General features: G+C 59.9%; 112 protein-coding genes, 2 tRNA genes and 3 pseudogenes. 25 read left to right on the top strand and 92 right to left on the bottom strand.

Annotated elements, in window-relative coordinates; all coding sequences use genetic code 11:
• The first annotated feature begins 40 nt into the window (after positions 1–40).
• Positions 41–445, top strand: coding sequence for a DUF4260 domain-containing protein (locus tag BN32_RS03015; protein WP_019196625.1), 405 nt, complete (start codon positions 41–43; stop codon positions 443–445).
• Between the two features lie 114 nt (positions 446–559).
• Here BN32_RS03015 and BN32_RS03010 read toward each other — a convergent pair whose 3' ends face one another.
• From BN32_RS03010 to BN32_RS02960, 11 genes and pseudogenes are all read right to left on the bottom strand, one after another.
• On the bottom strand, positions 560–958 hold the full coding sequence (locus BN32_RS03010; RefSeq protein WP_019196624.1) for a nuclear transport factor 2 family protein: 399 nt from the start codon (positions 956–958) through the stop codon (positions 560–562).
• Between the two features lie 81 nt (positions 959–1039).
• Positions 1040–1874, bottom strand: a pseudogene (blaOXA, locus tag BN32_RS03005) (class D beta-lactamase).
• 181 nt (positions 1875–2055) lie between these two features.
• Positions 2056–2322 carry an EscU/YscU/HrcU family type III secretion system export apparatus switch protein gene (locus tag BN32_RS03000; RefSeq protein WP_019196621.1) on the bottom strand — a complete coding sequence of 89 codons (267 nt, stop codon included), beginning with the start codon at positions 2320–2322 and terminating at the stop codon, positions 2056–2058.
• Positions 2319–3926: a flagellar hook-length control protein FliK gene (fliK, locus tag BN32_RS02995; protein WP_019196620.1), complete on the bottom strand. Its 1608-nt coding sequence runs from the start codon at positions 3924–3926 to the stop codon at positions 2319–2321. The genes BN32_RS03000 and fliK overlap by 4 nt, the downstream gene beginning before the upstream one ends.
• Positions 3927–4154: 228 nt before the next feature.
• The gene (locus BN32_RS02990; protein WP_019196619.1) at positions 4155–4928 is read right to left on the bottom strand and encodes an ATP12 family chaperone protein; all 774 of its coding nucleotides are present in this window, start codon (positions 4926–4928) and stop codon (positions 4155–4157) included.
• A gap of 8 nt (positions 4929–4936) precedes the next feature.
• Entirely contained in the window at positions 4937–5317 is a 381-nt protein-coding gene (locus BN32_RS02985; RefSeq protein WP_019196618.1) for a hypothetical protein, read from the bottom strand.
• Between the two features lie 45 nt (positions 5318–5362).
• Entirely contained in the window at positions 5363–6616 is a 1254-nt protein-coding gene (locus BN32_RS02980; RefSeq protein WP_019196617.1) for an RluA family pseudouridine synthase, read from the bottom strand.
• Positions 6613–7446: an arylamine N-acetyltransferase family protein gene (locus BN32_RS02975; protein ID WP_019196616.1), complete on the bottom strand. Its 834-nt coding sequence runs from the start codon at positions 7444–7446 to the stop codon at positions 6613–6615. Before BN32_RS02975 ends, BN32_RS02980 begins: the two co-directional genes overlap by 4 nt.
• Complete coding sequence (locus BN32_RS02970; RefSeq protein WP_040425394.1) at positions 7443–8774, bottom strand: replication-associated recombination protein A; 1332 nt, start codon at positions 8772–8774, stop codon at positions 7443–7445. The genes BN32_RS02975 and BN32_RS02970 overlap by 4 nt, the downstream gene beginning before the upstream one ends.
• 187 nt (positions 8775–8961) lie before the next feature.
• Positions 8962–10356 (bottom strand): DegQ family serine endoprotease, encoded by a 1395-nt coding sequence (locus BN32_RS02965; protein WP_019196614.1) that lies wholly within the window; start codon positions 10354–10356, stop codon positions 8962–8964.
• Between the two features lie 64 nt (positions 10357–10420).
• Positions 10421–10828, bottom strand: coding sequence for a winged helix-turn-helix transcriptional regulator (locus tag BN32_RS02960; RefSeq protein ID WP_019196613.1), 408 nt, complete (start codon positions 10826–10828; stop codon positions 10421–10423).
• A 108-nt stretch (positions 10829–10936) separates the two neighbouring features.
• Between BN32_RS02960 and BN32_RS02955 the strand changes: the two genes are divergently transcribed.
• Positions 10937–11950, top strand: coding sequence for a zinc-binding alcohol dehydrogenase family protein (locus BN32_RS02955; RefSeq protein WP_019196612.1), 1014 nt, complete (start codon positions 10937–10939; stop codon positions 11948–11950).
• A gap of 343 nt (positions 11951–12293) precedes the next feature.
• On the opposite strand, the gene BN32_RS02950 is transcribed toward BN32_RS02955, so the two are convergent.
• Positions 12294–13763: a porin gene (locus BN32_RS02950; protein WP_019196611.1), complete on the bottom strand. Its 1470-nt coding sequence runs from the start codon at positions 13761–13763 to the stop codon at positions 12294–12296.
• Between the two features lie 317 nt (positions 13764–14080).
• Between BN32_RS02950 and BN32_RS02945 the strand changes: the two genes are divergently transcribed.
• Positions 14081–14635, top strand: coding sequence for a MarR family transcriptional regulator (locus tag BN32_RS02945; RefSeq protein ID WP_019196610.1), 555 nt, complete (start codon positions 14081–14083; stop codon positions 14633–14635).
• 3 nt (positions 14636–14638) lie between these two features.
• Here the strand turns inward: BN32_RS02945 and BN32_RS02940 are convergent, their stop codons facing one another.
• The 3 genes from BN32_RS02940 to BN32_RS02930 form a co-directional block, all read right to left on the bottom strand.
• The gene (locus BN32_RS02940) at positions 14639–15793 is read right to left on the bottom strand and encodes an alpha/beta hydrolase family protein (protein ID WP_244438080.1); all 1155 of its coding nucleotides are present in this window, start codon (positions 15791–15793) and stop codon (positions 14639–14641) included.
• 262 nt (positions 15794–16055) lie between these two features.
• Positions 16056–16850 (bottom strand): SDR family NAD(P)-dependent oxidoreductase, encoded by a 795-nt coding sequence (locus BN32_RS02935; RefSeq protein ID WP_019196608.1) that lies wholly within the window; start codon positions 16848–16850, stop codon positions 16056–16058.
• A gap of 182 nt (positions 16851–17032) precedes the next feature.
• Positions 17033–17680 (bottom strand): TetR family transcriptional regulator, encoded by a 648-nt coding sequence (locus BN32_RS02930; protein WP_019196607.1) that lies wholly within the window; start codon positions 17678–17680, stop codon positions 17033–17035.
• Positions 17681–17942: 262 nt separating this feature from the next.
• Between BN32_RS02930 and BN32_RS02925 the strand changes: the two genes are divergently transcribed.
• Together BN32_RS02925 and BN32_RS02920 are read left to right on the top strand one after the other, a co-directional pair.
• On the top strand, positions 17943–18746 hold the full coding sequence (locus tag BN32_RS02925; RefSeq protein ID WP_019196606.1) for an SDR family NAD(P)-dependent oxidoreductase: 804 nt from the start codon (positions 17943–17945) through the stop codon (positions 18744–18746).
• An 89-nt stretch (positions 18747–18835) separates the two neighbouring features.
• Complete coding sequence (locus BN32_RS02920) at positions 18836–19957, top strand: DUF5938 domain-containing protein (RefSeq protein ID WP_019196605.1); 1122 nt, start codon at positions 18836–18838, stop codon at positions 19955–19957.
• Positions 19958–20043: 86 nt separating this feature from the next.
• Here the strand turns inward: BN32_RS02920 and BN32_RS02915 are convergent.
• From BN32_RS02915 to BN32_RS02755, 33 genes and pseudogenes are all read right to left on the bottom strand, one after another.
• Positions 20044–20669: pseudogene (locus BN32_RS02915) on the bottom strand (ankyrin repeat domain-containing protein).
• Between the two features lie 80 nt (positions 20670–20749).
• The gene (gene rplQ, locus BN32_RS02910) at positions 20750–21166 is read right to left on the bottom strand and encodes a 50S ribosomal protein L17 (protein WP_019196603.1); all 417 of its coding nucleotides are present in this window, start codon (positions 21164–21166) and stop codon (positions 20750–20752) included.
• A gap of 120 nt (positions 21167–21286) precedes the next feature.
• The gene (locus BN32_RS02905) at positions 21287–22318 is read right to left on the bottom strand and encodes a DNA-directed RNA polymerase subunit alpha (protein WP_019196601.1); all 1032 of its coding nucleotides are present in this window, start codon (positions 22316–22318) and stop codon (positions 21287–21289) included.
• Between the two features lie 105 nt (positions 22319–22423).
• Complete coding sequence (gene rpsK / locus BN32_RS02900) at positions 22424–22813, bottom strand: 30S ribosomal protein S11 (RefSeq protein WP_002712278.1); 390 nt, start codon at positions 22811–22813, stop codon at positions 22424–22426.
• A 96-nt stretch (positions 22814–22909) separates the two neighbouring features.
• Positions 22910–23278, bottom strand: a complete 369-nt coding sequence (gene rpsM / locus BN32_RS02895; protein WP_019196599.1) for a 30S ribosomal protein S13 — start codon at positions 23276–23278, stop codon at positions 22910–22912.
• A gap of 159 nt (positions 23279–23437) precedes the next feature.
• A complete protein-coding gene (locus tag BN32_RS02890; protein ID WP_019196598.1) occupies positions 23438–24355 on the bottom strand; it encodes an adenylate kinase in 918 nt (305 codons plus the stop codon).
• Entirely contained in the window at positions 24352–25683 is a 1332-nt protein-coding gene (secY, locus tag BN32_RS02885; RefSeq protein WP_019196597.1) for a preprotein translocase subunit SecY, read from the bottom strand. Before secY ends, BN32_RS02890 begins: the two co-directional genes overlap by 4 nt.
• Positions 25684–25814: 131 nt before the next feature.
• Positions 25815–26333 carry a 50S ribosomal protein L15 gene (gene rplO, locus BN32_RS02880; protein WP_019196596.1) on the bottom strand — a complete coding sequence of 173 codons (519 nt, stop codon included), beginning with the start codon at positions 26331–26333 and terminating at the stop codon, positions 25815–25817.
• Positions 26334–26344: 11 nt separating this feature from the next.
• A complete protein-coding gene (rpmD, locus tag BN32_RS02875) occupies positions 26345–26542 on the bottom strand; it encodes a 50S ribosomal protein L30 (RefSeq protein ID WP_019196595.1) in 198 nt (65 codons plus the stop codon).
• A gap of 27 nt (positions 26543–26569) precedes the next feature.
• On the bottom strand, positions 26570–27148 hold the full coding sequence (gene rpsE / locus BN32_RS02870) for a 30S ribosomal protein S5 (protein ID WP_006021054.1): 579 nt from the start codon (positions 27146–27148) through the stop codon (positions 26570–26572).
• 72 nt (positions 27149–27220) lie between these two features.
• Positions 27221–27583 carry a 50S ribosomal protein L18 gene (gene rplR / locus BN32_RS02865; protein WP_019196594.1) on the bottom strand — a complete coding sequence of 121 codons (363 nt, stop codon included), beginning with the start codon at positions 27581–27583 and terminating at the stop codon, positions 27221–27223.
• A gap of 11 nt (positions 27584–27594) precedes the next feature.
• Positions 27595–28128, bottom strand: a complete 534-nt coding sequence (gene rplF, locus BN32_RS02860) for a 50S ribosomal protein L6 (protein WP_019196593.1) — start codon at positions 28126–28128, stop codon at positions 27595–27597.
• Positions 28129–28141: 13 nt separating this feature from the next.
• Positions 28142–28540 carry a 30S ribosomal protein S8 gene (gene rpsH, locus BN32_RS02855; RefSeq protein ID WP_019196592.1) on the bottom strand — a complete coding sequence of 133 codons (399 nt, stop codon included), beginning with the start codon at positions 28538–28540 and terminating at the stop codon, positions 28142–28144.
• A gap of 12 nt (positions 28541–28552) precedes the next feature.
• A complete protein-coding gene (gene rpsN / locus BN32_RS02850; RefSeq protein ID WP_019196591.1) occupies positions 28553–28858 on the bottom strand; it encodes a 30S ribosomal protein S14 in 306 nt (101 codons plus the stop codon).
• A 52-nt stretch (positions 28859–28910) separates the two neighbouring features.
• On the bottom strand, positions 28911–29468 hold the full coding sequence (rplE, locus tag BN32_RS02845; protein ID WP_019196590.1) for a 50S ribosomal protein L5: 558 nt from the start codon (positions 29466–29468) through the stop codon (positions 28911–28913).
• Positions 29461–29775 (bottom strand): 50S ribosomal protein L24, encoded by a 315-nt coding sequence (gene rplX, locus BN32_RS02840; RefSeq protein ID WP_019196589.1) that lies wholly within the window; start codon positions 29773–29775, stop codon positions 29461–29463. The genes rplE and rplX overlap by 8 nt, the downstream gene beginning before the upstream one ends.
• Complete coding sequence (rplN, locus tag BN32_RS02835; protein ID WP_002712291.1) at positions 29775–30143, bottom strand: 50S ribosomal protein L14; 369 nt, start codon at positions 30141–30143, stop codon at positions 29775–29777. The genes rplX and rplN overlap by 1 nt, the downstream gene beginning before the upstream one ends.
• A 38-nt stretch (positions 30144–30181) precedes the next feature.
• Complete coding sequence (gene rpsQ, locus BN32_RS02830) at positions 30182–30427, bottom strand: 30S ribosomal protein S17 (RefSeq protein WP_019196588.1); 246 nt, start codon at positions 30425–30427, stop codon at positions 30182–30184.
• Positions 30428–30437: 10 nt separating this feature from the next.
• Positions 30438–30650 carry a 50S ribosomal protein L29 gene (gene rpmC, locus BN32_RS02825; protein ID WP_019196587.1) on the bottom strand — a complete coding sequence of 71 codons (213 nt, stop codon included), beginning with the start codon at positions 30648–30650 and terminating at the stop codon, positions 30438–30440.
• A 10-nt stretch (positions 30651–30660) separates the two neighbouring features.
• On the bottom strand, positions 30661–31074 hold the full coding sequence (gene rplP, locus BN32_RS02820; RefSeq protein ID WP_019196586.1) for a 50S ribosomal protein L16: 414 nt from the start codon (positions 31072–31074) through the stop codon (positions 30661–30663).
• A gap of 33 nt (positions 31075–31107) precedes the next feature.
• Positions 31108–31806 (bottom strand): 30S ribosomal protein S3, encoded by a 699-nt coding sequence (gene rpsC / locus BN32_RS02815; RefSeq protein WP_019196585.1) that lies wholly within the window; start codon positions 31804–31806, stop codon positions 31108–31110.
• A gap of 15 nt (positions 31807–31821) precedes the next feature.
• The gene (rplV, locus tag BN32_RS02810; RefSeq protein ID WP_006021065.1) at positions 31822–32208 is read right to left on the bottom strand and encodes a 50S ribosomal protein L22; all 387 of its coding nucleotides are present in this window, start codon (positions 32206–32208) and stop codon (positions 31822–31824) included.
• Positions 32209–32226: 18 nt separating this feature from the next.
• On the bottom strand, positions 32227–32502 hold the full coding sequence (gene rpsS / locus BN32_RS02805) for a 30S ribosomal protein S19 (RefSeq protein WP_002712297.1): 276 nt from the start codon (positions 32500–32502) through the stop codon (positions 32227–32229).
• Positions 32503–32514: 12 nt separating this feature from the next.
• Complete coding sequence (gene rplB / locus BN32_RS02800; protein ID WP_019196584.1) at positions 32515–33351, bottom strand: 50S ribosomal protein L2; 837 nt, start codon at positions 33349–33351, stop codon at positions 32515–32517.
• An 11-nt stretch (positions 33352–33362) separates the two neighbouring features.
• Complete coding sequence (locus BN32_RS02795; protein ID WP_019196583.1) at positions 33363–33662, bottom strand: 50S ribosomal protein L23; 300 nt, start codon at positions 33660–33662, stop codon at positions 33363–33365.
• Positions 33659–34279: a 50S ribosomal protein L4 gene (gene rplD, locus BN32_RS02790; RefSeq protein WP_019196582.1), complete on the bottom strand. Its 621-nt coding sequence runs from the start codon at positions 34277–34279 to the stop codon at positions 33659–33661. Before rplD ends, BN32_RS02795 begins: the two co-directional genes overlap by 4 nt.
• Positions 34279–35004: a 50S ribosomal protein L3 gene (rplC, locus tag BN32_RS02785; RefSeq protein WP_019196581.1), complete on the bottom strand. Its 726-nt coding sequence runs from the start codon at positions 35002–35004 to the stop codon at positions 34279–34281. The genes rplD and rplC overlap by 1 nt, the downstream gene beginning before the upstream one ends.
• A 51-nt stretch (positions 35005–35055) precedes the next feature.
• A complete protein-coding gene (rpsJ, locus tag BN32_RS02780) occupies positions 35056–35364 on the bottom strand; it encodes a 30S ribosomal protein S10 (RefSeq protein WP_002712302.1) in 309 nt (102 codons plus the stop codon).
• A gap of 110 nt (positions 35365–35474) precedes the next feature.
• Positions 35475–36665 carry an elongation factor Tu gene (tuf, locus tag BN32_RS02775; RefSeq protein ID WP_019196580.1) on the bottom strand — a complete coding sequence of 397 codons (1191 nt, stop codon included), beginning with the start codon at positions 36663–36665 and terminating at the stop codon, positions 35475–35477.
• A 37-nt stretch (positions 36666–36702) separates the two neighbouring features.
• Complete coding sequence (gene fusA, locus BN32_RS02770) at positions 36703–38775, bottom strand: elongation factor G (RefSeq protein ID WP_019196579.1); 2073 nt, start codon at positions 38773–38775, stop codon at positions 36703–36705.
• A 33-nt stretch (positions 38776–38808) separates the two neighbouring features.
• Positions 38809–39279 carry a 30S ribosomal protein S7 gene (gene rpsG, locus BN32_RS02765; RefSeq protein WP_019196578.1) on the bottom strand — a complete coding sequence of 157 codons (471 nt, stop codon included), beginning with the start codon at positions 39277–39279 and terminating at the stop codon, positions 38809–38811.
• Between the two features lie 15 nt (positions 39280–39294).
• Positions 39295–39666: a 30S ribosomal protein S12 gene (gene rpsL, locus BN32_RS02760; RefSeq protein WP_002712306.1), complete on the bottom strand. Its 372-nt coding sequence runs from the start codon at positions 39664–39666 to the stop codon at positions 39295–39297.
• Between the two features lie 695 nt (positions 39667–40361).
• The gene (locus BN32_RS02755) at positions 40362–41492 is read right to left on the bottom strand and encodes a GNAT family N-acetyltransferase (RefSeq protein ID WP_040425889.1); all 1131 of its coding nucleotides are present in this window, start codon (positions 41490–41492) and stop codon (positions 40362–40364) included.
• A gap of 259 nt (positions 41493–41751) precedes the next feature.
• Here BN32_RS02755 and BN32_RS02750 point away from each other — a divergent pair, with 259 nt between their 5' ends.
• On the top strand, positions 41752–42918 hold the full coding sequence (locus BN32_RS02750; RefSeq protein ID WP_019196576.1) for an FAD-dependent oxidoreductase: 1167 nt from the start codon (positions 41752–41754) through the stop codon (positions 42916–42918).
• An 18-nt stretch (positions 42919–42936) separates the two neighbouring features.
• On the opposite strand, the gene BN32_RS02745 is transcribed toward BN32_RS02750, so the two are convergent.
• From BN32_RS02745 to BN32_RS02705, 9 genes and pseudogenes are all read right to left on the bottom strand, one after another.
• Positions 42937–44898: an ABC transporter ATP-binding protein gene (locus BN32_RS02745; RefSeq protein WP_019196575.1), complete on the bottom strand. Its 1962-nt coding sequence runs from the start codon at positions 44896–44898 to the stop codon at positions 42937–42939.
• Positions 44899–44973: 75 nt separating this feature from the next.
• The gene (locus tag BN32_RS02740; protein WP_019196574.1) at positions 44974–47028 is read right to left on the bottom strand and encodes an FAD-dependent oxidoreductase; all 2055 of its coding nucleotides are present in this window, start codon (positions 47026–47028) and stop codon (positions 44974–44976) included.
• 539 nt (positions 47029–47567) lie between these two features.
• Positions 47568–48692 (bottom strand): helix-turn-helix transcriptional regulator, encoded by a 1125-nt coding sequence (locus BN32_RS02735; protein ID WP_019196573.1) that lies wholly within the window; start codon positions 48690–48692, stop codon positions 47568–47570.
• 185 nt (positions 48693–48877) lie between these two features.
• On the bottom strand, positions 48878–53077 hold the full coding sequence (gene rpoC / locus BN32_RS02730; RefSeq protein WP_040425386.1) for a DNA-directed RNA polymerase subunit beta': 4200 nt from the start codon (positions 53075–53077) through the stop codon (positions 48878–48880).
• A gap of 124 nt (positions 53078–53201) precedes the next feature.
• Complete coding sequence (rpoB, locus tag BN32_RS02725; protein WP_019196571.1) at positions 53202–57332, bottom strand: DNA-directed RNA polymerase subunit beta; 4131 nt, start codon at positions 57330–57332, stop codon at positions 53202–53204.
• A gap of 405 nt (positions 57333–57737) precedes the next feature.
• Entirely contained in the window at positions 57738–58115 is a 378-nt protein-coding gene (gene rplL, locus BN32_RS02720) for a 50S ribosomal protein L7/L12 (RefSeq protein ID WP_019196570.1), read from the bottom strand.
• Positions 58116–58167: 52 nt separating this feature from the next.
• Positions 58168–58686 (bottom strand): 50S ribosomal protein L10, encoded by a 519-nt coding sequence (gene rplJ / locus BN32_RS02715; protein WP_040425888.1) that lies wholly within the window; start codon positions 58684–58686, stop codon positions 58168–58170.
• 619 nt (positions 58687–59305) lie between these two features.
• Positions 59306–59850: pseudogene (locus tag BN32_RS02710) on the bottom strand (Isoquinoline 1-oxidoreductase subunit); the annotation flags it as partial.
• Between the two features lie 77 nt (positions 59851–59927).
• Entirely contained in the window at positions 59928–60875 is a 948-nt protein-coding gene (locus tag BN32_RS02705; protein WP_040425383.1) for a 2-hydroxyacid dehydrogenase, read from the bottom strand.
• Positions 60876–61162: 287 nt separating this feature from the next.
• On the opposite strand from BN32_RS02705, the gene BN32_RS02700 reads away from it, so the two are divergent.
• On the top strand, positions 61163–62092 hold the full coding sequence (locus tag BN32_RS02700; RefSeq protein ID WP_019196566.1) for a sulfurtransferase: 930 nt from the start codon (positions 61163–61165) through the stop codon (positions 62090–62092).
• Positions 62089–63357, top strand: coding sequence for a YeeE/YedE family protein (locus tag BN32_RS02695; RefSeq protein ID WP_244438079.1), 1269 nt, complete (start codon positions 62089–62091; stop codon positions 63355–63357). The genes BN32_RS02700 and BN32_RS02695 overlap by 4 nt, the downstream gene beginning before the upstream one ends.
• Positions 63358–63418: 61 nt before the next feature.
• Here the strand turns inward: BN32_RS02695 and rplA are convergent, their stop codons facing one another.
• From rplA to BN32_RS02670, 5 genes are all read right to left on the bottom strand, one after another.
• A complete protein-coding gene (rplA, locus tag BN32_RS02690; protein WP_019196564.1) occupies positions 63419–64111 on the bottom strand; it encodes a 50S ribosomal protein L1 in 693 nt (230 codons plus the stop codon).
• A gap of 5 nt (positions 64112–64116) precedes the next feature.
• On the bottom strand, positions 64117–64545 hold the full coding sequence (gene rplK, locus BN32_RS02685; RefSeq protein ID WP_019196563.1) for a 50S ribosomal protein L11: 429 nt from the start codon (positions 64543–64545) through the stop codon (positions 64117–64119).
• Positions 64546–64678: 133 nt separating this feature from the next.
• On the bottom strand, positions 64679–65209 hold the full coding sequence (gene nusG / locus BN32_RS02680; RefSeq protein WP_006021087.1) for a transcription termination/antitermination protein NusG: 531 nt from the start codon (positions 65207–65209) through the stop codon (positions 64679–64681).
• A gap of 16 nt (positions 65210–65225) precedes the next feature.
• A complete protein-coding gene (secE, locus tag BN32_RS02675; protein ID WP_040425885.1) occupies positions 65226–65420 on the bottom strand; it encodes a preprotein translocase subunit SecE in 195 nt (64 codons plus the stop codon).
• Between the two features lie 242 nt (positions 65421–65662).
• Positions 65663–65738: transfer RNA gene (locus BN32_RS02670), tRNA-Trp, on the bottom strand.
• 179 nt (positions 65739–65917) lie between these two features.
• Here BN32_RS02670 and BN32_RS02665 point away from each other — a divergent pair.
• Both BN32_RS02665 and BN32_RS02660 read left to right on the top strand, forming a co-directional pair.
• Positions 65918–67585: a sensor histidine kinase gene (locus tag BN32_RS02665; protein ID WP_040425884.1), complete on the top strand. Its 1668-nt coding sequence runs from the start codon at positions 65918–65920 to the stop codon at positions 67583–67585.
• Positions 67586–67785: 200 nt separating this feature from the next.
• Entirely contained in the window at positions 67786–69747 is a 1962-nt protein-coding gene (locus BN32_RS02660) for a methyl-accepting chemotaxis protein (protein ID WP_019196560.1), read from the top strand.
• A gap of 85 nt (positions 69748–69832) precedes the next feature.
• On the opposite strand, the gene BN32_RS02655 is transcribed toward BN32_RS02660, so the two are convergent.
• Entirely contained in the window at positions 69833–70258 is a 426-nt protein-coding gene (locus BN32_RS02655) for a PaaI family thioesterase (RefSeq protein WP_019196559.1), read from the bottom strand.
• A 183-nt stretch (positions 70259–70441) separates the two neighbouring features.
• Between BN32_RS02655 and BN32_RS02650 the strand changes: the two genes are divergently transcribed.
• Positions 70442–71659, top strand: coding sequence for a serine hydrolase domain-containing protein (locus BN32_RS02650; protein ID WP_040425883.1), 1218 nt, complete (start codon positions 70442–70444; stop codon positions 71657–71659).
• Between the two features lie 108 nt (positions 71660–71767).
• Here BN32_RS02650 and BN32_RS02645 read toward each other — a convergent pair whose 3' ends face one another.
• From BN32_RS02645 to BN32_RS02625, 5 genes are all read right to left on the bottom strand, one after another.
• Positions 71768–72535, bottom strand: coding sequence for an SDR family NAD(P)-dependent oxidoreductase (locus BN32_RS02645; protein ID WP_019196557.1), 768 nt, complete (start codon positions 72533–72535; stop codon positions 71768–71770).
• 89 nt (positions 72536–72624) lie between these two features.
• Positions 72625–73362 (bottom strand): histidine phosphatase family protein, encoded by a 738-nt coding sequence (locus BN32_RS02640; RefSeq protein WP_019196556.1) that lies wholly within the window; start codon positions 73360–73362, stop codon positions 72625–72627.
• A 6-nt stretch (positions 73363–73368) separates the two neighbouring features.
• A complete protein-coding gene (locus BN32_RS02635) occupies positions 73369–74154 on the bottom strand; it encodes an SDR family NAD(P)-dependent oxidoreductase (protein ID WP_019196555.1) in 786 nt (261 codons plus the stop codon).
• 71 nt (positions 74155–74225) lie between these two features.
• Positions 74226–75287, bottom strand: coding sequence for a phosphotransferase family protein (locus BN32_RS02630; protein WP_019196554.1), 1062 nt, complete (start codon positions 75285–75287; stop codon positions 74226–74228).
• Positions 75288–75316: 29 nt separating this feature from the next.
• Positions 75317–76543, bottom strand: a complete 1227-nt coding sequence (locus BN32_RS02625) for an acyl-CoA dehydrogenase family protein (RefSeq protein WP_019196553.1) — start codon at positions 76541–76543, stop codon at positions 75317–75319.
• Positions 76544–76799: 256 nt separating this feature from the next.
• Between BN32_RS02625 and BN32_RS02620 the strand changes: the two genes are divergently transcribed.
• Positions 76800–77474: a TetR/AcrR family transcriptional regulator gene (locus tag BN32_RS02620; protein ID WP_019196551.1), complete on the top strand. Its 675-nt coding sequence runs from the start codon at positions 76800–76802 to the stop codon at positions 77472–77474.
• 119 nt (positions 77475–77593) lie between these two features.
• Here BN32_RS02620 and BN32_RS02615 read toward each other — a convergent pair whose 3' ends face one another.
• A complete protein-coding gene (locus BN32_RS02615; protein WP_040425882.1) occupies positions 77594–77926 on the bottom strand; it encodes a hypothetical protein in 333 nt (110 codons plus the stop codon).
• Positions 77927–78296: 370 nt separating this feature from the next.
• Here BN32_RS02615 and BN32_RS02610 point away from each other — a divergent pair, with 370 nt between their 5' ends.
• The 3 genes from BN32_RS02610 to BN32_RS02600 all read left to right on the top strand — a co-directional run bounded on the left by BN32_RS02610 (position 78297) and on the right by BN32_RS02600 (position 81427).
• On the top strand, positions 78297–80108 hold the full coding sequence (locus BN32_RS02610) for a carbamoyltransferase family protein (protein ID WP_019196549.1): 1812 nt from the start codon (positions 78297–78299) through the stop codon (positions 80106–80108).
• A 138-nt stretch (positions 80109–80246) separates the two neighbouring features.
• The gene (locus BN32_RS02605; protein WP_019196548.1) at positions 80247–80618 is read left to right on the top strand and encodes a Crp/Fnr family transcriptional regulator; all 372 of its coding nucleotides are present in this window, start codon (positions 80247–80249) and stop codon (positions 80616–80618) included.
• Entirely contained in the window at positions 80615–81427 is an 813-nt protein-coding gene (locus BN32_RS02600) for an MBL fold metallo-hydrolase (protein ID WP_019196547.1), read from the top strand. Before BN32_RS02605 ends, BN32_RS02600 begins: the two co-directional genes overlap by 4 nt.
• Positions 81428–81471: 44 nt before the next feature.
• Here the strand turns inward: BN32_RS02600 and BN32_RS02595 are convergent.
• Positions 81472–81545, bottom strand: a tRNA-Gly gene (locus BN32_RS02595).
• 128 nt (positions 81546–81673) lie between these two features.
• Between BN32_RS02595 and BN32_RS02590 the strand changes: the two genes are divergently transcribed.
• Complete coding sequence (locus BN32_RS02590; protein WP_040425378.1) at positions 81674–81946, top strand: DUF3551 domain-containing protein; 273 nt, start codon at positions 81674–81676, stop codon at positions 81944–81946.
• A gap of 111 nt (positions 81947–82057) precedes the next feature.
• Here the strand turns inward: BN32_RS02590 and BN32_RS02585 are convergent, their stop codons facing one another.
• A complete protein-coding gene (locus BN32_RS02585; protein ID WP_051488430.1) occupies positions 82058–82384 on the bottom strand; it encodes a potassium channel family protein in 327 nt (108 codons plus the stop codon).
• Between the two features lie 461 nt (positions 82385–82845).
• Here BN32_RS02585 and BN32_RS02580 point away from each other — a divergent pair, with 461 nt between their 5' ends.
• A complete protein-coding gene (locus tag BN32_RS02580) occupies positions 82846–83028 on the top strand; it encodes a hypothetical protein (RefSeq protein WP_019196543.1) in 183 nt (60 codons plus the stop codon).
• A gap of 195 nt (positions 83029–83223) precedes the next feature.
• Here the strand turns inward: BN32_RS02580 and BN32_RS02575 are convergent, their stop codons facing one another.
• The 3 genes from BN32_RS02575 to BN32_RS02565 form a co-directional block, all read right to left on the bottom strand.
• Positions 83224–83598 (bottom strand): hypothetical protein, encoded by a 375-nt coding sequence (locus tag BN32_RS02575; protein ID WP_019196542.1) that lies wholly within the window; start codon positions 83596–83598, stop codon positions 83224–83226.
• A gap of 192 nt (positions 83599–83790) precedes the next feature.
• Entirely contained in the window at positions 83791–84825 is a 1035-nt protein-coding gene (gene galE / locus BN32_RS02570) for a UDP-glucose 4-epimerase GalE (RefSeq protein WP_019196541.1), read from the bottom strand.
• 248 nt (positions 84826–85073) lie between these two features.
• Positions 85074–85406 (bottom strand): VanZ family protein, encoded by a 333-nt coding sequence (locus BN32_RS02565; protein WP_019196540.1) that lies wholly within the window; start codon positions 85404–85406, stop codon positions 85074–85076.
• Between the two features lie 255 nt (positions 85407–85661).
• Here BN32_RS02565 and BN32_RS02560 point away from each other — a divergent pair, with 255 nt between their 5' ends.
• Positions 85662–86678, top strand: a complete 1017-nt coding sequence (locus tag BN32_RS02560) for a metallophosphoesterase (RefSeq protein ID WP_019196539.1) — start codon at positions 85662–85664, stop codon at positions 86676–86678.
• Positions 86679–86749: 71 nt separating this feature from the next.
• On the opposite strand, the gene BN32_RS02555 is transcribed toward BN32_RS02560, so the two are convergent.
• From BN32_RS02555 to BN32_RS02535, 5 genes are all read right to left on the bottom strand, one after another.
• Positions 86750–88063, bottom strand: a complete 1314-nt coding sequence (locus BN32_RS02555; protein ID WP_019196538.1) for an HlyD family type I secretion periplasmic adaptor subunit — start codon at positions 88061–88063, stop codon at positions 86750–86752.
• On the bottom strand, positions 88060–90075 hold the full coding sequence (locus BN32_RS02550) for a type I secretion system permease/ATPase (protein ID WP_040425376.1): 2016 nt from the start codon (positions 90073–90075) through the stop codon (positions 88060–88062). Before BN32_RS02550 ends, BN32_RS02555 begins: the two co-directional genes overlap by 4 nt.
• A 105-nt stretch (positions 90076–90180) precedes the next feature.
• The gene (locus BN32_RS02545; protein WP_051488429.1) at positions 90181–92544 is read right to left on the bottom strand and encodes an Ig-like domain-containing protein; all 2364 of its coding nucleotides are present in this window, start codon (positions 92542–92544) and stop codon (positions 90181–90183) included.
• A 61-nt stretch (positions 92545–92605) separates the two neighbouring features.
• A complete protein-coding gene (locus tag BN32_RS02540; RefSeq protein ID WP_156946944.1) occupies positions 92606–92974 on the bottom strand; it encodes a hypothetical protein in 369 nt (122 codons plus the stop codon).
• Positions 92931–93443, bottom strand: a complete 513-nt coding sequence (locus tag BN32_RS02535; protein ID WP_040425373.1) for a hypothetical protein — start codon at positions 93441–93443, stop codon at positions 92931–92933. Before BN32_RS02535 ends, BN32_RS02540 begins: the two co-directional genes overlap by 44 nt.
• Before the next feature lie 928 nt (positions 93444–94371).
• On the opposite strand from BN32_RS02535, the gene BN32_RS02530 reads away from it, so the two are divergent.
• Positions 94372–94992 (top strand): class I SAM-dependent DNA methyltransferase, encoded by a 621-nt coding sequence (locus BN32_RS02530; RefSeq protein ID WP_162161298.1) that lies wholly within the window; start codon positions 94372–94374, stop codon positions 94990–94992.
• Here BN32_RS02530 and BN32_RS02525 read toward each other — a convergent pair.
• The 6 genes from BN32_RS02525 to BN32_RS02500 all read right to left on the bottom strand — a co-directional run bounded on the left by BN32_RS02525 (position 94989) and on the right by BN32_RS02500 (position 101651).
• Positions 94989–96116, bottom strand: coding sequence for a GNAT family N-acetyltransferase (locus BN32_RS02525; protein WP_019196535.1), 1128 nt, complete (start codon positions 96114–96116; stop codon positions 94989–94991). The genes BN32_RS02530 and BN32_RS02525 overlap by 4 nt on opposite strands.
• Entirely contained in the window at positions 96106–96939 is an 834-nt protein-coding gene (locus tag BN32_RS02520; protein WP_019196534.1) for a polysaccharide deacetylase family protein, read from the bottom strand. Before BN32_RS02520 ends, BN32_RS02525 begins: the two co-directional genes overlap by 11 nt.
• A 33-nt stretch (positions 96940–96972) precedes the next feature.
• Positions 96973–98040 (bottom strand): glycosyltransferase family protein, encoded by a 1068-nt coding sequence (locus BN32_RS02515; RefSeq protein WP_019196533.1) that lies wholly within the window; start codon positions 98038–98040, stop codon positions 96973–96975.
• A 243-nt stretch (positions 98041–98283) separates the two neighbouring features.
• Complete coding sequence (locus BN32_RS02510; RefSeq protein ID WP_051488428.1) at positions 98284–99432, bottom strand: glycosyltransferase family 4 protein; 1149 nt, start codon at positions 99430–99432, stop codon at positions 98284–98286.
• Positions 99433–99515: 83 nt separating this feature from the next.
• Positions 99516–100328 carry an FkbM family methyltransferase gene (locus BN32_RS02505; RefSeq protein ID WP_019196531.1) on the bottom strand — a complete coding sequence of 271 codons (813 nt, stop codon included), beginning with the start codon at positions 100326–100328 and terminating at the stop codon, positions 99516–99518.
• Positions 100329–100487: 159 nt separating this feature from the next.
• Positions 100488–101651, bottom strand: a complete 1164-nt coding sequence (locus BN32_RS02500; protein WP_019196530.1) for a glycosyltransferase family 4 protein — start codon at positions 101649–101651, stop codon at positions 100488–100490.
• 345 nt (positions 101652–101996) lie between these two features.
• Here BN32_RS02500 and BN32_RS25520 point away from each other — a divergent pair, with 345 nt between their 5' ends.
• Complete coding sequence (locus tag BN32_RS25520; protein ID WP_019196529.1) at positions 101997–103109, top strand: glycosyltransferase family 2 protein; 1113 nt, start codon at positions 101997–101999, stop codon at positions 103107–103109.
• 145 nt (positions 103110–103254) lie between these two features.
• Here the strand turns inward: BN32_RS25520 and BN32_RS02490 are convergent, their stop codons facing one another.
• The 5 genes from BN32_RS02490 to BN32_RS02470 form a co-directional block, all read right to left on the bottom strand.
• Positions 103255–104298, bottom strand: a complete 1044-nt coding sequence (locus BN32_RS02490; protein ID WP_019196528.1) for a hypothetical protein — start codon at positions 104296–104298, stop codon at positions 103255–103257.
• A gap of 64 nt (positions 104299–104362) precedes the next feature.
• On the bottom strand, positions 104363–105829 hold the full coding sequence (locus BN32_RS02485; protein ID WP_040425872.1) for a lipopolysaccharide biosynthesis protein: 1467 nt from the start codon (positions 105827–105829) through the stop codon (positions 104363–104365).
• A 148-nt stretch (positions 105830–105977) separates the two neighbouring features.
• On the bottom strand, positions 105978–106634 hold the full coding sequence (locus BN32_RS02480) for a PIG-L deacetylase family protein (RefSeq protein WP_019196526.1): 657 nt from the start codon (positions 106632–106634) through the stop codon (positions 105978–105980).
• Positions 106631–107428: a sugar phosphate nucleotidyltransferase gene (locus tag BN32_RS02475; RefSeq protein ID WP_019196525.1), complete on the bottom strand. Its 798-nt coding sequence runs from the start codon at positions 107426–107428 to the stop codon at positions 106631–106633. The genes BN32_RS02480 and BN32_RS02475 overlap by 4 nt, the downstream gene beginning before the upstream one ends.
• On the bottom strand, positions 107425–108720 hold the full coding sequence (locus tag BN32_RS02470) for a class I SAM-dependent methyltransferase (protein ID WP_051488476.1): 1296 nt from the start codon (positions 108718–108720) through the stop codon (positions 107425–107427). The genes BN32_RS02475 and BN32_RS02470 overlap by 4 nt, the downstream gene beginning before the upstream one ends.
• Positions 108721–109030: 310 nt before the next feature.
• Between BN32_RS02470 and rfbC the strand changes: the two genes are divergently transcribed.
• Positions 109031–109603, top strand: a complete 573-nt coding sequence (gene rfbC / locus BN32_RS02465) for a dTDP-4-dehydrorhamnose 3,5-epimerase (RefSeq protein WP_019196523.1) — start codon at positions 109031–109033, stop codon at positions 109601–109603.
• Here rfbC and BN32_RS02460 read toward each other — a convergent pair.
• Complete coding sequence (locus BN32_RS02460) at positions 109573–110532, bottom strand: NAD-dependent epimerase/dehydratase family protein (RefSeq protein WP_019196522.1); 960 nt, start codon at positions 110530–110532, stop codon at positions 109573–109575. The genes rfbC and BN32_RS02460 overlap by 31 nt on opposite strands.
• A gap of 185 nt (positions 110533–110717) precedes the next feature.
• The gene (locus tag BN32_RS02455) at positions 110718–111665 is read right to left on the bottom strand and encodes a hypothetical protein (protein ID WP_019196521.1); all 948 of its coding nucleotides are present in this window, start codon (positions 111663–111665) and stop codon (positions 110718–110720) included.
• A gap of 325 nt (positions 111666–111990) precedes the next feature.
• Here BN32_RS02455 and BN32_RS02450 point away from each other — a divergent pair, with 325 nt between their 5' ends.
• The 4 genes from BN32_RS02450 to tnpC are packed head-to-tail and all read left to right on the top strand — an operon-like array spanning position 111991 to position 115270.
• On the top strand, positions 111991–112818 hold the full coding sequence (locus BN32_RS02450; RefSeq protein WP_084494550.1) for a class I SAM-dependent methyltransferase: 828 nt from the start codon (positions 111991–111993) through the stop codon (positions 112816–112818).
• A gap of 12 nt (positions 112819–112830) precedes the next feature.
• Positions 112831–113229, top strand: a complete 399-nt coding sequence (gene tnpA, locus BN32_RS02445; RefSeq protein ID WP_019200281.1) for an IS66-like element accessory protein TnpA — start codon at positions 112831–112833, stop codon at positions 113227–113229.
• Positions 113226–113573: an IS66 family insertion sequence element accessory protein TnpB gene (tnpB, locus tag BN32_RS02440; protein WP_019200280.1), complete on the top strand. Its 348-nt coding sequence runs from the start codon at positions 113226–113228 to the stop codon at positions 113571–113573. Before tnpA ends, tnpB begins: the two co-directional genes overlap by 4 nt.
• Positions 113574–113617: 44 nt before the next feature.
• Complete coding sequence (tnpC, locus tag BN32_RS02435; RefSeq protein WP_019200279.1) at positions 113618–115270, top strand: IS66 family transposase; 1653 nt, start codon at positions 113618–113620, stop codon at positions 115268–115270.
• Positions 115271–115343 lie beyond the last annotated feature (73 nt).

Genomic DNA, 115343 nt, shown 5'->3' with positions numbered 1-115343 from the left:
TGCGCGTGGTAAAAGCGCCGATTACAGGGGATTCGCGGCCATGACCGACACCACGACAACACCGGCCGCGGGCGCGGCCATCGGAGGGGTCCGCACCCTGCTGCGGCTGGAGGGTGCGGCGCTCGCCGTCGCCTGCATGGTGTTCTACAGCTATTTCGAGGGCTCCTGGTGGATGTTCGCGATCCTGCTGCTGGCGCCAGACCTGAGCTTTCTGGGTTATCTCGCCGGTCCCCGCGCCGGAGCCGCAGCCTACAATGCCGCCCATGCCGCTATCCTGCCGATGCTGCTCGGCATTGTCGCCATGGTCCTGCCCTCGGCGCTGGCGATGCACCTGTCGCTGATCTGGTGCGCCCATATCGGCCTCGACCGCGCACTCGGCTACGGCCTGAAATACGACGCCGGGTTTACGTTCACCCATCTCGGGCGGATCGGGAAGCGCTGGTAACGCAGGGTTTTGTTCTCGTCATTGCGAGGAGCACTAGCGACGAAGCAATCCAGTTCTTGCTCGCGGCTCTGGATTGCTTCGCTTCGCTCGCAATGACGGCGCAGGGGCCGTGCGCTACTTCGGCGGGCGGCTCTGCACGAAGTAGCTCGATTTGTGCACCACCTTGCCGTCGCGCAGGGTGATGACGTCAACCAGTTCCATGATCACCGGCTTGCCGTCCGGCGTTGTCGCGGTGAGGATCGATTCCGAAACGAAATGATCGTCGCTGCCGTAGAGCGCGACCGGCTCGAACTTGATTCCGGGCAATCCGGAGATGTCCTTGCCGAACTGCTCGGCGACGGCGTCCCTGCCCTTGTAGACTTTCGAACTGCCGTGGCGCTGGTAGCTGGTGTCGTCGGCATGAAAAGCCATGATCGCCGCAACGTCGTGCGCATTCCACGCGGCGTTGTAACGCGTGGCAAGATCTTTCCACGACGAGCTTGGTGCAATTTTCGCGGCTGCTGAAGAGGACATAAACTGACTCCCGGGCACATTTTTCTTCTGAATTGCCGCGAGCCTAACCGGTTTCACGCGAACGCGAAACCGGACAAAGTGTCAGATGGCTCCTATGTCGCCCAGACATTGCTGCGCGATCTTCATCCGGCTGGCGGAGTGCTTCATCTCGCGAATGTCGAGATTGAGCGCGAACACGGTCTGCGTGCTGCCCTTCTCGACCCAGCCCACCAGCCAGCCGATGCTCGCCTTGACGCCACCGACTGCCGTTTTGTCATCGACGCCAACGAGCCCGGTCTTGGCGCGGATGACGCTGTCGCCCGCCTTGGTGACCGGCAGAATGTCCGCGGTCAAATCCTGCGCGCGCTTCGACACCGGCAGAGCCCGCCGCCGCAGCCTGTCCACGAATGCGATCTGCTCCAGCGGCGAGATACGCAAGTCGCCCGTCAGCCAGAAGCGATCGATGCCGCCGCCGATGTTGCGGTTGCCGTAGTCGAACGCATCGACGTACTTCTGCATCCGCTCCTTGCCGATCCGCCGCGCGATCTCCTGGTAAACCGGCACAGCGGACACCGCGATGGCGGTGCGCAGGGTATGATCCTTGTTCCAGTCGGGAATGCTGCGCGTCACGCCATCCCACTTGAAAACGTCCTTGTCCGGATCGGACACGACGCCGGTTTCCAGCGCGATGATCGAATTCGGAATCTTGAAGGTCGACGCCGGGAGAACCGGGTCGCGCGCGCGGGAATTGTCGCTGGCAATCACCTGCTGATCGTCGGTCCGGAACGCCGCAAAGGCGCCCACGGTGCCGTCGTCGGTGAAGTGTTTCTGCAAATTTTTGCGGACCTCATATCGAGGCACGACATCGGCGAACGCCCGTACGGGGATGACAGCCGCAGCGGCGGTGAAACCCAAGAGCGTTACGGCGATTCATCATAAGTCATTCCCCCGATTCAGCGCCGGGGTAACTGCACGCGGCATCATGGTGAAATCATGACAGCGGCATCATCCGTCATTGCGAGGAGCGAAGCGACGAAGCAATCCAGCCTGATATTTTCAAGACTGGATTGCTTCGCTTCGCTCGCAATGACGATGAAACGGCTGGTCGGAACAAAACTCTAGCGTAGCCGTCCCGTCAGCCGCATGACGAAAATCAGGACTTCGGCCACGCCCTTGTAAAGCTCGGCCGGAATCTCCTCGCCAAGCTCGACATTTGAGAGCGCGCCCGCCAGCACTTCATTCTCCTGAATGGGAATGTCGTTCTCCCTGGCGATCTCGATGATCTTCTCGCCGACGGTGCCCTTGCCCTTGGCGATAACGCGCGGCGCACCCTTCTTGTCGTAATGCAGCGCGACTGCGAGCCGGCTTTTGGTGTCGATGTTCACAGCGCACGATCCAGAAAGTGGCCGGCCGGTGGCGGCGGTGCCTTCGGCGGCGCGCCCTCGCCGATCACGATATCGCCGGGCTCAAGTGCGGCTTCGCGGAGCGCATGGGACAGTTGCGGCGCATTGATCCGCAGCTGCGCCGCCGTCGCGGACCGCTCGGCCCACATCCGCACCGATGTCCGCCCATGGCTCAGCGACACCAGCGCATGCACCGGCCCACTCGGCTCGACATTCAGCGAGAACCGCGCACGCCAGACACGGCTGGCGGCTGCAGCTTCGTTGCCTGCGCCATCGCGCGAAATCTCGAATTGCGCCACGGCGGTGCCCTGCGGCGTGGCAAACGGAATCTCGAAATTCCATCGCGGCACATTGGGATCGTTTCGCGCGCCGGGCACATCCACCGGCAAGGAAGCCGCCTGCAAAAGCGTCTGACGCGACAACGCGGCATCGGTATCCTCGATCAGGCGATAGGCAACGGTTGCCGGTGCATCGTCCGGCGCGAGCGACGGCAGCGCAATGGACTGCGCGGTCGTTTCCGATCCGCGAAACGGCGGCGGCGGCACATTGGTGCGCGCAACGGCTTCATCGCCATCGGCTGGCATACGAGCAGCGCTTGCGCGGGCCTCCGCATCGAGCATGTTTGCGACTGCGTCCTGCACACCCTTCGGAAATCCCTGCAACACTTCTTGAAGCGCGGTCAGTCCCGCGCTTGCCGCCGCAACGCGGTTCGCTGCCGTCGGCAAGGGTTCGTTCGGCGCAAAAATGCGAACTTTCCCGTCGCGTTCGGCTGTATCCTCCGCGACGCGCACCGGAGCTTGCGGCAGCAGGATATCGCCTTCGATGCCCGGTGCCAGCGGCGGCGCGGCTGATGGCGGCACAGTCGCGGTCTGCGGCGAAGCGCCCGGCGCAGGCGTGTTGCCGAGCCACGACGCGACGGTCTGGCGGAACACAGTCAGCGCGGCCTTGAGATCGGGACCGCTGGAGCCCTGCGATGACGCGAGGCTTTGCTCCAGAAACAGGCCGGAATTCCGGAATGCCGCTTTCAGCGCATCGCCGGTCAGATTTTCGCTGAGCGGCGTCCGCTGCGCCAGCAATTGCGCAGCGGCCTGTTGCAGCGTCTGCGGCAATGTTTGCGAAGATGCTGCGACACCCAGATTTGCGAACAGCGGCGACAGACTGCCCTGCCGCGCGGCCGCGGTCTGCACTGCGGCGGACACCGCCAACGCTTCAAGATTGGTGAGCACGCGGCCTGCCGCGGCGGTTTGCACCGGCACATCGGCCTTCGGCACGCTGACGGTATCGGCTTTCGCGGCACCGGCCGATGCGGCAGGTGCGGACGACGGCGCATCGCCCTCGCCCGGCACGATCTGAAGCCGCACGCCCTGCGGCGTCTGTGACACCGCGAGTTGCAGCGTCTGGCCGGGCTGCAACGGCACCTCGGACAATACTTCAATGGTCAGGCTCGCAATCGCGATGCGGACCAGATTTGTGTTGAGCTGCTTGAGAACGGTCGCGTCGATCACGCTGCCCGGCTGCAACGCCACGCCCGCCGCCACACCCTGGGCGGCGACAACCGGAAAGACGGGATTGATGGCGATCGACATACGGGACGCTTCCTCTGGCGGAGGAAGCTAGCCCAGCGTCGTAAACCTCTCGTTAACCGAAACCACCGCGGAGACCCCTTCGCGTTTACGATGTCGTCCCGGCGAAGGCCAGGACCCATAACCACCGGCTTCTCAATCGAGCGGGATGATGGAAAGTCTCTTTGTAAGAAACACTGACAGGGGTGATGGATCCCGGCCTTCGCCGGGATGACGGGCTTGGATATCCCGTCAGGAAAACGCTTTCAGCACCCTCGCCGCGGCCTCGAAATCCTTCAGCCGTGTGGCGCGCCGGGCCGCGACCTCATCGTCCGCGCCCCACTTCTCGCTATTCCAGTCCTCGTCCACGTGCGCCGCCGCCCAGACCTGTGCGCCATCCAGCACGCCGTGCTTCAGCGCCAACGCGAGCATCGCCGAGCCGGTGATCGTGGTAACCACATGAAAGGCGCCGACCGGCCAAGCCTCGGAGGGCAAGGCACCGCGCGCGGCCGCAACGGCGGTCTCCGGCTGGCGCACATGGATCACGCCTTCGGTCAGGATGAAGTGCGCGCCGAGTGCATCGGCGGCCCACCGCAGCACCGGGTCCCAGTGCTCTGCCTGCCGCGTGATCAGGGCTTCGGGAAAACCGGCGCGATAGAACAACAGATCGGTCTCAAAATATTTCGCCGCATCATCAGCGACGGCCTGAACATCCTTTGCGACACCGTCGATCACGCTGTTGGCCAGCCGCGTCAGCGGCATCGCCATCGGATCGATATCGTCCTTCTGCGCCTCCCACTCCGCTGCCATCGCCTCGGCGAGCTCGCGCGTGGGCGCAGCCAGCGGATTCCGGCCCGGCGTGCGAACCGGCTTGCCGTCAAGCGTGACCGCAAAGCCGTCCGGGCCTTCGGCAACTCCCGCGCTGGTGTAGAAGCGCTTGCGCAGCGGCGTGCGTGAAGACTTGCGCGAGGCCTCGCGCGGATCCAGCGGCGACTTGCCGGCAACCTCATCGAACAGTTCGCGCATCACCTACTCTATTGATTGGCGCAGCTGCGCGAATACGCCGCCCGCTGGTTCGGATTCATGCCCCATGCCGCGCCGTCGTCAAGGCAGCGTGCAACGCGGTCGCTGAAGGACGGACCGCGGTCGCGCTTCAACACCCGCTTCGGCGGCGTGTCTTGGGTCACATATCCCGGTGTCGTATTCTGCAACGCGAACGGCGGCGGCGAATTCATCTGCGGCACCTTCGGCACCACGATCGGCGGCGGCGGTGGTGCCGGCGGCGCGACCGGGAACGGAATCACGGGCTGATTGTTAACACCGCCCGGCGGAAAGAGCTGTGCCTGCGCCTGACCGGAAATGATCGCGGCCAGCGCGAGGACGATTGCGAGTGCGGTTCTTTTCATCACGATCATATCGTTACCCCGGACAGCGGCGGCAAGAGGATCACCCTTGAGTGATCACTCCTCCGGCGCGTTCTCGATCGGATCGAAGCGGTCGGCCTCGAGGCCGAGCAGGTTCCACGATTGCAGCATGTGCGGCGGCAGCGGCGCGGTGACGTCGATGAATCCGCCGCGCGGGTGCGGAATCACGATGCGCCGCGCCAAAAGATGCAGCCGCTTCTGCAGACCACCGGGAAGTTCCCAGTTTTCCTTGTTGAAGTATTTCGGATCGCCCACGATGGCGTGATCGATATGCGCCATGTGCGCGCGCAACTGATGGGTGCGTCCGGTCACCGGCTTCAGCGACACCCAGGCCAGCTTCTGCGCCGAGGCTTCCACCACCGCATAATAAGTCACTGCATGGGCCGCGCCCTCGTCACCATGCGCCGCGACGCGCATGATCGAATCTTCCTCGCTCTCGTCCTTCGCCAGATAAGTCGAGATACGCCCCTGCTTCGGCTTCGGCACACCGGCCACCAGCGCCCAGTAAATCTTGCGTGCAGAGCGATGGCGAAACGAACCGGTCAGCGCCGTGGCGGCAAACCGCGTCTTGGCGATCAGGAGACAGCCGGAGGTCTCGCGGTCGAGACGATGCACGAGGCGCGGCTTCTGGCCCTTGGCGTCGCGCATCGCCTCCAGCATCTGATCGACATGCTTGGTCATGCCGGAGCCGCCCTGCACCGCGAGGCCAGCGGGTTTGTTCAGCACCATCACGTCGGCATCCTCGAACAGGATCATCTTGCGCAGTTCGTCGAGCGTCTTGGTCGCGGCCTCGGACAAGTCACCGCCGACCTTCGGCGCGTCAAGCTTGAGCGGCGGAATGCGAACGCTCTGCCCCTCTTCAAGGCGGTCCTTGCTGTCGGCACGCTTGCCGTTGATGCGCAGCTCGCCTTTGCGGACGATGCGCTGGATGTGGGAAAACGACAGGCCGGGGAAACGATGCTCGAGAAAACGATCCACGCGCATGTTGTTCTCGTCGGCGGTGACGATCACAGTCTGCACCTTCGTCGGCAGCGGCGGCGGCGCGGGCTTCTCTTCTCTCACCGGTTCAGGATGCTGCTCGCGCATCGGCTTCGCCGAACGCGAAAACTCCGCAGCCGGACGGCGCGGCGAAAATCCGGCGGCAGGACGTTTGTCCGGTCCGCGGTCGCCGAACGACGGCTTGCCCGACCCTCGTTTGTCGGATGAGCGCTTGTCGGTGGAGCGCTTCGCTCCACGCTTGTCGCCGCGCTCCGATTTCTTGGCGAGGGGTTTTCTGTCGCGGCGGCTCATGATCGGCCCTCGGTTTGAAACAGCCCTTCAAGGGCATGATCGATTTTTGTAGCAGCAGGCAGCTTGATGCCGAACATCGTTGTCAGCGTCGAACGCAGCTCATCGACATTGGATAATGTCTGCTTCTCGACGGCGCCATCGGGATAACGGATCGACAGCTGGGTGTTGTTGAGAATCTGGCGGCGACCGTCTGTCGGACGCGCGACGACGAGGTTTCTGACAAACTCCGAGGCCGGATAGGTCGAGACCTGCCAGTTGGCCGCTTCGAAATCGACCGGATGATAGTCGACGCTGTCGAAACTGTAGACCGGCCGCCAATGCCCTCCGAGTTTCACTTCGAGATGAAGCGAGTCGCCGATCGGGATCACGCGGTAGGTCTGGTGCGGCGTCGCCTGCTCGTCCGGCGTATCAAGGCGCAGCGGCGCGGTCGGCGTCATCGCTCCGAATGCGACATCGCTCAGATACCAAAACCCGGCGACGGCCACGTTCAGCGTCATGTGACCACGCTGCGGCATCGCTTCCGGCGGCTGCATCCAGCGGACCCGCGCCATCCGCAGACGCGCATCAAATCCCAGCGCCCTGAGCACAAGGCTCAGATACTGGTTCTGCTCATGACAATAACCGCCGCGTCCATCGTGAATGATTTTGTTCTCGATGGTCGCGGGATCGATCATCACCGGCAGACCGGCGAACGAATTCAGGTTTTCAAACGTGATCGCTTTCTGATGCAGCAAGATGATGCGCGTCAGAACGTCGAGCGTCGGCGTGCGCGATCCATCGAAACCGATGCGCGCAAAGTAAGCGTCGAGGTCGACCCGAAAATCGGTCAAGCGTTGCGTTCCCTTCTCAGCTTCGCCCAGTAGTCGAGCCGCTTGCGAATCTCGCGCTCAAAGCCGCGGTCCGGCGGATCGTAGAAGGTCTGGCGTCCGAGCGCTTCCGGAAAGTAGTCCTGCCCCGAAAACGCATCCGGCGCGTCGTGGTCATATTCGTAGCCGCCGCCGTAGCCTTCGGACTTCATCAGCTTGGTCGGCGAATTGAGAATGTGCTTGGGCGGCAGCAGCGAACCGCCCTCCTTTGCCGTGCGCATCGCCGCCTTGTACGCCATGTACCCGGCGTTGGATTTCGGTGCGGTCGCGAGATAGATCACCGCCTGCGCAATCGCGAGTTCGCCCTCGGGCGAGCCGAGAAAGTCATAAGCATCCTTGGCGGCGTTGCAGATCACCAGCGCCTGCGGATCGGCCAGCCCGATGTCCTCCACCGCCATCCGTACCACGCGCCGCGCCAGGAACAGCGGGTCTTCGCCGGCATCCAGCATGCGCGCGAGATAGTAGAGTGACGCGTCCGGATCGGAACCGCGCACGGATTTATGCAGCGCCGAGATCAGGTTGTAGTGACCATCGGCGGACTTGTCGTAGATCGGCGCGCGGCGCTGCAGGATTTCCTGCAACTGCGCGGCATTGAAGACTTCCTCGGCGCGCGCGGCACGCCAGACTTCTTCCGCCAGCGTCAGCGCGGCGCGTCCGTCGCCGTCCGCCATCCGCACCAGCACGGCGCGGGCTTCCGCGTCGAGCGGCAGCTTCCTGCCTTCGACCTCTTCTGCACGCGCATAAAGCTTTTCGACCGCCTCCGCGTCGAGCGACTGGAACACCAGCACCCGCGCACGCGACAGAAGCGCCGCGTTGAGTTCAAACGATGGATTCTCGGTGGTGGCGCCGACCAGCACCACCGTGCCGTCTTCCATCACCGGCAAAAACGAATCCTGCTGTGCGCGGTTGAAGCGATGCACCTCGTCCACAAACAGCAGCGTGCCCTTGCCCATCTCACGGCGGGCCCGCGCGGCATCGAACACCTTCTTCAGGTCGGCGACGCCGGAGAACACCGCAGAGATCTGCTCGAATTCAAGTTCGGTGGCATCCGCCAGCAGCCGCGCCACCGTGGTCTTGCCGGTGCCGGGCGGCCCCCAGAACACCAGCGAGCCGAGCGTGCGCGTTTCCAGCATGCGCGTCAGCGCGCCGTCCGGACCGAGGATGTGATCCTGCCCGACCACATCGGCAAGCGTCCGCGGCCGCAGCTTGTCCGGCAGCGGGCGCGGCGCATCCTGCTCCATGCCGGCGGCGGCGAAGAGATTCGCGGAGGGCTGTGGTCGCTTCGGGCTCATGACTGAGTCTTCCCCCTCTCCCCGTGTACGGGGAGAAGGTTGGGGTGAGGGGCAACTATTGTCGAAAGGCAATCGGCATGGTCGAGAAACTGCAAGAGCCCCTCACCCGGAGCCTTCGCTCCGCTCAGTCTCCGACCTCTCCCCGCCAGCGGGGAGAGGTAAGAAAAAGATGAGCGAACGGACCTCTTCATCCCCCCAGCACAACCGACAATTGCTGGCCGCCACGGACCACCGTGATGCGCCAGAGCCGCGAGCCTTCAGTTGCGAGCCTGTCGAGGTCCTTGGTCCGTTCGATCTTCTGACCATTCACGGCAACGATGACGTCGCCTTTCTTGAAACCGACGTTCGCCGCGATCGCATTGTCGGGCAAGTCGGTGACGACGATGCCTTCGATGCTGCTGTCGAGTTTCAGCTCATCCGCCAGCGCCGGCGAGATGTTGGCGACCTTCGCACCCTGGAACGGCGAACGCGCCTTGATCACGATCTCATCGCGGCCGGTATCCGGTGCGGTTTCCAGCGCAACCGCGAGCTTGAGCGGCTTGCCGCCGCGCAGAACTTCGACCTGCGCTGTGCCGCCAAGGGGACGCGTTGCGAAGCGATAGTCGAACGCATTCGGATCATCGACGACCTGGCCGTCGATCGACACGATCAGATCGGACAGTTTCAGGCCCGCCTTCGCCGACGGACTTCCCGCGGTGACATTGGCCACCAGCGCGCCGGTCGGCCGCTTCAATCCGAGCGTTTCGGCGATCTCGGGCGTCACCGCCTGCAGGCGCGCGCCGAGCCATGGACGCTTCACCGCACTGCCGCCGCCCTTGGCCGAGGCAACGACCACGCGCACCATGTTGGCCGGAATCGCAAAGCCGATGCCCTGCGAACCACCGGAGCGCGAGAAGATCGCTGTGTTCACGCCGACGAGCTTGCCGGCCATATCCACCAGCGCGCCGCCGGAGTTACCGGGATTGATCGCCGCGTCGGTCTGGATGAAGAACTGATAGTCGGTGATGCCGACCTGCGTGCGCGCCAGCGCCGAGATGATGCCGTGGGTCACGGTCTGTCCGACGCCGAACGGATTGCCGATGGCAATCACGACGTCGCCGACCAGCGCGTCGTCGGAATTGGAGAACTCCAGCGTCGAGAACTTCTCCTTTACGTCCTTCAGGCGCAGGATAGCGAGATCGGTGCGGCTGTCCTTCAGCACGATCTCGGCCTCGAACTCGCGCTTGTCGGACAGCGAGACCTTTACCTGATCCGCGCCTTCGATGACGTGGTTGTTGGTGACCACGAGACCCGACGCATCGACCATCACGCCGGAACCGAGCGAACGCTGCATCTGCTCGGGCTGGTTGCCCGGAACGCCGAAGAAGCGGCGGAACACCGGATCGTCCAGCAGCGGATTACGGTTCTGCACCATCTTGGCCGCGTAGACGTTCACCACCGCCGGCTGCACGCGCTGAACGATCGGCGCGTACGACAGACGAAGCTGCGTCTGAGATTGCGGAACATGACGATCCTGCGCAACGGCAGGCGCTACGACAAGCGAAGAAACAAGGAGCGCAATGAGCGCGCGGACGACGATCATGAAAAACAATCCTGAACCTGATGCCAAAGATAAAATCGCGCCAATATGGCGAAAGAACTCACGATTACGCGGGTTGCGGCTGCCTCGACGGACGCGGCGCGGCGCCTGATGGCGCGTTGCCTTTCCTGCCTGCCGATGCGGCGTCAATCCGGGCGCGATTCTCATCACCCCACTGCTTGAGCGCATCGATCACCGGCCGCAGCCGTTGTCCCGTCTCGGACAGTTCGTAATCCACCCGCGGCGGAACCTCGGCATACACCTTGCGGATGATCAGGTCATCCTCCTCGAGCGCGCGAAGCTGTTTCGTCAGCATCCGCTGGGTAACATTCGGGAGGCGTTTGCGCAGTTCACCGAAGCGCAGCCGCCCCTCCTGCAGATGATAGAGGATGACCCCCTTCCACTTGCCGTCGATCAGATCGAGCGTGACCTCCACCGAACAGCCCGGAGCGCAGCCGAAATCCTGTCGTTTCATTGCAGTTTTCCATTAGTATCCGAACGGTGACTATATCCCCAAATTGACAGTACTTGCAAATATGCAGCAGGCGGGACACACCACCACGTCACAGATGGAGCAAGATCAATGAAAGCCGTAGGCTACAGAAAATCGCTGCCGATCGATGCGCCGGATGCGCTGATCGATTTCGAAACCGACAAGCCGGAGCCGCGCGGGCGCGACATCCGTGTCGCGGTCAAGGCGATTTCCGCCAATCCGGTGGATTACAAGGTGCGCAAGCGCGCCGAACCGCCGGCCGGCGAAACCAAGATTCTCGGCTTCGATGCGGCAGGTATAGTCGATGCCGTCGGACCCGACGTATCGCTGTTCAAGCCGGGCGATGAGGTCTGGTACGCCGGCTCGATCCAGCGCCAGGGCACCAACTCGGAATTTCATCTGGTGGACGAGCGGATCGTCGGCCACAAGCCGAAGACGCTGTCCTTCGCGCAATCAGCCGCCCTGCCCCTGACGTCGATCACTGCATGGGAGTTGCTGTTCGACCGCCTCGGCGTCGCGCCGGGCAAGAGCGTCGATCCGCGCACGCTGCTGATCGTCGGCGGCGCCGGCGGTGTCGGCTCGATCCTGATCCAGTTGGCGCGCCGGCTCACCGGCCTCACCGTGATCGCCACGGCGTCGCGTCCCGAGTCCCGCAAATGGTGCCTCGATCTCGGCGCGCATCATGTGGTCGATCATTCCAAGCCGATGAAGGATCAGATCGCCGCGCTGAAAGTCCCGCCGGTGGCGCTGATCGCGGCCCTCACCAACACCGATCAGCACTTCCCGGCACTCGCGGACATCATTGCACCGCAGGGGAAGCTCGGACTGATTGACGATCCCGCCTCGCTCAACGTCAATCTGTTGAAGGGCAAAGCTGCATCGCTGCACTGGGAATCGATGTTCACGCGCTCGTCGTGCCAGACCGACGACATGATTGCGCAGCACAACCTGCTCGACGACGTCGCCAGCCTGATCGACAACGGCGTTCTGCGCACCACGCTCGACAAGGTGCTCGGCAAGATCAACGCAACGAATCTCAAGCAGGCGCACACGTTGCTGGAAGGTGGACGCTCCACCGGCAAGCTGGTGCTGGAAGGCTGGTAGAGCGATCGGCGGCTGCCGTTCTCCCAAAATAAAAACCTCCGGCAGGGCATTGCCGGAGGTCGGGAGATTTTTGAGAAAAACTGGTGTGATATCCGCAATCGGAAAGGCGGTGAGCGCCGCCACGCTATAGCCGGACCATGCCTTTATTACCTTATTTAGTCAAACAATCCGCGCCTGTGTGTCCCCTCACAATTGCGTGTGCGATGCGGTATCCGGTTGTTCGATATCGCTGATCGCACCCCGCTGTTCAGCATGATCCTTTCAGAAGTGAATGAGGCCGAAGAAAAACCCCGGCAGTTTCCTGCCGGGGTTCTTTGTTCAGATGGCGATCGCCGTCAGGCGATTACCAGGTGCGGCGGACGCGGAGCTGTCCGGAGAACATTCCCTGGTCCTTGAACTCGTAAGCGCCGGCCGGCTTGTTGAGACCGGCGTTGCCCGCTGCAGTGGCGGTGACTCCGCCTGTGCTGCTCTGATCGATCACGGCGTACATCAGTTCACCCGAGAGCGTCAGGTTCGGAACAGGGGTCCACGCGGTGCGCGAACCGATCTGCCAGATCTTGAAGTCTGGATTGAACGTGCTGCCAGCTACGAGCGCAGGCGCATAGCCAGTACGCAGGATCGCCGATGCCGTGTCATTGTAGTCGACGTTGACGTAGCTGCCGAACACGCTGGTCTGCCACTGCTTCGACCAGTTATGCTCGTAGCCACCCTGAACCGCCCAAACCTTGGTCTTCTGGATCGAGCCACCGGTGGTGTAGACACCGTCGAGCAGCGAGGCCACAGCGAATGTCTGGTAGAACGCCGGGCCGGAGGTACCCGTGTTGTTGAACGCGTCGAAGCTGTTGCCGGTGGTACCATTGATCACATACTTCGAAGCGCCGTCGGTGTAGATCGCGCTGATCGACAGCTTGTCGCCCGGGCCCGTCGGCAGGTTCTTCAACTGGATACCGCCTTGGATCGCGAAGCCCCATTCATCGCTCGGATGACCGGTCGGTTCGGTCGCCCCATAGTAGCCGGCGTGGAGGTTGTGAACGCCACCCGACAACTGGGCAGTGAAGGCCGCCTGGTCGAGGCGAATGTTACCCGTGAAATCAGGCGAAACCTGACCACCGGAAGCGTTGGCAAAAGCGCCCGTGAAAAGCGCGGCATTGCCCGGAACAACCGCGCCGTTGTACATCGGAGCTCGGTTGATGACGCGGTTGTCTTCCACCGCAACCGAAGCCGACAGGCCATTGCCGAACTGCCAGGTGTAGGCAATCTGAGTGATGCCGGTGGAGTTGTCGTAGCCGCCGATCAGGTTGGAGGTGTTGAGGCCGACTGGATTCGCGCCCCAAGGCGTCTGGAACACCGAAACCGCCTTACCGAAGGTGAAGCCGGCGAACTGGACGAAGCCGAGGTCCATGGTGAGGGCGCCGGACGACGGACCGTCGCCGGAGGTGTGCTGGAAGTTGCTCGACCAGTAGGTGCGAACAACACCATACTCGGATGCAGTGCGGGTATCGACGTTGAACTGAACGCGCGTGCGCGTCACGAAGTAGTCCGAGTTACGGTTCTGCAGGCCGGTGTTGGCAATGTTGTTCCATGCGGGCTGGCCGTTTGCGCTGCCGTTGATGGCCGCGTCGAACTGCACGTAGCCGCCCAGCTTGATGCAGGTATCGGTGCCAGGGATGTAGTAGAAGCCGGCTCCATACAGGGAGCAGATCTTCACGTACTGGACCGCTTTCGCCTTGACGGGAAGATCAGCCGCCTGTGCGCCCGTGATCGCGGCCAACGCGGCCGCCGAACCCAGGATAAGGCTCTTAATCTTGCTCATAAAACCTCCAAAATTGATCAATTGAGGAAAGGTCCGCTTCCCGTGGCGCTAGCCACCCCACAGCCCCTTGATCCCCGCTTACCGCCGGTTGCCTTCCGGACGAGACCACCAGCGAGTCACCCGACGTCTCCGGTTGACGGAGGAACAATGACCGCAAGCATCAGTTGATTACAATAATTGATTTACTCATGCTTTTATTTGACCACGATCATGTGCTTTCCCCGCAACATCATGTCAGCGGGATGACAGGCCCGGCGATTGCAAAGCGTTCGAGGCCGGCATATTTTCCTGCATTCCCTCGCCAAGGTAGAAAATAAATGGTCGGCAGACTCTCTACCAAGAAAATTTCATCTCAACGTCATCTTGCGAGCCCGCGCAGCACGGCGCGCGACACTCATCCCATGGGACCCGATGATGCGCTGGTCCGGAAGTTCATTTGGGATGTTATTTCAATCAACACGCATCTCGAAGAAATCCGTTCCAACTGGGCGCGAATGCTGGACATCACCTGTCCGCAGTGGCTGATCCTGATGGCGGTCAACGATCTTGATGAAGGCAAGGGCATCTCGGTCAGAGAGGTCTCGACAAAACTTCACGTCGACCCCTCGTTCGTGACGACCCAGACGAAGAGCCTCGAGAAGCACGGCTTCATGCGCCGGGTTGCATCCAAGGAAGACGCGCGCGTCGTGCTGATGTCGCTGACCGACAAGGCTCACAAGCAGATCGCGAATCTGTATTCGCAACAGGTGGTCGCCGACAATCTCGTGTTCTCGGATTTCTCGACGCAGACGTTCCTCGATCTCACCGACAAGCTTTCGACGCTCAAGGAGCGGCTGGCAAAAGCCGCGCGAATGATCGCCGTAGACAGCTGACCGTCAGGCGTCCGCAGGCACACGCGCCCTTGCCAGGCGCGTCGCTATCCAGTCGAAGACAAATTCGTTGCCGATGGTCGGATTGTCGGACTGGCCATGCGCTGCGGCTGTCTCAGTGGCAGCGAACACCTTCAGCGTTACATCCGCGCCCTCGTCCTTCAACGCCTCGCACAAAGCATCGGCATGGCGAATGTCGAGCCAGTCGTGCTCGCCAAAGGTCATCAGGATCGGACACTTGATGCTGGTGACGCCACCATGACGCTTGAGCCTGCGAATCTCGTCGCCGATGGTGTCCTGGCCGCCGTCACCGGGCATCCACAACGTCGCGGTCACGCGCTGGTGCATGTCCCAGATGCCCGCGTCACACACCGCCGCGGCGAACCTGTCGTCGAGACCCGCCGCGCGTGAGGCATAGGCTGCACCCAACCCGCCGCCGAAAATAGCAATCCGCCGCTCGTCGATATCGCCGCGCGCAATCAGATAGTCCACGCAGCAGCTGATTGCCGTTTCGACCTCGTATCGCACCATCCCCTTGATCCTGGGCGCGCTGCCCTGCCCCGGCAAATCGGCCAGCAGCAGCGACAGACCGCGCGAATGAGCCTGCCGCAACAGCGTATGCAGATGCTCGTCCTTGAGGTGATCCGATCCGCCGACACAGACAACAACCGGCGCTCGCGATTCCGCCCCGGGCGCCCGCAGGAAGTAGGCTTCGACGAAGCCGCCCTCGAAGCAGGGAATGCGAACCAGTTCCCCGCCCGACGGCTGATGCGCAACCACAAGATACGAGCAGGCCCGCATCCGCTCGAGCGCATCGGCGCGGCGATGATCGTCAAGCTTCAGAAAGATTTCCGATGTCCGGTAATAGTTGGAGGCCCGCAGCCAGTTGCTCAGCGCCGAATGAACATTGCCCGCTTCAAGCGCAAGATCGCCGCGCGTTTTGTTGCTGTCGGCGATGCTCTTCCACGCGCGATACCAGCTCTCATCGTCGCCGGCCGCGATATGGCTCGCTGTCAGGAAGCACTCTGAAATCGTGCTGCCGCCCTCCTGTGCCGAGCCCAGCACGCGCATGAACTGAAGGCTGTAATCCTCGTTGTCGGGCCACTGCATCCAGCCGCCCGGCTCAAAGCGCGGCGAGAGGTCGGCGGGTTTGTCGTTCAAAAGAGCAGTCCACACGATGAATTCAGCCAATCACTGGAAGGCGCCGTCATATCCACTTGATTTAAAACGGAAGTTGTCGCGGACAAGACGGCGGGGAATGATGCATTGCAGCCATGAGCATGGCGGTACAAATGCGACAGGGGCATTACAGGCGTGTGACAGCGCACCCCTTCGCCCGGTTTTCGCGTGCGACACGACGTCTCGGCGCTCGCCCGGAGAAAATTCTTTCGGACGAACGCGCAGAACCGGACTCTTTTTCTACTTACGCGATCGTCTGGATGATGCCGCCCTCAGCCCGCAGCGCTGCGCCATTGGTGACGGAGGCCTCACGCGAGCTGACATAGACCACCATGTTGGCGATCTCATCGACGGTGGCGAAACGCTGAATCAGCGAGGTGCCGCGATGCTGCTTGACGAACTGGGAGGCCGCATCATCCACCGACTGGCCACTCTGCTTCGCCAGATCCTTCACGAAGGTCTCGACGCCTTCCGACATGGTCGGCCCGGGCAGCACCGCATTGACTGTCACGTTGCTGCCCTTGGTGAGTTCGGCGAGCCCGCGCGAAACGCCGAGCTGCGCCGTCTTGGTGACGCCGTAGTGGATCATTTCCCTCGGAATATTGAGCCCGGATTCCGACGAGATGAAAACGATGCGGCCCCAGTTGCGCTTGAGCATTCCCGGCATGTAGGCGCGCGACAGCCGCACGCCGGACATCACGTTCACTTCGAAGAATCGGGTCCAGTCCGCGTCGGAAATCTCGAAAAAGTCCTTCGGCTCGAAGATTCCGGCGTTGTTGATCAGAATGTCGGCGTCCGGCACGGCAGCCGCCAGCGCGGCGCATCCCTCGGCGGTTGAGACGTCTGCGCCGATGCCGCGCGCCTTGGCTCCCGGCACCGTCTTGAGGATGGCCGCTGCAGCGGCATCGGCCTTTTCCTGCGTGCGGCCGTTGACCACGACGCTTGCCCCTGCCCCTGCAAGACCTCGGGCGATAGCCAGCCCGATGCCCCCGGTCGATCCTGTGATGACAGCGGTCGTTCCTGAAAGATCAATTTTCATGCGATGCTCCTTATCCGGCCCACTCGATATCGGGGCATGGCGCCGGGAAACAACCGCACACACGGCAACTTGACGTGCTCACGTGAAGCACCACGCGCGTTGCATGCCAAAGCCGCTCGCACTGTCGCGCAGATTCGGATGCAGGAAGGTTTGTCGATTCAGAGAGGCTTGCGCCGGATCAACTAGCCGATCGCGGGCAACAGCCGGCGGATCTCGGCCTGAAGTTCAGGAATCGCCTGCGCGTCGCCTGACAGATGGCGCAGCAAGCACTTCTGGAACAGCCCATCGAACAGCGCATAAAGCGCTTCGGGCGAAATGGCCGGAGTCTTGCGGCCGAGTTCGGCAAAACGCGACACCACACGCCACATCATGTCTTCGAGGCTCTTGTCGATCGCCGTCACGTCATCCCGAAATGCATCCTCGAACAAGGCCTGAGCGCGGAGATCGTACCAGAGCCGATGCATGTGCGCCTCGGTCCGGATGGTCTCGCCGAGCTTGTCGAGAAAGCCATCCAGCAATTCGCTCCTGCTCTTGGCCGTCGCGGTGATCTGATCGTAACGGGTGACGCACTTGGCCTTGTAGTGCCGCACGCTGCAGCAGATCAGATCGAACTTGTCGCTGAAGTAGTAGTGCAGCACGCCGTGGGTGAAATCGGATTTCTGCGCGATTTCCCGCAGGCTGGTGCGCGCGTAACCGAGTTCAGCGAGGGTCGCGAGCGCGGCCTCCGCGAGTTCGATACGCCGGGCATTGAACTTGTCCACGGGAACGCGTCCACCGCGTCGCGCCGCGGCTTCCGTCCCCGCTCCGATCTCAGCCAAACGCATCGCCATTCCGAACGTCTTCACCTCTGCGAGTCACCGGCCTCCGATTATGCATCGGCGGACGGGAAAATCTCCAGACCACCCAAAACGAATACTTGACAAGCGTCAAGAATATATTTGACGATTGTCCAAATAAAATTGGCCACTCGTCAAGACATTCAACTCGGCTGCGGAAGACCCTCTGGGACTTCACTGTCCCCAGAATTGGCCTCTCCCCACAGCAACGCTGATGTCGCGAACGACCGGCCGTTAACGAGGGAGGAAGAAGTCAATGAGCGGAAAGAGTTTGGCTGGCCGCAAGGCGCTTGTGACCGGAGGAGCGCGCGGCATCGGAGAAGCGATCGCGACAGCGCTCGCGAATGCCGGCGCATCGGTGATGATTACCGACGTGCTGACGGACCTCGGAAAAGAGACAGCGGCAAAGATCGCCAAAACGGGGGTGAAGACCGGCTTTCATGCGCTCGACGTCACCGACGACGGGCAATGGGAAAAGGCCGTCGCCGCAACGGTCGCACAGCTCGGCGGCTATGACATCCTGATCAACAATGCTGGAATTGAAATCACATCGCTGCTCGTCGATGTGAAGGCCGAGGACATGCGGAAGATGTGCGACGTGAACATCGTCGGCACCGGCCTTGGCATCAAGCACGCGTTTCGCGCCATGCGTCCCGGCGGGGCGGCGGGCGGCGGCGGCGCCATCGTCAACATTTCGTCGGTCGCGGCCACGATCGCCTACCCTGCGATCGCCGGCTACTCGGCAACAAAGTCCGCCGTCGACCGGATGACCCGCGTGGGCGCGATGGAAGCGGGAAAGCTCGGCTACGGCGTGCGCGTGAACTGCCTCTATCCGGGCCTCGCGCCGACCGAGATGGGCATGAAGCTCGCAACCGATATCGCCGCGCTCGGTCTTGCCGCCGACGTCAACGCCGCGGTCGCATCGGTCATCGATCAGACGCCTCTCGGCCGCCTCGCGGAGATCACCGACATCGCAGATGCCGCAGTGTTTCTCTGCACCGACCAGGCCCGGTTCATCACCGGCATCGGCCTGCCTGTCGATGGCGGCATGGGCACCTGAGCGTAAGCGCCATCGCTGATCCACGCACAAGAACGCGACGATCAACGTCATCGTCGCGCAACAATCACACAACAGGGAGGACCATTATCATGAGCGACAAGCGACCCGTCGTCGTCTACGGCGTATCCGGCTACACCGGACGCCTCGTCTGCGAATACCTGCGTGAGTACAATGTCCCGTTCATCGCGGCCGGCCGCGACAAGGCCAAGGTTCAGGCCGTGGTCGACAAAATTCCGGGCATCGAGACCGCCGACTACGAAGTCGTCGGCGTCGAGCACACCGTCGAGGCGCTGACCAAGCTGTTCAAGGGCGCGCGCTTTGTCAGCAACATGGTCGGTCCGTTCATCAAATACGGCAGCGAGGTCGTGGAAGCCTGCCTCGCCGCAGGTTGCCACTACAGCGACACGACCGGCGAACAGGACTGGGTGCTGCATGCGCAGAAGACCTGGGGCGATGCCTTCGCCAAGAAGAACCTGCTGCTCGCACCCAATATCGCGCAGATGTACACAACCGGAGAGATCGCGGCGAATATCTGCCTCGAAACCCCCGGCCTCGACACGCTCGACATTCTGGTGTTCTGGAAAGGCTTTCCGACCTACGCCTCGACGCAGACGATCTTCACCATTCTCAAGGCCAACTGGTACTATCTCGAGCAGAACAAGTTCGTCGAATGGGACGTTACGGCCCGCGCTGACGTTGTCGTTCCCGGCCAGCATGAGACGGCGATTGCCGTGCCCTGGGGCGGCACTGCGCATCCGGTCTGGTTCAAGAACGATCCACGTGTGCAAAGCTGCCGCGTGCTCGGCGGCGTTCTCGCCCGCCCGGTGATGGAAGGCGTGGTTCAGACCACGCAGATGGTCAAGGAGAAGATCAAGCCGCTGCCGCCCGATCAGCAGGAAGCAGCGCTGGCTGAAATCGCAGCGACCGTACAGGCGGCTATGCCGCCGCGCGAGAATCCGCGCGTCAACACATCGATCGACTCGGTCTACGCGTCAGGCCCGCTGGGGCGCGCCCATTGCGTCATTCACGGCAACTGCAACTACAAGCAGACCGGGATGCTGCAGGCCTACGCGGCCTACTCGCTGCTGCAGACCCCGCCCCGCAAGGTCGGCTTCGCGTCGGGATGCCAAGCGTTCGGCCATCGCGAACTGCTGGGCCAGTTGCGCAGCTTCGGGCTGGTGATGAATCCGATCGTCACGGTGCACGCCTGATCGGCTCAATCTCCCAAACAAAAGGCGGCGCTGCCTAGCTGCGCCGCCTTCACTCTATCGAGAATGCGATCACCGCGTCGACGCAGTTACCTGCCGCCGGCCCGCTCCAGAATCGTCGCCATTTCGGAGTAGCCGCGGCGGCGGGCGTGAACGAGCGGAGTGACGCCGTCGCGATCCGCGATGTTGACGTTCGCGCCCGCATCCACCAACAGCTTCACGATCTCGGTGTGGACCTTGCCGCCATCGCTGAGGACACGGCCTCGATCAGCGCGGTCCAGCCGAGCCGGTTGACATGATCGATCTTGATTCCAGTGCCGAGCAGGATCTTCACCGTCTCCGGATGCCCGTGATGCGCGGCGGGAATCAGCGCCGTACCGCCGTAGCGGTTGGTGCTGGCGAGATCTGCGCCAGCCTGAAGCGTCATTTTCAGGATCTCGTTGCGGCCTTCCGCGCCGGCATAGAGAAACGGTGTGTCGGAGATCGAATCCTTCGCGTTGACGTCGGCGCCCGCCGCGATCAGAAGCCGCGCCACCTCGACGTGATTGCCGTGAGTTGCAAGCAGCAGGGGCGTGCGGCCGTCGCGATCGCGCGCCTCGACCTTCGCCCCCGACGACAACAACGCCGTCACCTGCGCGGCATCGCCGCGCGCCGCGGCGTTCAGAATCTCCGAACTGGTATCGGCGACGGACACAGCAATGCTCCCTCCGGTCATGACTGCAACGATGCAACCGATCAAAACAAAACGGGCGGCGCAATGCGCCGCCCGTGAAATTCTTGCAGCCAGTTGAGAGATCACGCCGCTTCCGACGACGTCTCCTGCACCGGGCCCGAATCCTGGCCCTTGGCATCGACGTCGCGGTCGACGAACTCGATCACTGCCATCGGCGCGTTGTCGCCGTAGCGGAAACCGGCCTTGATGATGCGGGTGTAGCCGCCCTGACGATCCTTGTAACGAGGCGCCAGAACGTCGAACAGCTTCTTGACCTGATCGCGGTCGCGCATCTCGCCGATCGCCTGACGGCGCAACGCGAGACCGCCCTTCTTGCCGAGCGTCACCAGCTTCTCGACGATCGGGCGAAGCTCCTTCGCCTTCGGCAAGGTGGTGACGATCTGCTCGTGCTTGATCAGAGCAGCACACATGTTTGCGAACATCGCCTTGCGGTGTTCCGCAGTGCGGTTGAGTTTCCGATGAACCTTGCCGTGACGCATAATCTATTCCTCAATGATGACTTGCCGCGACGGTTCGTCGGACATGCTGCTCAGGTGGGCTGCCTGCGTTCGCCCGCGCGTGAAGGCCGGAAGTGATCCGGCCATCACATCGATTTCTGCTTAGTAGTGATCCTCGAAGCGCTTGGCCAGCTCGTCGATGTTCTCCGGCGGCCAACCGGGCACTTCCATGCCGAGGTGCAGACCCATCTGGGCGAGCACTTCCTTGATTTCGTTCAGCGACTTGCGGCCGAAGTTCGGGGTGCGAAGCATTTCCGCTTCCGACTTCTGCACGAGGTCGCCGATGTAGACGATGTTGTCGTTCTTCAGGCAGTTTGCCGAACGAACCGACAGTTCGAGTTCGTCGACCTTCTTGAGGAATGCAGGGTTGAACGCGAGATCCGGAATGATCTCGGCGGCAACCTCCTTGCGGGGCTCCTCGAAGTTCACGAACACATTGAGCTGATCCTGCAGGATGCGCGCCGAGTAAGCGAGCGCATCGTCCGGCGAGATCGCGCCGTTGGTTTCAATGGTCAGCGTCAGCTTGTCGTAGTCCAGGATCTGGCCCTCGCGGGTGTTCTCGACCTTGTAGGACACCTTGCGAACCGGCGAGAACAGGCTGTCCACCGGGATCAGGCCGATCGGCGCGTCCTCGGGACGGTTGCGCTCGGCGGCGACGTAGCCCTTGCCGGAGTTCACGGTGAACTCCATGCGGATTTCAGCGCCCTCGTCGAGGGTGCAGATCTGAAGCTCGGGGTTCAGCACGACGACATCGCCGACGGTCTGGATGTCGCCAGCGGTCACAACGCCCGGGCCCGACTTCTTCACGACCATGCGCTTCGGGCCTTCGCCCTGCATCTTGATCGAGATGTCCTTCACGTTGAGCACGATGTCGGTCACGTCCTCGCGCACACCGGCGATCGAGGAGAACTCGTGCAGCACGCCGTCAATGTGGACCGACTGCACGGCAGCGCCCTGCAGCGACGACAGCAGCACGCGGCGCAGCGCGTTGCCGAGCGTCTGGCCGAAACCACGCTCGAGAGGTTCAGCGATGACGGTTGCGAGACGGGTCGGATCCGAACCGGGCGTCACGTTGAGCTTGTTCGGACGAATGAGTTCTTGCCAATTTTTCTGGATCGTCACTTGTTCACCCATGCCATCAAAATCACTGGCGTTGGAGGTTTTGCGGCGCGGGAGCGACCCGCGTCATCGCATCTCAAAAACAACGCGGGCACATATTGCCCGCGGTAGTTCAAACAATCAGACGCGCCGGCGCTTGCGCGGACGGCAACCGTTGTGCGGGATCGTGGTCACGTCACGGATCGAGGTGACGGTGAAGCCCGCCGCCTGCAGGGCGCGCAGCGCCGATTCACGGCCCGAACCCGGACCTGCGACTTCGACTTCCAGCGTGCGCATTCCGTGTTCCTGCGCCTTCTTCGACACGTCTTCGGCAGCAACCTGCGCCGCATACGGAGTCGACTTGCGCGATCCCTTGAAGCCCATCGTTCCGGCCGACGACCAGGCAATGGTGTTGCCCTGCGCGTCGGTGATGGTGATGGTGGTGTTGTTGAACGAGGAGTTCACGTGCGCGATGCCGGATGCGATGTTCTTGCGTTCACGGCGGCGTACGCGGGTAGCATCTTTAGCCATAGTCATTTCCTTCAAGCGCGTCCGTGGTGCCAGACGCTGGGGAATTTCAGGTGATCACCGGCCATGACAGCCGGATGGGTTTGGTAGAAACGAAAATTACTTCTTCTTGCCGGCGATGGCCTTGGCAGGCCCCTTGCGCGTACGCGCGTTGGTGTGGGTCCGCTGACCGCGCACCGGAAGGCCGCGGCGATGACGCAGGCCGCGGTAGCAGCCGAGGTCCATCAGGCGCTTGATGTTCATGCCGACTTCACGGCGGAGGTCGCCCTCGACGAGGAAGTCGCGGTCGATCATTTCGCGGATCTGGAGGACTTCAGCGTCGGTCAGCTGCGACACGCGGCGATCGAGCGGAAGCTTGAGCTGCTCCATGATCGTCGCGGCGTTCTTCTGGCCAATGCCATGAATGTACTGAAGCGCGATCAGAACGCGCTTGTTGGTCGGAATGTTGACACCTGCAATACGGGCCACGGTCTTCGCTCCTGTCGCCGTCCGTCACGGACTGGCTTGTCTCGTTGGTCTCTGTGTCGGGCGGGTGTCCACAAACGCGAACACGACGCCCTCCCCATTTTCTTTCGGGGCCCGGCATCGTCTGAAACTATCCGACTGGATGCGGGCTTATTAATGTATTCAGCGGCGTTTCGTCAACCGTTTGGCGGCTTTAGCGCGCTTTTTAGTGGCCTTTTTGGCCACTTTCCGGGTCTTGGCAGCCTTGGTTCCCGAGGTCCGGCTTTTGGCCTTCGCAGCGGTCCTTTTCCCGCCCTTGCCGGCCTTCCCGGTCGGTTTCGCGGCCTTTTTGGCCTTCTTTACCTTCTTGGCGGGTGCCTTGGCCGCCTTCTTGGCGGCCTTCTTAGCCTTGGTCGCCTTCTTGGCCCCCTTCGCCGGGGACTTGCCAGAAACCTGGCCCGGCTTGGCGGTCTTCCGGGCGGATTTCTTCGCCAGCTTGGCAGCCGAATCGGCTGCTTCCAGCGCGGACAGAACCCGGTTGATCGCCCCCGTCACCTGCTCGATGGTCATCATGCCGTCGATGGTGATGAGCTTGCGCTTCTCCGAATAGTAGTGGACCAGCGGCTCGGTCTGGGCGCGGTAGTTGGCCAGGCGCTTCGACAGCACCTCCGGCGTATCGTCGATGCGAACATCTTCGCCGCGCTCGCGCATCTGCGCGACACGGGTTTCGACTCGCTCCAGCAGCGCACTCTCGTTCACGCGCAGTTCGACCACAGCGTCGAGCTTGAGGTGCTTCCGCTTGAGCAGATCGTCCAGCGCCTGCGCCTGCGGCACAGTGCGCGGAAAGCCGTCGAGGATGAAGCCCTTCTTCGCGTCCGGCTCTTCGATGCGATCGGCGATAATTCCGACCACAACCTCGTCAGGCACCAGCGCGCCGCTGGCCATAATGTCCTTCGCCTTGAGGCCGATGGGCGTTCCGGCTGCAACCGCGGCACGCAACATCTCTCCGGTGGAGAGCTGAACGATACCATGCTTGTGAACCAGTCGATGCGCCTGCGTTCCCTTGCCCGCCCCCGGCGGCCCGAGAAGAATCAACCTCATTTACGACGGCCCCTCAATTTCGATTTACGGATCAGCCCTTCATACTGGTGCGCCAGCAAGTAGCCCTGCACCTGGGCGACCGTATCCATCGTCACGCTGACGACGATCAGCAGCGACGTGCCTCCGAGATAGAACGGCACCGACGCGTAAGAGATCAGGATTTCAGGCACCAGACAGACAATCGCGAGATAGATCGCACCGACGACGGTGATACGCGACAGCACGTAGTCGATGTACTCGGCGGTCCTTTCGCCCGGGCGGATGCCTGGAATGAAGCCGCCATGCTTCTTGAGATTGTCGGCGGTCTCGGTCGGGTTGAACACGATCGCGGTGTAGAAGAACGCGAAGAACACGATCATCCCGAGATAAAGGAAAAGAAACAGCGGACGGCCGTGGCTGAGCTGCGTCGTCAGCCACTGGAACCACTCCGGTCCCTTGCCGGCGTTGAACTGCGCGATGGTGGTCGGCAGCAGCAGCAGCGACGACGCGAAGATCGGCGGAATGACGCCCGCGGTGTTCAGCTTGAGCGGCAGATGCGAGGACTGGCCCTCGAACATCTTGTTGCCGACCTGGCGCTTCGGATACTGGATCAGCAGGCGGCGCTGCGCGCGCTCGACGAACACGATCAGCGCGATGACCGCAACGGCCATGATGATGATCGCGAGAATCAGAACCGTCGACAGCGCACCCTGACGGCCGAGTTCGAGCGTGCCGGCGATGGCGGACGGCAGCTCGGCGACGATGCCAGCCATGATGATCAGCGAAATACCGTTGCCGATACCGCGCGACGTGATCTGCTCACCGAGCCACATCAGGAACATGGTGCCGCCGACCAGTGTGATCGTGGTCGACAGGCGGAAGAACAAGCCGGGTTCGGCGACGACGTTGCCCGCACCTTCAAGGCCGACGGCGATGCCGTAGGCCTGGAACATCGCGAGCACGACGGTCAGATAGCGTGTGTACTGATTAATGACCTTGCGGCCGGACTCGCCCTCCTTCTTGAGGGCTTCGAGCTGAGGCGACACCGTGGTCAGCAGCTGAAGAATGATCGATGCCGAGATGTACGGCATGATGTTCAGCGCGAAGATCGCCATGCGGTTGATACCGCCGCCAGCGAACATGTTGAACATGCCGAGAATACCGCCGGCCTGCGACTTGAAGATCTGGCTCCAGATGTTCGGATCGATGCCCGGCAGCGGTACGTAAGTGCCCAGCCGATAAACAAGCAGCGCACCCAGTGTAAACCAGATGCGCTTTTTGAGCTCGTCAGCCTTCGCGAATGCCGAGAAGTTGAGGTTTGCTGCCAGTTGTTCCGCTGCAGACGCCATCCGTGGCTCCGATCCTTCTATTCGCCATGACCGGGCTTCGCCCGGCCGTCCGCGGTTTCAAGACTTCCTACAGCTTACAGCAATATAAGAAATCTTGTCGCGGATGCCCGTCACAAGGGCGGGATCGAACCTTACGAAGCCTTCCTGTTCGGCTTCTTGGCGGCAGCCTTCTGTGCGGCTGCATCCTTCGCCGGTGCCAGGATCTTCACCGTTCCGCCGGCCTTCTCGACTGCCTCGATCGCGGACTTGGTCGCGCCGTGCACTTCGATGTTCAGCTTGGCCTTGAGTTCGCCACGGCCCAGCAGCCGCACGCCGTCCTTCGAACGGCGCAGCAGTCCCGACTTCACCAGCGCTTCCGCGTTGACGGTCGCCTTCGCGTCCAGCTTCTTGGCGTCGACGGCTTCCTGCAGACGGTCGAGATTGACCTCCGTCAGCTCGAGCCGGAAGATGTTGTTGAAGCCGCGCTTCGGCAGACGGCGATGCAGCGGCATCTGGCCGCCTTCAAAGCCCTTGATGCGCACGCCCGAACGCGCGGTCTGACCCTTGCCGCCACGACCTGCCTGCTTGCCCTTGCCGGAGCCAATGCCACGGCCAACGCGCATGCGCTTCTTGCGCGAGCCGCTGTTGTCGGCGATCTCATTGAGCTTCATCGCTTGCTTCCTTACTTCTCGTCGACGACGCGAACGAGGTGCTTGACCCGGTCGATCATGCCGCGAACCGAAGGCGAATCCTGCAGTTCAGAGACACGGCCGATCTTGTTGAGACGCAGCCCGATCAGCGTCGCACGCTGAGCGGCCTGACGGCGGATCGGGCTACCCGTCTGCTCGACCTTGATGGTTTTCGTTGCGGCCTTGGCCATAGTATTAACTCCAAAACGGCGCGTGAATTATTCCGCGACAGCTTCCGCGTCGCCGCCGACACGGCGGGACTGCAACGTGGACACCTTGATGTTGCGGCGGTTCGCAACCGAACGCGGCGAATCCTGATGCTTCAGCGCGTCGAAGGTTGCGCGAACCATGTTGTAGGGATTCGACGAACCGATCGACTTCGCCACCACGTCCTGGATGCCGAGCGTCTCGAACACAGCGCGCATCGGGCCACCCGCGATGATGCCGGTACCGGCAGGCGCAGCGCGCAGATAGACGCGGCCGGCGCCGTGACGGCCAGCGATATCGTGATGCAGCGTGCGGCCTTCGCGCAGAGCAACGCGCGTCAGGTTACGCTTGGCCGACTCAGTCGCCTTGCGGATCGCTTCGGGCACTTCGCGTGCCTTGCCGTGGCCGAACCCGACCCGGCCTTTCTGATCGCCGATAACGACCAGAGCTGCGAAACCGAAGCGCTTGCCGCCCTTGACGACCTTCGCAACACGATTGATGTGGACGAGCTTGTCGACAAACTCGCTGTCGCGCTCTTCCCGATCCCGACCGCCCCGCTCGCGTCCGCCGCGTTCGCGTTCACCTGCCATGGTGTTTTCCAATCCTTGTGAGGCTCGCGCCTCTGACCTTGTGTCCGTTCAAACCAAATTCAAAAGCTGAGCTTAGAAGCTCAAGCCGCTTTCCCGCGCGGCTTCGCCGAGCGCCTTGACGCGGCCGTGGTAAAGATAGCCACCACGGTCGAAAACCACTTCCTTGACGCCGTTCTTTACGGCGCGTTCCGCCAGCAGCTTGCCGACAGCCTTCGCCGCATCGATGTCGGCGCCGGTCTTGCCGCCGTCGCGCATCGTCTTTTCCAGCGACGAGGCCGAAGCCAGCGTTTCGCCCTTCAGGTCGTCGATGACCTGAGCGTAGATGTGCTTCGACGAGCGGAACACCGACAGGCGCGGACGCCCGTTCGCGGTCCGGCGCAGCGCGAGACGTACGCGCTGCTTGCGCCGGGCATTCGTGACCTTGAGTTTCGACATGACCGGCTCCGTTACTTCTTCTTGCCTTCCTTGCGGAAGATAAATTCGTTGGCGTACTTCACGCCCTTGCCCTTGTAGGGCTCCGGCGGACGATAGCTGCGGATCTCGGCGGCAACCTGGCCGACGCGCTGGCTGTCGTTGCCGACGATGGTGATTTCGGTCGGCTTCGGCACGGTGATCGTGATCCCTTCCGGGATCGGGTAGATCACGTCGTGGCTGTAGCCGAGCGCGAGCTGCAGGTTCTTGCCCTGCAGCGCGGCGCGGTAACCGACGCCGGTGATTTCAAGCTTCTTCTCGAAGCCCTTGGTGACGCCTTCGACCAGATTCGCGATCTGGGCGCGAGCAGTTCCGTAAAGCGAACGCGCGCGCTTGGTCTCGAAGCGCGGCGCAACGGTGATCGCGCCGTCCTTCATTTCGACCGACACGTCGTCGTGCACGACAAACTGAAGTGCGCCTTTCGGCCCCTTCATCTTGACGGTCTGGCCTTCGAGATTCGCGGTGACGCCCGAGACAATCGGAACGGGTCGTTTGCCTACGCGTGACATAATCGTTCCTTCCTTAGAACACCGTGAAGAGAACTTCGCCGCCCACATTCGCGTCACGCGCGTCGTGGTCAGCCATAATTCCCTTCGGCGTCGACAGCACAGAAATGCCGAGACCGTTCTTCACGCGCGGCAGGTTCTTCACCGAAGCGTACACACGACGCCCTGGCTTCGAGACCCGCTCGATTTCGCGGATGACCGGTTCGCCATCGAAATACTTCAGTTCGATCTCGAGCTCGTTGTGGCCGCCGGCATGCTCGACCGCTGCGTAGCCGCGGATATAACCTTCGGCCTTCAGCACTTCGAGAACGTTGGCGCGCATCTTCGAGCCCGGGGTCGAAACCTTGGACTTGGAGCGCATCTGCGCGTTGCGGATGCGGGTGATCAGATCGCTGATGGGATCGTGCGTTGACATATCCGACCCTCCTTACCAGCTGGACTTCACGAGGCCCGGGATCAGGCCCTTCGAGCCATAATCACGGAGCGCGATGCGGCTCATCTTGTTCTTGCGATAGACCGCGCGCGACCGGCCGCTGATTTCGCAGCGGTTGCGGATGCGGGTCGCCGACGAATTGCGCGGCATCTCGGCGAGCTTGATCGTCGCCGCGAAACGCTCTTCCATCGGCTTCTTCTTGTCGGCGATGATCGCCTTCAAGCGAGCGCGCTTGGCCGCAGCGTTCTTCGTCATCTTCTGACGCCGGTTATTCTTCTCGACTGAACTTTTCTTCGCCATACGAGTAGTCTCCATACCTTTCCGCGTTTGAGACGCTGACTAGTTCAGTGTCTCACTGCCGGAACGGAAAATTGAATGCGGTCAGCAACGCACGCGCCTCGTCATCGGTGGTCGCGGTGGTGCAGATCGTAATGTCCATGCCCCAGGTCTCGCCCGACTTGTCGTAGTCGATTTCCGGGAACACCAGATGCTCCTTGAGGCCGAGCGAGTAGTTGCCCATGCCGTCGAAGCTCTTCGGATTGAGGCCGCGGAAGTCGCGAACGCGAGGCAGCGCGATGTTCACAAGACGGTCGACAAAGTCGTACATCTTGGACTTGCGCAGCGTCACCTTGGCGCCGATGGCCTGGCCTTCACGCAGCTTGAAGGTCGCGATCGCCTTGCGTGAATGCGTGACGATCGGCTTCTGGCCGGCGATCAGCGCGAGATCGGCAGCAGCCAGTTCGACCTTCTTGCGGTCGTTGACGGCTTCGCCGATGCCCATGTTGAGCACGACCTTCTCGAGAACCGGCACCTGCAGGGCGTTCGTGTAACCGAACTGCTCAACCAGCTTGCCGCGGATCTCTTTATCGAATTGCGTCCGGAGACGCGGAACGTATGCGGTCTCAGCCATTGATCTCTGCTCCCGAGCGCTTCTCAATGCGCACCTTGGTGCCGTCCTTCTGGATCTTGAAGCCGACGCGGGTCGGCTTGCCGTCCTTGCCGACGAGCGCAATGTTCGACAGGTGGATCGGCGACTCCTTGGTGATGATGCCGCCCTCCTGCGCCTGGGTCTGCTTCTGGTGACGCTTCACCAGGTTGACGCCACGCACCAGCGCCTTGTTCTCGGTGGGACGCACCTCGAACACTTCGCCAGTCCGGCCCTTGTCGCGGCCGTTCAGTACGATGACCTTGTCACCCTTGCGAATCTTGGCAGCCATTACAGCACCTCCGGCGCAAGCGAGATGATCTTCATGTGGTTCTTGGCGCGAAGCTCGCGCGGCACCGGCCCGAAGATACGGGTGCCGACCGGCTCGGACTGGTTGTTGATCAACACAGCCGCGTTGCGGTCGAAACGGATAACGGAACCATCGGCGCGGCGAATATCCTTCGCAACGCGAACGACGACCGCCTTCATGACGTCGCCCTTCTTCACCTTCCCGCGAGGGATGGCTTCCTTGATGGAAACGACAATGATGTCACCCACAGTCGCGTACCGGCGCTTGGAACCTCCAAGAACCTTGATGCACATGACACGGCGCGCGCCGGAATTATCGGCCACGTCGAGGTTGGTCTGCATCTGAATCATTGATGCACCTCGTCCTCTTTCTGATGCGCTTGTTGCGCTTAAGCTGTTTTTGTTTCGGCCTGGACTACCGTCCAGCGCTTCAACTTCGAGAGTGGTTTGCTTTCCTCAATTCGAACCACGTCGCCTGCCTTGAACTGATTGTTCTCGTCGTGCGCGTGATAGTTCTTCGAACGTCGGATCGTCTTCTTGTAGATCGGGTGGGTGAAGCGGCGGTCGACGCGCACGACAATTGTCTTGTCCTGCTTGTCGCTGACGACGACGCCCTGGAGAGTACGCTTCGGCATCTTTCGCCCCTTACTTCTTGGTCTGCGCGGCGCGCTTCTGCGCTGCGACAGTCTTGATGCGTGCGATATCGCGGCGAGCTTCACGCAGGCGCGAGGTGTTCTCGAGCTGCCCGGTGGCGCGCTGGAAGCGCAGATTGAACCGCTCCTTCTTCAGATTGAGGACGGCTTCGTCCATCTGATCGGGGCTCATCGCGCGGATGTCTTCGACTTTCAAATCAGCCATGATCGTTTCCTTACTCCGCAATGCGCGCAACGAAGCGCGTCTTGATCGGAAGTTTGGCGGCGGCGAGCGACAGTGCTTCCTTCGCGGTCTGCTGGGTCACGCCGTCGATCTCGAAAATGAGACGGCCTGGCTTGACGCGAGCAACCCACAATTCCGGCGTACCCTTGCCCGAGCCCATTCGCACTTCGGCGGGCTTCTTCGAGACCGGCAGATCCGGGAATACGCGGATCCAGACGCGGCCGGCACGCTTCATGTGACGGGTCAGCGCGCGACGGGCGGCTTCGATCTGGCGCGCGGTGATGCGCTCCGGCGCCATCGCCTTCAGGCCGAACTGGCCGAAAGACAACGTCGCGCCCGACGAGGCGACGCCGTGAATACGGCCCTTATGCGCCTTTCGGAACTTTGTCTTCTTTGGTTGCATCATGGCTTACGCCCTCAAACCTTCTTCGAATTTCAATCAAGCCGCATCGCGACGCGGACGTCCGCTGTCGCCTTCGGCCATGCGCTTGTCCTGAGCCATCGGATCGTGCTCGAGGATTTCACCCTTGAAGATCCAGACCTTGACGCCGCAGGTGCCGAAGGTCGTGAACGCGGTGGCGACACCGTAGTCCACGTCAGCGCGCAGCGTGTGCAAAGGCACGCGGCCTTCACGGTACCATTCCATACGGGCGATTTCCGCGCCGCCGAGACGGCCCGAGCAGTTGATGCGGATGCCCTCGGCGCCCAGACGCATCGCCGACTGAACGGCGCGCTTCATGGCGCGGCGGAACGCAACGCGGCGCTCGAGCTGCTGAGCGATCGATTCGGCGACCAGGGTCGCATCGAGCTCCGGCTTGCGGATTTCGATGATGTTGATGACCACATCGGACTCGGTGATCGCGGCAACCTTCTGGCGCAGCTTGTCGATGTCAGCGCCCTTCTTGCCGATCACGACGCCCGGACGCGCCGAGTGGATCGACACGCGGCACTTCTTGTGCGGGCGCTCGATCACGATGCGCGCGACCGCAGCCTGCTTCAGTTCCTTCATCAGCATGGCGCGGATGCGGATGTCCTCATGGAGGAGCTTCGCATACTCGTTCTTGCCGGCGAACCAACGGGAATCCCAAGTCCGGTTAATGCCCAGACGCAGCCCGATTGGATTGATCTTCTGACCCATCGTCTTCTCCCGCCCTTAGGCGCTCGCCTCGGCCTCGACCTGACGAACAACGATCGTCAGCTGCGAGAACGGTTTAAATACACGACCCGAACGGCCACGGCCGCGCGGTGCGAAACGCTTCATCACGATGCCGTTGCCAACATGCGCCTCTGCGACGACCAGAGCGTCGACATCGAGGTCATGGTTGTTTTCGGCGTTCGCAATCGCGGACTCCAGACACTTCTTGACGTCGCCGGCGATCCGCTTGCGCGAGAACTGCAGGTCGGCGAGCGCAGAGGATGCCTTCTTGCCGCGGATCAGCTGCGCAACAAGGTTCAGCTTCTGCGGGCTGACGCGAAGCATGCGGGCTACCGCCTTTGCTTCGTTATCCGGGAGAACCCGTTCGCGCTTTGGTTTGCTCATGACTAAGTCCTCAAGCCCTTACTTCTTGGCTTTCTTGTCGCCCGAATGGCCGTGGAAGGTCCGCGTCGGCGAGAACTCGCCGAACTTGTGACCGACCATTTCCTCGTTCACTGCGACCGGAACATGCTTCTGACCGTTGTAGACGCCGAAGGTGAGCCCCACGAACTGCGGGAGGATCGTCGAGCGGCGGCTCCAGATCTTGATAACGTCGTGACGGCCGGACGAACGCGCGGCATCTGCCTTCTTGAGCAGAGAGCCTTCAACGAACGGGCCTTTCCAGACTGAACGAACCATGTCCGGCGATCCTTACTTCTTCTTCCGCTTGTGGCGGCTGATGAGAATGAACTTGTTTGTCGACTTGTTAGAACGCGTCTTCTTGCCCTTGGTCGGCTTGCCCCACGGAGTAACCGGGTGACGGCCGCCCGAGGTGCGGCCTTCGCCGCCGCCGTGCGGATGGTCGACTGGGTTCATCACGACGCCGCGGTTATGCGGACGACGGCCCATCCAACGCTTACGACCGGCCTTGCCGATCGAGATGTTCATGTGATCCGGGTTCGACACCGCACCGATGGTGCCGATGCAGCGGCCGTGAACCAGGCGCTGTTCGCCCGAGCTCAAGCGCAGGATCACGAAATCATGGTCGCGGCCGACGATCTGGGCGTAGGTGCCCGCGGAGCGAGCGATCTGGCCGCCCTTCCCGATCTTCAGCTCGACGTTGTGCACGATGGTGCCGACCGGCATGTTGCCGAGCGGCATGACGTTGCCCGGCTTCACGTCGACGTAGCTGCCGGCGACAACGGTGTCGCCAACGGCCAGACGCTGCGGCGCCAGGATGTAGGCCTGCTCGCCATCGGCGTACTTGATCAGCGCGATGAACGCGGTGCGGTTCGGATCGTACTCGAGACGCTCGACCTTGGCCGGCACGTCGGTCTTCTTACGCTTGAAGTCGACGATGCGGTACGTCTGCTTGTGGCCACCGCCGCGGAAACGCACGGTGATGCGGCCGGTATTGCCACGTCCGCCGGACGAGTGCTTGCCTTCGGTCAAAGCCTTGACAGGCTTGCCCTTGTACAGCGCCGAACGATCGACCATCACCAGCTGGCGCTGGCCGGGCGTCGTGGGGTTGAATGTTTTCAATGCCATCGTCGTGTGCCTTACAGTCCGGTGGTCACGTCGATGCGATGACCTTCTTCGAGGGTCACGATCGCGCGCTTCGTATCCGACTGAGAACCGAACTGGCCGCGGAAGACTTTCGTCTTGCCCTTGCGGACCAGCGTGTTGACGCTCTTCACCTTGACGTCGAACAGCTTCTCAATCGCGTCCTTGATCTGCGGCTTGGTCGCCTTCGCCGCGACCTTGAACACAACCTTGTTGTGCTCGGAAGCCACGGTCGCTTTTTCGGTCACGACCGGCGCGACAATGATGTCGTAATGACGCGCATCCTGAGTCTTCATTTGAAGCGCGCCTCCAACGCATCGAGAGCGGCCTTGGTCAGAACGAGTTTCTGACGGCGCAGAATGTCATAGACGTTGATGCCCTGAACCGGCAGCACGTCGATGTGCGGAATGTTACGCGCAGCAGTCGCGAAACCGGTGTTCACTTCGGCGCCGTCGATGATGAGCGCGTTGGTGATCTCCAGACCCGAGAAGTGTCCGAGCAGCGCCTTGGTCTTGGCTTCCTTCAGATCGGCGTTCTCGATCACGATGAGACCGCCGTCCTTGGCCTTCGCCGACAGGGCGTGCCGCAGACCGAGCGCGCGAACCTTCTTCGGCAGATCGTGCGCATGGGAGCGAACGACCGGACCGAACGCACGGCCACCGCCGCGGAACTGCGGAACGCGAGCCGAACCGTGACGAGCACCGCCGGTGCCCTTCTGCTTGTACATCTTCTTGCCGGTGCGCCAGACTTCAGCGCGGCCCTTGGTCTTGTGGGTGCCGGCCTGACGCTTGGCGAGCTGCCAGTTGACGACGCGCTGGATCAGATCCTTGCGCGGCTCAAGACCGAAGATCTCGTCCGACAGCTGAACGGAGCCAGCCGACTTACCTTCCAGGGTTGTGACCTTCAATTCCATCACGCACCCTCCTCTGCCGGAGCCGCTTCAGGAGCAGCGTCGGTTCCGCCAGCCAGCTTGAACTTGCCGGGCTTCGGCGCATCCTTCGGCAATGCTTTCTTCACGGCATCGCGCACGGTGATCCATCCGCCCTTGGAGCCGGGAACGGCACCTTCGATGAGCAGAAGTCCGCGCGCCACGTCCGTCTGGACGACGCGCAGGTTCAGCGTGGTGATCCGATCGACGCCCATGTGGCCGGGCATCTTCTTGTTCTTGAAGGTCTTGCCGGGATCCTGACGGCCGCCGGTCGAACCGATCGAACGGTGCGAGACCGAGACGCCGTGGGTTGCGCGCAAGCCGCCGAAATTCCAGCGCTTCATGCCGCCGGCGAAGCCCTTACCGACCGAGGTGCCCGTCACGTCGACGAACTGGCCGACAACGAAATGGTCCGCCTGGATTTCCGCGCCGACCGGGATCAGCGAGTCTTCCGAGACGCGGAATTCCGCGACCTTGCGCTTTGGCTCGACCTTGGCGACGGCGAACTGGCCGCGCTCAGCCTTCGGCAGATAGACGCTTTTGCGCGAGCCCGAACCGAGCTGCAAAGCGACATAACCGTTCTTGTCAGTGGTGCGATGGCCAACAACCTGGCAATTGCCCAACTTGAGCACAGTCACAGGGATATGTTCACCGGTCTCCGTAAAGACCCGCGTCATCCCGACCTTTTGTGCGATCACTCCGGAGCGCATCGGCGTGCTTCCTGTCTTTCTGTCCGCGATCTGCGAACTTAACAAAAATTCTTACAGCTTGATCTCGACGTCGACACCTGCGGCCAGGTCGAGCTTCATCAGCGCGTCCACGGTCTGGGGGGTCGGATCGACGATATCGAGAAGGCGCTTGTGAGTGCGCATCTCGAACTGCTCGCGGCTCTTCTTGTCGACGTGCGGCGAACGGTTGACGGTGAACTTCTCGATGCGCGTCGGAAGCGGAATGGGTCCGCGAACCTGTGCACCGGTGCGTTTTGCCGTGTTCACGATCTCGCGGGTCGACGTATCGAGAATCCGATGGTCGAACGCCTTGAGACGAATGCGAATATTCTGGCCGTTCATTGCCGCTGTCTTTCTTGTCCGTCACGACCGGTCAGCCCGGCCATCCACGTTTTTTATTCAGAGGGTCGTGAATGCCCGGTCTTCCGACCGGGCATGCGACGGATCGTTTGTTACTCGATGATGCTGGAGACGACGCCCGAACCAACGGTGCGGCCGCCTTCACGGATCGCGAAGCGAAGCTTCTCTTCCATCGCGATCGGCACGATCAGGTGCACTTCCATCGCAATGTTGTCGCCCGGCATCACCATTTCGGTGCCTTCCGGCAGGTGAACGACGCCGGTCACGTCGGTCGTGCGGAAGTAGAACTGCGGACGGTAGTTGGTGAAGAACGGCGTGTGACGGCCACCCTCTTCCTTGGTGAGGATGTATGCCTCAGCCTTGAACTTGGTGTGCGGCTTGACCGAACCCGGCTTGCAGAGAATCTGGCCGCGCTCGACTTCCTCGCGCTTGGTGCCGCGAAGCAGCGCACCGATGTTGTCGCCAGCCTGGCCCTGATCGAGCAGCTTGCGGAACATTTCAACGCCGGTAACGATGGTCTTCTGGGTGTCCTTCAGACCGACGATTTCGATTTCTTCGCCAACCTTGATGATACCGCGCTCGACACGGCCGGTGACGACGGTGCCACGGCCCGAGATCGAGAACACGTCTTCGACCGGCATCAGGAACGGCTGGTCAATCGGACGCGCCGGCTGCGGAATGTTTTCGTCGACGGCCTTCATGAGCGCCAGAACGGCGTCGTGGCCGAGTGCCGGATCCTTGTTCTCGAGCGCTGCGAGCGCCGAGCCGCGGATGATCGGAATATCGTCGCCCGGGAAGTTGTACTTCGAGAGCAGTTCGCGAACTTCCATCTCGACCAGTTCGAGCAATTCCGGATCGTCGACCATGTCGCACTTGTTCAGGAACACGACGATCGCAGGAACGCCGACCTGACGGGCGAGCAGGATGTGCTCGCGGGTCTGCGGCATCGGGCCGTCAGCAGCGGACACGACGAGGATCGCACCGTCCATCTGCGCAGCGCCGGTGATCATGTTCTTCACGTAGTCGGCGTGGCCGGGGCAGTCGACGTGCGCGTAGTGGCGGTTCGCGGTCTCGTACTCGACGTGAGCGGTCGAGATGGTGATGCCGCGCGCCTTTTCTTCAGGCGCCTTGTCGATCTGGTCGTATGCCGTGAACGTTGCACCGCCCGTTTCAGCCAGAATCTTGGTGATCGCTGCGGTCAGCGATGTCTTGCCATGGTCGACGTGACCGATGGTGCCGATGTTACAGTGCGGTTTGTTACGTTCAAATTTAGCTTTAGCCATGACGTTCTCCGTTCAACTTTGACTTGCGTCAAAGAAATCAAGCAAACTTCTTCTGGACTTCTGCCGACACGTTGGCCGGCGCTTCAGCGTAGTGATCGAATTGCATCGTGAAGGTCGCGCGGCCCTGGCTCATCGAGCGCAGGTTGTTCACGTAACCGAACATGTTCATCAGCGGCACCATCGCGTTGACGACGTTGGCGTTGCCGCGCATGTCCTGACCCTGGATCTGGCCGCGGCGGGAGTTGAGATCGCCGATCACCGAACCGGTGTAATCCTCAGGCGTCACCACCTCGACCTTCATGATCGGCTCGAGGAGGACCGACTTGCCCTTCTGAAGCGCTTCACGGAACGCAGCGCGCGCCGCGATTTCGAAGGCGAGCGCCGACGAGTCGACGTCGTGATACTTGCCGTCCACGAGCGAAACCTTGACGTCAACCACCGGGAAGCCGGCGACGACGCCCGACCCCATCACGCTGTTGAGGCCCTTTTCGACACCCGGGATGTATTCCTTCGGAACAGCACCGCCGACGATCTTCGATTCGAATTCATAGCCAGCACCCGGCTCGTTCGGCTCGACCACGATCGACACTTCAGCGAACTGACCGGTACCGCCGGTCTGCTTCTTGTGGGTGTACTTGACCTCGGCCTTCTTGGTGATCTTCTCGCGGAACGCCACCTGCGGCGCGCCAATGTTGGCGTCGACCTTGTAGGTGCGGCGGAGAATATCGACCTTGATGTCGAGATGGAGTTCGCCCATGCCCTTCAGGATGGTCTGGCCGGACTCGTGGTCGGTCGACACGCGGAACGAAGGATCTTCGTTCGCTAGCTTCGCCAGAGCGACGCCCAGCTTTTCCTGATCGGCCTTCGACTTCGGCTCGATCGCGATTTCGATGACCGGCTCCGGGAATTCCATCTTTTCAAGGATGACCGGATGGTCGGAATCGCACAGCGTGTCGCCGGTGCGAGCTTCCTTGAGGCCAGCTAGCGCGACGATATCGCCAGCGTAGGCTTCCTTGATGTCTTCGCGGTTGTTCGCATGCATCAACAGCATGCGGCCGATGCGTTCTTTCTTGTCGCGGGTCGAATTGATGACGCCGGTGCCGCTGACGAGAACGCCCGAATAGATGCGGCAGAAAGTGATGGTGCCGACGAACGGATCGTCCATGATCTTGAACGCGAGCAGAGCCAGCGGCTCCTTGTCGTCAGCCTTGCGCACGACCTCGTTGCCGTCCTCATCGGTGCCCTTGATCGCAGGCACGTCGAGCGGCGACGGCAGGTAAGCAACAACTGCGTCGAGCAGCGGCTGAACACCCTTGTTCTTGAACGCGGTACCGCAGAGAACCGGATAGAAAGCACCGGTGAGCACTGCCTTACGGATCAAGCGCTTCAGGGTCGCCTCGTCCGGCTCATTGCCGTCGAGATAGGCAGCCATGGCATCGTCGTCGAGCTCGACGGCGGCTTCGACCAGCTTCTCGCGATATTCCTTCGCCTTGTCGGCGAGGTCCGCAGGAATTGCCTCAACGTCGTACATCGAACCCAGAGAGTCCTGATTGTAGACCAGGGCCTCCATGCGAACGAGGTCGATCATGCCCTTGAAGTTATTCTCGGAACCGATCGGCAACTGAATCGCGATCGGCTTAGCACCGAGACGATCGATGATGTCCTGCAGGCACTTGTAGAAGTCAGCGCCGGTCTTATCCATCTTGTTGGCGAAGACGATGCGCGGAACGCGATACTTGTCGCCCTGACGCCAGACGGTCTCGGTCTGCGGCTCGACGCCCTGGTTGGAGTCGAGAACGCAAACGGCGCCGTCGAGCACGCGCAGCGAACGCTCGACTTCAATGGTGAAGTCGACGTGGCCGGGGGTGTCGATGATGTTCAGACGCTTGCCGTTCCAGAACGCGGTCGTAGCGGCCGACGTAATGGTAATGCCCCGCTCCTGCTCCTGCGTCATCCAGTCCATCGTCGCGGCACCTTCGTGCACTTCGCCGATTTTGTGGCTCTTGCCGGTATAATAGAGGATGCGCTCGGTCGTCGTCGTTTTACCGGCGTCGATGTGCGCCATGATACCGAAATTACGGTAATCCTCAATGGCATGAAGGCGGGGCATAGGAGCTGTCCTTAATTTCCGTTCGTTTCGCCGTTACCAGCGATAGTGCGAGAAGGCACGGTTGGCTTCCGCCATCTTGTGCACGTCTTCACGCTTCTTGACCGCGTTGCCACGATTGTTCGACGCATCGAGCAGCTCAGCGGAGAGCCGCTCGGTCATCGTCTTCTCGTTGCGGCCACGCGCGGCCGTAATGATCCAGCGGATGCCCAGCGCCTGACGGCGCACGGAGCGAACTTCAACCGGCACCTGGTAGGTGGCGCCACCAACACGGCGCGAACGCACTTCGATGGTCGGCATGACGTTTTCCAGCGCCTGCTCAAACACCGGCAGCGGGCCCTGCTTGGTCTTGTTCTCGATCATCTCGAGCGCACCGTAAACGATGCTTTCGGCGGCAGATTTCTTGCCGTCATACATGATCGAATTCATGAACTTCGTGATGATGACGTTCCCGAACTTCGGATCCGGGTTCACTTCACGCTTTTCTGCAGAATGGCGACGCGACATTGATCAGATCCCCGATTACTTCGGACGCTTCGCGCCGTACTTCGAACGGCGCTGCTTGCGGTTCTTGACGCCCTGCGTATCGAGGACGCCGCGGAGAATGTGGTAACGAACGCCGGGCAAATCCTTGACGCGGCCGCCGCGGATCATGACCACCGAGTGCTCCTGAAGGTTGTGGCCTTCACCCGGAATGTAGCCGATGACCTCGAAGCCGTTGGTCAGACGCACCTTGGCGACCTTACGAAGCGCAGAGTTCGGCTTCTTCGGGGTCGTCGTATAGACGCGCGTGCAAACGCCACGTTTCTGCGGCGACTGCTGCAGCGCTGGCACCTTCTTGCGCGACTTCTGCGCTTCGCGCGGATTCGCGATCAGCTGGTTGATCGTCGGCATCGTTCACCCTTGTTCGCGCGAAACCTTATCGGCTCCGCAAATTCGTTCGGGGCCACCGCCCCACTCGCTTCACGCCGACCCATCAACTTCGCACCGCGCGTTTGATCGCGCAAAACGAAATCACGCCAACCATTCATTTCTGAACGGAAAGCGCTTGACGCCACAGAGGACCGCAGCTCGCCTGTTCGGCTCACCGAGATCATGCATCCGAGACTGATCTCAGGAGCTACTGCTCTTAAGACCAAATATTGTCCTGGCATTGCCTGGCTAGTGCCGACAGCGTTTGAGCGACGTTCGTCGAGGTTGGTGCCAAATCATCCCGTGGGGCTGAAATGGTGGTCCGTTCCGACGTAAGAGAAGCTCACCGCCTGTCGTGAAGTGGCCGGGTTTTATAAGCCATGCACACCCAAGTCAAGGCTAAACGACATTGCAAAAGCGCAAGCGGCAGAGCCACTTCTTGCACTCTCGGCGAAAGCCCGAACGGGTTGTTTATGACAGACCCTGCGAATCCGCGCAGCGCCGATTCTGCGGATTCCACAGGCTGCTGATCCGGTCAGACGGGGAACCTCCGAACGCGCGGTGTGGGGCGGGCACACCGACATGGGTGCCTCATGGGCAGGCCCGCGCAGCCAAATCTTTAGTAAACTTGTTGTATTTCAATTGCTTATGAGGATTTCCGCGCAAATCACTCGCGCTCATGCCGTCGGAGCCAGCCGCCGCTTTGCCGGAATCAGAGAGGTCGACCGCAGCCAGTCCCGCAGATCGCGCAGCCGCTCATAGCCGTACTGACGGGCGGCCTCCATGCCGAACACCAGCAAATGGCTGGAGCCGACATCGACCACCATGTCGACCATGGTTTTCCGGCCGGTCCAGATCTGGGCCATGAAACTCCCCTCCGCCGAGCACGAATCGATGGCCTGCACATCGGTCGCTGCGAAGAGTTGCTCGGTCATTTTGTCGACCAGCAGCACGCCCGGCGAGTACCTGGCGAATTCGGCGTCGAACGCGATTTTCCAGGTGTAGGCTGTGGTGCCGCAATACATCAGCACCTGGGCTGCAATGACCCGCCCGTCGAGGCGCAACAGGGCCACCGAGGCATTGCCGTCGGCCGCAAGGTCGCCAATCAGCCGCCGGGTGAATTCGGTATCCCGCTCGCTGCACAGGATGGCCGTGCCCTTGTCCCCTTTCCAGCTTCGCCTTTCGAGATCGAGGAACTGTTCGAAGGCGGCCTTGGTCGGGCCCGCGATGCGCTCGTTGACCATCTGCAGGTTGCCCAGAGCCGACAGCCTGTTCCAGTCCTGCCGCAACTTCTTGCGGGTCGAGCCCGACGTCTTCACGCCCTTCTCCCGCGACACCGACGGCCGCAGGCTGCGGGTCAGCGTCAGATGCGCGTGATGCTCGTCCGCGATCAGCTTCTGAATTGCCGCATAGGCCTGCGAGTCGGCATCCATTTCCTTCAGGCTGACGACATTCGGCAGCGCGGGGTTTTTGCGGATCGCGGCAAAGAACGCAGGCATAACCTCGGCGGCAAAGGCAGGATCAATCACCGGCGTCGACAGAAATGCATAGTTGTAAGGGCGGGCCTCGAGCAGTGCCGGCCAGAACATCATGACGTTGCGATGCTGCAAGGCCCAGAGCCCCACCAGCCGTGTGGACTCGGCGCCCTCTTCCCATGCCATGAGCACGTGAACCGCCGCGAACATGGTGTCGAACGCCGCCTTGAGCGCGACCGGATTCATGAATGCGTTGCCGGGCGCGCGGCGGATGAGATCATTCCACTGCGCGGTAAGGTCCTGGCCCGGCGATGCGACGGTAACTGAAATCATGAAGGCCAAACCTGCGTCGAAGCGAGTCGAAGCCGCATTCTCGCGGTGCCGGATTGCGGTGCAGGACCGTGATCCAGGAACCAAAGCTACCCCGGGAACCATTAATGCTGCGACCGCCCGACACAGGCAAGCCGCAACCATTTAAATCGTTAATACACGCGTTTTTGCGGTATTAACCTCATCAGCCGTTCACCATGTTTCGTTCAAGCTTTAGTCGAGTTTCCAGCTGCAATGCTACGTAGCTGAAAAGAGGCGCAACATGCGGCACACGGACATCGCCATCATCGGCGGCGGGCTTGCGGGGTCGATGGCCGCCGCGATGCTCGGCCGCGCCGGCATCTCCGCAATCCTGATCGATCCGCACAAAATCTATCCGCCCGACTTCCGTTGCGAAAAGCTTGGCGGCTATCAGCTCGACCTCCTGCGCAAAACCGGTATCGCGGATGCGGTGCTTGCCGCCACCACGCTCGATCGGAGCGCGTGGACCGCCCGGCTGGGACGCCTGCTCGACAAGAAGCCGAGCGACCAGCACGGCATCATCTACGATGACCTCGTCAATACCGTTCGCCGTCAGATCCCGGACGGCGTCGATTTCATCGAAGCCAAGGTCACCGCCGTTGCAACCAGTCCGGATCGCCAGACGGTAACGCTGTCGAACGGCGAGGAAATTTCCGCGCGGCTAATCGTGCTGGCGAACGGCCTCAACATCGGCCTGCGCCACACCCTCGGCATCGAGCGCGAGGTCATCAGCCCCTGTCATTCCATCACGGTCGGATTCAATGTCGTGCCGGTCGGCCACGACGCGTTTGGATTTCCGGCGCTGACCTATTTCACGGAAAGCTCTGCGGCGCAGATGTCCTATCTGACGCTGTTTCCGATTGGCTCCGCCATGCGCGCCAACCTCATGGTCTATCGCGGCATGGACGATCCGTGGCTGCGCCGGATGCGCCAGACGCCCGAGCAAGCGATGCACGAGCTGATGCCGAACCTTCGCGCCATCGCCGGCGAGTTCAAGGTCGATGGCGTGATCAAGATTCGACCGGCGGATCTGTACGTCACCAAAGGACACCGGCAAGCCGGCATCGTTCTGGTCGGCGATGCGTTCTGCACGTCGTGCCCTGCTGCCGGCACAGGCACGGGCAAGGTGTTCATGGACGTGCAGCGCCTGTGCAACGCCTACATTCCCGCGTGGCTCGCCAGCGCGGGCATGGACGCGTCGAAGATTTCACAATTCTACGACGACCCGGAGAAGTGCGCCAACGACGCCTCCTCACATCGTCAGGCTTACGACCTGCGTTCGATTTCCATCAATACCGGACTGTCGTGGCATGTCCGGCGCTGGATCCGCTTCCTGCATCGCGCCGGTGTCGGCGCGTTGCGTCATGCGCGGGAAACGCTGTCCGTTCGACGGACGGCGCAGCCGTAATAGCTGCCCCTTCACCGATCAATCGTCATCATCATCGTCGTCGTCATCCTCGGCGGGATGATGCGACTTGTGAAGCTGGTCGTCCCATAGCTTCCGGTACATGCCGTTAGCCTTGAGCAACTCGGCATGCGGACCACGCTCGATCGCCTGGCCGTTACTGATGACGATGATTTCGTCCATGTCGACAACCGACGTCAGCCGGTGGGTCGAAAAGATCATGGTGCGGCCCTTGGCGACCTTCAGCAGCGTACGATTGATCGCGGCTTCCGTGGTCTGATCCAGCGCCGACGTCGCTTCATCGAGCAGCAGCACCGACGGATTGCGGACGATGGCGCGTGCGATCGCGATGCGCTGGCGCTGGCCGCCGGACAGCGTATCGCCGCGCTCGCCGACCACCGTGTCGTATTTCTGCGGCAGCGTCATGATGTAGCGATGAATCTCGGCCTTCTTCGCTGCATCCTCGACCTCGGCGTCGGTCGCGCCTTCCTTGCCGAGACGGATGTTCTCGCGGATCGACATGTTGAACAGCATGTTTTCCTGGAACACCACCGCCATGCTGTTGCGCAGGGAGTCGCGCGTCACCTTGCGGATATCGACGCCGTCGATGGCCACCCTGCCCTCGTTCGGCACATAGAGCCGCAGAATGAGATTGAGCAGCGTGCTCTTGCCGGAGCCGCTCGGTCCGACGATGGCAATGTTCTTGCCGACGCTGATCTTGAGCGAGAGACCGTCGAGAACCACCGTGTCGCTGCCTTCGTATTTGAAGACGACGCGGTCGAAGGTGATGTTGTCGGTGATCCGCGGCAGATCCGGCGCGCCGGGCCGGTCGGCGCCGCGCGTCGGCTCGTCGAGCAGTTCTTCCATATGGCGAACGGCGGCGGCGGCCTGGATCGCGACGGGAATGAAGTGCATCAGATGGGCGATATTGTACGAGATTTCCCAGAACGCGCTTTCGAAGGTGACGAAGGTTCCGATGGAAATCTTGCCGATGGTGGCGAGATATGCGCCGATCGCCAGCACGATCAGATGCAGCAGCAGCACCGACACGGTGACAGTGCGTTCCACCATGGTCGACAGAAATGTTGCGTCAGCCATCGAGTGGCGCGCCGCGTTGTTGCGGAAGGTGAACCAGCCGAACGCCTTGCGCTGCAGGCCGAATGCCTTCACCACCATCTGCGCCGCGACGTTCTCCTGCACCACGCCGAGGATCGCGGATTCGTTGACCTTCTGCTCGTAGTTCGCCTGCACCGCTTTCGGCGTCAGGATGCGCGGACCGATCAGGGTGATGGGAAATATCAGCAGCGCCACGGCGGCCAGCTGCCAGTTCAGCCAGATCATCAGGCCGATGCCGGCGATCAGTTCGAGGAACGGCAGCATCGCGCTGTTGGCGAAGTGCTTGACCGAGGATTCATAGCCCGCCATGTCGACGGAAAACCGCGACAGGATCTCGCCGCGCTTGGTACGTCCGAAGAACGCCGCCGGCAGATTTTGGACATGCTCGAACAGCCGTCCACGAACGTCCGAGATGACGGCGGCCGCCAGCCGCGCATCCCAGCGCTCGTACCAGACCGCGACGATAGAAGTGATGATGCCGGCGACCGCCAGCACGGTCAGGATGGTGTAGAGCGCATGGAAATCTTCTTCGCCGAGCGCGTCGTCGATCAGGAATTTCAGGCTGAGCGGCATGATGACGTTGAACAACGTCTCGATGAAAAGGCCGATCGCGACGAAGCTCAGCCAGGTCTTGTAGTTGCGCAGCTGCGGCCAGGTGAACCGCCACAGGGTTGCGAACGCGCCCGCTGCCTCGCTCGCGGTAAAGGCGACGAGGTCCTCGTCGTCATCATCGTCGTCGATATCATCGGGCTCCGGCGCAGCGGGAATATCGGCCTGAGCCGCCGCGGCCAGGCGAGCAGCTTCGTCATCGGGCGGCTTGCCCGACACTGGCTTGTCGGTATCCGAGGTGGGCGGCCTGGTCGGCATCTAAACCGTCGCTGCTCGGCCAAACGGCCGCAATCACTTGTGGCAACGGCCGGATGGCCGCCGCTCCTTAAGCGATTAGTCGTCGTCGGCAATCTTGTCAAAGAACGAATAGCGCAGGCTGTCCGCGTCCGCGTACCAGTCGCCCGGCCCCTTGTTGGCCGCAAGCGTCGCATCCCACACTGCGTCCGTGGTGTCGCGGCGATGCATGGAGAGGTCAAACCCGTTGCTGAAGAACAGTTCGGACCATTCCCACCACGTGCCCAACTTTTTGACACCGCGCAGCAGGTCGTAGCGGTCGATCAGCGCCGCCGCCATGTCGCTGGTGATCGATCCGAACACAAAACCGGTCTTTACGACGCGATTGAGCTCGCGGACGGCGCGCTTCACCTGCTTTTCCGAGACGTGGCAGAGGCTGGTTTCGAATACGAAGTCGAACTCGCCGGCCTTGAACGGCAGCTTGGTGAGCGAGCCGAGCTTGTTGTACTTGCGCAGCGCCTTCGGCGTCTTGCCATGGATGTACCGGTTGTTTTCGATGCCCCAGGCATCGATGCCGCGTTCGCGCAGCGCGCCGACCAGTTCGCCGCTCGCCGAGCCGGCGACCAGCAGCCTGTAGCCCTTGGCCCGGTTCCAGACGATCTTGATCAGGTTGGTGAGATAGTCCGGATCAGTGAACTTGTTCCAGACCTCGCCGTAGGGACCCTGGTTGCGGTAATTGTCGAAATAGGCGCGATCGATCTTGTCGGACGGCACGTTGCCACCCTCGCCGCGCTCGTAACGCAGCTTGATCATCTGCGTCAGGATGATGTCGGTCGCGGCATCCGAGGAGTCCAGCAGCCCGTTCAGCGTCGAGTCGAACAGATAGTCGCCGACGACGACAAAGCCCGGATGCTCGTGCGGCTCGGGATGATGATTGGTCATCACATCGCGCGCAGGCAATCCGCCCGGAATGCAGTTTACCGACGACAGCCAGCGATGGGTCTTGCCTTCGAGGAAATGTGCGCGCGCATCGCCCAACGACTTCGGCAGCGACTTGATCGCCGCGTCGATCAGTTCCTTGTCGCTCAGGTTGGCAAAGGCCAGCGCATCGGAGCCCGGGATCAGCCAGTTCAGCACACCATGACGGCCGACATCGTGACGGGCACCTTCGACGTAGACGCAGCAGCCGCCGAACGCCTCGGACATCCACCAGGCGCCCGGAACCTTGTCGCCCCAGAACGGCTCGTCGAACAGGATCGACACCCGCAGGTAGTGCGCCGGACGATCGAAGTAGGCGATGTGCTTCACCATTGAATGGCGCAGCAGTTCGCCGTCCCAGCGCATGGTCGTCAGCCACGAATGCGGAAGGCACATCACAACGAGGTCGTGTTCTTTGGTGATCGGCCCCTTGCCGTTCATCATGTTGATGGCGTAGCGCCCGGAATCCGCCTTGCCGACCTTGAGAACCCGATGGTTCAACTGGATATCGGCTTCGATTTCGCTTTGCAGGCTGTGGATGAGCTGCTCGTTGCCGTTCTGGATCGAGTAGAGGCCAATGTAGCCGTCCACATCCATCACGAAGTTCTTCAGCGCATTGAGGCCGTTGGTGTTGTGCGGCTCGGTGGCGATGTCGGAACGCGCCATGACTTTCAGGAATCGCTTGGCAACCGGATCAGCCACTTCGCGATCCAGCAGTTCTTCGGCGCTGACGTAGGCCCATGGATGTTCGTTGTCGTGCGCGCCGACGCCTTCATAGTATTCGATCGGCGACACCATGCCGGCGCAGAGCTTGCGGAAGTCCTCGATGGCCTTCGCGGTCTGCGCGCCGTACTTGCGGCGCATGCCGGGCACGTCGTCGAGCAGTTCGCCATCGAGTTGCACCTGCTCGGCGTCCATCGGGATCGTCTGCAGGCCGAAGTGCTGGACCAGCTCGCGCAACGGATCAGGGCCAGTCATCGAGTAATCATAGATCTCGGCGACCCCCGCCTCGTACATGGCGGGCGCGGTGTCGAACGTCTTGGTCAGGACCTTGCCGCCAACGCGATCGGAGGCTTCATAGATCGTGATGCGGCAGAGCGCCCCAAGCTTCTTCTTGAGGTACCACGCACTCATCAGCCCACCCGGGCCACCGCCGACTATCGCCAGATCGAGCATGTTGCTTTTTCGCCCCTCGCCGGCGTTTTGGGACTTACCGCCGGTCTAACTCTGCCTAAACAAATGCGTTTTTCATCTGAAGGGAAGATGAACAAACCACGATCCCGCGCGAAAAAGCCTCAAAGTGCTTAAAAGGGGGCAATTACCGGCCGTTTCGGCCGAATCCGCCGGGCGCCGGAGGCTGCAATCCAGCGCGGGCCAGCCGCCTGGTTCCGCGGAGCGGAATCCGTCCAGAAAGAAAATGGGCCGGCAAAAGCCGACCCATGGAGGAAGAAACTCACTATCCGGAGCCACGAACACCAAAATAATCACCGCGTGGCGATCATGTCCTATGGCTTCAAATTATTCTCGCCGTTTGAATGCCCTGCCCCAAATCGCTCGCACGTCTTGGTTGGTCACAGAATGGCCACAGACTAAGAAGGCGGTGGTATTATTCATCCCCCATATGGGTGAAAGCTGTTCGACGTACCCGCCAATAAGCAAATTCCTTTGCTGACCTAGGTTTATTCGACAGCAAGTTTTCCATTCAGTCACAGGCGCTACTTGATCACGAGCCTTGCCATCATGGCGGCGAGCTCGCTCTGGCGCGACACCCCGACCTTGGAAAACACCCGCTTCAGAACCGAGCGCGCGGTCTCCTCGGCAATGCCGAGCCGCTCAGCGGCCTCCTTCGGCGACAAGCCGGAACCGACCAGCGCAGCGATCCGGGCTTCCCCCAGCGTTACACCAAGAACATCACGGATCAGCGTCGGATCGGGAACACCGTCAGCCGTCGGGTTCATCAGGAGGACGATGGCGCGAGCCCGGGTGAGAAAGCCATTCCCTGTAGTCTTCGCGGGGATCGGCAGCACGTACAATGCGAGCGGCCGGCTGGCATGCTGGCGATGAACCAGGATCGGCTTGGTTTCCTGCGACAGGATAATGCGATTGCCGTCGAGCGCATTCCGGATCGCGGCAACCGCCTCCCCGCTCGCCGCCGGATTTGCCAGCACGAGACGATCGTTCACGATGTTCAAGCCGTCACCCAGCAGCGCCTGCGACGCCGCGTTGGACGACACCACACGACCCATCGAATCCAGCGCGAAAACGCCGATGCCGATACGGGCCATCGCCGTGCCCATCCCGGAATTCATGGCCTGCGCGTCCATCAAATGAATACTCAGGCGCAGCGACGTCTCCACGTGCGGAGCAAGCTGCTCCAGCATCTTCAACTCGTCGTCCGAATACTCGGGACGGCCAATCGCGCGCTGAACGCTCAGGGCCACTTCGATGTGAGGGTCTGGAGAGACAGTCGCCGCCGCGAAGTATTTCAAGCCATGCCGCCGCAGGAAATCGCTGTAAAACGGGTCGGCCTCCATTTCCTCGGGCGTCAGGAGATCGCGGTCGGTAATGACGTCTCGCTTGAAGAAATAGCCCCGCTCGCGGGCTCGGATCGCGCGGATGTCACGATCGCTCCAGTGCCGCGCGTACTCGGCACTAACCTCTCTGATCGACGGGGATTCGATGACGCCGAAGCTGCCGTCATCCCTTCCGTAAATGAGGATTGCCCCGACATCGTCGAAGCACTTCGTGACGGCTTCGAGGGCTACCGGCCAACACGATGGATCGGCCGCGGCGGCATATATCGCTTCAATCGCCGCGATGAGGCGCTCGTACTGTGGCAAAGGACCCTCGCGATATCGCGAAATAACAAATCGAAAACTTCGAAGTATCCAGACCCGGCGAAAAGCCGGGAGACAGTCACACTATGGTAGACACGCGACGCGCTGAAAAAGTTCCTCACCATAACAAAAAGGCCGCCCCAGGGGCGGCCTTTAATTTCATGGCTGACACGCCAACTGGCGTGAAACTACTCCGCAGGCGGCAAAGCCAGCGGTTCCGCTTCCGGAGCAGCCGGCGTGATCGCCGCCTGCTTCTCGCGCTCGTCGAGGATCAGCTTGTCGCGCTTGGTTGCGACTTCGCGGATCTTCGCCATCGAGGCGCCGGTACCGGCCGGGATCAGGCGGCCGACGATAACGTTTTCCTTGAGGCCTTCGAGCGGGTCCACCTTGCCGTTGACGGCAGCTTCGGTGAGCACGCGCGTGGTCTCCTGGAACGACGCTGCCGAGAAGAACGACCGCGTCTGCAGGCTCGCCTTGGTGATGCCGAGCAGCACCGGGTTTCCGGTCGCGGGCTTCTTGCCCTCGTCCTTCGCCTTGGCGTTGATCTGGTCGAACTCGATCTTGTCGACCTGTTCGCCCGAGATCATGTCGGTCTCACCCTGATCAGTGACCTCAACCTTCTGCAGCATCTGACGGACAATCACTTCGATGTGCTTGTCGTTGATGAGCACGCCCTGGAGCCGGTAAACTTCCTGGATTTCGTTGACCAGGTAGGCAGCGAGTTCCTCGATGCCCTTGATCGCCAGGATGTCGTGCGGTGCCGGGTTGCCTTCGACGATGAAATCGCCCTTTTCGACGATGTCGCCGTCCTGCAGATGGATGTGCTTGCCCTTCGGAATGAGGTACTCGCGAGTCTCCTCGTTCTTGTCGACAGGCTCGATCGAAATGCGGCGCTTGTTCTTGTAGTCGCGGCCGAAGCGGATCGTGCCGGCGATTTCCGCGATGATCGCGGCATCCTTCGGCTTGCGGGCTTCGAACAGTTCCGCGACGCGCGGCAGACCGCCGGTGATGTCGCGGGTCTTGGCGCTTTCCGTCGAGACACGGGCGAGAATGTCGCCGGCCTTGACCTTGGCACCCACGTCCACCGACAGAATGGCATCGACCGAAAGCATGTAGCGGGCGTCACCGCCACGCGCGAGCTTCAGCACCTTGCCGTCCTTGCCCTTGACGACGATGGCAGGACGCAGATCAGCGCCACGGCCGGTCGTGCGCCAGTCGATAACCACGCGTTTTGCGATACCGGTGGATTCGTCGAGCGTTTCCGAGATCGACTGACCTTCGACCAGATCCTCGAATCCGATCGTGCCCTCGACTTCGGTAAGAATGGGACGTGAATACGGATCCCACTCCGCGATGCGCTGGCCGCGCTTGATCATATCGCCGTCGTCGACGCGCATGCGCGCGCCGTACTGAATGCGATGCGTCGCACGCTCGGTACCGTCGGCATCGACAACCGCGACGACCATGTTGCGAACCATCGCAGCGTTGAAGCCTTCGCTGTTGGTCGCGATCGCCTTGTTCTTGATGACGATCTTGCCGTCGAAGTTCGACTCGATGAACGACTGCTCGTTGATCTGCGCCGCACCGCCGATGTGGAAGGTACGCATGGTGAGCTGCGTGCCCGGCTCGCCGATCGACTGCGCGGCGATAACGCCGACAGCCTCGCCGTGGTTGACGGGCGTACCGCGGGCGAGATCGCGCCCGTAGCACTTGCCGCAGATGCCGTTGACCAGTTCGCAGGTCAGCGCCGAGCGGATCTTCACTTCCTGGATGCCGGCCTGCTGGATGGCGTCGACGTGGGTCTCCTCCATCAGCGTGCCGCGCTTGACCACCACCTTGTTGGTGGCGGCATCACGCAGATCCTCGCCCGCGGTGCGGCCGAGAATACGCGACGCCAGCGATGCCACGACCGTACCTGCGTCGATGATGGCGCGCATCTTGATGCCGAGCTTGGTGCCGCAATCGTCCTGCGTGATGATGCAGTCCTGCGCCACGTCCACCAGACGACGGGTGAGATAGCCCGAGTTCGCGGTCTTCAACGCCGTATCCGCGAGGCCCTTACGGGCGCCGTGGGTGGAGTTGAAGTACTCCATAACCGTGAGGCCTTCCTTGAAGTTCGACACGATCGGCGTTTCGATGATCGAGCCGTCCGGCTTGGCCATCAGGCCGCGCATGCCGGCAAGCTGACGCATCTGGGCCGGCGAACCGCGCGCGCCCGAGTGAGCCATCATGTAGATCGAGTTGATCTGGGAATCTTCGCCCTTCGCGTTCTTCTTGACGGACGAAATTTCCTTCATCATCTGCTCGGCGATCTTCTCCGAGGCTTTCGCCCAGGCGTCGACCACCTTGTTGTACTTCTCGCCCTGCGTGATCAGGCCGTCGTTGTACTGCTGCTCGAAGTCCTTCGCCATCGTGCGGGTGTCATCGACGATCTTCCACTTGCCGTTGGGCACGACCATGTCGTCCTTGCCGAACGAAATGCCCGCCTTGAAGGCGTTGTAGAAGCCGAGCGCCATGATGCGATCGCAGAAGATCACAGTCTCCTTCTGACCGCAGTGACGGTACACCTGATCGATCACGCCGGAGATTTCGCGCTTCGTCATCAGCTTGTTGATGGTGTCGAAGGGCACCTTGCCGTGCTTCGGCAGAACCTGCCCAAGCATGACACGGCCGGCGGTGGTGTCGTAAATCTTCGAGATCGCCTTGCCTTCCTCGTCGATGCCGGTCCACCGATACTTGATCTTGGTATGCAGGTGGATGACCTTCGAGAACAGCGCGTGCTCGATCTCCGCCATGTCGCGGTAGACCTTGCCTTCGCCCTGCAGGCCTTCGCGCAGGATCGAGAGATAGTAGAGACCCAGCACGATATCCTGCGACGGCACAATGATCGGCTGACCGTTCGCGGGATGCAGGATGTTGTTGGTCGACATCATCAGGACGCGCGCTTCCAGCTGCGCTTCGAGCGACAGCGGAACGTGCACGGCCATCTGGTCGCCGTCGAAGTCGGCGTTGAACGCCGCGCAGACCAGCGGGTGAAGCTGGATCGCCTTGCCTTCGATCAGCACGGGCTCGAACGCCTGAATGCCGAGACGATGCAGGGTCGGCGCGCGGTTCAGCAGCACCGGATGCTCGCGAATGACCTCGTCGAGAATATCCCAGACTTCGGGACGTTCTTTTTCAACGAGCTTCTTCGCCTGCTTGACGGTGGTGGACAGACCCTTGGCGTCGAGCCGCGAGTAGATGAACGGCTTGAACAGTTCGAGCGCCATCTTCTTCGGCAGGCCGCACTGATGCAGACGCAGCTCCGGGCCGACCACGATGACCGAACGGCCCGAGTAATCGACGCGCTTGCCGAGCAGGTTCTGACGGAACCGGCCCTGCTTGCCCTTGAGCATGTCGGCGAGCGACTTCAGCGGACGCTTGTTGGCGCCGGTGATGACGCGGCCGCGGCGGCCGTTGTCGAACAGTGCGTCGACGGCCTCCTGCAACATGCGCTTTTCGTTGCGGATGATGATGTCCGGCGCGCGCAGCTCCATCAGCCGCTTCAAGCGGTTGTTGCGGTTGATGACGCGGCGATACAGGTCGTTCAGGTCGGAGGTCGCGAAGCGGCCGCCGTCGAGCGGCACCAGCGGACGCAGGTCCGGCGGAATCACCGGAACCACCGTCATGATCATCCACTCCGGCTTGTTGCCGGACACGCGGAACGCTTCGACGATCTTCAGGCGCTTGGCGAGCTTCTTGTGCTTGATGTCGGATTCAGTTTCCTGCATCTCGACGCGCAGCTGCGCCTCGAGCTTCTCGAGCTCGAGACCTTTCAACAGTTCGCGGATCGCTTCCGCGCCGATCATGGCGGTGAAGCTGTCCTGGCCGTATTCGTCCTGCGCGCGGAGATACTCTTCTTCCGACAGCAGCTGACGGTCCTTGAGCGCGGTCAGACCCGGCTCGAGAACGACGTAGTATTCGAAATAGAGAATCCGCTCGAGATCCTTCAGCGTCATATCGAGCAGCAGGCCGATACGCGAAGGCAGCGACTTCAGGAACCAGATGTGCGCAACGGGCGCAGCCAGTTCGATATGGCCCATGCGCTCGCGCCGGACGCGCGACAATGTCACTTCGACCGAGCACTTCTCGCAGATAATGCCCTTGTACTTCATGCGCTTGTACTTGCCGCAAAGACATTCGTAGTCCTTGATCGGCCCGAAGATGCGCGCACAGAACAGGCCGTCACGCTCCGGCTTGAACGTGCGGTAGTTGATGGTTTCCGGCTTCTTGATCTCGCCGTAGGACCACGACAGAATCTTCTCAGGCGATGCGATCGAAATCCGGATCTGGTCGAAGACCTGGGCCGGAGTCGTCGGATTGAAGAGATTCATAATTTCTTGGTTCATCGTGTTCTCCTCGCGTGCCGATCGTCACCGGCAGCAAATTCGAAATTCTTATCGCGTCTCGCGCCCTGCCCGACGTTCAGTAAGGCGCGGATGCCCGGCCTGAAGGCCGGGCATGAAATCTTGACTACTCGGCCGCCTCGGACGTGGTCGTCGGACCCAGCTTGGAATTGTGCAGGTCGACGTTAAGGCCGAGCGAGCGCATTTCCTTGACCAGCACGTTGAACGATTCCGGAATACCGGCTTCGAACGTGTCGTCGCCGCGCACGATAGCCTCGTACACCTTGGTACGGCCGGCCACGTCGTCCGACTTCACGGTCAGCATTTCCTGGAGCGTGTACGCCGCGCCGTAAGCCTCGAGCGCCCACACTTCCATTTCGCCGAAACGCTGTCCGCCGAACTGCGCCTTGCCGCCCAGCGGCTGCTGGGTGACGAGCGAGTAAGGACCGATCGAACGCGCGTGGATCTTGTCGTCCACGAGGTGGTGCAGCTTGAGCATATAGATGTAGCCCACCGTCACGTTACGATCGAACTGGTCACCCGTTCGTCCGTCATAGACCGTCGACTGACCCGACTTGTTCATGCCGGCCAGTTCGAGCATCTGCTCGATGTCGGCCTCCTTGGCGCCGTCGAACACCGGAGTCGCGATCGGAACGCCAGCGCGCAGGTTGCGGCCAAGCTCCATCAACTCGGTATCGTTCAGCGTCTTGATGACCTCATCGTCGCCGTAGACCTTCTTCAAAGTCTCCTTGAGCGGCTTGATGTCCGACTTGCCGTGACCGTAGTAGGCATCGACCGCCTGCCCGATCCGCTTGCCGAGGCCCGCACAGGCCCAGCCGAGATGCGTTTCGAGAATCTGGCCGACGTTCATGCGCGAAGGCACGCCGAGCGGATTGAGCACGATGTCCGCATGCGTTCCGTCTTCAAGGAACGGCATGTCTTCGATCGGCACGATCTTCGACACCACGCCCTTGTTGCCGTGACGTCCAGCCATCTTGTCGCCCGGCTGAATCTTGCGCTTCACCGCAACGAAGACCTTGACCATCTTCATCACGCCCGGAGGCAATTCGTCGCCGCGCTGCAGCTTCTCGACCTTGTCGAGGAAGCGCTGTTCAAGGCCCTTCTTCGATTCGTCGTACTGCTTCCGCATGGCTTCGATTTCAGCCATCAGCTTGTCGTTCGGCGACGCGAACTGCCACCACTGCGACTTCGGATATTCCTCGAGCACCGCACGGGTGATCTTGGTGTCCTTCTTGAAGCCCTTCGGGCCAGCAATGCCCTGACGGTTTTCAAGCAGCTCAGCGAGACGGCCGTAGACGTTACGGTCGAGAATGGCCTGTTCGTCGTCGCGGTCCTTGGCGAGACGCTCGATCTCTTCCCGCTCGATCGCCAGAGCGCGTTCGTCCTTGTCGACGCCGTGACGGTTGAACACGCGGACTTCCACGATCGTGCCCTGCACGCCCGGAGGCACGCGCAGCGAGGTGTCGCGAACGTCGGACGCCTTCTCACCGAAGATGGCGCGCAGGAGCTTTTCTTCCGGCGTCATCGGGCTTTCGCCCTTCGGGGTGATCTTGCCGCACAGGATGTCGCCGGCGCGGACTTCCGCGCCGATGTACACGATGCCGGCTTCGTCGAGGTTCTTCAGCGCTTCTTCCGAAACGTTCGGAATGTCGCGCGTAATTTCCTCAGGTCCGAGCTTGGTGTCACGGGCCATGACTTCGAATTCCTCGATGTGGATCGAGGTAAAGACGTCGTCCTTCACGATCCGCTCGGAAAGCAGGATCGAGTCTTCGAAGTTGTAGCCATTCCACGGCATGAACGCGACGAGCACGTTGCGGCCGAGCGCGAGTTCGCCGAGATCGGTCGACGGACCGTCAGCGATGATGTCGCCCTTCTTGACCTGATCGCCCACCTTCACCAGCGGACGCTGGTTGATGCAGGTCGACTGGTTCGAGCGCTGGTACTTCATCAGGCGGTAGATATCGACGCCCGACTTGGTCGGATCGAGATCTTCCGTCGCGCGGATAACAATACGCGTCGCGTCAATCTGGTCGATTACGCCGGTGCGGCGGGCTGCGATCGCAGCGCCCGAGTCGCGCGCCACGACGCCTTCCATGCCGGTGCCGACGAACGGAGCTTCGGCGCGCACCAGAGGCACGGCCTGACGCTGCATGTTCGAGCCCATCAGCGCGCGGTTGGCGTCGTCGTTCTCAAGGAACGGGATCAGCGCCGCGGCAACCGAAACGAGCTGCTTCGGCGACACGTCCATGTAGTCGACCTTGTCCGGCGTGATCTGCAGAACTTCGCCGGCGTGGCGGCAGATCACCAGATCGTCGGTGAAGCGGCCCTTGTTATCGAGCGGCACGTTCGCCTGAGCGACGCGGTAGCGGCCCTCTTCCATCGCGGAGAGATAGACCACGTCGTCGGTCACGCGGCCATCCTTCACCTTGCGGTAAGGCGTTTCCACGAAGCCGTACTTGTTCACGCGCGCGAAAGTCGCGAGCGAGTTGATCAGACCGATGTTCGGGCCTTCCGGCGTCTCGATCGGGCAGATGCGGCCGTAGTGCGTCGGATGCACGTCGCGGACTTCGAAGCCCGCGCGTTCGCGCGTCAGACCGCCCGGTCCAAGCGCCGAGAGGCGGCGCTTGTGGGTGATTTCCGACAGCGGATTGGTCTGGTCCATGAACTGCGACAGCTGCGACGAGCCAAAGAACTCGCGCACGGCGGCGGCGGCAGGTTTTGCGTTGATCAGGTCCTGCGGCATGACGGTGTCGATATCGACCGACGACATGCGCTCCTTAATCGCGCGCTCCATGCGCAACAGACCGATGCGGTACTGATTCTCCATCAACTCGCCGACCGAACGCACACGGCGGTTGCCGAGGTGGTCGATGTCGTCGATTTCGCCCTTGCCGTCGCGCAGATCAACCAGCGTCTTGATAACGGCCAGAATGTCTTCCTTGCGCAGCGTGCGCATGGTGTCCGGCGCGTCGAGCTCGAGACGCATGTTCATCTTCACGCGGCCGACGGCCGAAAGGTCGTAGCGCTCCGAGTCGAAGAACAGCGACTGGAACATGGCCTGCGCGGAGTCGATCGTCGGCGGTTCACCCGGACGCATCACGCGATAGATGTCGAACAGCGCGTCTTCACGCGTCATGTTCTTGTCAGCGTTCAGCGTGTTGCGGATGTAGGGACCGATGTTGACGTGGTCGATGTCGAGCAGCGGCAGTTCCTTGTAGCCCTGCTCGTTCAGCGCCTTCAGCAGCTTCTCGGTGATTTCCTCTCCGGCCTCGGCGTGGATTTCGCCGGTCTTCGGGTTCACGAGATCTTCCGCGAGATAGTTGCCTACGAGTTCATCGTCGGAGAAACGCAGCGCCTTGAGGCCCTTTTCCTGGAGCTGGCGCGCGGTGCGCACGGTCAGCTTCTTGCCGGCTTCGAGCACAACCTTGCCGCTGTCGGCGTCGATCAGATCGTTGATCGTCGAATAGCCGCGGAAACGGTCGGCGACGAACGGTACGCGCCAGCCTTCCTTGATCCGCTTGTACTGGATCTTCTTGTAGAACGTGGACAGGATTTCTTCGCCGTCGAGACCGAGAGCGAACATCAGCGACGTCACCGGAATCTTGCGGCGCCGGTCGATACGGGCGAACACGATGTCCTTGGCGTCGAACTCGATGTCGAGCCACGAACCGCGATACGGAATCACGCGCGCGGCAAACAGCAGCTTGCCCGACGAATGGGTCTTGCCCTTGTCGTGATCGAAGAACACGCCCGGCGAACGGTGCATCTGCGAGACGATAACACGCTCGGTGCCGTTGACCACGAAGGTGCCGTTCATCGTCATGAGCGGAATGTCGCCCATGTAGACGTCCTGCTCCTTGATGTCCTTGACGGACTTGGCGCCGGTTTCTTCGTCGATATCGAACACGATGAGGCGCAGCGTCACCTTCAGCGGCGCAGCGAACGTCATGCCGCGCTGGCGGCACTCGTCGACGTCATACTTCGGCTGTTCGAATTCGTAGCGGACGAACTCGAGCTGCGAGGTGCCCGAGAAATCGTTGATCGGGAACACCGAGCGGAACACCGCCTGCAAGCCTTCGTCCAGCCGCCCGCCGGTGGGTTCATCGACCATCAGGAACTGGTCGTACGATGCCTTCTGAACCTCGATGAGGTTCGGCATCTCGGCAACTTCCTTGATGTGTCCGAAAAACTTACGAACGCGTTTGCGACCGGTAAAAGTTTGCTGCGACTGCGCCATCGTGGCCTCTCATTTCGCCGCCCTTGACTGGCGGCATCTTCCGGAGTGCGATGGGCACCGCCCCCGGGTTGAATTTCAAATTGCCCAAACAACCTGCCTGGGCCTCGCGGCATCCGAGCTTCTGGCGGCGGGCTTTTCCCGATCCGAATCTCAAGACGCAAAATGACGCGCGGGGCGCTGGTGGCGCCCTGCCCGTCAAACAAATCCTACGGCTTGTTAAAGCCCGAAATATCTCGTCTCCCGACGTCCCGCCTTGAACTCGTTCCGGGTTTCAAAGGGCGATCCGTCCTTTCGTGCCTCCGCCTATGTAGGCGGCAATCGCGGCGATTCGAGGGGTTCAATCATCGAACCGTCACACATTAAAGTGTCCGGCCGGCCCCGAAGGACCGGCCAAGACGTATCGGCTTACTTGAGTTCGACCTTGGCGCCAGCCTTCTCGAGCTGAGCCTTGATCTTCTCGGCTTCGTCCTTGGCAACGCCGTCCTTGACGGGCTTCGGCGCGCCTTCGACGAGGTCCTTGGCTTCCTTGAGGCCCAGGCCGGTGATGGCGCGGACTTCCTTGATGACTTCGATCTTCTTGTCGCCAGCCGAAGCGAGAACGACGGTGAAGTCGGTCTTTTCTTCAGCAGCAGCAGCGCCACCGCCGCCAGCGGCAGGAGCAGCAACCGCAACAGCGGCAGCAGCCGAAACGCCCCACTTCTCTTCGAGAAGCTTCGCGAGTTCGGCAGCCTCGAGAACCGTGAGGCTCGAGAGGTCGTCCACGATCTTTTGCAAATCAGCCATTTTAACTTTCCTTCAGCGTATCAGTTCGAACCAGTTGAGATGGAGAATGGCGTCACGCCGCTTCACCCTTAGAGGCATAAGCCTGAACCACGCGGGCCAGCTTCGCAGCAGGCGCGGTGGAGAGCTGAGCGATCTTGGTCGCCGGCGCCACAAGGAGGCCGAGGATCTTCGCGCGCAGTTCATCAAGCGACGGCAGCGAGGCAAGCGCCTTCACAGCGTCGGGATTCAGGACAGTTGTTCCCATCGCGCCACCAAGGATGACGAACTTTTCGTTCGCCTTGGCGAATTCGATGGCAACTTTCGGTGCTGCTACCGGATCGTTTGAAGTCGCGATCACGGTCGGCCCCTTCAACAGGGAACCGATGGAAACAACATCCGTGCCTTCCAGAGCAATTTTGGCGAGACGGTTCTTCGAGACCTTCACCGAGGCGCCAGCCTGCTTCATCTGCGTCCGCAGAGTCTGCATCTGAGCAACGGTCAGGCCGGAATAATGAGCAACGACCGCAACGCCCGTGGTCTTGAAGACCCCGTTCAGCGTTTCGACCGCCTCTTTTTTTGCCGCTCGTTCCACAGCAAGCTCTTTCCGGTTGGCGGTCCGCTTGAGACAGAACCGCCGGGTTGCACCGATCGTCCTGCCCGCTAGCCTCGAGACATTCATCTCTCAACACGTCGGGCACGACGACATTTCGGAAGCCTGCCCTCTCGCCCTGGCCTGCCTTGCGGCTCACCGGAACGAGGTGTCGAGGTTCGAACCAAATCCGCAGCCACCGCCGAATCGGGGGTGGGTCACGAAATCCGGTTTTCACCCGTCTGTGCAGGAGATTAAGCGAAGCCGTTTCCACGAGGGATCAGGCCAGGCACCTGCAGTCTTGGACAGGATGGAGCTTTCTCCGGCTTTGACACCTGAGACAGCCCCGGCTCATTTTCGTCAGTCAAAACAACGGCTTTCCGTTCCTGTGAGCAATCCATGCGGAATGATCGACGAGGAATGGACTCCTATTGGTTTGATTTTCGGAAAGCGAGCACGGACGCGCCAGCGACAGCCAGCACGCCCGGAAACGAATGTTTAACGGGTCAGGTTCGCGTTGCCAAGGGGATTCTGAGTTCCCAAAGCATTTTCCGGGCCAGAAGCCGCGCACTTGCGCCCAGCAGCAAAGCTGTCCGAAGCATAACGAACTGGGGTTCTAAGTTCAACCTCTTGTATTCGCTATGATTTTCGGACAAGCAGCCCCGGCTGCGGTCCATGCCTTGATCAGGTCGCCGAACTCCTTCTGGCTTCCGGTGCCGGAGTCCGGTTGGCGCCCGGCGACCAGGCCCAGCCCACCAGACTGTCCTCGGCCATATACTTCACAAGCGCGGCCATGTCCCTGCCGTCGTTGCGCTTCGGATCTTTGATCTGCTCGCAGATCTGGCCGAGCGATTTGCCCTGCCACGCCATCTCCCGCGGCGCGAGATGCCACTGCGGATGACCCGGCACGCCGGCGGGATCGAAGTTCGCTTCGTGGTGACAGGTGCTGCAGGCGAGACCGCCCGCTACCCCCATGCCGCCCTCACCCCGCACCACCAGCGGCTGATGCGGAGTCATCTTGTTGGTCTGCGTCGGGCGCTCCGTCGCAGGGTGACAGTTCATGCAGCGCGGCGACATGATCACCTTGCCGGCCTCCTCGAACAGTGCGACAGCGCGCTCGTTCTTGTTCTTGATGTCGTCGAAGGCCGACACCGGCTTCAGCTTGAGCGTCGCAGCGATGAATATTTTTGTCAGCGCGCGGAACGAAGCCTCGCAATGCAGATGACAGTTTTATTTTTCCGGACTCACGTCACCGGATAGCGCAACGGCCTGCCCGAAAAGAAGGCATCGAGATTGGCCATTACGCAATCCTGCATGGCGATGTGAGCCTCGACAGTGTGACCGCCGATGTGCGGTGAAAGCACAACATTGGGAAACTTCGTCAGCGCATCCGGCGCGTGCGGCTCTTTCGCGTACACATCAAGGCCCGCCCCCGCGATGACATTGTTTTCGAGCGCCGAGACCAAAGCCACCTGATCGATCACCGAGCCGCGCGAAATGTTGACGATGGTGCCCTGAGGCCCGAGCTTCTTCAAAATATCTACATCGATCGCATGCTGCGTGTCAGCGCCTGCGCGCACCGCCACCATGAGAATGTCGGACCATTCGGCCAATGCGGCGAGACTGGCGTGATACGCATACGGGACGTCGTGCCTGCTGCGGCTGTGGTAAGCAACCTCGGTTTCGAACGCCGCGCAACGCGCCGCAATCTTGCGGCCGATCTCGCCCATGCCGTAGATTCCAATCTTCCGACCGGTCATGCCGAGCGGCGGACGCATGGATGGTGACGGTTTGGCGCCGGACCATCCACCGCTGCGCACGTAATCATCCGCAGGCAGCAGGCGTCGCGTCGTCGCCAGCATCAGTGTCATCGCAAGATCGGCGACCGACGCCGCGTTCGCGGCCGGACTGTTGCCGACGGCAATCTTGCGCCGCGCGGTTTCCGTAAAATCGACGCCGTCATATCCGGTGCCATAGCAGATGATCGCGCCCAGCGACGGCAGCGAGTCCAGAACCGCCGGCGGAATCGCCTGTCCGCCTGCTGTGATCATGGCGCGGATCGGCTTGAGCTGTTCGGCGAGGAAAGTCTCGATCGGCGGCCGGCCCTTGCCGTCGAGCAATTCGTAGCACTCGCCGATGCGCACCATCTGCGCTTTGGGAAACCGCGAATAGATCAGAACTTGGTGAGGCATTGTCTGTCGCTCGTGTCTCGCAGGGCGCGCCCGGCGAGTCCCCTCGGAGCGTCGCAGCGGGCTTACATCGCCCTGTGACCAGTTGTCACGTGAAAGAATGACGTTCGAAGAAGAGAGGCGAAAAGAAAGAGTTTATTCGACGCCACTGACGTTAGCGAGAAGAGCGTTTTTATGCGTCTGGAGGCACCATTGACGATCGATCTGCCGCCTGCACTGCTCATTGCGTTGCGTGCGAAGCGCATCCGCTTCGTGTCTCGCTACCTCGATAATGTGCAAGGAATTTCAAGATGAAACTCAAATCGATACTGGCACCGGCATTTGCGCTCGCCGTGAGCATCGCCGCGTTCGCCGGGCCGGCCACAGCTCAGGGCGGCGGTCCGCTGGTTACCGGCGAATGGCTCGAAAAGAACTTGAACGATCCCAAACTTCGCATCATCGAAGTCAGCGTCGAGCCAGGCCTGTACGAGCGCGGGCATATTCCTGGCGCGCAGAACGTCGTCTGGACCACCGATCTCGTCGACAAGCTGGAGCGCGACATCGCCAAGCCGGAGAGTTTTCAGGCGCTGGTGAAGAAGCTTGGTATCAACGACGATTCCACCGTCGTGCTTTACGGCGACAACAATAATTGGTTCGCCGCCTGGGGCGCGTGGGTGTTCGACGTTTATGGCGTGAAGAACGTCAAGCTGCTCGACGGCGGCCGCAAGAAGTGGGAAGCCGACAAGCGCCCCTACGACACCAAGGCAGCCTCAGTGCAGTCCGGCAACGTGAAGATTTCCGCGGCCAACACCAAGCTGCGCGCAAGACTCGCGGACGTGGTCGAAGCCTCCAAGTCCAAGAACGCGGTGATCGTCGATATCCGCTCCCCGGATGAATACAGCGGCAAGATCTTCGCGCCTCCCGGTTCGCAGGAACTGAGCGTGCGCGCGGGCCATGTGCCGGGCGCGATCAACGTGGCGTGGGGCAAGGCTGTCGCCGAGGATGGCACCTTCAAGTCGAAGGAAGATCTAAAGAAGCTTTATGCGGAAGCCGGTATCGACGGCTCCAAGCCAATCATCACCTACTGCCGGATCGGCGAGCGCTCCAGCCACACCTGGTTCCTGCTCACCAAGATCCTTGGCTATGACGTGAAGAACTACGACGGCTCGTGGACCGAATACGGCAACTCGGTCGGCCTGCCGGTCGTCAACACCGCAGGGACCGTCTGGGGCGTGAAGTGACGCAACACGATGTCATCCCGGAGGCGCGTCTGTCGTCTCCGGGAGAACAGTTGAAGACGCCGGGCATCGATCCGGCGTCTTTGCCGTTTCAATGGCAGCGTCCGCATATCGCCGTTGCCGGTGCCGTTCTCGTCGCGCTGGCTGTGGGTGCGTACGTGCTGCACGGTCAGGGCCATGCTGCGCCGGCGCTGTCGCTGGTGTTCGGCGCAGTGTTCGGCGTCGTGCTGCAACGTTCGCGCTTTTGCTTTTTCTGCATGTTCCGCGAGTGGTACGACGACGGCGATCCGCGAGGTCTCTTCGGGTTGCTGGTCGCGCTGGCCACGGGCATCGTCGGCTACACGCTGATTTTCGGCGCGTGGTTGCCGGATGCCACGACAGGACGGTTGCCGCCTGACGCATTCATCGGTCCCGTGAGTGTCGCTCTCATCGCCGCCGGTCTGGCTTTCGGAGCAGGCATGGCTCTCTCCGGATCATGCGTGAGCGCGCATCTGTATCGGCTCGGCGAAGGATCGCCGACTGCACCCTTTGCACTTCTCGGAACCGTCGGCGGCTTCATGCTCGGCTTTGCGACATGGAATGATATCTATCTGTCCACGATTTCTGGTGCGCCCGTGATATGGTTGCCGCGATGGCTCGGCTATGCCGGCGCCCTTCTCGCAGCAATCGCACTGCTAACACTCATCGCATGGGCTCTGTCGCGAACATCGCGGCCAATAGATTCACCTTCCACTCCCGCGCGCGATCTGCCGGAAGCACTTTTGACGAAGCGCTGGCCCGCATGGATCGGTGGAGCGATCATCGGAATGCTCGGCACCTTTGCTTACTTCCGCGTAGCGCCGCTAGGCGTCACCGCCGAGATCGGCAACCGCGCGCGGCAGGCGGCCTCAACTCTCGGCGTCGCGCCCTCGCGCCTCGAAGGACTCGATACACTGCGAGGATGCATCAGCGTGGTTGGAGACGTGCTGCTGTCACGCAACGGCGCATTTGTCCTGGCTCTTGTTGCAGCATCTTTTGCAGCCGCCTTGGCCGCGGGACAGTTCACGCCGGCGTGGCCAAGCCGTGGGCAGATCGTGCGCGGTCTCATCGGCGGCCTCATGCTGGGCTGGGGCGCCATGACCGGCCTGGGATGTACCGTGGGAACGCTTCTGTCAGGCATCATGGCCGGAGCGCTGTCCGGCTGGGTGTTCGCGGCAGTAGTCTTCGCCGGGATCGCGATCACCCTGTCCGTCGGACGGCGCGCAGGTCTCCTCCCCCGGCCATCGTGAAAAGAAAAAGGCGGAGCAGCTCTACGCTGCTCCGCCTTCAAATCATTCAAGCCGTTGCCGATCAGGAATTGAGGCTGCCCGGCTCGACCTTGACGCCCGGACCCATCGTCGACGAGACGGCGATGCGCTGAACGTAAGTGCCCTTGGAACCCGCAGGCTTCGCCTTCACGACAGCGTCGGCCAGCGCCTTGATGTTCTCAACGAGCTTCTCTTCCGAGAACGAGGCCTTGCCGATGCCAGCCTGAATAATGCCGGCCTTCTCGACGCGGAACTCGACCGAGCCGCCCTTGGCGCCCTTGACCGCGTTGGCGATGTCCATGGTGACGGTGCCGATCTTCGGGTTCGGCATCATGCCGCGCGGGCCGAGTACCTTACCGAGACGACCGACCAGCGGCATCATGTCAGGAGTTGCGATACAACGATCGAAATCGATCGCACCGCCCTGCACCTTCTCAACCAGGTCTTCAGCACCGACAACGTCAGCGCCTGCAGCCTTGGCTTCCTCAGCCTTGGCGCCACGCGCGAACACGCCGACGCGCAGCGTGCGGCCGGTGCCGTTCGGCAGGGTCACCACGCCACGGACCATCTGGTCGGCGTGACGCGGATCAACACCGAGGTTGATCGCAATCTCGATGGTTTCGTCAAACTTCGCCGAAGCGCGTTCCTTGACCATCTTAATGGCGTCAGTGATCGGGTAGAGCTTTTCGCGGTCGATCCCCTCACGGGCTTTGACCAGTTTCTTGCCAACAGCCATGATCGTTACCCCGCTACCTGGAGACCCATCGAACGGGCAGAGCCCTCGACCATCTTCATGGCCGCTTCGACGGTGTCACAGTTGAGATCCTTCATCTTCTTTTCGGCGATCTCGCGCACCTGCGCTTGGGTCACCTTGCCTGCGACATCGCGGCCCGGTGCTTTCGAGCCGGACTGGATCTTCGCCGCCTGCTTCAAGAAGTAGGACATCGGCGGGGTCTTCATTTCAAACGTGAACGACCGGTCCGCATAAATGGTGATGACCACCGGGATCGGGGTGTTCTTTTCTTCCTTCTGCGTCTGCGCGTTGAACGCCTTGCAGAATTCCATGATGTTGAGGCCGCGCTGACCAAGCGCGGGACCGATCGGTGGCGACGGGTTCGCCGCACCGGCCGGCACCTGAAGCTTCAGGTATCCGGTCACTTTCTTAGCCATACTTTACTCCTTCAAACGATCCGGACCATTCCGGACCTTCTTAGGACCGTGGTGCGGTCCGACAGGCGGCTGGCGACCGGCTGTCTCCTCCCACGGCATTCTCACCGCCGTCACATCGTGACGGCGAAAACGATCAGACCTTCTCGACCTGACCGAATTCCAGTTCGACCGGCGTCGCACGCCCGAAGATCGACACCGCGACCTTCACGCGCGAACGCGCCTCGTCGATTTCCTCGACCACACCAGAGAACGACGCGAACGGGCCATCGGCCACGCGCACGTTCTCGCCGATCTCGAACGACACCGACGCCTTCGGCCGCTCCACGCCTTCCTGCACCTGATGCAGGATGCGCATGGCTTCGGCTTCCGAAATCGGCATCGGCTTGTTTTCCGCGCCGAGGAAGCCCGTCACCTTGGGCGTGTTCTTGATAAGGTGAAAGGCCTCGTCGGTGAGGTTCATCTTCACCAGCACGTAACCCGGGAAGAACTTGCGCTCTGCGTCGATCTTGCGGCCGCGGCGCACTTCCGTGACTTTCTCGGTCGGCACCAGCACCTGCTCGAACAGATCTTCCAGTCCACGCTGCTTGGCCTGCTCGCGAATGGATTCGGAGACCTTCTTCTCGAAGTTCGAATAGGCGTGAACGATGTACCAGCGCATGCTCATTGTTTCGGTTCCGCGCTCAGGCCTGAATGCCAAGAATGAAAGTGATCAGGACGCGAATGATCTGGTCCGCGACGAAAAAGAAGATCGAGGACACCGCGACCATAATGAACACCATGATCGTGGTGATCATGGTCTCGCGGCGGGTCGGCCAGGTGACCTTGGCGGTCTCCGAGCGCACTTCCTGCAGGAATTTGAACGGGCTGAAAGCCATCGTCGGGGTCCGCATCCGTAGTGCCGGGAACGTCGTTTCCAGGCGTGATTTCAGTTATTTCCGGAATCCGGACAGCCCTCTCGTGCGCCCAACCCTCTTTAGAAGGATGAGCCGCCAAGCGGGCTCGATTGTCCGGGGATTTCAATGCCGCGCCGGATATCCGTCAAAACGGGCCGACAGCAGGTGCCGTTATCTACTGTGGGACGGGCTTCAGGTCAAGGTACGGATATTGGGCCAGAAACTGGCAGGAGCGGCAGGGCTCGAACCTGCGACCCTCGGTTTTGGAGACCGATGCTCTACCAACTGAGCTACGCTCCTACAGAGTCGCCTCTATAGCGAACCATTTTCGCGACGTCCACGCCCCCTTCTCGTGAATTTAGCCTGTGAAGGAACCCGGCCTGTGGCAATTGCCGCCATCCGGCCCGCCGCGTACATTCAAGAAAAGCTCAACCGGTGGGGAAACAAACGGTTTGCCGCTTCGCAATGCCATACGCCGCATGTCACTCACCCACCGGCTGCTGGCGCTCACCCTCGTTGCGTCCCTGCCCGGTCTCGCTGCGGTCAGTTATGGCGCGTTTGACCTGCGCAACACCCGTTATGGCGAAGCCCGGTCCGAGGCCTTGCGTAATGCACAGGTGGTCGTTTCCGAAATCGAGCAGATTTTCGACGGTATCCGCGGCGCGCTCCGCGCCGTTGCCGAGTCGGATGAAGTCAGCCGGCTCAACAGCACCGCATGCACCGACTACATCGTCCGTGTGCGCCCCAATATCGCTCCGCTGACGTCCATCCTTGTGGTCGGGCTGGACGGCAACATCCGCTGCTTCAGCGAGCCAAGCCTCGCGTCGCCCAATCTTGCGACCCGCGAGTACTTCCGCGACGTCATGGGCGGCAAGAGCTTCGCGATCGGGACATTCACCGCCAGCAAGGTGTCCGACCGTAACATCATTCCGCTGGCGACCCCGATTCTCCGGAACGGAAAAATCGAAGGCGCGGTTGTCGCCGGTCTCGATGTTGAATGGCTGGGACAGCAGCTGAAGCAGCGCGGCGTGCCGCGTGGCGGAACCGTCCTGATCGCCGACCGCAACGGCATCGTGGTCTCACGCGAACCGGAGCCCGAGAAATTTGTCGGCAAGAAACTCGACGACAGTCTCGGCAGAATCAGCAGGTCGGCCCCCGGAAGCGAGGACATCGTCGGCGTCGACGGCGTTCAGCGTATCATCGGCTATGTCCCCGCCTCCGTGACCCCGTTTGGACTTTACGTCGCCAGCGGCATCTCGCGCAGCGAAGCGTTCGGACCGATCGATCGCGCCGTCCGCAACAGCATCGCGCTGTTCGCCCTGGGAAGCGCGGTGGCGTTCCTGCTGGCCTGGCTCGTCGGCGAGAGCATCATCCGCAGACCATTGATGCGCATGGTGGCGACGGCCGAAGCCTGGCGGCGCGGTCACGATACAGTCCGCACCGGCATCGTGGGCCGCAGCGACGAAATCGGCGTGCTCGGGCAGACCTTCGACCGGCTGATGGATGAAAACGCAATGCGGGAGGAACAGCGCGCCACTGCCGAGGAGCGCCGCGAGATTCTCGTTCACGAGCTCGCCCACCGCGTCAAGAACACCCTCGCCACCGTACAATCGATCGCGTCCTTAAGCTTTCGCCATAGTCAGGGGCCGGAAGCCCTGCGCCAGTTCCACGAACGCTTGCAGGCGCTGGTGCGCGGCCACGATCTCCTGACCCGGAAGAACTGGCAGCACGCGGATTTGTCTGAAGTCGCGGAGGCCGCGATCGCGCCGCTGCAAGAAGAACGCGGGCATCGTTTCGTGATTTCGGGACCGCCGGTGGACCTGCCGCCGACAACGGCCGTGCCAATGGCCATGATCCTGCACGAGCTTTGCACCAACGCAATGAAGTACGGCGCGCTGGCGAACGACAGCGGCCGCGTCACCATCGGCTGGACGGCGCAGCCCTCGGAAGCGGGCACCACGGTTAGTCTGATATGGAGCGAGAGTGGCGGACCGGCGATCACGCCTCCCGCGGAAGAAGGTTTCGGCACCCGGCTGATTTTGAATCTCAGCCGGCAGCTTGGCGGCGACTGCAGTTTCCGCTATCCGCCCTCAGGGCTCGTCTTTCATCTGAGCATGATTGCGCCGGTCATGGAGCCGAGGAGCTAGACGTTCGAACCGCGGCTGAAGCGCACAATCGGTCCCCCCAAAGAGGCCCGCCGACTCTCAATGTCTGCCTGACGAACAATCGCATGATGGAGAGCACGCAGACCGGCCCGCAGTACCTCCCTTAACCCCATGTTGATTCAATATTCCTAAGTTGTCGCCAACATATTTTCTGTGATGGCTCGGGATTTTTTGGAGATACGATGCGCAAGCTTTGGTCGGTTTCTGCCAGGATTATGATCGCAATTTCACTGGTGGCAGCCGCCTCCTGCGCCGGCCTCGCTGCGTTCGGCCTCTGGCGGCAAAACACAGCAGTCGATCTGGCCCTCCATCGCGAGTTGCAATCCGATTACGCGAACATGATCGGCGCCATGGAGTCCGATACACGCGCCGTGCAGGCGGTGGCGAACGCGGTGGCAAACATGCCGGAACTCAAGCCTCTGATCCGCGCACAGGACCGGGCGGGAATCATCGCACTGCTCGGAAAGACGCTGAATGACATCAAACCGCTCGGCATCGAATTGATCACAATCCAGATACCACCCGGCATCGCTCTCTCCCGGGTTCACAATCCGAAAGCCTTTGGCGACGATGTAACCGCCCGGCGCAAGATGATTGTTCAGTCGTTCGCAACGAAAAAACCGATCGGCGGTGTCGAGGCCGGCCGCGACGTTCTCAACATCTTCGGCGCAACCCCGATTCTCGACGGCGAGACCCTGCTGGGCACGGTCGATGTCGGCGCGCCCTTTGGCGAGACTTTCGTGAATTCGATGAAAGCCCGCTTTGGGGTCGATGTCGCCATCCATCAGATCAACGACGATAAGATCCAGACCTTGGCATCCACGATCAAGGGCGCAACCGCAGCGCCCGCCATTCTCAAGCGCGCGCTGGCCGGTGAATCGATCTTCCTCACCGGGATGCTCGACGGCCAGCCGACCGCAACGACCTTCGGCCCGCTCAAGAACTTCTCCGGCCAACCTGTCGCCGTGGTCGAGATCATCCGTAACACCAGGGAATATGGGGAACTCGCCTCCAACTCCGCCAAATGGCTCGCAGCAGGTGCAATTGCCGCCGTCCTGATCGCCGGCCTGATCGCCGCCTGGGTCGGTCGCGGACTGGCACGCCCGATTGTTGCGCTTGAAGGCGCGATGCGCTCGATCACCTCGGGCAAGCACGATGTCGTTGTGCCCGGCGGAGATCGCCGCGACGAAATCGGCTCGATGGCGCGCGCGGTGGAGGTGTTCAAGGACAGCCTGGTCGAAACCGACCGGCTGCGCGCGGCACAGGAAGAGCAGCGTGTCGCCTCGGAGGCCGAACGCCGCAGCACCGTGCTCGCCCTCGCGGAACGGTTCGAAACCGGCGTCGGCAGCGTCGTGAATGCAGTGGGCGCGGCATCGACGGAGTTGCGCAGCACTGCCGAAAACATGGCACGCACGGCCGAAGAAGCCACGCAACAGACTGCAACGGTCGCCGATGCTTCGGAAGAAGCATCGCAGAATGCCCAGGCCGTTGCTGCCGCGATTGAGGAACTCAACGCATCGATCAACGAAATTGCCCAGCAGGTCAATGAATCCGCGCAAGTCGCCGGTCACGCCGCCAGGCAGGCGAACAACACCAACGCGGAAGTTCAGGGATTGGCAATGGCCGCCCAGAAGATCGGCGACGTGGTGAAACTGATCAGCGAGATCGCCGAACAGACCAACCTGCTCGCGCTCAACGCAACCATTGAAGCCGCACGCGCGGGCGAGGCCGGACGGGGATTTGCCGTCGTCGCATCCGAAGTGAAGGCGCTGGCAAGCCAGACGTCGAAGGCGACCGACGAAATCTCAGCGCAGGTCGGCGCCATCCAGTCCGCCACAAAGACGTCCGCCGAGGCCATTGATGGAATTACCCACACCATCAGCAAGGTCAACGAGATCGCCAGCGCCATTGCATCCGCGGTCGAGGAGCAAGGCGCGGCCACCCGCGAGATCGCTCACAACGTCGCCCAGGCCGCGCGCGGCACTGGCGAGGTTTCGGCGAACATCGTCGGCGTCCGCGATGCGGCGCGGGAAACCGGCATAGCGGCCGATCAGGTCGTCGCATCGGCCGCCGAGTTGTCCATGAACGGCGAAACGCTGAAAGCGCAAGTTGATGCCTTCCTGCGCGAGGTGCGCGCCGCTTAATTCGGCCGCAGTTCGACGGTGACTTGAAGCCGCTCCACCCTGGTGGGGCGGCTTTTTCGTTCCATCGGCGAGGCTCTGTGATCGGTCAGCCCGCGCCCTTCATGATCTTGAACACGCCGCTCGCCATCACAACGCAGCGGCCGTCCGCCGTCAGTTCGGTATTCAGGAAAATCAGCGTGCGCGTGCTGCGCACCGCGCGCGGCGTCGAGATCAGGATTTCCCCGATCCTGGCCGCATCGATGAAGTGCGTATCCATCTGGATCGTGACAACGGCGCTGGACCCGCTTCCCGCGCGCGCGGCCATGCCGAGCGAACGGTCCGCCAAGGTCATCAGCAATCCGCCCTGAACGAAACCCCGCCGGTTCTTGTGCTTGGCCTGCGCGACGATGGCGTATTCGCCTGTTGTATTGTTACCGCGATGCCAGAACGGCCCCACCAGATTGAGAAATCCGTCGTCCTCGACGATCGTCCAGCCGTCTTTCGCCAGTTTCCTGGCGCCTGCGTCAGTCATAAAGCTGCCTGCCTCGACATCATTATTAAACTCGTCAAGCAATTGCTCGCCCCTTGGCCTGCCTTGAGGGTTTCGCACCCACCGCCCTGTTCAACCGGGGATTTTTGTACCAATCTGCCCCGCGACGACGCCGGTTCAACCATGTCCGGCAATTGCGCGAAACAAGAAAAAACCGGAGGCAATATGAACGTCCACGCCACGCCAAGCGCCGCCAAGGCAACTCCAGCCCTTCCCTCAGCCAAGCCGGAGACGATCGGCCTTTCCGCGCTACGTCTGCAGCGGATGCGCGACGCATTCCAGCGCGAAATCGACAAGGGCACGACGCCCGGCGTGGTGTCGATGGTGGCGCGGCGCGGACAGATCGGCTGGTTCGAGGCGCAGGGCAAGCAGGACCCCGCCGGCAGCACGGCGATGGCGACCGACAGCATCTTCCGCATCTTCTCGATGACCAAGCCGCTGGTGTCGCTCGGCATCATGATGCTGGTCGAGGACGGTCACATCCTGCTCAACGATCCGCTCGCGAAATACATCCCTGAATTCAGCAGCCAGAAAGTCGGCATCGAGCGCAACGGGGCGCTGGAATTCGCGCTGCCGGTGCATCCGATCACGATTCAGGACCTGCTGCGTCACACCTCGGGCATCTCATACGAGATCACCGGTGCTGGCATGGTCCAGCGGATGTACGCAAAGGCAAAGACTTTCCGCCGAGACATTACCAATGAAGAACACGCGAAGCTGATCGCCAGCATGCCGCTGATGTGCCAGCCGGGCACGGAATGGAACTACAGCCGCTCCACGGACATTCTGGGCCGCGTCATTGAAGTGGTGTCCGGCGAGCCGCTGAGCGCCTTCCTGAGCGAGCGCATCCTCAACCCGCTTCAGATGAACGAGACTGGTTTTCACACCGCGCAGGACAACAAGTCACGCATTGCGCAGCCCTTCTCCGCCGATCCGTGGACCGGCGACAAGGTCGCACTGTTCGATCCGCTGGAAGTCGCGAAGATGGAATCCGGCGGCGGCGGGCTGGTCTCAACCGCGATGGACTATGCGCGCTTCTGCCAGATGCTGCTGAACGGCGGCACGCTCGACGGCAACCGCGTGATCGGGCGCACAACGCTCGCCTTCATGGCGTCCAACCACCTCGCAGCAAACGTCAAGGTCGAGTCGCACCTGGTGCCGCCGGGTCACGGTTTCGGTCTGGGTTTCGCGGTGCGCACCGATGCGGGCATGGCGCCCTACGCGGGCTCCGTCGGACAGTTCTTCTGGAGCGGCGTGGCGGGCACATTCTTCTGGATCGACCCGCAGGAAGATCTGTTTGCGATCTTCCTGTCGCAGGGCCCCGGCCAGCGTGAGTATTTCCGCACGCTGGTGCGCAGCCTCGTCTATGCCGCCGTGGAGTAAACAGCCCGTCATTCCGGGGCAGCCCGCAGGGCTGAGCCCGGAATCCAAAGTCGTCAGGCCAGATTCCGGGTTCGCACTTTCGCGCGTCCCGGAATAACGAGTTGACGATCAGCTGATCGTCGCGCCGCCGTCGATGACGACCGTCTGCCCGGTCATGAAGTTACCGGCCGCCGATCCCATGAACACCGCAGCACCTGCGATTTCATCGGGAATGCCAATGCGCAGCAGCGGCGAGCGCGCGGTGGATGCCTTCAGGTTATCCGGATTATCCCACAGCGCCTTGGCGAAATCGGTCTTGATCAGGCCGGGCGCAATGCAATTGACGCGCACGTTGTGCGGGCCGTACTCGCAGGCCAGGTTGCGCGCGAGTTGCATGTCGGCCGCCTTCGAGATCGCGTAGGCACCGAGAATGGTCGAGCCCTTCAGACCGCCGATGGATGAGACGATGATGATCGAGCCATCCTTGCGCGCGATCATCTGCGGCACCACCATGCTGATGAGCCAGTTGTTGGCGACGATATTGTTGCCGAGAATCTTGGTGAACTGATCGTCGGAAATGCCCGCGAGCGGCCCGTAATACGGATTCGACGCTGCGTTGCAGACCAGCACATCGATCTTGCCGAAAGCGCGCGTGCTTTCATCGACCAGGTTCTGGAGATTTTCCTTGCTCGAGATGTTCGCTGCGACCGCGATCGCCTTGCCCTTGCCGAACTTGTCGTTGATTTCCTTCGCCACCTGATCGCACTGATCCTGCTTGCGCGATGAAATGACGACCTGCGCGCCGTGCTCGACCATCCGCTCGGCAATGGCGCGGCCGATGCCCTTGGTGGAGCCGGTGATGACGGCCGTTTTTCCGGTCATGTCGAACAAGGTCATGCGTTTCTCTCCTGCGATATCCGCGGCGGCGCCGCTGTTACATTGTCATGGGCGCGATCTCTTCCGAAAATCTTCTTCGGGATCGTGCCCTATCCGAGTTTGTTGGTGACTTCCGGGCCGGCGGGCTGATGCATGGCATCATGCGCGTGGCTGGCGATCCAGGGCTGCTGGTTGATCATCGGCACCCGCCAGCCGCTATGGCTATCGCTCGCCAGATAATCCAGCCGCGTCACCGAGCAGTTGTCGATGGTGAAAGCGAATCCCGCACCCGCCTCGAGTCCGAGCGCGTGCGCAATCGCCGCCTTGATCGGACCGCCGTGCGACACACAGACAATGTCCTTGCCCGCGTGCGCGGCATTGATGCGCCGGATACCGCTCACCGTCCTATCCGACAGATCGTTGAAGCTCTCGCCGCCCGGCGCGCGCTCATGCGCGGGTGCGAACCAGTAGCTCGCGATCGACGCCGGACGCGCCGCAAAGAACGCGGCGCGATTCATGCCCTGCCACTCGCCGAGATCCTGCTCGGCGAATGCCTTGTCCTGATGCATCTGATCGGGCTTCGGCAATCCCGCGGCCCAGATTGCCGCGGCGGTCTGGTGCGTACGCTTCAGATTGCTGGAAAACCAGACAGCCTCTCGCGGCAGGAATTTCGCAACGCCCGCGAACACGATGCTGTCGCTGCAATCGCAACCGATGTCGGACTGACCGTAGATGTTGCCGCCATCCTCGCGCACCGGGGCATGACGTACCCACCACCAGCGCGTCGATGTCACGCCCACGGGGATGGCATGCTGCGCAACGAACGGCTTGGCGGAAGAATTCGACATTTGCGATCAGATCGGCTTGCCGGCGTACGGCATCGACGCGGTCAAACCGCCATCGACCGGGAACGCCTGCCCGTTGACGTAGGACGCTTCGTCGCTGGCGAGGAACAGACCCATCGCCGCGAGTTCGTGCGGCTGGCCCGGACGCTTGAGCGGATTGAGCTGGCCGATCTTGTTTTCGGTGCCGCGCACCTTCGCGCCATCGAAAATCGGCTTGGTCATGCCGGTCTCGATCAATCCGGGGCACACCGCGTTGATCCGAACGTTGGTGCCCGAGAGCGAATAGGCTGTGGTCTGCACGAGGCTGATCACGCCCGCCTTGCTCGCGGCATAGGGATGACCGCTGGCGTTGGCCTTCAGGCCCGCAACCGACGCGGTGCAGACGATGGCGCCATGGCCCTGCTTCACCATGTGCGGAATGGAGTGCTTCACCGCGAGGAAAGGCCCGATCAGGTTGACGCGCAAAACTTCCTGCCAATGCTCGGGCGTCTGCTCCGCCAGCGGGATCAGACCACCGCCAATGCCGGCATTGGCCCAGATTACATCGAGCTTGCCGTAAGCCGAGATTGCCTTGGCGATGAAAGCCTTCACGTCATTCTCGGAACCAGCATCGGCCATCACGGCTTCAGCGGTGCCGCCAGCCTTGCGCACCTGCTCGACGGTTTCGTTGACGCCTTCGGTCTTGTCGACCGCGATCAGCTTCGCGCCTTCCTTCGTGAACATCAGCGATGCCGCGCGGCCGATACCGCTGCCCGCGCCGGTGATGATGACGGACTTGCCCTCGAGGCGACCCATGATGTTCTCCAGATTGTGTTGAATTAAGCGGACACGCGCTGCCGCGCGTCTCAGCCAGATTTGTTTGTGAGTTAGCTCGCGCCGGCCTTCTGAGCGTAAACCCAGGCCGCCTGCGCCAGCGGGATGCGGCGAGAGGCGGATTCCTGCGCCTTTGCATTCGCTGCAGTGCCATCCACGATTCGCTTGGCGATTCCCTGCACAATGCCGGCGAGCCGGAACAGGTTGTAGGAGAAATACCAGTTGAGGTCCGCAATCGGCGGAACGCCCGCCGCCTTGCAATAAATGGCCTCCGCCTCGTCCATTGTCGGAATGTTGAGCGCCCTGAAATCAGCGCCATCGAGTCCCGGCATCGTCCACTGCATGAGCAGATAGGCGAAGTCGGCCATCGGATCACCGAGCGTGGACAACTCCCAGTCCAGCACGGCTTTCACCAGAGGCTTGTCCGCATGGAAAATCATGTTGTCGAGGCGATAGTCGCCATGAACAACCGAAACACGCGCCTGGTGCGGCACAGTCTTCGGCAGCCATTCGATCAGGCGATCCATCTCCGGGATCGGATCGGTCTCGGACGCGCGATACTGCTTGGTCCAGCGATCGACCTGACGTGCGAAATAATTGCCGGGCTTGCCGAAGTCACCCAGCCCGATCTTCTCCGGATCGTAGCTGTGCAGCTTCGCCAGCGTCTCGATCTTCGACGTGAAGACCGCGTGACGTTCCTTGGGCTCGAGACTCGGCAGCGTCGGATTCCAGAACACGCGCCCCTCTTCCATCGACATGATGTAGAAGGCCGCGCCGATCACGGCGTCATCCATGCAGAGCGCATAGGCACGCGCCACCGGAAAGCCCTGCGCGTGCAGCGCCGCGATCACCTTGAATTCACGGTCCACGGCGTGAGCCGACGGCAAGAGTTTGCCGAACGGCTTACGCCGCATCACGTAGGAGGTCTTCGGTGTGTCGAGGCGATATGTCGGATTCGACTGACCGCCCTTGAACTGCGAGACCGTGAGCGGACCCGCGTAGCCTTCGACATGCGCCGCCATCCATTTGGCGAGACTGGCTTCGTCAACACGATGGCGCTCTTCCACCGGCATTGTGCCGGAGAAGTCAGAGTCGTTTCTCACACCGAGACCCATACTGTCTTCCAATCTTCTTATTAGTTCAGTTATTGATTGGAATACTTCCGAAGCTCAAGCCGTGCAATGGCGCGGTTATGAACTTCATCCGGACCGTCCGCCAGACGCAGCGTGCGGATGCCCGCGTAGGATTTCGCCAGACCGGCTTCGTCGGACACGCCCGCCGCACCGAATGCCTGGATCGCGTCGTCGATGATCTTGAGCGCGATATTCGGCGCTGCGACCTTGATCATGGCGATTTCGGTTTGCGCGGCCTTGTTACCGACCTTGTCCATCATGTCCGCCGCCTTGAGGCAGAGCAGACGGGTCATTTCGATGTTGGTGCGCGCTTCGCCGATGCGCTGTTCCCACACCGACTGCTCGATGATCTTCTTGCCGAAGGCGGTGCGCGACGACAGGCGTTTGACCATCTTCTCGAGCGCGGCTTCGGCGGCGCCGATGGTGCGCATGCAGTGATGGATACGGCCTGGACCGAGGCGGCCCTGCGCGATTTCGAAGCCACGTCCTTCGCCGAGCAGAATGTTGCTGGCAGGCACGCGCACGTTCTCAAGCAAGATCTGCGCATGACCGTGCGGCGCATCGTCGAAGCCGAACACAGGCAGCATCTTCTCGATGGTGATGCCGGGCGTGTCGAGCGGCACGAGGATCTGCGACTGCTGCTGATGGCGCGGCGCGTTGACGTCGGTCTTGCCCATCAGAATCGCGATCTTGCAGCGCGGATCGCCAGCGCCGGACGACCACCACTTGCGGCCGTTGATGACGTAGTGATCGCCGTCGCGCTTGATGCTGGTTTCGATATTGGTCGCGTCGGATGACGCCACCGCCGGCTCGGTCATCAGGAACGCCGAGCGGATTTCGCCGTTCATCAGGGGCTTCAGCCACTGGCGCTTTTGCTCCTTGGAGCCATAGCGCATGAACACTTCCATATTGCCGGTGTCCGGAGCCGAGCAGTTGAACACTTCGGAGGCCCAATAGAAGTGGCCCATCTGCTCTGAGAGCGGCGCATATTCGAGATTGGTCAGGCCGGCACCGCGGAATTCATCGTCTTCATGCTCGTTCGGCGGCATGAACATGTTCCAGAGGCCTTCGGCCTTCGCCTTTTTCTTCAGGTCTTCGAGAACCGGGATCACCTTCCAGCGATCACCCTTGGCATCCTGCTCCTTGTAGGTCGGAGCAGCCGGGCGAACGTGCTTGTCCATGAACGCGATAACGCGGTTGCGCCATTCATTCTGGCGATCAGACATCGTGAAATCCATAGAACGGTCCTCTCTTGTTGTTGGTTGTCGATGGTCTTGCAACACTCGCGACCGGCTGTCCACCCGACAATCAACGTCAGCCTTGTTGACGTTGTCTCGTCATAGCGTCGACGGCTTGCCGCGCAGCATTCTTGCTGCTAGGTTGATTTCATACATTTGTTTGAATGGCAAGCGACGATCAAACAAATGTATGATTTTGTTTCGCAGCGCGAAACAGCTTTCGCGCTTTTGCATGGCACCTCTTACGTTGGCTTGAATGTCGAGCGATCAGACAAAAACCGCTATCCTCACCGCCGCTGAAATGCTCTGGGCCGAGCGCAGCTTCGGAGAGGTCACGATGCGCGATATCGTGGCCGCCGCCGGCGTCAATCTCGCGGCGGTGAACTATCATTTTGGCTCCAAGGACGAACTGCTGGCCGACCTGTTCGTCAGCCGCACCACCGTTCTGAACCGCGAGCGATTTGCTGAGCTGAAAGCCGCGGAACTGGAAGGCGGCGGCCGTCCGAGCGTGGATGCGATTCTGACCGCGCTGGTTGGTCCGCCGCTGCGATGGTGCCTCAGTCCCGACCTTCAACGCTCTGCGGCAGCCCGCTTCATGACCCGCGCCTCCGTCGAGACCGTGCCGCCGATCAAGAAGATCGTCGATCGCGAATTCCGGCATTTGCAGCGGTTCGCGACCGCGCTGCGTCTCGCCCTGCCCCATCGCAACGAAGTGGATATCTATTGGGGCCTGCATTTCGCGCTGGCGATGATCCGGCAAACCATCACGGACAGCGAGCGGCTGAAGAAGCTGTCGGGCGGATTGTGCGATCTCAACGATACCGACGACATCATCCGGCGGATTGTAACAACGGCGCGAGATGCGCTGGCGGGTGGCGCCGATGCCGCGCCCCCTCTTGCCGCGCGCGCATCAGGCTCCCGCAAATCCTGATAGCATCCGGTCTCGTCAGGACCAGACATCCAGCAAGGCACTCAAACGGAACGAGGTGCGACGGAGAACCGGCGCACCTCGCATTTTCTTGCAGCCCGCTCTACGCGAGCGCGTAACCATCAATATGGACAGATCGTCCGGCCCCAGCGCGGGCTCCAGTAGCAGCCCGGAGCAACGAAGCCGAAGCCGCGGCCATAGCCATAACCACGGCCACGATAGTACCCACGACCGCGACCGCGGCCACGAGCCCAACCGCCGCCATGACCACGGCCGCGACCAACGCCGCGTCCGCCACCGCGGCCACCGCCGCGACCACGGGCTTCCGCCGAGGTCGATGTCGACGTCGCGACAACAAACGACGTTCCGATGAAGCTGATCGAATAGACCAGCACCAACGCTGCCGCCGCCAAGGCACGCTTCAGAAAGTTCGAACGTGTCTTCACCTGAGTCATAGAAAGCACCTCCATTTCCGGAAACGCCGTGGAGCACTTCCGCGTATTAAACTCGCGAGCCTGCGTCCCGTTCAGGCATATTCGGAAAATAGATAGTCAAAAACAAGACTATTGTACGATTCATCCGGTAACAGACTAGGGTCAAGCCGCCTCACTGGTCAAGCAACCCTATGATGCGTGCTCTCTTCGCGAGGGCATTAACCAACCAGGTATCACAATCTCTTCATGCTACTCTGGCTACTGCCGCGCCCACGCTGAACCGCTGTTCATCATGCTGAACAAAACACCTTCGCAATTGCGAAACGCGATTGAACCATCCGAACCATTTCCGTCACTAAGCGTTTAAGCCCGCCGCTCCGAAAGTTGCTCCATGTCAAAAAAACATACTTACGTTCTCGGCCTCAACACTTACGACCACGACGTGAGCGCCTGTCTGCTGCGGGATGGCGAGATCGCTTATGCAATCGCAAAGGAGCGCATTACCCGCGAGAAGCACGCCAGCGGATTCTACAAGGAAGTGATCGACTATTGCCTGGACGCCGAAGGCATCACGCTGGATGACGTCGATCTGGTGGTCCGCAACTGTTACATCCTGCCCGTTCCTGAAATGGAAGACCGGTTGCTGTATCAGGATCTGCCAGGCTTTCTGCCTGAATATGAACGGGCAGACGCCAAAAGCCATCCCCACTTCCTGTCGCGATCCGACAAGGTGGTTTCGATCTCGCATCACCTTGCGCATGCGTATAGCGCCTTTGCGGTCTCCCCGTTCGAGGACGGCGTCGTGATGATCGTCGATGGCGTCGGCAGCTACCGTTCCGATGTCAACGAACGCTTCCCCGAGAGCGACAGCGCCACGCCCTTGGCGCGCGAGTCGGAGAGCTACTACAAATTCTCAGGCTCCAGGCTGGAATGCCTCAAGAAGGTCTGGATGGAGCCCGATCGCGGATTTCTCAGCGACGAGTTCTACAACATGCCGGGCCTCGGCGCGCTCTACAGCCGCGCATCCACCTATATCTTCGGCGACTGGAACAAGTGCGGCGAGTTGATGGGGCTTGCGCCTTATGGACGTCACGGCAACGTCAAGTCGCTGATGCAGATCAAGGATAACATCCTCACCGTTCCGCGCTGGACCTCCGAGTTGAACAAGCCCTACATCATGGACAGCGACGAAAAGTGGGAAACCAGCCCGCTGATGAAGCACTGGGAAGATCTCGCCTGGCGCGTTCAGGACGACACCGAAAAGGTGCTGCTCGCCCGCGCGGCGTGGCTGCGCGAAACCACGGGCGCGAAAAATCTCTGCATCGCGGGCGGCGTCGCGCTGAACTGTGTCGCCAACGGCCGCGTGGCGCGTGAATCCGGCTTCGAAAACGTCTGGATTCAGCCCGCCGCCGGCGATGACGGCATCGCGATCGGCTGCGCCTATTACGGGTGGATTGAGGTTCTCAGGCAACGCCGTAACTTTGTGATGGATCATTCCTATGTCGGCAGACGCTACTCCGATCAGGAAGTGGCCGATTCAGCCAGCAAGTTCCTGGTTCGTATCCAGACCACGCAAACCAAAAGCAACGATATCGCGAAGGACACCGCGAAACTGTTGGCCGATCAAAAGGTGATCGGCTGGTTTCAGGACCGCTCGGAGTTCGGTCCGCGCGCGCTGGGCAACCGCAGCCTGCTGGCCGACCCGCGCAGGCCCGAAATGGAGGATATCCTGAACAGCCGCGTCAAACATCGGCAGCCGTTCCGGCCATTCGCACCGATCGTACTTTATGAGCGCGCGAAGGAAATCTTCGAGGGTGAGGAAGACTCGCCCTTTATGCTGATCGCCAAGAATGTCCGTCCCGAATGGCGCGACAAAATTCCAGCCATCGTGCACGTCGACGGCACGGCGCGGGTGCAGACGGTGCGCGAAGTCACCAACCCGATGCTCTACCGGCTGCTGAAGGAATTCGACGCCCTGACCGGCGTGCCTGTGCTCATCAACACGTCATTCAACGTCAAGGGCGAGCCGATCATCGAGACGCCGCGCGACGCCGTCATTTGCTTCCTGACCACCGGCATCGATCACCTCGTGATGCACGACATGCTGGTCTCGAAGAACGCGATGCACAAGATCGTCGGGCCGCTGGTGAATACCTATACTGACGTCGCAACGATGGTGATGTCGAACATGAAGCGAGCGTGACCGCGAAAACCGGCGCGCCGGCCTCCGCATTTGTGCTCTGCGGTAGTGCGCGCCTGCCCGAAACGTATCGATTGCGCACTCCGGATTCCGTCCTAGTATGATGGTGCGTAACCGGCGGCGAAAGGCTGTGGGCGTTCCATGACAATCGAAAAATGCATCAACGAGTACGATGCCTCCGAAGTCGTTTTCGAGGAGGGATCGACCGGCCGCGAGTTGTTCGTGGTGCTGGAAGGCAAGATCGACATCGTCAAGAATTCGGGCGCGGACAAGACGGTCATCGTCACCCTCGGCAAAGGCGAGTTCTTTGGAGAAATGGCCGTCATCGATGGTTCGGCGCGGTCGGCGACGGCGGTCGCTGCCGTCTCCGGTACGCGGGTGATGCGGATCAATCACGCCCGCTTCGTGTACCTCGTCAGTCAGCAGCCGGCCTTCGCGCTGATGATCATGGATGCCCTCAGCAAGCGATTGCGCGCCTCGAACGCGATCACCTTCAAGGGCGCAGCGCCATGAGCGACCGCAAGCCCTCTCCCTTTCCGATCCTTCTCAACAACGATGTCTGCTCGCTGATTCAGGCCGCCGAGGACGTCTATCAAATCCGGTTCAAGAACCGCGCCGCCAATGCCTATCTGGTCCGCGGCAGCAAGCGGACCATCATGATCGATGTCGGCCTGTCGTCGAACTATTCGCATCTGCTGGAATGTCTTCAGCACCTGGGCGTCAAGCCTTCCGACATCGACATGGTGGTGCTCAGCCATGAGCACCTCGACCATATCGGCGCGGCCTACCACTTCACCGGGAAGACGATCATCGCCGCGCATCGTCTCGCCGCGAACAAGATCATGCTGCGCGACGACTTCTCGATGTTGCGCAAGATGTTCAACGAACCGAATGTGCCGATCGACGTCGACATCTGGCTTGAGGAAGGCAACCTGATCGATCTCGGCAACTTCAGGCTGACCGTGATGTACACGCCCGGTCACACCTCCGCGTGCATCAGCCTGTTCGAACAGGACAAGGGCTTGCTGTTCGCCGCCGACACCTTGATGCCCGGCGGCGTGATGGGCGGCGTGTTCGGCTCGGGAAGCATCGCCGATTACATTCAATCGCTGGAGCGGCTGCGCGGGCTGAACTCGAAAATCCTGCTGTCCGGGCATGGCCGCCTGTCCGATACGCCGCAGGACGACGTCAGAATCGCAATTCAGCGCTCCCACACGCTGCTGTCGGACACAGCCCAGTTGTTCGATGCGCTGGACGCGCGGTCGAATTTCGAGCCGATCATGCAGTCGGTGCGCGACCTCAACAAGCTCGACGATTCGTGAGGCGAGGCTTACGGATCGCGCGGGATATCAATTTCAGGGAATTTTGGAGCGGGTGAAGGGAATCGAACCCTCGTATTCAGCTTGGAAGGCTGCTGCTCTACCATTGAGCTACACCCGCGTCGCGGCGAGCACTAGCATGGCCTTCCCGCCGCCTCAACCACGATTGATTTGCAGTGCGGGACCGACGGAACCATATTCCTGGGGAGCGGGTTCTCATGACAACCCAATTCCAACCGGGAGATGTCTATGCGCAAAACACTCTTAGCCGCCATGGCCCTGGCAGGCGTGGTCGTGTTCGGCACAGGTTCTGCCGAGGCCCGGGATTATCGCTATTGCCTGGTCGAAGGCTTCGCCGCTGGCCCCGGCACCTGCTATTATGATACCTACGCTCAATGCATGGCCAGCGCCTCGGGACGGCGCGCCTATTGCCAGGTCAATCCGGTATTTGCCTTCGCCGAGCAGAATCGGCCTGCCCCCAGGCCGCGCAAGGTCTACCGCGAGCGGCGTTATTACGAGTGAGTCATTAGCCTAGGCAGCTAACACCAGCCTAAGCAGGAACACGCGCCGTTCGTCCCGAAAGCCGCCCCGATCCGCCGAGGGCGGCTTTTCGTTGTGCGGCTTTTGGTTGTGTCAGTCCCGGCGCTCAATATCCCGGTACGATCCAAGCCGGGACAGAAACGCCAGCACCAGACCGATTCCGACCAGCGAGAAGCCCATCGTGAATATCTTGGACAGGCCGGTGGTCGGCCCGAGGGTGGCGTCGCCCACCGTGGTCAGGGCCACCACGCTAAAGTAGGCCGAATCAAGCCACGACCAGCCCTCGACGGAGTGATAGAAAATCGAACCGCCCAGCACCGATATGGTCAGCAGGAAGATGATGGCCTGAAATTCGGGATCGCGCGTCCCGTGCCAGAAGCCGAGAGACAGGCGAACGAGGCCCAAAGCCAGCGATCTCATCGGTGTCGGCCCCCCCATGCGACAGAACCTGCTCGCGGATGCTACACGTTTCCGGTCCGACGTCTCAATCCAGGTTCGTCAGGAATCCGCCGCTTCAGCGTTCGGCGGGCCTTTATCGCCCGTCTTTTTCGCCCGCAATGGCCCGATCCATGAGCGGCGATTGCGTTTCGACGAATCTGCCTCTGAAGCTGTGGTCGAACGTCACCAGCACGCCCCATCCAATCGCGCTCCAACGCATACCTCTAAAGGCTGACTCTCGTAGCTCTCCGATAAGGACCTATGCTCGGTGGTCTGGTACGCTGCTATCGCCACAAGCGATGTCCGCGGCGCTCTGGGATATAAGCCCTGCAAGCTTCGCGAACGGGGCTTTGTTCGTACATGGGAATAGAGGAGGCTCACCAAAGCAGCCTCGTCAACAAGGAGAAATAGCAGCTCTGGGTAGGCAATTGAGGGAGCTTCAAATGGCAATCCGGGCATCAAATCAGCCGATACTGATCAAGAGCGATATCGCATCGGTAGGGAACAAGGATTCAAGCCGAAACCTTGCCGATCAGTACGCAATGCTATGTCACCTGCGGGAGATCGTCTGGAAGGCCGAAGCCGAAGCCATTGAGCGAGCAAAAAGCCAATCGCGACCGCAATGAGCCGCCTATATGAGGAATAAATTATTCCTCGTCGCGTTTATCGCGGCAAGCCTAGCATGCATGACAATATGGCTCAGCTTGCTGGCTTGGGCTGGATTAAAATTGCTATCTGCGATCGTGTAGCACCTTACGATTTCTACGCCCGCTCGGAATGCCGCGAACGAGCGAGGCTCGTATTAACTCACGCCCGGCCTGTCATGGCTTGTAATCAGGAAATCTGGACAAAAGCGCAGCCCTGAGAAACTTAAAGTGAGCGATACTACTCGTGAGTTCTTCGAGCCGGCGTTGTCCCTTCGAGATTTCCGCTTCAAACTGATCAAGCAGGCGGCTGTCGTGCGCCTCTCGGGTGAGATATTCGTCGGTGTCATTGCCTAGCGGCACCGCCGCACGTGCAAATACATCATCCAATCTGCGTACAAGACCTGCCCTCTCCGCCTGAGCGGCGGTCAGCGATCGCTCGACCAGTTGCGCAATTGATGCCACGCGCGAATGATCGTTTTCGGCATCCCGCCCCGCCGATCGCGCCTTAAAAAACCGATCGACCCTCGCTCGAAGAAAGAACTGGAACATGCGCCAACCTCGTCACTTGAGGGAAACAGGCTTTGCACCACTAACGTCAGGTTGCTCCCGGCAGTCGCCGTCGTCGGCACCGATACCTCAATTCACCTTTCCGTATTGCATCGATCTATTTCAGACGAACTCGCAATGATCATCAGCCAGTATATTCGAACCCCGCCGCTGTTCGCGTTTGGGACGAGATAGCTATTGTTCGGCCGAAACCGTGGATCTCCGGCCTCCCCGCAACTGTTCAAATGCATGACCTTTGGTGTGCCAGTTCCATGCCGTGCGTATGATCGTTCCGAGGTCAGAATGGGCAGGATTGAATCCGAGATGCATTCGAGCGGCCGAAGAATCAGCGATTAAAACGGATGGATCACCCGGACGCCTCGGATGATGAACCAGCGGCATCGTCCATCCGGCCTCCGAGAAGATTGCAGATAAAATCTCGCTCACGGAATATCCGACGCTCGTGCCCAGATTGTAGACACCGCCCGCGTGACCTTCCGTCAGCATATTCACCGCCTGAACGTGCGCGTTGGCAAGATCAGTGACGTGAATGTAGTCCCTGACTGCGGTGCCATCGGGCGTATCGTAGTCGTCCCCAAAAATACCGAAGTCAGGGACCTCTCCTTGCAGGGCCATCATCGCTCGCGGAATCAAATGGGTTTCCGGATCGCGGCATTCGCCAATCGCTCCAGACGCATCGGCGCCGCTGGCATTGAAGTACCTGAAGCAAACCGAATTGAGGTCGTAGGCCTGCCGATAGTCGGACAGGATTTCCTCAATCATCAACTTCGACTTGCCATAGGGATTGACCGGAAGCTGCGGCGCGCTTTCCGGAATGGGATCCGATCCTGCATTTCCGTAAACCGCGCCCGTGCTGGAGAATACCAGCCGCTGGCTACCTGCCTTACGCATCGCGCTCAGCAGCGCCAGTGTGCCGCCAATATTGTTCGCGTAGTATTTCTGGGGATCGGTGACTGACTCTCCCACCGAACTGGAGGCCGCAAAATGCATGACCGCGGCGAAATCATAAGACCCGAACACTATCTCCAGTTGTCTCGGGTCCCGGACATCGCCGGTGACCATAGGGCCCCACTTCACGAAACGCCGATGGCCTGTCGAAAAATTGTCGAGGCAGACCGGAAGATATCCGGCCTCGGCCAACGCCTTGCAGCAGTGCGAGCCGATGTAGCCAGCACCGCCAGTCACCAACACCGCGCCCCGGTCAGCCATTGCTGGGACCTCTATTTAATTCGCAGCCAGATAAATCGTGACTTGCATTATCTAACTATTTAATTCCATTTATCTCAAGATATATATGCGAACCAATATTACCCTCACGGCGTCAATTATTAACGGCAACCCGCATTTCACTCACCCTGACGGCTCCGGATAACCGTTAACCATACGGAATCTCAGCTCGGGGTAATCGATCATGCGATTAGCCCTCTGGTGAGAGTTGAAGCCGGCACGGGCCGGGTTCAACTCGTCAGGCGATTCCAGAACTGGGCGATCAGAATACCCGTCGAGCCGCCTGCCATCTTGACGAACAGGTCAGGAAGCCGGCCATGCCGATCGGGCGTGATCAACTGAGTCATCTCGAGAATACAGGCACCAAGGAGAACGAGCGCAACAACGAGACCCGGCTGACGCGGATACGCCAGCCCAAACAGCAAGCCGGTCACTGCAAACGACGCGAAACGCTCCAGGCCGACGCCGGCAACTTGAGGCCGCAAGTCGACCGGCGACAACGTGGCGAAAATAATGAACGCCAAGCTTAGCCAAGCGGCTGTCGCGACAAGCTTGTGATACATGGCTGCGCCACGGACTGCTTTAAATAGAACGGGAAATCCGCAATCTTCATCAAAATCTAGGTGGCTCCCACCCTGCAACGCAAGCCAGAATGTTGAGCCGCCGTTCCATACCCTGCAAACCGCTCGGCTCGCACGTATTCTCAATCGCGTAGGGTCTATAGTATGAAAGCTGCTGATGCTCTTGGCCTGGGGCAAGACCTCATGTCAAATCCGTCGCCATTCATTCTTGCCTAGAACCGGATTGAGTTCGATATCGTGTGGAAGCTGCCTTCTCTACGAAGCGAAAGAAAGCCTCCGCAGGTTCCGGCGGGAATTCGCATCTACGCAATCGGCGACGTACACGGCCGAGCTGATCTTCTGGCATCATTACTTCTGCAGATCGAAGTGGACATCGCGCTCCATCCTGTTTCCCGGCCGATTGCGGTTTTCCTTGGCGACTACATCGATCGCGGCCCGGATTCGAAGGAGGTCCTTGATCTTCTGGTTACGCCAGGCCGCACGCCGGAAATGGTTTTTCTCAAGGGTAACCATGAGACGTTCCTGCTCAATTTCTTGAAGGCTCCCACGCTCCTGGACAATTGGAGGCAATACGGCGGTCTTGAGACCCTCGTTTCGTACGGGCTGAAACCGCCGATGAACCCCTCCTTCAGTGATCAAGCCAGACTCGCGCGCGATCTCGCCAGCGCGACGCCGGAATCCCACCGCCAGTTCTTCGAGGCTCTCCAGCTTTCGTTCGTCTGTGGAGATTTTCTTTTCGTCCACGCGGGCTTGCGTCCGCTCATTCCCATTCAACAGCAGACGGAAGACGACCTTCTCTGGATTCGTGACGACTTTCTGCTCTGGGACAAGGAGTTCGAGAAGATCGTCGTCCACGGCCACACGCCCGTGCTCGAGCCGGACATCCGGTTCAACCGGATCAATATCGATACCGGGGCCTTTGCCACAGGACGATTGACCTGCATGACGATCGAGGCCGCCAAGATCATGCCCCTCATCGATGTACGTGACTGGCTCGACGAATTGCCGAGTATCGAAGTATCCCACCGCGACACGATTGAACCAGAGGGCTTTCAGCGAAAAAACGCCAGCGATAACGCCATGCATGCTGGGGGTAGCAATGCCGCCACCGGAAATCCGGTACGAAGTCCGGATTCCGTCGCCGCGATCCACGTCAAAAGACTTAAGGAAGATGTGAAGGCCTATGACGCGGCCGCACGGGCGCGGCTTGATCCACGGCGCTCTATGAAAGCGTCCAGTCATCCCCGGCGATGAATCTTCGCCGTCTGTCGCCGATGCGAAACACAGCGAGATGCCGGGATGCGCCCGCGACGCCGACGCGCCGGCTATTTCTCCTTGAATGCCCTTGCGGCCTGATCGCGCAGAGGCTTCATCAAATAGGATAGCGCTGTGCGGCCCCCCATCTGAATAAAGGCATCCGCAGGCATGCCGGGAATGAGCTTGACCGCGCCCAGACGTCCAAGCTCGTCCGGCTTCAACGCGATACGCGTTGTGTAGAAGCTGGTGCCCGTACGCTGATCCTGTGTGAGATCCGCAGAGATCACACTGACCGCGCCCGTTATTTCGGGGGTGGTGTGCTGGTTGAATGCCGAAAGCCGAAGGATGGCCGGCTGCCCTACATGGATATGATCGATATCCTGGGGCGCGATCTTGACTTCAACCGCCAGCGTATCGGCATCGGGCACGATCAGCATGATTTGTTCGCCGGGCGCGATCACGCCGCCGACGGTATGGACCGAGAGCTGGTGAATTACGCCATTCTGCGGCGCGCGAATATCAATACGCTGCAACTGGTCGACCGCGGCAATCTTGCGCTCAGCCATTTCGGAAATCTTTGAGCGCGCCTCGACGAGATCCTTGCCGACCTCGCTGCGGAGATCCTGGTCGATCTGGATAATCTGAAGCTGGATTTCGGCCGTCTTGCCCTTGGCCTGGGCAATCATACCGGACAATTGACTGCGCTCGCCTTCGATACGGGCGGCATCGCGCTCCAGCGCCGTCAAACGGCTGATCGGCACGAGATTCTTCTGCCAGAGAGTCCGTACGCCTTCGAGTTCCTGCTGGATGAAGTCGACTTCCTTCTTTTTCGCTTCGACCTGCCCCTGGTAGCCCTTGATTTCCTCCTGCAGCTGCAGCGAGCGCTCCTTGAGCTGCGACTTTTGCCCCTCGCGCGCCTGACGGCGCAGGTCGAAAAGACTGCGCTCCGCGGCGACAGCACGAGCGGCGTCGGAAGCCGGATCGCGAGCGCGGTCCAGAAGAGCGGCTGGGAAGGCCAGTTCCGGAATATTGTCGCGTTCGGTTTCGAGACGCGCCTGACGCGCCTGCAGCTCATCGACGCTTTTGGTGATGATCGTCGCCGCCGCCCGGGTTTGCGTTTCGTCAAGACGAACCAGAATGTCTCCCGCGCGCACGCGGTCACCATCACGCACCCGCAACTCGCCGATGACGCCACCCGTCGGGTGCTGGACTTTCTTGACACTGGAATCGACAACGAGAACTCCCGGCGCGACCACGGCGCTTGAGAGCTCGGTGGTTGCGGCCCAGCCGCCAATTCCAAACGTCACCAGCAAGACGAGAATCGTTCCCGCCACAAGATAGCGCTGAATGGAATGCTTGGCCGAGTCCAGATTGTTGCTCATCGCATCCTTCCGCCTTCGGCGGCCATTTTCAGCGGCACCGGCGCCGAATTGCGCAGGACCTTGTTGAGGACTTCATCCCTCTCGCCGAAGGCCTTGGCCGTGCCATCGGCTATCACCAGCACATGATCGACACCATCAAGTGACTTGGGCCGATGCGTCACGACGATGACGATCCCGCCGCGACGACGCACATTCAGAATTGCCTCAGTCAGAGCCGCTTCGCCCTCGGAATCGAGGTTAGAACTCGGTTCATCAAGCACCACGAGAAACGGATCACCGTAGAATGCGCGCGCAAGCGCAATCCGCTGGCGCTGTCCGGCTGAAAGCGCCGCGCCGCCCTCACCGATCCGGGTTCCGTATCCATCAGGGAAGGAAAGGATGAGTTCGTGAACGCCAGCTGCACGCGCGGCGCCCAACACGGCGGCAGCAGTCGCCTTCGGATCGAAACGCGAGATGTTGGCCGCGATACTTCCGTCGAACAGCTCGACGTCCTGCGGAAGATATCCAAGGTGCCTGCCAAGAGCTTCAGGCGACCACTGATCGAGGGCGGCGCTATCGATCCTGATCTTGCCGTGCAACTGGGGCCAGACGCCCACGAGGGCGCGCGCGAGCGACGATTTGCCCGATCCGCTCGGCCCGATAATTCCCAGTCCTTGACCGCTCGATAGCGCGAATGAGACATCATACAGCACCGGCCTCTCGGCGCCGGGCGGCACAACATGGATCCGGTCGACGCTCAATGATCGCTCCGGCGCCGGGAGCTCCATGGGCTCCTCTTCCTTGGGCAGAAGCGTCAGAAGCTGATTAAGCCGCCGTCCCGCTTGCCTCGCGCTCACAAAACCCTTCCAGTTCGCGATGGCCATCTCAACCGGCGCGAGGGCGCGCGCCGTCAAGATCGAACTGGCGATGATAATACCTGCCGTAGATTCCTGATGGATGACCAGATAGGCCCCGACAGCAAGCACGCCTGACTGCAGGATCATACGGAACACCTTCGACATTCCGCCGAGACCGCTCGCAGCATCGCTGGCCGCTTCATTGGCAGCCATGAAGTTCATATTGACTTGATGCCAGCGCTCTGCCGCCCGATGCCTCATCCCCATGGCGCGCAAAACTTCGGCGTTGCGCCGGCCTTCGGAGGCAAGAGCATTCCGTGACGTCGCAAATCCCGCGGACGCCTTTGTGGCGCCCTTCGTCCGAATCTCGGCCAGCACCGTAAACAGGATGAGTACGCAAGCGCCGACCAGCGCCACCGTGCCGATCCAGAAGTGGAAGTAAAAACAGATTCCGAGGTAGAGCGGCATCCACGGAAGATCGAAGAGCGCGGTTGGGCCGCCGCTGGAAAGGAAATTGCGGACCTGATCAATATCGCGGAGCGGCTGCAATCCGTCGCCGTCGCCACGCGTCTTCAGCGGCAGACGCACGACAGCATCATAGACCCTGAGACCCAGAGTCTCTTCAAGGTACCGCCCGACACGTCCACTGATGCGCGTGCGGACCAGATCCAGAGCGCCCTGAAAGGCGTACAGAATCGTAGCCAGAAAAAGGAGGCCGATCAGGGTCGACACGCTGCGGCTTGGCAGGACGCGATCATACACCTGCAGCATGAAGAATGAGCCAGTGAGCATCAGGATGTTGCTCAAACCGCTGAAGACCGCCAATCCCCAGAACGCCTGACGGCAGGAGGCCAGAAAATCGCCGACCTCGGACCTCTGCCCGGAATACGCCGCAAGAGGTCCTCGCCGACGAGATGAAAAGACCAGCGGCCTGATCCGTTCAATCGCCTCCCGCACACGCTCGCGGGAACGAGAAAAGGCGCCGCCGTGCGCAACCGCATCAAACAGCGCGCGTGACTTCGTCCCGAATTCAGCCGATTGCGAAGTTCGTCCTGGCCCGGCCGCGGATGAGGCAGCCTGAGATGACCTCTGCGGGTCGCCTGCAGGTACGATCATCCGAGCGGGCTGTTTCCTATTGGGCGGGGGAATTGAAGCCCGCCGGCCAAATTCTGCCATCGTATTTTGTCCCACGATCCTAGGATTTAGCTCACCCAAGAGCCGCCTGACGGCTCTTGGGTGTCGTTCTTGTTACGGACTCAGTACTCCGAACGAACTTCGGCGTTACACAAAGTGGAAGTCGGTCTTGTCCAACGCCGCCAGCTTGGTGTCCTTCAGCGTTAGCGAATTGCCGCCACCGGCATCGATAACGACATCACGACCGCTTTGCGCCGCGTGAGCCAGAACGTCCGCGAAATCGTCGAAAACGCTCTTGCTGAACTGCACCACGTCGTGATTGCGGCCATAGGCATCGAAGTTGCTGACAACGTCTTTGCCAAAATTCGACGCGAACGCGAAGGTATCGTTGCCGCCGTTACCTTTGAACAGGTCGTTGCCCGACGTGCTCTTCAGCACATCGTTGCCATCCGTGCCCAACACGGCGCTTCCCGAAAGCGAGCTCGTATTGCCCGCCTTGTCCGTCACCGTCGCGGTGAAGTTGTGAACCGCATCGGAAACCGCCGACGAAGTCTTGTAGCTCCAGGTGCCGTCCTTGCCGACCTCGACGCTGCCGATCGGCTTGGCGCTGCCATTATCGTAGATAGAGATCTTGCTGTAAGGCTCGCCAGTCCCCTTGAACGTCACCGTGTCGTTCCAGTTCTGGTAGACCTTGGTGAACTCAGCCGAAGGCCCAGTCGCATCAACCTTCACATTGAAGGCCGTCGAGGAAGCGCTGGCGTTGCCCGCCACATCCACGGCCTTGGTCGTGAAGCTGTGGTTGCCATCGGAAAGATTGTCGGCGGCGTAGGTCCACGCTCCCTTGCCGTCCGCTGTCGCGGCACCAATCTCCTTTGTCCCGTCGAACACCTTCACAGTGCTGTACGCCTCGGCCGTTCCGGTCAGATTCACGTCACCGTTCGCATTGGTGGAGGACGCGATCTTCGGCGCAGTCGGCGCGGTGGTGTCGATCTTCACAGCGAGGGCCTCAGACGCCGCGCTGGCATTGCCAGACGCGTCAGTGACTTTCGCGGTGAGATTGTGCGAACCGTCTGCCAGGGCCGTCGTCGTGTAGCTCCAGGCGCCGCTGCTGTTCGCGGTCGCCGTCCCGATCTGGGTCGTGCCGTCGAACACCTTCACCGTGCTGTTCGCCGCCGCGGAGCCGGTGAGCGTCAAGGTATTGTCACCGGTGATCTTGTCGCCCGCGACGCCGGTGTCGTTCGAGAACGACGATATTTTCGGCGCAGCCGGAACATTCGGCGTCGTCGGTGTCGAAGGAATGTTCACGACAAGCCCCGCTGACGCTGCACTCGTGTTGCCGGCTGCGTCCATGGCCTTGGATGTGAACGTATGGTTGCCGGTGGCCAGCGTACCAGAGGTGAAGCTCCACACGCCGCTGCTGTCCGCGGTCGCTGTCCCGATCTGGGTCGCGCCGTCGAACACCTTCACCGTGCTGTTGGCTTCGGCGGTGCCGGTCAAGGAAACCGTATTCGGATTCGCCGACTTGTCCGCAGCCGTTGTCAGCGACGAACCGGTGGTTGCGGAAGACGCCATCGTCGGCGCATTCGGCGCGGAGGTATCGATCTTCACCGCAAGGGCCGAGGACGCCGCGCTGGTGTTGCCGGCCGCATCCGTGACTTTCACCGTGAGGCTGTGGCCGCCGTCAGCCAAGGCTGCGGTGGTGTAGCTCCACGCCCCGCTTGCGCTGGCAGTCGCCGTCCCGATCTGGGTCGTGCCGTCGAACACCTTCACGGTGCTGTTTGCCACCGCAGTGCCCGTGAGGGTCAGGGTGTTGTCGTTGGTGACTCCATCGCCCGCAACGCCGCTATCGTTCGAGTACGAAGCGATCTTGGGTGCATCCGGAGTGGTCGGGGTTGTCGGCGGGATATTTCCGACAACGACCGCCGATGCCGCGCTGGTATTGCCCGCAACATCCGCGGTCTTCGCCGTGAAGCTGTGGTTGCCGGTCGCCAGCGCACCGGTGGTCAGGCTCCACGCTCCGTTGCTGTTCGCGGTCGCGGTCCCGATCTGGTTCGCGCCGTCAAACACCTTCACGGTGCTGTTGGCCTCGGCCGTGCCGGTCAGATTCACGGTGCCATTCGCATTGTTGGATGGCGTAGCAATCGTCGGCGCGTTCGGCGCTGTGGTATCGATCTTCACGGCCAGAGCCGCGGAGGCCGCACCAGTCTGCCCCGATGCGTCGGTGGCTTTCGCGGTAAGGTTATGAGCGCCATCCGCCAGAGCTGCGGTGGTGTAGCTCCACGCCCCGCTGGCGTTCGCGGTCGCCGTCCCGATCTGGGTCGCGCCGTCAAACACCTTCACAGTGCTGTTTGCAGCAGCGGAGCCGGTGAGTGTCAGGGTGTTGTCGCTGGTGATCTTGTCGCCTGCAACGCCGGTGTCGTTCGAGAACGAGGAAATCGTCGGTGCGCTCGGCGCCGTCGGAGGAGGTTTCGTGGGCGCGTTAGCATCCTGCAATACTTTGCCCGTCACCATGTTCACATTATTCGTAAAAAGGCTTAGGGCGTATTTGTCGTTTTCCCCGTATGTCGGATAGCTAAGGCCCAATGTGTTGGGTCGGGTCAAAATAATTGTCGTGCACATTGAAGGCGCCGGTCAGCGCGGCCGGATTGGTATTCGGACCTGACCCGGATACGAAGAAGTTGAAGTCACCGGTGAAAGTGTTGCCGGCGATCTCGGCGGACTTTGTGTTGTCGGCGAAGAAGCCCTGGGTAATACCGCCGTTCTGGACTGTCGTGTTGTAAAGGATGCGGGTCGCGTTTATGTCCGGCCCATAAACCTGCAGATAGTCACCATGGACGCCCGCGCCGCCCATGCCCGCTTGCTCCATCACATTGTTCTGAATTGTGATGTCGCCGCCATCATTGCCATGGCGGCCAATGAGGTCGGAGTTGGAGTTTTTCAAGCCACGAATACTCGACCGTGAGGCCGGGCCCTTCCATCTCGACAAGAAACTCAGCACGCCCACCTCCGCTCAGACCATCGATGGTGGAGTAACCAACATATAAATTGGAGGAGGTTGGAGTACCGGAAATCACGCTTGTTTGCGTACCTCCCGGATTCGTACCATTGAAATTCGAATGGATCAGGCTGGTATTCGCTGCCGTTGTCACGACGGACCAGCCGCTGAAATCATAACCATCGAGCGTGACGTTATTGCCCGTGATGGTAACGGCCTTCGTGCTGGTGTTGATATTCACACCTGCCATCGAGATCGTCGCCGGGTTCTTAAGCGCTACTCCTTGTGGCGCACCCACATAGTAATCCACGCCAGCGACTTCCCACGGAGGCCGGTTCGCGCCGTAACTATCGAGCAAATCCGCATGTTGCGGTGTTCCAATCGGCGCATTTGCGGAACCATCGTTAATCGCCATCTAGCTCTCCTATTTAACTATTTTCCCCAATTGGGCAGGCGCTCAATTTCAGCTTATTTTCAAGCGGAATGCCCAGAATGCGACGTAGCGGTACGGCACATGAAGGATGTAATGGTCGATCACGAGAGGCTTTTTTGGGACAACATAGCGGCTCAGCTAAGGTAATTTCTGCAGCCTGCATCAAACTTGTCATGGAAAAACGCCGAACGGGAATGAATCCTTTTAAATGGCAATAAATCCCATAACTGGCTCACTAATTCGCCCACACATCCACCGCGGTGTGCGTGCGCTCCACCGCAATATCATCAGATTCGCGCACGATTCGCGATTTAATTGGGCACGCCAGCGCGCAAAATAAAATGCCAACTTTTCCCGCCAAGAGACAAGGACTTATCACTATTTCTACAAATGGGAGCGAAACAACATCCCCGCCCTTAAATTATAATATTATATATTCTATTGAGATATCATTTCCATTTTCCACTGTCCTATCACCGAAACTGATCTTCTTTTCTAAACCCCTTGCAGAATGCGTAGATGATGAAAGCCTTGAGGTTTTCGGACGCCAGGAAGGCGCTCGTTTTTGACGTGCCCCCTGCAAATTAGGCCAATCGGAGCTGGAATTTTCCGACTATGATCCCGTGGGGGACGAAGAGAGTTCCATGAAGCGAAGAAACTGCAACGAAATCCGGCCGCGTAGCGCGATCGGCAATAAGGGGCCGACAGCGCTGTTGAATGGCTCATCGGCGCCCACGCCGACATGAGTCTTAACCCGGAAAATTCCGGCACGAGCTGGCCTAAAAACGGGTAGCGCTTCATTTTGAAAAGGATGCGGACCGCGCAGCGGTGGCAGAGAGGGGGAACACTTCAAAATTCAAAATTTGACATCTGTCACCGTTTTATGTGGTCGATAAACTGGCGGAAACATATGGCGCACGAAGATCATCTTCTGAAGAAGCTATGGATGCGATTTGCCCTGCGTGGCGTTCAATTCGCAGATCGACATGCCGCCCTCGATCGATTTTATAGAGTAGAAGATCCTTGGGGAATGGAAAGTCCACGCGAGTTGTTCCGCTTCGGCGAAACCAACAATCTCATTAGAACGCATCTCGGATGTCCGAATCGGATACTCGAACTTGGCTGCGGCGAAGGCCATCAATCGGCCGAGCTACTCAAGATAAGCAATCATCTTTTTGGCATGGACGTGAGTTCCCGAGCAGTTGCCCGTGCGAGAACCCGCTGTCCAACGGCCACGTTTGCGGTTGGCGACATTACCTCGACGCAGATCGAAAAGCAGTGGGTTCCCTTCGATTTGGTGGTCGCTTGCGAGGTGCTTTACTACATGAAAGATGTGCCTGCAGCTTTGGCAGCGATGCAACGGCTCGGGAAAGCATGCTTTGTCAGCTTCGTTGACTCACGCCGAGAGCGGCTTGAGCCGCTTATCGCTGCAATTCCGCATGTTTCGTGGCACCGCATTGAATTCCAAGATCTGGGATGGACTGCTGTTTGGTGGCGAACGACGCGCGACTTTAGCAATCATATCAATTAGGCAAGGTGAATCTGATCCCAATCATGATCTGCTTTCGATAACAGCCAGGTATTCCTGTGATCGGAAAAAAGGCGCCTCAGAACTGGGTCGGCGCAGACCATTGTTGGATGATGGGCCCGCGTTCGGAAAAAGCCATGGCTACGAACCATTGCTGCAACTTCAGGAATCGACGTAGCGAATTCAATGCTACTTACAGTATCACCAAACCAGTCTATGCTAAGTTCAAGCATTTCAGAAAGAATTCCGATAGCTTGCTGTTCAGCGACCATATCGACGATAATTCCTTGGGGCAATTCTACGGTCTCCGCTCGGCGGAGCACAACGTATCCGACGGTACGGCCGTCGTTTCGGGCAACGAAGCGGCGATATGACATTTGAGGACAATCACGAAAGCGCCAATTTAAGAAGGCCGCGTCGCGAGGAACAACAATCGCGTATTTGTGCTGTATACTCCGCCAAAGGTTATCTGTGTCCGCTCCGAACTCCGCCACCTCGACAAGTTGGATTTGACCGCGTTTTGCAGCTTGCGAACGAGAATCCCGTGCACTTAGAAGCGGATTTACAAGTACAGAAAAGAGATCTCCAAAACCAGCATGCCCTCCCAATTCGACCAAACCATGCCAACGTGGTCGGTGCTCGGTGCGCATGGCGAGATACCGTCTTACAAGTTGACCATTCAAGCGCCGCCAACGAGAGAACTGATATACGGCCGGAAGCGTAATGGCATTAAGATGCTCGGCTATGCGTCGCGTTGCGGGGGCCATTGTAAGGGTTATCAAGATTGCAACCTCCTCGGCTATGGCAGCATAGAGCCGTTGACCGATGCCGCCTCCCCTACAGCTCGGCAAAACCATAACATCGACAATCCATCCCGCGGGCTTGACCTGATCTACGACTTTAATCTCTGTCGGTTGCACCGCAATCTGTCCGACGACTCGCGTACCGTCCAACGCTATCCACACCGGGACTCGATTATCGGGACGCAAGCCGAATGGATTATCGACAAACTGCCAGTGCCAGCGATCTTGCCCTTTATAGGGCGCGAGTGCTCCGTAGGCCTCGACGATAAAAGCCGCAATGGCGGGATAGTCTTGGAGGCGGGCTTGACGAATCTCAAGCGTCACTTGCGCACCTTGCTTGAAGATGATTGGCGCTTCCACGAGACGACAATACGCGCTTTAGCGTCGAGGCGTATCTCATCCAGACATAGCCACCGTGGATTTTTAGCCAGAACTCGAGCGCGCTATCGACCGGGCTAACCGATACTCTTCCGCGAAGAAAATCGCCGCGATCTGCGTCGATATTCTGAGGAATGACAGTATAAGCATGTTTATAGCCTGCTTCGCGGCACATCATAACCGTCTCCGCATTGTGTTCACCATACGGGAACGCGAAAAGCTCGATTGGTACTGCGAATTTTTGCTCCAGCTCAGCCTTTGCGCATGTAATCTCTTCCCATGCTGCCGCGTGTCCGATGCGAGTGAGATGTGGATGGGAAACACTGTGCGCGCCCAGCACGACCAAAGGAGAAATGGCAGATCTAAGGATACTTTCGGTCGCAACCGCCTCGCTTCGATCCTCCGTGTCCTCCTCCATCTCCCACGCGGGTAAGCATCCCAGAGCGCCGGATGGAATAAAAATTGTGCTAGGCATTGCCCGCATTGCCAATTCTGGCAGCGCTATATCTGTAACGCAGGTGAATGCATCGTCAAACGTAATCGCTACCAACCGGTGGCTCGCCCCCAAATCTCCGACATAGTCCGCGGGGACGACAAGTGCGCAAGCTTTGACCACATCAAGTTGGCGGCCAAATTGCGCCCTGAAATGCGCCGGAACAGCATGATAGTACAGGATAACGAGCGGCCGATTTCTGCCCATTACAAGCGTTGCCAACGACATCCCGATAAACCAGAGGACGCTAATTGCTAACTTAATCACTCTTTTCATGATCGGCCCCAGTGGCGCAACTTGATCGCTTAGCTATGGCTTATGGATAGCCAGGAGTTGGTCGGGGCGCCCTATTTCTCCAGCCAATCCGGCCGCGATACCTTGATAGGCCATTCGCATGTTAATCCACGAACCGACAAATCCGTACTCGAGGGCCCTGACCAGCAAAACCAGAACAGTCCACACGAACCACGTCGGATATCTATGTCCAACGAAAAGAATTCGATTACGGAATTCGAGGTACACAGACAGCGGTGATCGGTTAGCGCGAGTTCCCGCCGTTCCAATAGTCGTGCCCCCCCGGTGATGCACTACCGAACGCCAAGCATATCCGACGCCGCATTGCTGCTTCGCGCGCAATCCCCATTCAAGATCTTCGAAGTACAAGAAGTACCGTTCATCCATTAGACCGATTTTTTCGATGCAGTCGCGCGTCACATATATGGAGGCCCCTGACGGCGCATCGAGCAGCGCCTCAATCTTCTCGGGGTTTGGTGCCACGTTCGACGGCGCGTGGTAATCGATAGCTTCTGTGCTCGCCCACGCTGGCTTCCACCTCAATCCTCGCGAATGAATTCGCTCCGGCTCAACTGCCGACACGATACGGCTTCCAACCATTCCCTTGTGGCGGGTTTGTGCGTACACGACGAGCTCAACCAAAGCGTCAGGTTCCGGTTGGGTGTCCGGATTTAGAATCCATAGCCCTTCGTACTTGCGCCGCTCAAGAATGGGACGCATCCAGGCGTTGACGCCCCCCGCATAACCCAAGTTTTGGGGCGCCTCACCCACGATCACCAGCGCACCAGTTTTGGGCAGCCGCAAGACCTTCAACCTCACGAACCCGTCTTGCGCAGTCGAGTGCGAAAAAGGCAACGTGTGCGCATCTTGCACAAATTCGCAGGAGCATTGCTCACCACAGACGAGCTCATCGACAAGAGCATCAAATGCTAGCGGTCCGCCATTCTCACAAATGAAAATATCGAAACTCGGAGATTTGTTCGCGTTGGCTAACGCGGCTAAGCAGCTATCGACATCAGCGGGGTTACGAAACCCTACAATAAGAATTGCGATCGGATCAGTATTTTGAGTGCTCAAACCCATCCTCCAAAATACTCCCGCTTCGGAGAGGCGTATAGCAACCGAACCGATGAGTGCTATTTGACGAACCGGTCAACGAAAATTAAATAAGCTATATTTAATTTAGTTTACCAGCTTTTAATTAATTTAAAAGCACTCATCCAAGCCACTTGATTTGATCAAGATGGCGCCTGCAACATTCCCTACCGAGCAGATTCGGTCCGGATTGTTAGTGGCTACGAGCCTTACGATAGAGACAATCTACGCTCAGGCGTTTACCGCGAGACAATCCATAATTTGCTCTCTTCGCTGGCCCGCCACCACAGGCCACACAAAGCGCTTGGCGCTTTCGGCAGCAGTGGCCGACATCTTGCGGCGAAGTTCAAGGTCCTCGGCCAACGCTCGGATCGCGGCAATCCAACCAGATGCATCGTATGGATCGAGTACAAAACCCTCACGTTGATGTCGGACAATCCGGCCTGCGCCCATATCAGTCGTTACTACCGGCAGGCCACAACCGCAGGCCTCGTAGGTTACCTGCGGACCTCCCTCCTCCAAGGACGGAAACACGAAAATGTCTGCTGATCGATAAACCGATCCGATATCGTCGACGTAATCGAGCACCGTCACATCGTTCCTTGCGAGGAGACTGCTACATTTCTCTTTGATGACCGGCTCTATCTTGCCAGCCAGCACGAGCCGTCCCTTCACACCGCTCCGGGCCCAATAATCGAGGAGCAAGTGGGCACCCTTACGCACGCAAATGATTCCGACGAAGATCGCGACTATCCCGTCTTGCGAGTGGAGACGCTTGTGGTCTCCCGAAAGTCGAGCCGGATCCCAGCCGTAAGTTGTCTCCAGAAACTTAATTGCCGGCACGCCGTTTTCCAGCAATGAAGGTCCAACCAATGGATTAGGGCAGAAAATGTAATCCATCGCTTCTAGTATTTCTTTCTCACGATCAACGGTCTCGTCAGTAATGGCATGCCGCGGAGCCACACCCAGCCTCTCGTACGCCTGATCGAGAATCCTTTTGGCGGTCGCAGTATGACAATTGTATTGCTCTCGAAAAACTGTGACGCCTCTCCGCTTCAATTCGCGAAGCGTCTCGGCGCTCGCACCGGGCCAAAGATAGGCTGCTGTCTTTTGCGATTGGGGCCGATTCATGCTGGAGAGGAACGCATCCTCTATTCCTCGATTTACTCTAGACTTCACCCAGCGGTATGGCATGTACCGCACCCAATCGGGCAGGACCTCTATCACCTCAACCGACGGCAGGGACCACCGACTGCGTGACGTCACGATGGTCACCCTGAACTCTTGATCGGCCATACCCTCTGCGAGGGAGCCGCAGGTATAACCGACCCCCCGTCCATTGAGCGGTAATGGCATCAACATAGAGACCGAAGCGCTCATGCGACCCTCTGAATTCAACAGGTATGGCGATCAAGGACATTCGCCTAGGACTGGCATTCAGGCCGGAGACCTTCCGCCGATGGCTACATATTTTTCGAGACGCTGACATCGTCAGTTCGTCTCGGCTTGGACGCCGTTACCCTATGGGCATCCGTCAAATACCACGTGAAGGTTACGGACCGGGGTGCAACTCCCGGATTAAAAAGTCTCTCGCTAAAGACGTATGGCTTATAGCCGAAGCCAGCCAAGAATTCCGTCACCGCTGGCGGAGGAAATGCACACATCAATGCCGGTCTTTGCTTCTTCAACGTTTCCAGCGATCCCTTCAAGATATCCAGTTCCGCGCCTTGAGCATGCAGTTTGACCAGCACCGGAGCCAGTCCATAGGAATCGAATGCTTTGCACAAAACCTTATATTTCTGAACTGTCAGTTTCCTTTCGTCAAAACGATACATTCTACCAGGATCTTTGAGCCACTCAGTGGCTTCGTCGAAAGAAGTCGCGGCCATTCCGTCGCAATCCCATCGACCGTATCTTGGAAGAAAGAAATCTATTTCTCTGGCGCTGGAGCCAAGAGCGCATGCATGAACCGTTACCGTCCTGCATCGGCGAAGGCGAAATGCAAGCCGCTCCGCAGATTTCGGCTCAGGCTCAAAGGCTACGATGTGGGAGTTTGGCGAGAGCTTTCTAAACGCGGCAGTACTTTGGCCCCTGTTCGCTCCGATGTCCACAATCAAGCCGCTTCCGATCGCGAGCTGTTTAATACCTAGAAATTCCGGCTTGAAAAAAATGGCGAGGACAAATCCTTCACCGCGAACCTCGCTGCGGCAACGCCGGGAACATTGGCGTAGAAATAGCGGGCCAGTGCCTTTAAGCTCATAACGCTCTATCACCATTTGGGCGGTGGAACGACGGTCAACGCTTATACAATCTCTACTATACGTACATTGAATCAAGGTTGTCGCTGACACCGCAATTCGATGCTGCATGAAGCCGGTGGCTGTAGAAATCCGCGGTCAGTTTTGTGAAAAGACTCTATCCTTACAGGCGACAGTTCATGTTGCCGCGATCCGTAACCTCCCCTCAATGACGGCCGCGATCTTCGCTGCACCTATGTCCAGGTTATAATGATCAATCACCTTTTGCTTGGCAGCCCTTCCCATCCGGTTGCAAAGGTCTGGTGACGACAACAGTTGGACAATCTTGTCAGCCATTCTTGCGGTATCGAAATCCGGCGTAGCGAAACCTGCATCTATCTCAACGAATTCGGGTGCCCCGCCCCCGCGTGCAAAGCAGACGATAGGTTTCCCGCGTTGAGCCGCTTCCATCACCACGAGCGGAAAGGGATCTTCTCTGGATGTCAGAACGAAAACATCAGATGCCTCGAAGTAAGCACCTGTGTCAGATGTATGGCCAACAAAATGCACCGCATCCCTCAGTTCCGAATTCGCGACTTGGCTTCGCATGGCCGCGACTTCATTTGGCGGACCGCCAACCCATAGAAAATGAACCGGTGTGGTGTGATATTCCTGTGCCACCCTAGCGGCCACCCGAAGAAATAGATCAGTGCCCTTCCGAAATCCAATCGAACCGCAGGCGCATACCAACTTTGCTATTTCAGGAATACCGAATTTCATACATATAATTTTGCGAGCTCTCTCGGTGTCTGTTGCTTGCGGGCTGGGCACAAAGCCGTGGATCACCTCAACTCTGCTCGCCGAAATGCCGTTGTTCTCGACAAGGCTGTTCTTTACGGCATGTGATACCGCAATATACAGAGGCCGGCGCTTTTCCAGCAAAGCTAGCTTCTCGATGCCCACAACACGAACTGCCCAATCAAGCTCATGAACGTGACATATTATCGGACAGTCCAGGAACGACAGGAAATCAAGCATTCCTGCACTTGCGACGGAATTGACGTAAATCAAGTTGATATCGTCGCTGAGAAAACTGGCGCGCAGACGTGCAAGATGGCTGGAATCATACCGGCGCTGCAGGTGTAGCCGGCGCATAGCCTTGTACCACAAGGCGTCGCTTGGTTCGAATGAATCGACCGCCCCGATGGCCGCAAAATCGGCGGAGAGTTCGCCCGGTCTTCCCGTCAAAATCCGAAAATTGACATTCCGGTTCCGGCGGAACCATTGAAGAAAATTAGAGAGAAATATCGGCGCCCCAGTTCGCGAAGCGTCGTGACTCAAAAATAGGATGGTCGCAGTCATCAGGACCCCACCACATGCCAAGGCACTTCTGTGAAGTATATCTGAATGGCTAATTTTCCGATCAAGTTACATTCCGGATATATGGAGAATGCCCAATGGAAGCAGCCCACGTCTGTCGCTCTGTCGCTCTGTCGCTCTGTCGCTTGGCCAACGTTAAAGTTAAACTATTGCACCCAGACGCCCGCGCCTTGGCGCGAAATAATCATCGGCTAAAGATGCCCCTCTTTAAGCGCCCGCCCATTAACCCAGTATTCGGCGTTAATCGCCCCTCCATTTTAGCTGAATAAATGACGCATAATGCTATAAAATATAATATTACTATTATGATCCATCAACAAGATTAAGATGCACCGTAAAATCAAGGAAGCTGGCCTCGAGAAGCATAAGCAAAGGGCCCCCATGAAAAATCCGTATTTAACATCAACGGAAGCCACCACCGATCCATTGGTGACGATCGCTATTCCGACCTTTAACAGGGCTTCATGGCTTGGAGACTGTATTCTCGCAGCGCTTGCCCAAACTTATCCTCACTTCGAAGTCGTGGTGTCGGATAACGCCTCAACCGACGCAACATCAGAACTGCTACGTGGGATCAGCGATCCCAAGCTTCGTGTCCTGACGCAGAAGAGCAACATAGGCCAGATTCCGAATTGGAATGCGTGTCTGGCAGAGGCCAAGGGCGACTATGTCGTATTTGTCTCCGACGACGACAGAATTGCACCCTCGCTACTGGAGCGCTGCATTGCCCTTGTGAAACGCGAAGGGCAGGTTCAGGTTGTTGTCGCGTTAAGTGATGTATATTTTGCCGCGCAAAGTGTAACTTGGCATGCTCCGCACAACCGGAAGCTCACAACAGGCATTTGGGACGGGGCCGACATTCTGGAGGAGTATCTCGAGGACCGGATATCGGCCGCGATGTGCAGCATGATGTTTAGCACCGAGGGGCTTCGCACAGAGGGCGGATTCCCAGTCGATTTTACGTTTGCGAGCGACACGATAGCCTGGTTTTCGCTCATCCTGAATGGAAGAGCTGGGCTGGTAAACCGATCCTGTGCAACCCTATGCGTTCACACCGCAAACTTAACATCCACGCTGGATCTGGAAACTCGTTTAAGCTGCTTGAGACGGTTGGTCGACCTTATTTCTGAAAAAGCTGATCACTGCATTGGAAATACGCAAAGGAGGCGAGATTTCCAATTGACGGTTAGGCGCTATTTTGCGCGATATGCTATAGGAGCTCTCGCTTCGTACCGCAGAGATGGCGCCGACTTAAGCCAAGTGATCCCCGTGATGTGGCAATTGCGTCGGTACCTACGACATATCGGATTAAACGACAGCAAAAAGATCGCTAGGTTCGTTGTAATTATTGCCTTGCCCGCGGCACTAACCCGCTGGACTCGTGGCATCGTCAGGATGCGGTTTCTAACGAAGTTATCTCCAACATCCGAACCATCATAGACAATGCTCGCCCCATTGGATCCGACTGCATAGGCGGGTTCAATCTAATTTGAGCATGGTTTGTTTAGGCGGCAACGCTTACGATTTAACGGTGCTGAGCCTAGCTTACCAGTGCCTGACAGCAACCCGGCCCAATGCATCAACTTTACGAATTAGTATTCTCCGGAACCCTTTCGAGCCAAACTTCGCGCCACCACGAATAAATGCTTCTTGGACAAAACATTCGACGATGGCTGTAACAGGACTGGCAGATAACATTCTCCAATATAATGGCTGGAGTCTTCAGACTTTTCATCTTTCCTGTCTGTTCATCGATGAAATTACTCACCCGCGTCTTGACTCGATAGGTTCCGCCACAGAACGGTACTAGCTCAGCATCAAAGCCGAGCCCTCGGTTCATATTTCGTTTGTCCAGCGTGGCAAGAATCTCGCCGTACGATTTGACACGCACCATTTCTCCCGGCTGAAGATTCAAATCGATCAATGGATGTGGCCGCCCAGCAGGGACGGTACCCTTTCTCCGCGGGAACGGAATGCCGCCCCGGACGGCTTGAAAGCGATCATAAAGCCAACGTCCAACCAGCCCTGCTCGCCCCCTGTAGGAGAGGGAGCCGTAGTAGTAACTTACATAGACAAACACGACAAAAATACGCCCCAAAGTAGCATTGCCGGACGTATAGTCTTCTACGTATTGCCTGACATCCCACCACCGAAGAGGGGCGGTGTAGTTGAGGAGTTCGGTTGCCTGGCAATGATAAACAGTATCTCCACGCGGATCGCGAACCTGCGTTGCCCTCTCAACATCCTCCTCCGTACAAACGGCGGCGGCTTTCTGATCTTGATGTGTGCCGCTGCACGACCTTGACTCCATCAAGTCCGTCGTTCCGCTGACCGGCTTGAGCCACGCCTCCTTCCAAAAAATCAGGCAAGCTGCCTGACAACCTCCATGTGCGCGGCCATCGCAGCGCAGATCCAAATGAACTCCATCTGGGAGTCTTCGCCCAACAAACTTGCCGGTGATCGTATCGCACGTCTTGTGCGCTCGCTTGTAAACCCTGAAGCGTTGACCACAATACTGAAACATTTGGGGCATGAAAGGGAGGCCGTCGAACTGGCCATCTTTATCGAGCGAACTCAGAATTTCATCCTTGGATCGTACTTCTACCCAATCGCCAGCTCGCACGTTCATGTTTCCTCAGTCCTCCGACGGCGCACAAACGTTGATCCTATAATGAAAGATAAACCGCGTAATACTAAGACCTTCCATCAAGTGATGATGGTTTTCTCATCATTGCGAGTAAATCGAAATAAAACGTTCTCTCCCCCATGACCAGCAAAAGCATACAATAGTACACACCGCCCATGATAAGACCGCCAACGAGAAGCCTGAGGAAAGCATACCCCCCGTCCCCAAAATACAATTGAGCAAGATACGCCGCGGCCGCCGCCACAGCGCCGGAGAGAAATGGATTTTTTACTGCCAGGAATAGATCCCGTGGAGATATCATCGTGCCGTGAAGGCACCACAAAATATGCGGAATAAGCCACAACGACATCGCAGCCGAGTAACCTAACGCCACTCCGGTGGGACCGTAGGGCAATCCAATAAGGTACCCAGAAATAACAAGTGGAGCGATGACAAATGCAATAGCCAGACTTCGTCCTTGGAGCCCGATGGAAAGAAGGAGCCACGAGGTGGGATTAATCATCCCAAATACGAGAACGGTTGGACTAAGCAGACGGAATATGATCGCTGTCTCTGCCCACTTCGGCCCAAGGAAAACCAGAACGATGTCGTCGCTAAACACCGCGCAAAAGATGGTGATGGGAATAGTCAAGGAGACAACCAGAGAATAGCCCTTGAGAAAGTAATTCTTCAAACGCACGGGATCATGCTGGAGGCGTGATAACGCTGAGAATGCGACTCCGCCAATCGCTGCATTCAGATTGTCGGTGGGGATAGTAACGAGCTGGTATGCCCTCCCATATAATCCAAGGGCATCCGCGCCCCAGTAACGTCCCAGAAGCACCTTCTCGAAATTGTAGGCTATATAAACGACCAAACCATTTAAAGTTATGGTTCCGCCAAAACGCAGCATGCCACCTGTACCTGTCACCAGGCCCGGTCGGCCTGGAATCCATCCCGTTATCACCCACAGGCACATTGTACCAACCGCTGGCGAAACGATTGCCATAGCAACGAGTGACCAATAGCCGAAGCCGGCAAGGGCCATTGCGATTCCAGCGACGATCGCCGCCACCTGAGCGACTGTTTCAATGACTGTCAGTGAAATGTACCGCAGCTCGCGCTGAAGGAGCGCATAGTGCTGAACGCCCGCAGCGTTGAATAGAAATCCGGCAGCAACCACAATGGTCACCCAAAAAAGCCGGGGCTCGTGATAGAATGCGACGAGTGCCGGTGCTGTCGCCACGCACAAACCGGCCAGTACGGCTCCAACGGCCATATTAACCCAGAACAACGTCGAGACTTGCGCGTCGGTGACGGTGTCCTTCTGAACCGTGGCTGACGAAAGCCCCGCACTTGTGAATAATCCACATACACCTGTGACAACCGTAGCCATTGCCAGCAGCCCAAAATCACTCGGATTAAGCAGGCGGGCCAAAACCGCTATTGAACCAAGGCGGAGAGCGAAACTCGCAGCCTGACCACATATCCTCACCAAGGTGCCACGAACCGCCCGCTCCTTCAAGTTGTTCACAGCGGCCACCCAACGAAAGCGTGAAGAACCCGAGTTCGAATGGCACGTCGTACGAGCGAAGACATCAAATGCCCCTTCCCTCACGCGAAGGAATAGTATGAAAACGCCAAGCCAGAAGTCGGACGCACAAGAAACGATTTTCGAAGCATCACAGATCCAACCTCAGCTTACGGGCAACGAACGCTTCTGCGTAGCGCTCCGGAGCACGGCATTCCATACCCCTCAATCTTGCCAGTCCAAGAAAGGTCTCGGAATCGAACCACTGCTTGGAACGCTGACTCCCGAAATGCTCAATCAGCAGATCGATCTTGCGCTGTAGTACGTCGGCTGAAACAGGCATGTAGAGATTAGGCTGCCCCAGGTCGCCATCCCATTTGGGCACCTCGTACTCGAGAATGCAGTGGTCGCGGAAAGTGTTCCACGCTAAACGGTTGACCTGACGATGATCCTGATGCGCGTCGTCTCTTCGGTGCGTGAGAATGACATCTGGGTAAACGCGCTCTTTCAGCATCTCGAACCAGGATTTGATCCGTTCACCCTGTTCCGGAAAGTATCCGTCCTGAAAGGACATCACCTCGACCTTCGCGCTGGTCGCACGCGACAGAAAGGCGGCCGCGGAAGCTCTTGCTTCACGCTCGCGCTCACCCGCCCCACTAAGAACACACCAATGAACATCAAGATGAATGCCCCGATCCAGCAGGCTAAGAAGCGTTGCTCCCGCGCCGATTTCGATGTCGTCGGAATGCGCGCCTAAGCAGAGTACCGACAAACGATCGCCGGGTTCAGCGAACTGCAATGCTTTCATATAGCCACCGCGGCGCGAGCATCAGAATTCAGGCGCCACGGCATATCGCCTCGTTCGATCATTTCCTCGAGTACTTGCCGGTCCCTAAGCGTATCCATTGCTCGCCAGAAGCCCTCATACCTGTAAGCCATGAGTTGACCGTCTTCGATCAGACGGTTGAACGGTTCAAGCACCAATTCGTCGCCTTCCCTGATGTAGTTGAAGATTTCATTTCGGAAAATGAAGTACCCGCCATTGATCCATATCTCGGACTCATGACTCGCACGTAGCCGCTGTACAAGGCCTCGTTCGTCAAACTCAGCAAGGTGGAAAGTGATCGGCGGATGAATGGCTATGAAACAGCCGATCTTGCCACTCTTCCTGAAACGATCAATCATGTCAGGCAACGGGGCGTCGGTCAGCCCGTCGCTGTAATTGGCGAGAAAAATCTCCTCGTCCTTGACAAGATGACGGACCGCAACCAGCCGCTCTCCAATATTTCGCCAGATTCCGGTATCCACGAGTGCGACACGCCAATTCGGCGGCTGTTCGCCAAGTATCTCGACCTTCTTTCCGAAATTCGAGATGACGCAGTCGCTGTTTGCACTCCGCTTGTAGTTCAGGAAGTAGTCCTTGACGACATTCGCTTTGTGACCAAGGCAAAGAACGAAGTCCTGGTGTCCATACTGACTGTAGTACTGCATAACGTGCCAGAGGATAGGCTGATGGCCGATTGGCACCATAGGCTTCGGAATGCTCTCCGAATATTCGCGAATTCGCGTACCAAGCCCGCCACAGAACAGAATGACCTTCATGACGCAAAGTCCCGCGGATCAATGACCTCTACATTGGGAATAGGCACCACCATCTTGCAGCCCCAAGAGCTGACGTGGCGCATCTGTTTAACGATCTCAGCCTTCAAATTCCACGGTAAGATCAGAAGGTAATCCGGTCGCGCATCGTCGATAGCGGACACCGGATAGATCGGAATGTGCATTCCGGGCGTATATCGCCCATGCTTGTAAGGATTGCGGTCCACGGTAAAGTCCAGGAAATCGGTGCCGATGCCACAATAGTTGAGCAACGTATTGCCTTTGCCAGGCGCACCGTATCCACATATCTTCGCGCCCTTCTCCTTACACTCAATCAGAAATGACAGAAGCTTGCGCTTCGTGCGATGAACATTTGCAGCGAACCGGGCGTAGGTCCTAATGTCCTCAAATCCAATTTCGGCCTCATGAGCTAGCAATGCATCGACCCGCGAAGATATTTCACGGTTGCTGTCTTGGTGGCAGAGATACACACGCAGCGATCCCCCGTGTGTAGCGAGCTGCTCGACATCAAATATTTTGAGGCCATGTCTGCGTGCGAGACGATCAATGGTGATGAGCGAAAAGTATGAGAAATGCTCATGATAAATAGTGTCGAACTGGTTTCCCTCGATCAGCCGTTCGAGATGGGGAAATTCAAGTGTAATTACCCCATCTGAAGCGAGCAGACAGGCCATTCCAGCGGTGAAGTCGTTGAGATCTGGCACCTGCGCCAATACGTTATTGCCGATAATGAGATCGGCCGCGCGGCCTTCCGATACAAGGCGCCGGGCGAGACTTAACCCGAAAAAATCGACCAGCGTTGGAATGTTCTTGCGGCGAGCAGCTTCAGCGACGTTGGTGGCCGGCTCAATTCCCAGCACGGGGACGCCAAGCGGCAAGAAGTGCTGGAGCAGGTATCCGTCGTTGCTAGCAATCTCAACGACGTAACTCTTCGGTCCAAGGTTAAACCGGTCCACGACTGCTTCGCAATACCGGCGCACATGCTGAACCCAAGAGGTGGAGTATGAAGAAAAGTAGGCATACTCGGTGAAGATATGCTCCGGCCTGACGTACTCTTGCAATTGCACCAGGAAGCACTCGCGGCAGACCAACGCGTGCAACGGAAAGTAGGGTTCCATTTGATCGATCTGGTTGCCCGGCAAGAAGCTCTCGCACAAAGGCGACATCCCCAGATCAACGAAAGTCGCTGTGAGTTGCGCCCGACATAGACGGCAACGCCTATGCTGAAATATATCTTCATTCCCCAACGAAACATCGTGGGTGGCGGCCTGCATCGAATCTGCCTGATCGGCGATGAACATCACGATTCGGGCCTTGTTTCCAGCATCAACCCCGACATTAGGGCACCGGAAGAAAGCGGCACCGAGCCATAATACATTTATCTCATTTAAATTTAAATATGTATTATTGGGTAATTTATATATAAATAAATATGGTTATTAAATCGAATCTGGGAGCACGCATATCCCCTGGGTGCAGGGGAAATCGCCTGCGTATATGTTTGCTGGCAGGGAAGCGCGCCGGATTAATGACGAGCGGACACCTCCAACTCTCCCACGCCCGGAAACTACTGCAGGCGCCAATATGGAATTTCATTCGACAAAACTCCGCGACATTTACCTCGTTCAGCTTGAGCTGGCTCGCGATAACCGTGGCTTCTTTGCTCGCACCTTCTGCACGGAGGAGTTTGCGGCCTACGGATTGGAAACCAATTATCCGCAACACAGCATTTCGTTTTCCGCCCGCAGAGGAACCCTGCGAGGCCTGCACTATCAGCGCGATCCGCACGCCGAAGCAAAGTTAGTCCGCTGCACCCAAGGAGCCATTTTGGATGTCGTTATTGATATCAGGCTGGATTCGCCAACTTACCGCCGCTGGCAGGAGTTCGAGCTTTCGAGCGTAAACGGACACCAACTCTACATCCCGAAAGGATTCGCTCACGGTTTCCAAACGCTCAGCAATAACGCAGAGGTGAACTACCTTATCTCCACGGCATATAAGCCTGAATCGGCCCACGGCATTCGCTACAACGATCCCGCGTTCGGAATCAGTTGGCCTCTTCCAGTAACAGAAATCTCCGAGAGGGATTTGAGCTGGCCTGATTTCTCTTCCGGCCCTTCGACCGTTCATTCTACGGCCAGCGGATTGGAAGTGTAGCAATCTACTCCTGAGTTTGATTTGTACCAGGCCACCGTTCTGCGAAGCCCCTCTTTGAGCGACGTTGTGGCGCGCCAGCCAAGCAGTGCTGCGGCCGGTGCCGTATCGGCGGCGAGCTCCTGCTCGAGCGGCCGGTCGGGAATGGCGCCAAATCGTGGGGCTATGCGGCTGCCCACGACTCCGAGGAGCGTTTCGACCAGTGCACGCATCGACGTCAAACTGCCAGTGCCGAGGTCGAACGTCTGTCCTTCTACCCCGGGGGCTGCGGCGGCGATGAGAAACGCATCAACCACGTCATCAATATAAACCCAGTCGCCGCGTACGCGGCCACTGGAGAGAAGCGGGCTCTCGCCCTTCAGCAGAGACAGCGTAACAGAGGGGACAAGCTTGCTTCGGGCTTGCGCAGGACCGTATGCCATGAAGGGCCGCAGGTTTACAACCGGCGTACCATAAAGCGCATGAAACATCCGACCGTACGCTGAACCGATCCATTTTGCTGCGGCGTATGGCGAGCCAGGGATCGGTGCTTGGAGGCTCGGGACTGGCTCGTTGAGCGAGCCGACAAGGATCACACGGCGGCAGCCGTGCTCGGATGCTAGCACTAGCAGGTTGGCGGTGCTAGTCGCGAGGCTCCGGAAGGTCGGGAGCACGAGATCACGATCCGCGCGGGCTCCGGTCGATCCCGCCAGGTGAACGACAATATCCGGCTTCACGGCAGAGAATACGCGGCGCGCATCGGCCAGTTCGGCCATGTCCGCCTGCCACCAGGTCTCTTTGGCAAGGCACGGACGATCGCGGCGCGAAGTGACATGCAGTTCCACGTCACACGCGCTAAGGCGACGGCATAGGTGCCACCCGATGAACCCTGCGGCACCCGTCACGAGGATCCTCGACGCCGGGGGAATCTTGTGGTTCGCGGCCTTCTGCATCGCCCTATTCCCGCACGTCGAACGTAAACCGAAGAAACAGGGCTCTTGCACATCTCATTGGGAGCCCCCGCATCCCACAAATCGGGTAAACGCAACCATCGCCCCAAAAGAGCCCATGGCCGCAATGAAGAAGCTGGTCGTTACCGGCCGTGCTCTGCCTGCACTTAGGCCCTGCCGATCTCGACTTACGGCCGATCCAAAAGCTTATCGCCGAAATGGAGTATGCGCTCGCCTTTTGCGGTGTCATCGTCATAAAGCGCGATTGCCTCTTCTGGCAGGTGCGCGAGATCGCTCGCCCGCAAATAGTCGCGCATGGTGGTCCCTGTGCAGCGCGAATCGATGTTGGGTGCTCCGCGGCGGGCGACGACGTCATCGTAATGCACCGTCCTGAAATCGATGCTGTAGCGGGCAACGTCCGTAATGTTCGGCACCGTCTCATGCAGTTGGGCGCCAGAAAAGATGATCATGCCTCCGGGCGGCGGAAGATATCGGACGGTGATTGGCTCAAGCTCCTGCTGAGCCTTGGGCTGCTCGCGCGTATCGACCTTGACATGCTGCGCCGCCGTGGCGCGATTCTTTGTGTTCCATTCGTAGTAGTTGTAGATCTCGGAGTTGTTCTTCACAACTTCCCCGAAGTAGCGGGGATAGAATCCCATCGCGTTGTCGGGCTCCAGCGGATAGATGGGCAGCCACCAATTGAGCTGGCACATCGGCGCGGAATACCAAGTATCCCGATGCGGGTGAAAGGCGTAGGCGATTCCGGATGACAGGAAATGTGATGGATAGGCCGAACGCAGGCGAGGAACATCGAAGTACAGGCTTTCCAGATCAACGCCGTGCTCAAGCATAACCTGTCGTATGATCCTTTTGCATTCTGGATGATGGATAAATTGCGGCTTCAGCTTGCCGAGGATCGCCGCGACCTCCTCCGGCGTCTTCCATTCATGTATGATCCGGGGGTCGTGCGGTGAAAACACTTCCTCGAGCATTTGGCGCGCGAGATCAATCAAGGCACGCGTCCCCGCCGTCGCCGACAGGATAAAGATATCGCCAGCATACAGTCGGCTACGCCGCTCCTCGTCCGTCATAGTTGAATCGATGAATACCGAACCCATGATGACGATGCCCTCCATTGACAGACCTGGTGGCGAGGACCGCACCGGGCCCCCAATAGGACCCCACTTCGTTTGTCACGTCGCACTCACCAGGAATTACTCATTTCGATCGCTCTCTGGTCGCCGCTGTTGAACCCGCTTGATCGCCGGTGAAAATTACGCTTCGCGTCTTGCTCCTGGTGTCGGCCTCGCCATCCATGCACGCAGAGAAAGCGATATTCAACATAATACATTTATTTAAATAACTTTAAATATGCTTTATAGTGGTCAGCGATATTAATTATTTATCGTGGTTAAACTGCGATATTTTGCCAACAGCCCACGGTAACCTGGGGATGACAGGATGCCTTCAATTGCAGAAAATCTCGTATGGGGAACATACTCATGGCCGCAACAGGGAGCCGAGTGGTCGGCAGAATGGGGCGACGCCGAAACTCAGTGGCACGCGACGATCTTACCCCGAATTCGGTCGTTCCTTCCTGCCAAAAACATTTTAGAAATTGCTCCGGGATACGGTCGATGGAGCGGATTTTTAATGAATGCTTCCGATAAGTACACCGGCATCGATCTGAACCCAGAGTGCATCAATGCCTGCCAGAAACGATTTGCGGGCGCGAGGAACGCAGAGTTTGCAGTGAACGATGGAAAGTCCTTGGATGCCGTCGCCGACAGCTCCATTGATTTCGCATTCTCGTTTGACAGCTTGGTTCACGTCGAGTTCGAAGTCATGGAAGCCTATCTTAGTGAGCTTTCACGGAAACTTTCGCCGAACGGCATTGCTTTTCTGCACCACTCCAACTTGGGTGAGTATGTGAAATCTGAGCTGACTCTCAAAGTCCTGCGCCGGCTGCAGCTCAACAGTTGGATGCATTGGCGAGCGCCATCGGTTACGGCAAAGAAAGTTGCCGATATAGGTGCAGCAAATGGCCTTCCCTGCATTTCGCAAGAGATCATGAATTGGGGCCCTGACAACCGACGACTGATCGATTGCTTTTCAACATTCACGCGGCCCGGATCGAAGTGGGAACATCTCACATTTCGAATTCGAAATCCGTATTTTATGTCTGAGGCAAGGTCCGCCCGCGTTATTTCTGAAATCTCTAAATCACTACCTCTCGGTAGCTGTACGCCTACGAGGAAGGCCGCCTTGCGAAGCAGGCCTTGGGTGTAGCTGATTGACCTTATGGACATGCATAAGGACAATCATCAGGTCATCGGCCTGGAAGTAGTCAACACCGGCCGGCGACGTCGGTGGACGAACGAAGCGAAGCTCCGGATTGTGGAGGAGAGCCATTCCTGCCCACGGCAGGCCTCGGCGACGGCGCGACGACACGGGATTTCCAACCAACTGTTGTTTTCCTGGCGCAAGGCGTTTCGCGAGGGGCGGCTTGGAGCGTCCGACGCCGTCGGGTTTGTGCCCGTGCTTGTGGAGCGGGAGACGACATCTCCTGGTGAGTGTGCTGCACGAAATTCTGGACGGATTGAGATCGTGAGTGGGAACGGACGGCGGATCATCGTTGATCGCGGTGTTGACGTGGCGGCGCTGCTGCGGATCGTGCGAGGGCTGGAGACTCTGCGATGATTCCAATCCCGACTGGTGCCCGGGTTTGGCTTGCGACGGGCTACACGGACATGCGTCGCGGCTTCCCGTCGCTGGCTTTGCAGGTGCAGGAGATCCTGAAGCGGGATCCTCTCGGCGGTCATTTGTTCTGCTTTCGCGGGCGCAGAGGCGATCTTTTGAAGGCGATTTGGCATGATGGCCAGGGAGCATGCCTGTTCACAAAAAGACTCGAGAGAGGAAGATTTATCTGGCCTTCGGTTGCTGGTGAAGCAGTGACGATCTCTCCGGCGCAGCTTTCCTACCTGTTGTCCGGCATCGACTGGCGCAATCCTCAAGAAACGTGGCGTCCAACGCGAGTGGGATAGCATTTTGCGATTGAAGCTGCCGGAAAATCTGATTCACTGGCTTCGTGACGTTGAAACCGGACGATCTTCCTTCGGACCTTGTGAGTGCCCTGGCGGCGCTGCGGACCGAGCGTGAGGCGCGGCTGCAAGCCGAGGCGGTAGCTGCCAGCGTGCAGGCGCAGTTGTCGGACAACGAGGCGTTGATCGCGCATCTTGAGCTGCGGATCGAGAAGCTCAAACGCGAACTGTATGGGCAGCGCTCCGAGCGCACGGCACGGCTGATCGAGCAGTTGGAGTTGGAGCTCGAAGAACTCGTCACCACGGCGAGCGAGGATGAGCTTGCCGCGCAGGCCGCAGCGGCGAAGACGCAGAAGGTCCGCCCCTTCATGCGCAAGCGGCCGGTGCGCAAGCCATGGCCGGATGACATCGAACGCGATCGCGTCGTCATTGAGGCTCCAACGACTTGCGCCTGCTGCGGCGGATCGCGGCTGGCGAAGATCGGCGAGGATGTGACGAGGACGCTGGAGGAGATTCCGCGCCGCTTCAAGTTGATCGAGACGGTACGCGAGAAGTTCACCTGCCGCGATTGCGAGAAGATCAGCCAGCCGCCCGCGCCGTTCCATGCCACGCCGCGCGGCTTCATCGGCCCGCAATTGCTGGCGACGATCCTGTTCGACAAGTTCGGCATGCATATCCCGCTTAACCGCCAGAGTGCGCGCTTCAAGTGCGAGGGGATCGACTTGCCGTTGTCGACGCTGGCCGACCAGGTCGGCCACGGGACCTTCGCCGTCATGCCGCTCTTCCACCTGATCGAGCGCCATGTGCTCGCCGCCGAGCGCCTTCATGGCGACGACACCACCATCCGTATCCTGGCGAAGGGCAAGTGCACGACCGGGCGGATCTGGACTTATGTGCGGGATGACCGGCCCTTCGCCGGGCCTGCGCCGCCGGCGGCGGTCTATTACGCCTCGAGCGATCGGCGGGGTGAGCACCCGCAGAAGCATCTGGCCTCCTTCGCCGGCATCCTGCAAGCCGACTGCTACAACGGCTTCGAGCCGCTGTTCGACCCGCGGATGAAGGAGCTGCCAATCACGCCGGCGTTTTGCTTCGCCCATGCGCGGCGGGGCTTCTTCGAGCTGGCCGACATCGAGAAAAATGCCCGGGAAGGCATGAGGGGCAAACCCATCTCCCCGATCGCGCTGGAGGCGGTCAGGCGCCTGGATGCATTGTTCGAGATCGAGCGCGCCATCAACGGCTGCGGCGCCGACGAGCGGCGCGCCGCGCGCCAGGAAAGGAGCAAGCCGCTTCTCGAGGACATGCACGCCTGGTTGCTGCGTGAGCGCGAAACCCTCTCGCGCTCCTCCGAGGTCCTGAAGCCTATGAATTACATGCTCAGGCGCTGGGACGACTTCGCCCGCTTCCTCGACAATGGCAGGATCTGCTTGACCAACAATTGTGCTGAGCGCGCATTGAGAGGCATCGCCTTGGGAAGGCGCAACTGGACCTTCGCCGGCAGCCAGCGTGGCGCCGACCGTGCCGCCATCATGCTGACGATGATCACGACCTGTCGCCTCAACGACGTCGATCCCAAGGCCTGGTTCGCCGACGTCCTCGCCCGTATCGCCGATCTTCCCGCATCGCGTCTGCACGAACTGCTGCCCTGGGAGTGGAAGCTCCTGCGCCAAGCCGACAAGCCCGCCGATCAGCAGGCCGCCTGACCTTCACGCAACGCTATCATACAGTCCGCCGTGCCCGCGCGCATGCGTCAATCAGGCGGTCCTCGTCGTATGC

The sequence above is a fragment of the Afipia birgiae 34632 genome (assembly GCF_000308295.2).
Classification (GTDB): Bacteria; Pseudomonadota; Alphaproteobacteria; order Rhizobiales; family Xanthobacteraceae; genus Afipia; species Afipia birgiae.
This window is presented reverse-complemented; position numbering and strand designations above follow the sequence as displayed.

Bases quoted from the DNA above. Each gene is read 5' to 3' on its own strand.
- BN32_RS03015 (WP_019196625.1), top strand. From the start codon at position 41: ATGACCGACACCACGACAACACCGGCCGCGGGCGCGGCCATCGGAGGG.
- BN32_RS03010 (WP_019196624.1), bottom strand. From the start codon at position 958: ATGTCCTCTTCAGCAGCCGCGAAAATTGCACCAAGCTCGTCGTGGAAA.
- fliK (WP_019196620.1), bottom strand. From the start codon at position 3,926: ATGTCGATCGCCATCAATCCCGTCTTTCCGGTTGTCGCCGCCCAGGGT.
- BN32_RS02990 (WP_019196619.1), bottom strand. From the start codon at position 4,928: ATGCGCGAACTGTTCGATGAGGTTGCCGGCAAGTCGCCGCTGGATCCG.
- BN32_RS02985 (WP_019196618.1), bottom strand. From the start codon at position 5,317: ATGATCGTGATGAAAAGAACCGCACTCGCAATCGTCCTCGCGCTGGCC.
- BN32_RS02980 (WP_019196617.1), bottom strand. From the start codon at position 6,616: ATGAGCCGCCGCGACAGAAAACCCCTCGCCAAGAAATCGGAGCGCGGC.
- BN32_RS02970 (WP_040425394.1), bottom strand. From the start codon at position 8,774: ATGAGCCCGAAGCGACCACAGCCCTCCGCGAATCTCTTCGCCGCCGCC.
- BN32_RS02965 (WP_019196614.1), bottom strand. From the start codon at position 10,356: ATGATCGTCGTCCGCGCGCTCATTGCGCTCCTTGTTTCTTCGCTTGTC.
- BN32_RS02960 (WP_019196613.1), bottom strand. From the start codon at position 10,828: ATGAAACGACAGGATTTCGGCTGCGCTCCGGGCTGTTCGGTGGAGGTC.
- BN32_RS02955 (WP_019196612.1), top strand. From the start codon at position 10,937: ATGAAAGCCGTAGGCTACAGAAAATCGCTGCCGATCGATGCGCCGGAT.
- BN32_RS02950 (WP_019196611.1), bottom strand. From the start codon at position 13,763: ATGAGCAAGATTAAGAGCCTTATCCTGGGTTCGGCGGCCGCGTTGGCC.
- BN32_RS02945 (WP_019196610.1), top strand. From the start codon at position 14,081: ATGGTCGGCAGACTCTCTACCAAGAAAATTTCATCTCAACGTCATCTT.
- BN32_RS02935 (WP_019196608.1), bottom strand. From the start codon at position 16,850: ATGAAAATTGATCTTTCAGGAACGACCGCTGTCATCACAGGATCGACC.
- BN32_RS02930 (WP_019196607.1), bottom strand. From the start codon at position 17,680: ATGGCGATGCGTTTGGCTGAGATCGGAGCGGGGACGGAAGCCGCGGCG.
- BN32_RS02925 (WP_019196606.1), top strand. From the start codon at position 17,943: ATGAGCGGAAAGAGTTTGGCTGGCCGCAAGGCGCTTGTGACCGGAGGA.
- BN32_RS02920 (WP_019196605.1), top strand. From the start codon at position 18,836: ATGAGCGACAAGCGACCCGTCGTCGTCTACGGCGTATCCGGCTACACC.
- rplQ (WP_019196603.1), bottom strand. From the start codon at position 21,166: ATGCGTCACGGCAAGGTTCATCGGAAACTCAACCGCACTGCGGAACAC.
- BN32_RS02905 (WP_019196601.1), bottom strand. From the start codon at position 22,318: ATGGGTGAACAAGTGACGATCCAGAAAAATTGGCAAGAACTCATTCGT.
- rpsK (WP_002712278.1), bottom strand. From the start codon at position 22,813: ATGGCTAAAGATGCTACCCGCGTACGCCGCCGTGAACGCAAGAACATC.
- BN32_RS02890 (WP_019196598.1), bottom strand. From the start codon at position 24,355: ATGAGGTTGATTCTTCTCGGGCCGCCGGGGGCGGGCAAGGGAACGCAG.
- secY (WP_019196597.1), bottom strand. From the start codon at position 25,683: ATGGCGTCTGCAGCGGAACAACTGGCAGCAAACCTCAACTTCTCGGCA.
- rplO (WP_019196596.1), bottom strand. From the start codon at position 26,333: ATGAAGCTCAATGAGATCGCCGACAACAGCGGCTCGCGCAAGAAGCGC.
- rpmD (WP_019196595.1), bottom strand. From the start codon at position 26,542: ATGGCCAAGGCCGCAACGAAAACCATCAAGGTCGAGCAGACGGGTAGC.
- rpsE (WP_006021054.1), bottom strand. From the start codon at position 27,148: ATGGCAGGTGAACGCGAACGCGGCGGACGCGAGCGGGGCGGTCGGGAT.
- rplR (WP_019196594.1), bottom strand. From the start codon at position 27,583: ATGTCGAAACTCAAGGTCACGAATGCCCGGCGCAAGCAGCGCGTACGT.
- rplF (WP_019196593.1), bottom strand. From the start codon at position 28,128: ATGTCACGCGTAGGCAAACGACCCGTTCCGATTGTCTCGGGCGTCACC.
- rpsH (WP_019196592.1), bottom strand. From the start codon at position 28,540: ATGTCAACGCACGATCCCATCAGCGATCTGATCACCCGCATCCGCAAC.
- rpsN (WP_019196591.1), bottom strand. From the start codon at position 28,858: ATGGCGAAGAAAAGTTCAGTCGAGAAGAATAACCGGCGTCAGAAGATG.
- rplE (WP_019196590.1), bottom strand. From the start codon at position 29,468: ATGGCTGAGACCGCATACGTTCCGCGTCTCCGGACGCAATTCGATAAA.
- rplX (WP_019196589.1), bottom strand. From the start codon at position 29,775: ATGGCTGCCAAGATTCGCAAGGGTGACAAGGTCATCGTACTGAACGGC.
- rplN (WP_002712291.1), bottom strand. From the start codon at position 30,143: ATGATTCAGATGCAGACCAACCTCGACGTGGCCGATAATTCCGGCGCG.
- rpsQ (WP_019196588.1), bottom strand. From the start codon at position 30,427: ATGCCGAAGCGTACTCTCCAGGGCGTCGTCGTCAGCGACAAGCAGGAC.
- rpmC (WP_019196587.1), bottom strand. From the start codon at position 30,650: ATGGCTGATTTGAAAGTCGAAGACATCCGCGCGATGAGCCCCGATCAG.
- rplP (WP_019196586.1), bottom strand. From the start codon at position 31,074: ATGATGCAACCAAAGAAGACAAAGTTCCGAAAGGCGCATAAGGGCCGT.
- rpsC (WP_019196585.1), bottom strand. From the start codon at position 31,806: ATGGGTCAGAAGATCAATCCAATCGGGCTGCGTCTGGGCATTAACCGG.
- rplV (WP_006021065.1), bottom strand. From the start codon at position 32,208: ATGAGCAAACCAAAGCGCGAACGGGTTCTCCCGGATAACGAAGCAAAG.
- rpsS (WP_002712297.1), bottom strand. From the start codon at position 32,502: ATGGTTCGTTCAGTCTGGAAAGGCCCGTTCGTTGAAGGCTCTCTGCTC.
- rplB (WP_019196584.1), bottom strand. From the start codon at position 33,351: ATGGCATTGAAAACATTCAACCCCACGACGCCCGGCCAGCGCCAGCTG.
- BN32_RS02795 (WP_019196583.1), bottom strand. From the start codon at position 33,662: ATGAAGACTCAGGATGCGCGTCATTACGACATCATTGTCGCGCCGGTC.
- rplD (WP_019196582.1), bottom strand. From the start codon at position 34,279: ATGGAATTGAAGGTCACAACCCTGGAAGGTAAGTCGGCTGGCTCCGTT.
- rplC (WP_019196581.1), bottom strand. From the start codon at position 35,004: ATGCGCTCCGGAGTGATCGCACAAAAGGTCGGGATGACGCGGGTCTTT.
- rpsJ (WP_002712302.1), bottom strand. From the start codon at position 35,364: ATGAACGGCCAGAATATTCGCATTCGTCTCAAGGCGTTCGACCATCGG.
- tuf (WP_019196580.1), bottom strand. From the start codon at position 36,665: ATGGCTAAAGCTAAATTTGAACGTAACAAACCGCACTGTAACATCGGC.
- fusA (WP_019196579.1), bottom strand. From the start codon at position 38,775: ATGCCCCGCCTTCATGCCATTGAGGATTACCGTAATTTCGGTATCATG.
- rpsG (WP_019196578.1), bottom strand. From the start codon at position 39,279: ATGTCGCGTCGCCATTCTGCAGAAAAGCGTGAAGTGAACCCGGATCCG.
- rpsL (WP_002712306.1), bottom strand. From the start codon at position 39,666: ATGCCGACGATCAACCAGCTGATCGCGAATCCGCGCGAAGCGCAGAAG.
- BN32_RS02755 (WP_040425889.1), bottom strand. From the start codon at position 41,492: ATGATTTCAGTTACCGTCGCATCGCCGGGCCAGGACCTTACCGCGCAG.
- BN32_RS02750 (WP_019196576.1), top strand. From the start codon at position 41,752: ATGCGGCACACGGACATCGCCATCATCGGCGGCGGGCTTGCGGGGTCG.
- BN32_RS02745 (WP_019196575.1), bottom strand. From the start codon at position 44,898: ATGCCGACCAGGCCGCCCACCTCGGATACCGACAAGCCAGTGTCGGGC.
- BN32_RS02740 (WP_019196574.1), bottom strand. From the start codon at position 47,028: ATGCTCGATCTGGCGATAGTCGGCGGTGGCCCGGGTGGGCTGATGAGT.
- rpoC (WP_040425386.1), bottom strand. From the start codon at position 53,077: ATGAACCAAGAAATTATGAATCTCTTCAATCCGACGACTCCGGCCCAG.
- rpoB (WP_019196571.1), bottom strand. From the start codon at position 57,332: ATGGCGCAGTCGCAGCAAACTTTTACCGGTCGCAAACGCGTTCGTAAG.
- rplL (WP_019196570.1), bottom strand. From the start codon at position 58,115: ATGGCTGATTTGCAAAAGATCGTGGACGACCTCTCGAGCCTCACGGTT.
- BN32_RS02705 (WP_040425383.1), bottom strand. From the start codon at position 60,875: ATGCCTCACCAAGTTCTGATCTATTCGCGGTTTCCCAAAGCGCAGATG.
- BN32_RS02700 (WP_019196566.1), top strand. From the start codon at position 61,163: ATGAAACTCAAATCGATACTGGCACCGGCATTTGCGCTCGCCGTGAGC.
- rplA (WP_019196564.1), bottom strand. From the start codon at position 64,111: ATGGCTGTTGGCAAGAAACTGGTCAAAGCCCGTGAGGGGATCGACCGC.
- rplK (WP_019196563.1), bottom strand. From the start codon at position 64,545: ATGGCTAAGAAAGTGACCGGATACCTGAAGCTTCAGGTGCCGGCCGGT.
- nusG (WP_006021087.1), bottom strand. From the start codon at position 65,209: ATGAGCATGCGCTGGTACATCGTTCACGCCTATTCGAACTTCGAGAAG.
- secE (WP_040425885.1), bottom strand. From the start codon at position 65,420: ATGGCTTTCAGCCCGTTCAAATTCCTGCAGGAAGTGCGCTCGGAGACC.
- BN32_RS02665 (WP_040425884.1), top strand. From the start codon at position 65,918: ATGTCACTCACCCACCGGCTGCTGGCGCTCACCCTCGTTGCGTCCCTG.
- BN32_RS02660 (WP_019196560.1), top strand. From the start codon at position 67,786: ATGCGCAAGCTTTGGTCGGTTTCTGCCAGGATTATGATCGCAATTTCA.
- BN32_RS02655 (WP_019196559.1), bottom strand. From the start codon at position 70,258: ATGACTGACGCAGGCGCCAGGAAACTGGCGAAAGACGGCTGGACGATC.
- BN32_RS02650 (WP_040425883.1), top strand. From the start codon at position 70,442: ATGAACGTCCACGCCACGCCAAGCGCCGCCAAGGCAACTCCAGCCCTT.
- BN32_RS02645 (WP_019196557.1), bottom strand. From the start codon at position 72,535: ATGACCTTGTTCGACATGACCGGAAAAACGGCCGTCATCACCGGCTCC.
- BN32_RS02640 (WP_019196556.1), bottom strand. From the start codon at position 73,362: ATGTCGAATTCTTCCGCCAAGCCGTTCGTTGCGCAGCATGCCATCCCC.
- BN32_RS02635 (WP_019196555.1), bottom strand. From the start codon at position 74,154: ATGGGTCGCCTCGAGGGCAAGTCCGTCATCATCACCGGCGCGGGCAGC.
- BN32_RS02630 (WP_019196554.1), bottom strand. From the start codon at position 75,287: ATGGGTCTCGGTGTGAGAAACGACTCTGACTTCTCCGGCACAATGCCG.
- BN32_RS02625 (WP_019196553.1), bottom strand. From the start codon at position 76,543: ATGGATTTCACGATGTCTGATCGCCAGAATGAATGGCGCAACCGCGTT.
- BN32_RS02620 (WP_019196551.1), top strand. From the start codon at position 76,800: ATGTCGAGCGATCAGACAAAAACCGCTATCCTCACCGCCGCTGAAATG.
- BN32_RS02615 (WP_040425882.1), bottom strand. From the start codon at position 77,926: ATGACTCAGGTGAAGACACGTTCGAACTTTCTGAAGCGTGCCTTGGCG.
- BN32_RS02610 (WP_019196549.1), top strand. From the start codon at position 78,297: ATGTCAAAAAAACATACTTACGTTCTCGGCCTCAACACTTACGACCAC.
- BN32_RS02605 (WP_019196548.1), top strand. From the start codon at position 80,247: ATGACAATCGAAAAATGCATCAACGAGTACGATGCCTCCGAAGTCGTT.
- BN32_RS02600 (WP_019196547.1), top strand. From the start codon at position 80,615: ATGAGCGACCGCAAGCCCTCTCCCTTTCCGATCCTTCTCAACAACGAT.
- BN32_RS02590 (WP_040425378.1), top strand. From the start codon at position 81,674: ATGCGCAAAACACTCTTAGCCGCCATGGCCCTGGCAGGCGTGGTCGTG.
- BN32_RS02585 (WP_051488430.1), bottom strand. From the start codon at position 82,384: ATGAGATCGCTGGCTTTGGGCCTCGTTCGCCTGTCTCTCGGCTTCTGG.
- BN32_RS02580 (WP_019196543.1), top strand. From the start codon at position 82,846: ATGGCAATCCGGGCATCAAATCAGCCGATACTGATCAAGAGCGATATC.
- BN32_RS02575 (WP_019196542.1), bottom strand. From the start codon at position 83,598: ATGTTCCAGTTCTTTCTTCGAGCGAGGGTCGATCGGTTTTTTAAGGCG.
- galE (WP_019196541.1), bottom strand. From the start codon at position 84,825: ATGGCTGACCGGGGCGCGGTGTTGGTGACTGGCGGTGCTGGCTACATC.
- BN32_RS02565 (WP_019196540.1), bottom strand. From the start codon at position 85,406: ATGTATCACAAGCTTGTCGCGACAGCCGCTTGGCTAAGCTTGGCGTTC.
- BN32_RS02555 (WP_019196538.1), bottom strand. From the start codon at position 88,063: ATGAGCAACAATCTGGACTCGGCCAAGCATTCCATTCAGCGCTATCTT.
- BN32_RS02550 (WP_040425376.1), bottom strand. From the start codon at position 90,075: ATGGCAGAATTTGGCCGGCGGGCTTCAATTCCCCCGCCCAATAGGAAA.
- BN32_RS02545 (WP_051488429.1), bottom strand. From the start codon at position 92,544: ATGGTGACGGGCAAAGTATTGCAGGATGCTAACGCGCCCACGAAACCT.
- BN32_RS02535 (WP_040425373.1), bottom strand. From the start codon at position 93,443: ATGGCGATTAACGATGGTTCCGCAAATGCGCCGATTGGAACACCGCAA.
- BN32_RS02530 (WP_162161298.1), top strand. From the start codon at position 94,372: ATGGCGCACGAAGATCATCTTCTGAAGAAGCTATGGATGCGATTTGCC.
- BN32_RS02520 (WP_019196534.1), bottom strand. From the start codon at position 96,939: ATGAAAAGAGTGATTAAGTTAGCAATTAGCGTCCTCTGGTTTATCGGG.
- BN32_RS02515 (WP_019196533.1), bottom strand. From the start codon at position 98,040: ATGGGTTTGAGCACTCAAAATACTGATCCGATCGCAATTCTTATTGTA.
- BN32_RS02510 (WP_051488428.1), bottom strand. From the start codon at position 99,432: ATGAGCGCTTCGGTCTCTATGTTGATGCCATTACCGCTCAATGGACGG.
- BN32_RS02505 (WP_019196531.1), bottom strand. From the start codon at position 100,328: ATGGTGATAGAGCGTTATGAGCTTAAAGGCACTGGCCCGCTATTTCTA.
- BN32_RS02500 (WP_019196530.1), bottom strand. From the start codon at position 101,651: ATGACTGCGACCATCCTATTTTTGAGTCACGACGCTTCGCGAACTGGG.
- BN32_RS25520 (WP_019196529.1), top strand. From the start codon at position 101,997: ATGCACCGTAAAATCAAGGAAGCTGGCCTCGAGAAGCATAAGCAAAGG.
- BN32_RS02490 (WP_019196528.1), bottom strand. From the start codon at position 104,298: ATGAACGTGCGAGCTGGCGATTGGGTAGAAGTACGATCCAAGGATGAA.
- BN32_RS02480 (WP_019196526.1), bottom strand. From the start codon at position 106,634: ATGAAAGCATTGCAGTTCGCTGAACCCGGCGATCGTTTGTCGGTACTC.
- BN32_RS02475 (WP_019196525.1), bottom strand. From the start codon at position 107,428: ATGAAGGTCATTCTGTTCTGTGGCGGGCTTGGTACGCGAATTCGCGAA.
- BN32_RS02470 (WP_051488476.1), bottom strand. From the start codon at position 108,720: ATGCAGGCCGCCACCCACGATGTTTCGTTGGGGAATGAAGATATATTT.
- rfbC (WP_019196523.1), top strand. From the start codon at position 109,031: ATGGAATTTCATTCGACAAAACTCCGCGACATTTACCTCGTTCAGCTT.
- BN32_RS02460 (WP_019196522.1), bottom strand. From the start codon at position 110,532: ATGCAGAAGGCCGCGAACCACAAGATTCCCCCGGCGTCGAGGATCCTC.
- BN32_RS02455 (WP_019196521.1), bottom strand. From the start codon at position 111,665: ATGGAGGGCATCGTCATCATGGGTTCGGTATTCATCGATTCAACTATG.
- BN32_RS02450 (WP_084494550.1), top strand. From the start codon at position 111,991: ATGCCTTCAATTGCAGAAAATCTCGTATGGGGAACATACTCATGGCCG.
- tnpA (WP_019200281.1), top strand. From the start codon at position 112,831: ATGGACATGCATAAGGACAATCATCAGGTCATCGGCCTGGAAGTAGTC.
- tnpB (WP_019200280.1), top strand. From the start codon at position 113,226: ATGATTCCAATCCCGACTGGTGCCCGGGTTTGGCTTGCGACGGGCTAC.